Consider the following 112914-nt stretch of genomic DNA (forward strand, 5'->3'; position numbering starts at 1 on the left):
GCGTGGCATAGGCGAACGTGGCTCCCAGCCCTCGCCCCACCAGCACTGGTTTCATATACATGGGTACGCCGAGCCGGTGCTGAATTTCACGCGCCAGCGGAACGATGGCATAGTTCGGATTGATGCAGGTCTTCTGCGAACCGAGCGCGTGCAGGAAGACCGGGGTCGAAATGCCGGTGACCAGCGCGCCCTGGGCCGTCAGCCGATCGGCGAGCGCGCGGTCATCCTTCGTCCAACCCTTCGCATCAGATAGCAGGATGACCAGCCCTCGCGGCGAGGTCTTGCTCCGGAACACTGCCACCCTTCCCAACAGGGACGAGAAATGAGCCCAGTCCGATCGAACCGGCGTCGTCGGCGAAGGCCGATGGACCACGGCCGCCGCTGGACCGAAATCCGTCAGGAACGGCAGTAACGGGACCAGAAGTAACAAGGGTCGGCCAGCGCCCGATCGGCTAATCTTTTCTGACCGCGTTTCCATCTTATCGCCATCCAGCCGCCCGCCACCATGGGTAGCGCGTCGCCGCAGCCTGAGCAATGTGGCGACTGTCCAATCCATAGCCCTCGCTACGCCCATTGCCAAAGCCCGCTTGAGGCCCACGCTGTGATCCCAGGAATCTCAGCGCGGGGAATAGACCGGAAAGAAGCACGCCGATCTGCTGTTCAATCCTGCCTCAGACCTCGCGGCGGGATCATTGATCCGCAAACGGCGCACGGCATCACGCTGGATGCCCCCAAGGGGGTGAATTCTGCTTGCTGTGAAGATTGAATGGTGCGGTCGAGAAGACTCGAACTTCCACGGCCTTTCGGCCACAACGACCTCAACGTTGCGCGTCTACCAATTCCGCCACGACCGCACATCTGAAGGGAAACCGGCGGCGCCGGTGCCTTGGTAGGAGGCGGCCCTTAGCAAAGGCCTTGGACCCATGCAACAACCGATCTTCATGTGCGTTTCTTTTGCCGGGTGCTGGCGGTGATGCAGGCAAGCGCGGAAGAGGAGAAGGTCGCATGTCCCCCCGTTTCTGGTTGTTCAGCCTGGCGAGCGCCGGGGCCGCGTTGGCCAGCGGGCTAGGCCTTGGCCTCTACGCGACGACGCCGCCACGGCTATCCTTCACCGACGCACAATCCTCCTCCTATTCCCCGTCGCCGGTAACGACGGCGCAGGCAGAAAGCAGCCCCAATCTGACCGGGCCTGAGGAGATCAACTGCAAGGGGTGCGGCCCGACCCTCGCGGATCGGCAAATGGCAAGCATGACGGCGGGCTGGAGCGGCTATGACGATCCGGACGTACAGCGTTACGAGGCGCAGGATCAGCAAGCCGGCGATTGGCAACCGCTTGAAGATGCCCCGCCATCGCCGATGCACAGGCTGCCTGCCAACGTAGAACGGTTCGCGAACGGCGATGACGCACCGCCGCAGCCGACGCAACTGGCGCAGGGCAATGGCGCGAAATTCGAATCTGCGCCTGCCGTTTCACCCGTTTCCTATTAGGCAAGGCGGCGCAGCCACCCCACGCACGGACTTACCCAATAAAAAGGGGAGGAAAGTCCTCTGCCTTTCCTCCCCTTCATCCTATTCCGCAGCCACCACCTCGGTGCTTGCATCGCTCAACGGATGGGTCAGCCGATGCACCATCTCCTTGGGGCAAACCTGCCAGAAATGACGCCGCCAGCGATCCCAATCGTCCAGGATCGTGTTCGACCACTTGCTGTCGGTCGTCACCGCATGTTCGGCGATCAAGGCCTTTAGCTGCGCTTCCCAATGGGCGCTTTCCAGGCGCTGCCAAACGATATTTTCCGGATTGGCGCGCCGTTCGAAGCTGCCATCCTCGTCCAGGATGAAGGCCATGCCGCCCGTCATCCCCGCGCCGAAGTTCGCGCCGGTCTTGCCCAGGATCACCGCCGTGCCGCCGGTCATATATTCGCAGCCATTGGCACCGCAGCCTTCGACAACCACCTGCGCGCCCGAATTACGGACAGCAAAGCGCTCGCCCGCCTGACCCGCCGCGAACAGCTTTCCGGCCGTCGCGCCGTACAGGACGGTGTTGCCGATGATCGTGTTGTCCTTGCTCGTCAGCGGCGAGGACACGGTGGTGCGCACGACGATGGTGCCGCCCGACAGGCCCTTGCCCACATAGTCGTTGGCGTCACCAAAGACCTCCAGCGTGATGCCCTTGCACAGGAACGCGCCCAGCGACTGGCCAGCCGACCCGCGCAGGCGCACGGTCAGATGCCCGTCCGCCAGGGCAGACATGCCGAACCGCTCGGTCACGGCAGCCGACAGCCGCGTACCAACCGCGCGATGCGTGTTGCGCACCGTATAGGTCAGTTGCATCTTCTCGCCACGCTCGAACACCGCCTTGGCGTCGCGCATCATCTGCGCGTCCAGGCTGTCAGGCACCTCGTTGCGCCATTGCGTCAGGCTGAAGCGCCGCTGATCGTCAGGCGCATCCACCTTGGCGAGGATGGGGTTCAAGTCGAGGTCGTCGAGATGCTCGGCACCGCGGTTGACCTGCTTCAGCAGCTCCGTGCGCCCGATCACCTCATCCAGGCTTCGATAGCCCAGCCGCGCCAGCACTTCGCGCACTTCCTCCGCGATGAAGGTCATAAGGTTGATGACCTTCTCCGGCGTGCCGGTGAACTTCTCGCGCAGCTTCTCATCCTGCACGCACACGCCCACGGGGCAGGTGTTCGAGTGGCACTGGCGCACCATGATGCAGCCCATGGCTACGAGGCTCAGCGTACCAATGCCGAACTCCTCCGCGCCCAGGATCGCCGCGATCACGATATCGCGGCCGGTCTTCAGGCCGCCGTCCGTGCGCAGCTTCACCCGATGGCGCAAGCCATTGAGCGTTAGCACCTGATTGGCTTCGGAAAGCCCCATTTCCCAAGGCGTGCCCGCATATTTGATCGACGTCTGCGGCGAAGCGCCGGTCCCGCCGACATGGCCCGCGATCAGAATGACGTCCGCATGCGCCTTCGCAACACCAGCGGCAACCGTACCGATGCCCGCCTGACTGACCAGCTTCACGCACACCCGCGCGCGCGGGTTTATCTGCTTGCAGTCGTAGATGAGCTGCGCGAGATCCTCGATCGAGTAGATGTCATGATGCGGCGGCGGCGAGATCAGCGTCACGCCGGGCGTTGAATGGCGCAGCCTGGCGATGAATTCGGTCACCTTGAAGCCGGGCAGCTGACCGCCTTCGCCGGGCTTGGCGCCCTGTGCGACCTTGATCTCGATCTCCTCGGCGCTGCCCAGATATTCGGCATGCACGCCGAAGCGGCCCGACGCGATCTGCTTGATCACGCTGTTGGCATTGTCGCCATTCTCATAGGGCTTGAAGCGGGTTGCATCCTCGCCGCCTTCGCCCGACACGGCCTTCGCGCCGATGCGGTTCATCGCAATCGCCAGCGTTTCATGCGCCTCCGGAGAGAGCGCGCCCAGCGACATGCCCGGCGTCACGAAGCGCTTGCGGATTTCCGTGGTCGCCTCGACCTCGTCGATCGGCACAGCCTCCCGCGCGAAGTTGAACTCCAGCAGGTCGCGCAGATAGACCGGCGGCAGATCCCGCACGCCGCGTGAGAATTGCAGATAGGTCGAATAGCTGTCCGTCCCGACCGCCGTCTGCAACAGATGCATCAACTGCGCGGAATAGGCGTGGCTCTCGCCCCCATTGCGCTGGCGGTAGAAGCCGCCCACCGGCAGGCGCACCACCGCGCTGTCATAGGCCGCCTCATGCCGCAGCACCGCATTATGATGCAGCGACGCATAGCCCTCGCCCGAAATCTTCGCGGGCATGCCGGGGAACAGGTCGTTGACCAGCGCGCGGCTCAGGCCGACCGCCTCGAAATTATAGCCGCCGCGATAGCTGCTGATGACCGCAATGCCCATCTTGGACATGATCTTCAGCAGGCCTTCGTTGATGGCGACGCGGAACCGTTCGAAGCAGGCTTCCAGCGTCAGGTCGCCGAACAGGCCCCGCGCATGGCGGTCGGCAATGCTGGCCTCGGCGAGATAAGCGTTCACCGTGGTTGCGCCGACGCCGATCAGCACCGCAAAATAATGGGTGTCGAGCGCTTCGGCGCACCGCACGTTGATCGACGCGTAGCTGCGCAGCCCCTTGCGGACGAGATGCGTATGCACCGCCGCCGCCGCCAGTACGCCTGCAATGGCGACCCGATCGGCGTTGATATGCTCGTCGGTCAGGAAGATTTCCGTCCGCCCTTCACGAACCGCCTGCTCGGCTTCCTCGCGGATGCGGGCAATTGCAGAGCGCAGCTGCTCCTGCCCGCCTTCCGCCGGGAAGGTGCAGTCGATCTCCGCCACCGCCGGGCCGAAATGCGCCTTCAGCCGCGCCCATTCAGACGAGATCAGCACCGGCGATTCCAGCACCAGCACATGACTGTTCTGCGCTTCCTGCTCCAATATATTGTGCAGGTTGGAAAAGCGTGTGCGCAGGCTCATCACATGCCGTTCGCGCAGGGAGTCGATCGGCGGGTTGGTGACCTGGCTAAAATTCTGGCGGAAGAAATGGCTAACGGTGCGCGGCTTGTCGGAAATGACCGCCAGCGGCGTGTCATCGCCCATCGATCCGACCGCTTCCTTCGCATCCTCGACCATGGGGGCCAGGATCAGCTCCATGTCCTCCAGCGTCAGGTTGGCGGCAACCTGACGGCGCGTCAGCTCGGCCTTGTCCCATGAGGGCAGGGCGCTGGCGGTCTGTGGCAGATCACTGACCTTCATGAAGTCCTTGATCAGCTCGGCGTAGGGCCGTTCACTCGCGATCTGGTCCTTGATCGCGCGGTCGTCGTAGATTGCGCCTTCCTGCAAATCGACGGCGATCATCTGGCCGGGACCCATGCGGCCCTTCTTGACGATGGTGGTTTCGGGCACGACGACCATGCCGGTTTCCGAACCCACGATCAGCAGATTATCGCCGGTCAGCGTGTAGCGCAGCGGACGCAGCGCGTTGCGATCGACGCCCGCCACGACCCAGCGGCCATCGGTCATCGCCAGCGCGGCCGGGCCGTCCCACGGCTCCATCACGGAGGCGAGATATTCATACATGTCGATGTGCGACTGCGGCGTTTCGCCAGCGGCAGCCTGCCACGCCTCGGGCACCAGCATCAGCTTGGCAGTCGGCGCGTCACGGCCCGAACGGCAGATCGCCTCGAACACGGCGTCCAGCGCGGCGGTATCCGAAGCACCGGCCGGGATCACGGGCTTGATGTCCTCGCTATGATCCCCAAAGGCCAGCGAAGCCATCTTGATCTCGTGGCTCTTCATCCAGTTCTTGTTGCCGCGAATGGTGTTGATTTCACCATTATGCGCGAGCGTGCGGAACGGCTGGGCCAGCCACCATTGCGGGAAGGTGTTGGTCGAATAGCGCTGGTGGAATATCGCGACCCGGCTCTCGAACCGCTCATCCCGAAGGTCTGGGTAGAAGACCGACAGCGATTCCGCGAGGAACAGCCCCTTGTAGATGATCGACCGGCACGACAGGCTACAGATGTAGAAATCCTGGATCTGCGCCGCGATCACCTTCTTCTCGATCCGGCGGCGGATGAGGTAGAGGTCCTTTTCAAACTCGACCTGATCGCGTTCTTCCGGCATCGGCCCGGCGATCATGATCTGCTCGATCTCGGGCCGCGTGCGCTGCGCCTTCTCGCCGATGACGGACACATCGACGGGCACCTGCCGCCAGCCATAAATGGTATAGCCCGCGTCGATGATCTCGCTTTCGACGATCGTGCGGCAAGTCTCCTGCGCGCTCAAATCCGTGCGCGGCAGGAAGATCATGCCCACGGCCAAACGATTGGGCAGCGGCTTATGCCCCGAATCCGCAATCGCATCGTCAAAGAAGCGCACTGGCAGATCGACATGGAGGCCCGCACCATCACCCGTCTTGCCATCCGCATCGACCGCGCCACGGTGCCACACGGCTTTCAGGGCATCGATCGCCGAAGCGACCACGCGGCGGCTCGCACGGCCATCCGTCGCGGCGACCAGGCCAACGCCACAGGCATCGCCTTCCATCTCCGGATGATACATGCCCTCGGCAGCCAGGCGCGCGCGCTCTTCGGGGCTCGCCATATAGGGGGTCTGGTCGCTCATCACTTCGTTCCTTCGTCACTCGTGGCGGCGCCGTCCTTCAGGTCGCTCGCCTTGACACCCAACAGCTTCGCCAGCTTGCCGCGCTCCTCCTGCGACAGGTCGGCGATCTTGCGTGGCGGCGGCAGGCTCTTGGTCGCCGCCTCCGCCTTCGCCGCCATTTCGGGCATCTTCTTCATCATTTCAGGCATCAAAGCCTGCATCTCGCCCATGATCTCCGAGTCCATGAACATCATCATGGATTCGCGGGCATAGAGGTCGCCGGTTGGCGTCTTGAAGAAGGCCGCCAGCTCACCCAGCTGTTTACCGTCGAACTTGCGCGCATAGGCGCGGGTCAGCGCATCCCGAACCTTGGGCTCGAAGCCGTCCATCAGATCGACCATCGACGCCATCATCGCGTCCATGCCGCGCTTCGTGCGCTCCCGGAGATGCGGATCGATGATGGCGCTGATCTGCTCCATCGAGGATTGATCCAGCCCAGCCAGCTTATCTTCCGGCACACCGCCAATTCGAGCGAACTGCGCGATCGGCATTTTCATGACGCCGTCCATCATGCTGTCCATCGTCTTGGACAGGGTGCCGTCCATCATCCGGCGATAAGTGCCGACAGGAAAAATCTTGTCCACGACCGGACGCGCCGCCGCCACCCGCATGGCGTCGGGCGCACCCTGCGCATGGACCACTGGCGCGCCCAGCAATGCCAACCCAATCACGGATGAACGGAAAACCTGCCTCATGCCGCCTGCCTTTCCCCCGCCGCCACCTTGGCCTTCGTCTTCAGATAGCGGTGCATATGCTCGGTCACATCGCGGCCGTCGCGAATCGCCCAGACCACCAGCGAAGCGCCACGCACGATGTCGCCAGCGGCGAATACGCCGTCCATCGACGTCATCATCGTCTTGTGATCGACGCGCAGCGTGCCCCAGCGGGTGACGGACAGGTCCTCCGCGCCAAACAGCTTGGGCAGTTCTTCGGGATCATAGCCCAGCGCCTTGATGACAAGATCGGCGTCCAGCGTGTGTTCGGTGCCCGGATCGGCCTCCGGCGCGCGGCGTCCCGAAGCGTCGGGCTGGCCAAGGCGCATCTTCGTCACCTTGACGCCCGTCACATGTTCCGTACCCTCGAAAGCGATCGGGGCGGAAAGCCAAACGAACTCGACGCCTTCCTCCTCCGCATTCTGCACTTCGCGCTGCGATCCCGGCATATTCTCCCGGTCGCGACGATAGAGGCACTTCACCGAAGTCGCGCCCTGACGCACGGCCGTGCGGACGCAGTCCATCGCCGTGTCGCCGCCGCCGATGACGACGACCTTCTTGCCATTGGCGTGCAGCGAGCCGTCTTCATGCTCCGGCACTGCGTCACCGAACCCGGCCTTGTTGGAAGCGATGAGGAAATCGAGCGCCTTGACCACGCCCGGCGCGCCGACGCCCGGCGCCTTGATGTCGCGCGGCTTGTAGACGCCGGTCGCGATCAGGATGGCGTCATGGCGGCTGCGCAGTTCCTCCATCGACGCATCGCGGCCGACCTCGAAGCCTTCATGGAATGTGATGCCGCCGTCCTTCAGCCGCTGGACCCGGCGCATGACGACGTCCTTCTCCAGCTTGAAGCCGGGAATGCCATAGGTCAGCAGTCCGCCCGCGCGATCGTGCCGGTCGTAAACATGCACCTCATAACCCGCGACACGCAGATATTCGGCGGTGGTAAGGCCCGCCGGACCCGCGCCGATGACGCCCACCGACTGGCCGATCGGCTTGCCGGGCACCAGCGGCTCGACCCAGCCTTCCTTCCACGCGGTGTCGGTGATGAACTTTTCCACCGACCCGATCGTCACCGCGCCATGGCCTGAAAACTCAATGACGCAATTGCCCTCGCACAGGCGGTCCTGCGGGCAGATGCGGCCGCAAATCTCCGGCATCGTGCTGGTAAGGTTCGACAGCTCATAGGCCTCGCGCAGCCGTCCCTCGGCTGTCAGGCGTAGCCAGTCGGGGATATGGTTGTGCAGCGGGCAATGCGTAGCGCAATAAGGCACGCCACATTGCGAGCAACGCGCCGCCTGTTCTTCGGCTCTTTCCAGCAGGAAACTGCTACTGATCTCCAGGAAATCGTCGGCCCGATCATCGGCCGAGCGCTTCTCGGGATAGGCTTGGCCCGTTCCCACGAATTTCAGCATCGGATTGTCAGCCATGGTGAGTCCCTAAATCTGTTCAGGGCTCACATAGCAGAAAAACCGCCAAAGTCACGCGGATTCGAGCATAAAGGTCATATGAACTGACCTAAACTGAGACTATTTCCAACACGCTTGATCGAACACGTGATCAGCAAGGCTAATCTAGGACCGATATGGACCTACCTTAGCCACAGCCATATGAGCGCGCCCGTCCCGGCGATGATCCGATACCAGGCAAAGGGGACAAAACCCTGCCGCGAAACCAGGCCCACAAACCAACGAATTACCAGCAGCGCGACGATGAACGACACGACAAAGCCCAGGGCGATGCTGCCCCAACCGACCGTGGCTGACGTAATGCCGCTACCCTTTTTCAGCAGTTCCAGCGTCGAGGCACCCAGCATCGTCGGGATAGCCAGAAAGAAGCTGAACTCCGCCGCCGTCCGCCGCTCGACCCCCAGCGCCAGCGCGCCCATGATCGTCGCGCCCGACCGGCTGACCCCCGGGATCATGGAGATGCACTGGATGAACCCGATGCCGATCACCCGCGCCAACGGGATGTCGGCAATGCCATGAAAGCGGTTCTCCTTCGCCATCCGTTCGATCGCGAGGATGGCGATGCCCCCGATAATCAGCGCCCAGGCGACCACCTGCGGCGCGCCCAGCAGCACCTCGATATAATCATGCATCGCCAGCCCGATGACGACGGACGGGAGGAAAGCGACCAGCAGGTTGCGCAGAAAGCGCCAGCTCATCGGTTCCTTGCGCAGCAGCCCCATCGCCACCGCCCAGAATGTCCGCCAGTACAGCACGACCACCGCCAGGATCGCGCCCAGCTGGATGATGACGTTGAACATCGCCCAGGTCGCCGCGTCATAACCCAGCAACTCGCTCGCCAATATCAGATGCCCGGTGGAGGACACGGGCAGGAACTCGGTCAGCCCCTCGACGATGCCAAGCAGGATGACCGTCAGATAATGGAGGTCCATGGGCGACTCTGGTCCTTGAACTGGAAGGGGAAATCCGCGCGGAATACGGCGGAGGAAAGATCGCGCTTATTGTGCAGATGCGGGACGCGCGCGCAATGCACGGCGACGCTCATCGCCGCGCCATCCCGTCATTCCATCGACAGTTGGACAGGCGGCGATGGCTCGCGCCCTCGGGTCAGGCCTTGACGCGTCCGGCGAAGCGGCCATGGCGGCGGTAGCGGATCAGCCAGCTGTCGGCGATCGCTTCCATCGGCGTGGGCGATACGCCCAGTTCAGCAAGCCCCGGCATGCCCGCCGACACGACATTGTCCTTCTGCAACATCGCATATTGATCCCGCGTGATCGGCGCGCCCGGCAGCCAGCCAAAGCTCGCGATGGTCGATGCGATCGGCGCAGGCACCGCGATCAGGCTGCGATTGCGGCCAATGGCCTTGGCGATCCAGCTGTTCAGCTCCATCATGCTGAGCTGCCTCGGCCCGCCCAGTTCGAATGTCTTGCCGCCATGAAGGCCGGGGTCCGCCGCCGCATTGACGATCGCCTGCGCGACGTCGGCGACATAGACGGGCTGGAATTTCGTATCGGCGCCGATGACCGGAACCACCGGCAGGCGGCTGATCAGGTCGGCGAAACGGTTGAGGAATTGATCTTCCGGCCCGAAGATGATTGACGGACGGATGATGGTCGCGGCAGGGAAAGCTGCCCGAACCGCCGCCTCGCCCGCTGCCTTGGACCGACCGTAGGCGGAAGGGCTCTCCGCATCGGCGCCGATGGCCGACACATGGACCAGCGCCTTGACCCCGGCTTCCGCCGCAGCCTGCGCCACATTGGCCGCGCCGTCATGATGCGATCCTTCCAGGTCGCCGCTCAGCACGCCCACCAGATTGATGACGATATCGCTGCCCGCAATCGCCCGCGCGACGCTCTGTGCATTCCGGATATCGGCCGCGACAAGTTGCTTCTGCCCCAGCGCACCCAAAGGCTGGATGCGAAAGGCGCTCGCCAGATCGCGCTGGGCTATGCGCACCCGCGCGCCGCGTTCCATCAGGGCCTGGGCGACCTGTCGGCCAAGGAAGCCGCCGCCGCCGAACACCGTAACCAGATTGTCCTTCATCACGCGTTCCATGCCTGTCCTGCTTGGGGAAAATGACTTAGCTCCCCTTGCAACAGCCGCCGCCCGCTGACAACAGCCGGGCGGCAGCCCCTGTTCCTTTTTTAACCGATCCAGCCCTGCAAGTCCGCTATCATCCACAGCCCAAGGCCCAGGAACAGCAGCGCCGCGCCGATCTGCAACGCGCGCATCGGCACTTTCTTAGCCAGCGCCTCGCCAAACAGCACCGCGGGCACATTGGCGATCATCATGCCCAGCGTCGTGCCCGCCGTCACCGCCAGCACATTGTCGAACTGCGCGCCCAGCGCCACCGTCGCGACCTGCGTCTTGTCGCCCATCTCCACTAGGAAGAAGGCAATCAGCGTCGTCACGAACACCCCTGCCTTCGACGGCGCCTTCAGTGGCTCATTCTCATCGAACGTGTCGGGGATCAGCGTCCATCCCGCCATCGCGATGAAGCTGGCCGCCACGGCATAGCGGAACCAGGGCTGCGTCAGCACGCCCGCGATCGAATGACCGACCAGCGCCGCCAGGAAATGATTGGCCATGGTGGCGAAAAGGATGCCGAAAATAATCGGCACCGGCTTTCGAAAGCGGGTAGCGAGCAGCATGGCCAGCAACTGCGTCTTGTCGCCCATCTCGGCGAGCGCGACCAATGCGGTAGAGGTGAAGAGAGCGTCCATCGATACCATATCCGGGGCCGGGCGAAGGGTTGAAGACGCAATGCCACCGCCTCTTCTCGCCCGGCCGGACAGAGAAGAGCCGATGCCATTGGTCTCGCCCGATACGGCCGCTCAAGGCACTCGCCTTGGCTTCCCATATCCCGCATGCCACGGCCTCTCGGCCAAATATGTTGACATACGGCCCGTTCGACCAAGCGAACGGCTGGCTACTCCCCAGATGACCGCTCGTCTTTAGGAGGGATTGGTGGTGTATGCAATGGAGCGAAGGGCAGGGGAGGGCTTCACATCATCGCCGCTCTCAAAAGGCCCCCCAGCCCAGCGAGCGCGGCGACGGTCAGAGCGGCCGCCCACGCCGTGACAGTCCGGGGTTTGTCCTGATCTTCCTGCGTTTCCGCGAGGCTGGAGCCCGCCAGCAGCTGGCGATGCGCATAATCCAGAAATTCATCGAGATTGCTCCACCCGTCGCGATCCGCATCTTCCCAGGCGTCGTTTCTGGTCGCGTCGGTGCCGTTCGCCTTCTCCCATTGGTCGGACATGCCGTCTCCGTCGGAATCCGCATAAGGCGTTCCGTCGGCTATCTCGGGAAGGATGCCGGGCTCACGGCGGATCTTGCCGGTTCCCTGCTTCACTTCCTTCACGATCCGTGCGTCCACCGTATCGCGGGGAAAGGCGCCGGCCGTTGTCAGCGCACGATCATAGGCCTGCCTGGCATCGATGACCGGGGCGCCGATGGAACAGGAAGGTGTCTGCACCATCGCCTCGCGGACATAGGGCGGCGGCTCCCGGTCGATCATCCCCTCAATGTGGTTACCGGCCTCATATATACGCGCGCGGCCGGTCGAATTCACCGACTGGCGAGCGATGATATATCGCCCGGGCACCATATTGGGTCCGGCCTTGAAATAGTTTCCCACGATATTGACCGGGCTTCCGCCATGCTGTTCCCAAACTTCGACGAAATCGGAACGCGCATTGTAGATCAGGTTGTTGACGACATCGACGCAGGAGCCGGGGAAGAAGTTGACGTCGGGATTCCTGTCGCCGTTATGGGCGCAGATATTGCCGAGGAACGTCAATTTCTGACTGCCTGTGGCATCGCTGCTCAAAAGCGCGCATTTGTCATGCCTGCGCAGACCTTCGGCAAGGATGGAATTGGATATCGTTATATTGTTATTCTGCCCCTGACCGCCGACGGTTTCATCCTCCGACCATGACACGCTGACATGGTCGATGATGACGTTGCTGCTTTTTTCGAAGATAATCCCGCTGTCGGAAGCGCGCGTGTCTCCCCGGTTGTCCAGCCGCACCCTTATGTGGCGAATTATGACATCATGCGTGTTTTTGGCGACAAGGGGCGTCAGGCCGTAACGCCCGCCCGCATGCGTGATCAATATCCCGCCGCCGGGCGCCGTCTGTCCCGCGATGGTGATATAGGGATTGCGGATCACCGGACGCTCGGTCGTCCAGCGGATGACGCCGCCGACCCGGAAAACGCATGTGCGCGGCCCCCGCGCGTCGATACAGGCGCGCAGGGTTCCCGGCCCGCTGTCGGCCAGGCTCGTCACCGCTATGATCGCGCCGCCGCGTCCGCCCTGGGTGAACCGACCATAGCCAACCGCTCCGGGAAAGGCCTCCAGGGTCCTGGCCTCGGCGGCAACGGGCATGATCGCCAGCAATAAGGCGACCGCTTTCGGCAGGCCCCAGACGCGCATCGACGGCTCCCCGCCCGCGGGCAAGGAATGCCGCCCTATGTGCCCGGCGGGGACTATTTCCCCGGCCATGCCTGTTTCTCGCGCCGATTTCATGCCCCGATGATCACCAAAGCGCCGCAAATCGAAACAACTATTCCGGACCTATCCGGGGAGTAAAAGCGATCCCCCCAAGGAGTGGCCCTTGTCCGAAATCGCAAGTGTGGACCCTGTGGGGCTCCTGTAGAAAATCGGGATGGATCAAAGCCATGGGAAAGTTTCGTGACCGTCCGCCATGCTCTGCGCGCCATCACGATCAACCTGTCCCGGCCGATGATGTCCACGGCGGCGCTGAACTGAGGGAAGGTGGGGGATGGCCTTGGAAATGCACTCGAAGGAACTGCGCGGCGGAACCTACCTCGCGCCGATCTTCATGGCCACCATGCTCGTGGCGCTCGTCCTGCCGATGTTCTTCGAAGTCTACCGAACCGTCTATTATGGCACCATGTCCTATGATGACTATTCGCGCTATCTGCTGTGGGTGCTGGGCGAACCGGGCGGAAAGATTCCACCCAGTCCGCACGTATATCGTATCGGTTCGGTAATCCTCGCCGCACCCTTCTATCAGCTGCCGGTCATCCTGTTTTCGGGGCAGGGCATTCATCACGCGCCCGTCGTGATGCAGCCGGAATATGTAAGGGCCTTGCAGGCGATGTGCGCGGCCAACGCCGCCTATGCGGCGATATCCGCCTGCCTTGTCGGCCTTTATCTCGCCTTCTGGCGCAATGTTTCGCTCGGCTGGGCCTTTTCCGCCACCCTCATCTTCCTCTTGCTGACGCGCTATCTCGGCATGGGCTCCGCCGACGGCGTGGCGACGCTGCCGCTCGTAATCGCGGCCATTGCGATGATAGAGCGCAGGATCGCCATCTTCGCCGCCGCCGTCATTCTCGGGACCATAGTCAATGAGAAAGTGGCGCTGATCGCCTTCTTTGGCGCGAGCCTCCGCATGCTGTTCGTGGTGGACCATCGCCGGACCTATTTCGTCATGGCATGCGTCGCCGCCGTCGCGCTGGCAGCCTATGCGGCGACGGTCCTCACCCTCGCCATGCCCGGCCTCGATAATCAACGGGACCCCGGCACCTATGTTTCGGGGATGATCGGTTCGATCCGCCATCTTTTCGGCCTGAAGGGTGCCTATCAAAATCTGTGGCCAGTGATCGTCGTGATCATCCTGTGGTGGACCGCGATTAGGCAGAGCCGCGACCCCATGGTCTATCTTTGCGACATCGGCGGCGTCATCGCCTTGTTCCTGTTCGCGCTGGCGCTGGACGTCCAATATAATGTCGGCCGGATAGTGATGTTCTCCATGCCGTTGTTTCTGCTGGGCGCTGTGGAGAGCATGGCGCGGTCGCGACTGGGCGCGGCATCGGATACCTCGAACCGTCCGGTGCGTGGTGCGGCAAAATCCTCAGCCCCGATCGCGGCATTTCCCGAACATTCGTAAGGCATCAGCAGCGGCGAAAAGGAAAGGCGATTTATGGCAAAGGCAATGCTCCTCGGACTGGTTCTGGCTAGCGTCTTCCTGTCTGCGGCAGCGCAGTTGATCTTGAAGCTCGGCATGTCGAGCGCGGCGGTGCAAAGCGCTCTGGCCCAGCCGGACCAATCGCTGTTCCGCACGGCGATGGTGATCGCGACCTCGCGTCTGGTCATCCTCGGGCTCAGCTGCTTTGTACTAAGCGCGCTCATATGGTTGCTGGTTCTGGCGCGCGTCGATCTCTCCACCGCCTACCCCTTCATCGGGCTGGGCCTCGTCATCACGGTGGCGTCGAGCTATTTCATCCTGGGCGAGCCGATATCGACCACCAAGCTTGTCGGCGTTGCGTCCATTGTCTTCGGCGTGGTGCTGATGGGCCTTTCCGTCTCCCCGACGGACAAGCCGGAACAGCTTTCCGGAACACTCGAACAGGCGCCCCGTCTCTGATTCCCGGTGCCCGTGAGGGGCCGATCATCACGCCATTTTCATGAGCAGCGGCTGGAACAGCGCGTCGCCGAACGAACGGAAGCGTTCGACCTCGCCTGATGCGCCCCGCGACAGGATCAGCGCGCGCATGTTCAACCGCGCCGCCACGGCCCAATCCCGCTCCACCCGATCGCCGATCAGCACCGCACGATCGGGCGTGACACCCGACAAGCGCAACAGCTTCTCAAGACCTGCCGGGTCGGGCTTGGGACGGCCGACGTCGGGGTCAGTGGCCGCGACGATATAGTCGGCGGTCAGGTCCAGCGCCGCGAGTTTCGCAACCGCCGGATAATCCGAAAAGATCGCGATCCGCTTGCCTTCGCGCGCTATCGCCTTGAACAGTTGCTGGATCCCCGGACGGCGGCAGGCGGCAAGCATGGACAGCGGCCGCTCTTCCATCCATTCGGCGACCAGCCTGCGCACCTCATCGGGGGTGCATCCGCGCTCGAGCGCCGGAATGCTGTACTGATCGGCCAGGAAATCCTGCGCCGGACCTTCGGCCAGCGCCTCCCGGCAACGGCGAAAGGAACGCAGCGTCAGCAGCGTGTCCAGACTTCGCCGCGCGACGGCGTCCCGCAGCAGTGCCGCCAGCATCCGCGCCCGAAGCCACTTTTGATCGTAGAGCGTCCCATCCATGTCGAAGATGACGAGGTCGATCGCGCTCCAATCGATCGGGATGGACTGCGCCGCCATGCCGCGCCCGATCAGCCAACCTTGATGAGATAGGGCTGCGAAAGCGAGCTCAGCCACGGCAGGTCGACAAAGGTGGCGACCACCACCGCAAGCACGGCAAGGCCGGTCGCAGCCAGCAGGCGGCGCGAACGGAACAGCCGTTCCGGCCGCTGCGCCACCGATCCCTGCCGCAATGCCAGCCACATATAGATGGCGAACAACCCCCCGATGAAGGGAAAGGCGATGATATATTCAAGGCGATATTTGATCAGGAACACCGCGATGAAAAAGGCCGACAGCATCGCGTAGAGGAAGCAGGATACGGTGAGGTTCTCACTCGAATAGCTGCGGAACGACTTGCGATAGCGGTGCAGCATCTCGACGCCCTGATCCGCGACGACGTCGCGATATTCGCTCAGCCGCTTGGCGCCCATCAGGAACGCGCCGCCTGCCCAATAGGCGATGAAAAGGCTGGCCGGGGGCAGGGCGGTCGGGTCCACCATGGCCCAGCCGAGCAACAGGCGGATCGGATTGTTCACCGACTCGCTGATGACATCCAGATAGACCTTGTCCTTCGTCCGGATCGGCTCGACATTATAGGTGATGCCCGACAGCCCGAACGCCACCGAAGCAACGAAGAACAGCTGCCCCAACTGGTAGCCGAGCAACAGCCCGAGCAGCAGCAAGGCGAGATATTCAGCATAGACCAGCGTCGGCGAAAGTGCCTGATGAACCGCCGTGCGCTGCGACTTGACCGGATGAAAGGCGTCAAAGTCCCGATCCAGCCATTCGTTGATCACATAATTGGCCGACGCGATCAGGATGGCGCTTGCAAACCCCAATAGCAGCCGATCGACCGATAGATGCGCCGCGCCATGGTGGACAGCATAGGCCAGCACGATGCCGGGGATGATAAAGACATGCTTCGTCATGTGGTCGAAGCGCGCGATCGAAAGATAATCGCGCAGCGACGCCTGGGATGTAATGGCGCCACGGGCGGCGGCGTCAGACTGGTTGATCATCACTTACTGCTCCTTCGGGGCATGCAGATAAGCTCATCCCGTTCGCGGCATTGGGCGGCGAAACGGGCGTTACTTGCTGTCCATTATCGTCCACGATGTTGCCGATATTATTGCCATAGGGACCTGGGTCAGGCCAGTGGCGCCCCCGGTTCAAAGGGGGCAGAAGCGCGACGCATTTGGATACGGATCAGAGGCATTCTGCCCCGAAAGAGCTTTGACCGACATGGCAATTCCGGGTGGCAGGATGGCCGACCCCTAGCTCCGCAAGTGGGCGATCACGGCGCAATCCGGATCTGCGGCGAGCCGTCAAGCGGGCGTTGACCGCAGGGCACATTCCTGTGGGCTTATCAATCCATCAGGAACGATAGCAAAGGCGCCTAATCGAGCTGGATAGCTTGCCACGCCGTCGTCAGCCGGTGGCGGCCATTTGTTCACGATAACCGGAACCGATAGCCCCGGCCGACAAGCCTCATTCCGCCGCGTCGGCTACGGCCTCGGGCAATGCCCGTACCGCCTCGGGCGAAGAAGGCTCACGCACCAGCGCCTCGACCGGCTCCAGAGCCTCCAGTTCGCGCCCGCCTGTCTCAATATTGAGGTCACGCAGCTTTCGCCCGGTCACCAGCACCCGCCCCTCGAAGCTGCCAACGAAGCTGTTATAATCGCTCACCGCTCCGGTCAGCCGATTGCCGAGCTTCTTGAGCGACCCCGCCGCAGCTGCCAGTCGCTCATATAATTCCTTGCCCAGCGCGCCGATCCGCTTGGCTTCGTCGGCCATCTTCTCCTGCCGCCACACCGCCGCCACGGTGCGCGCGATGGCGATGAGGTTGGTCGGCGTCGCCAGCAGCACCCGCTTGCCAAAGGCGTGATCCCAAAGCTGCGGATCATGCTCCAGCGCCGCCGACAGGAAATGCTCGCCGGGCACGAACATGATGACATAGTCCGGCGCTTCGTCGAACTGGTCGGCATAGCTTTTCCGCCCCAGCGTCTCGACATGTGCGCGCATCGCGGCGGCATGGGCGGACAGCAGCCGCTTGCGCTCCTCCTCGCCATCCGCGCCATAGGCATCCTGATAGGCGTTCAAAGACACCTTCGCGTCGATCACCAGAGCGCGGCCGCCCGGAATCCGCACGATCGCGTCTGGCCGCAACCGCCCATCCTCACCCTCGACGCTCACCTCGGTGCGGAAATCGACATGTTCGGACAGCCCGCACGTCTCCAGCACATTGCGCAACTGCTGTTCGCCCCAACGGCCGCGCGCCTTGGGCGCATGGCGCAGCGAATCGACCAGCCGCTGCGCTTCCGCGCGCACGGCTTCCTGCCCCGACTTCATCGATTCGATCTCGCCGCGCAATATGCCGTAAGCTTCGGTGCGCTGCTGCTCGATCTGGCTGATCTTCTGGTCGTAACGCTGGATCGTCTCATTGACCGGATGCAGCAATTGCTTGAGCTGCGCCTCGCTCTTCTCATGCGCCTGCGCGAGCCGCTGGTCTGCGCGCTCCAGGAAATGGCTCTGCGCCTGATGCAGCAGCTTGCCGCCAATCTCACTGAACTGCGCCGACAACTGCTCCTTCGCATCCTTCAGCGCGACGATCTGCGCCTCGAAAGCCTCGGCCCGTGCCTGCGTGTCGGATTGCAACGCCGCCAGTTCCCGCTCGGCAAGGCCCCGCGCCGCCCGCTCATCCTCCAGTCGCTGCGCCAGCACGCCCGCCTGCGCCGCCCGCTCCTGCGCCACGACAAGTTCCTGCAAGGCGCCATTGCGCTGCGCTTCCGCCTGGGCCAGCTTCGCAACAAGCTCGGCCTTTTCCGCCACCAGCGGTGCCACCGCCTTGCCACGCAACAGCCAGCCCAACGCCAACCCTGCGATCAGGGCGGCCAGACTGAGGATGATGGCAAGACTGTCCATTAATGATCCCCCGGTGGAACGAAAGGTGAACTTAGCGATCGCCGCGTGGCGCCGCAAGCGCTAGTTGCGCCTCACCCGAGCATAAGGCGAAAACGGCCAAGCCGCGCGACCGCCTCATCGATCACCGCATCGCTCTTGGAAAAGCAAAGCCGCACCAGATGCGTGACCGCCGCATCGGGATAAAATGCCGATATCGGAATGGCCGCCACGCCCGCTTCCTCGATGATCCGCTCGCAAAAGCCGACATCGTCCAGCCCAATTCCGGAAGCAGCCAGATCGACCGTCACGAACCAGGTGCCCGCACTCGCCTGCACATCATAGCCGACCAGCCGCAATCCCTCGACCAGCCGATCGCGCGACGCCTGATAACCCGCCCGCATGTTCGTAAACCACGCTTCCGGCTTGGCCAGCGCCTCTGCCACCGCCCGTTGCAGATTGGGCGGGCTGGTAAAGGTCAGAAACTGATGCGCTCGCCCCAACAGCCTCGCCACCGGCGCCGCCGCGCACATCCAGCCGATCTTCCAGCCGGTGACCGAAAAGATCTTGCCCGCCGATCCGATCTTCACCGTGCGTTCGGCCATGCCGGGAAACCGCATCAACGGCTGATGGAGGCGGCCGTCGAACGTCACATGCTCCCACACCTCGTCGCAAATGGCGATCAGGTCATGCTCCACGCAAAAGGCCGCCAGCATGGCCAACGCCGCCTCGTCCATCACACTGCCGCTGGGATTGAGCGGGTTGTTGAGGATGAGCAGGCGCGTGCGTGGACCCACCGCCGCCTCCAGCGCCTCCCGCGTCACCCGCCAGTCAGGCGGCGTCAGCCTGATCACCCGCGCCACCCCGCCCGCGCGCTCCACCAAAGGCAGGTAGGCGTCGTAAAGCGGCGCCAGCAACAGCACCTCGTCCCCCGGCTGCACCAGCGCGAACAGGCTGGCGGCAATCGCCTCGGTCGCGCCGGATGTCACGATCACCTCGTCGGCTTCCAGCGCCAGCCCCTGATGCCGCCCATAATGTGCGGCCACCGCCGCCCGCAATTCGGGCAGGCCGCCACTCGGCGGATATTGGTTGGATCGGGTCATCAGCGCGTCGGCGGCGGCGCGCAAAATATCCTCCGGCCCCTGCGCGTCGGGAAAGCCCTGGCCGAGGTTGATCGCACCCGTTTCCCGCGCGCGCGCTGACATTTTCTCGAAGATCGTGGCGGGCATGTCCCGATAGACGGGATGGCCAAGAGGCACGCTGGTCATGGCGCGAGACTATCGCGCGCAACTGTCGGAGTATAGCGCCAGCAAAGGCCTTAGCGGACGCTGGCGTTCGCAGGCGTGCCACCACTCCCTCTCCCCTTCAGGGGTCGATGAGAGGCGCGTGACTCTCATCGAGGCCGGGGAGAGGGGAGCAACGCTGCCCGTATACTCTCCCTCTCCCGCCATCGCTTCGCTCGGCACCTCGGCCAGAGTCACGTGCCTCTGGCAGACCCCTGAAGGGGAGAGGGGAAGTCCATCAATCACTCACGGCACCTTGCGGTGCCGAGTAAACCGGATGACCGTCCCCCCGGACGGTCATCTGATCCGGTTTATTCCCATTCGATCGTGCCCGGCGGCTTCGACGTGAAGTCATAGCATACCCGGTTGATGCCCTTGACCTCATTGATGATCCGCGTCGAAACGCGGCTGAGGAAGGCAGCATCGAACGGATAGATGTCCGCCGTCATGCCGTCGGTCGATGTCACCGCGCGCAGGGCGCAGACGCTGTCATAGGTGCGGTGGTCACCCATCACGCCCACAGTGCGCACCGGCAGCAGCACGGCAAAGGCCTGCCAGATCGCGTCATAAAGGCCCGCATTGCGGATTTCCTCCAGATAGACGGCATCGGCCTTGCGCAAAATGTCGCAACGTTCCTTGGTCACTTCGCCGGGAATACGGATGGCGAGGCCGGGGCCGGGGAAGGGGTGGCGGCCAACGAAGATCTCCGGCAGCCCCAGTTCGCGGCCCAGCGCCCGCACCTCATCCTTGAACAGTTCGCGCAAGGGTTCGACCAGCTTCATGTTCATGCGATCGGGCAGGCCGCCGACATTGTGATGGCTCTTGATCGTGACCGAAGGCCCGCCGGTGAAACTCACGGACTCAATCACGTCGGGATAGAGCGTCCCTTGCGCCAGGAAAGCCGCGCCGCCGATCTTCTTCGCCTCATCCTCGAACACGTCGATGAAGGTCTTGCCGATGAACTTGCGCTTGGCCTCGGGGTCGGTGACGCCCTCCAGCCCCTTCATGAACAGCGTTTCCGCGTTCACATGAACCAGCGGAATATTATAGCTGCCCCGGAACAGGCTCACCACCTGCTCCGCTTCGCCGCTGCGCATCAGGCCATGATCGACGAAGACGCAGGTCAGCTGGTCGCCGATCGCCTCATGGATCAGCACGGCGGCCACCGCGCTATCAACGCCGCCCGACAGGCCGCAGATCACCTTGCCATCGCCCACCTGCTCGCGAATCTCGGCGATCTTGGTCGCGCGGAATTCCGCCATGGTCCAATCGCCCTTCAGGCCGCAGACATGGCGCGCGAAATTGGCGATCAGCTTGCCGCCATCGGGCGTATGCACGACTTCCGGGTGGAATTGGGTGGCGTAGAAGCGCTTTTCCTCATTCGCCGTCATGGCAAAGGGCGCGCCCTCGCTCACCGCCACGACTTCAAAGCCGGGCGCGAGCTGCGTCACCTTGTCGCCATGGCTCATCCACACCTGATGCCGCTCGCCTTCGGCCCACAGGCCGTCGAACAGGGCGCAGCGCTTCTTGATCTCGATGAAGGCGCGGCCAAACTCGCCACTTTCGCCGCCTTCGACATTGCCGCCCATCTGCTGCATCATCGTCTGCTGACCATAGCAGATGCCCAGGATCGGGATGCCCGCGTCGAAGAAGGATTGCGGTGCGCGCGGGCTGTCTTCCCACATCACCGACGAAGGGCCGCCCGAGAGGATGATGCCCTTGGGCTTCATCCGCTGAAACGCGGCATCGGCGCTGTTGAAGGGGGCGATTTCCGAATAGACGCCCGCCTCGCGCACGCGGCGCGCGATCAACTGCGTCACCTGGCTGCCGAAGTCCACGATAAGGATGGAATCCTGAAGGGGCAGCGTCATCGAATCGCCTTTATGAGCCGAGAGAAATGGGATGGGGCGCGGTTAGTGCGCTTGGCCTCGCTTGTCCAGCGAAGGGACGTCCTGCGCCCGCCCCGCCGCCCATCCCAGCAGCGCCGCGCCAGCCAGAACCGCTCCGGCGATCAGGAACGGGCTGCCGATGAAGGGCAACACCGGCCGCTCGCCGACCGACAAGCTATAGACAGTGCCAAAGAAAATGGGCGAGAGAACCCCGGCGATCGACCCAACGCTGTTGTTCGCGCCCTGCAACTGCCCTTGCTCAGACTCCGAAACGCGTTGCGTCATCAGCGACTGAATCGTGGGCATGGCAAGCCCCCACAGCGCATTGGGGAACACGGCCGCGATAAACAATGCTTCCGTGGACGCCAGGCCCATCGCCGCCAACCCCAGCGCGCCAAAGGAAAGTCCGATAATCATCGTCCGCCGGTCGCCCAGCCGCTTGGCCATTGGCCCGACGATCAGACCCTGCACGCTCATGTCCAGCACCCCGACCAGCGCGAACAATGTGCCGACCTGCCAAGGACCCCAGCCATAGCGGTCGCCCGCATAGAGCACGAACACCGCCGAAAACAGATGATGTGCGAAATGGAGCAGGAAGTTGACCGTGGCGAGGCTCGACAGCTCCGGATGCGACCGTAACAGCCTCAGCGCGCCGAATGGATTGGCCCGCTTCCATGAAAAGGCCATGCGCTTCTCAGGCGCCAGCGACTCAGGCAATATGACGAGGCCATAGAGGAAGGCGAGAGCGGAAAAACCCGCCGCCGCCCAGAAAGGAGCCCGCACCGAAATCTCGCCCAGCATGCCGCCCAGCAGCGGCCCGGCGACGAACCCGCCACTGAACGCTGCGCCGATCAGCCCATAGCCCCGCGCGCGTTTCTCCGGCGGCATGATGTCCGCCATATAGGCAAAGGTCGACGTGAAGCTGGAAGACGTAACCCCCGCCAATATCCGCCCCAGCGCCAGCCACCACAGATTGGGCGCGAGCGCCATCAGCAGGAAATCAAGCGCCAGCCCAGCGACGGAAATCAGGATCACCGGCCGCCGCCCGAAGCGGTCCGACAGCGATCCAATGATCGGCGAACACAGGAACTGCATCACCGCCCACAGCGCGACGAGCAGGCCGTTCCACAAGCCCGTGCCCGTGGTTGATCCGGTCAGCTCCTCGATCAGCTGCGGCACGACCGGGATGACGATCCCCATCGACATGACATCGAGCATCGCCGTCAGGAGGATGAACGCGATGGCGGCGCTACGGGGCGGGACGGGCGGCGGGGACATGATGGCTCCTCGCGCTACGACGGCGTTAAGCCTTCAAAAGCAGATGACATCATCTGCTCAGCGCATGCATTAGATCGGGGACGTTCCTGACGCGGCTCGGTTCAATCACGCCATGACGAAGCCCGACCCCTAGCGGCTTTACGGCCTGAAAAAAAGAGGTTCGCTCCCGCCCCGGTTATCGCGCCGCCGGGTTGCGGGGAAACTGGAGATTGGCGATCCGGCCATTCTGCACCGAGCAGGTGAAATGGAGTGTCCGGCTGTCCTCCGACCGCCAGCTGGAACGGGCATCGATGTCACCCTCGACCTGATAGTTTCCGCGCGTCTCCACCGGCTCCTGCACCTGCCGTACCTCGGCAAAACCGCCGTCCCGTTCTGCCTCGTCACGGGCCGCGACCGCGCATTCGGTGATCGCCTCCTCGCGTTCCCGGTCGATCCGCGCGTCTTCAGCCCGCTCGCCCGGACGGGCATAAGCCTGATTGCGCGGAGGGGAACCGGCCTGCTCGTCCACTCCGCCCGTCACATCGGAAAAATCATCGTCGGCCCGCTGCTGCGCCTGCGCCTGACTGCCCCGCTCCTCGCCGCCGGTCACATCGTCATCCGCATAAGGATCATCCTGCGCTTGCCGGTCGCTCGCGCTAGGATAGCCGTAATCCGGTTGCGTCTGTGCATGGACCATGCTGCCGGGCACCAGCGCCGCCACGCCCAGCATCGCTCCTGTCATCCAACCCGCCTTGCCGGTCATCCCATCACTCCTTGTCAGCTGCGGAACGTGTCTAGGCTTGACCGGCTGTCGCACGGCTGAACGTGGCTGGGGCATCGTCGAGGCGGAGGTGGGCAGCGCAAAAACAAAACAGGCCGCAGCTCTATCGAGCCGCAGCCTGTTTCGATTTATCCGGCTGCCCCTAAGGAGCGCGCCTTGCCCTTGATCAGGCCGCTTCCAGCTCGTCCGCGTCAGCGTTCTGGACCGGACCTGAATCCTTGCCCTTCGCATCAACGTCGCGGTCGACCAGCTCGATGATCGAGATCGGCGCAGCGTCCGAAGCGCGGATACCGGCCTTGATCACGCGAGTGTAACCACCGTTGCGGTCCTTGTAACGCTCGGCCAGAACTTCGAACAGCTTGGTCAGCTGCGTGTCGTCCTGCAGGCGCGAATGCGCCAGACGGCGGTTCGACAGGCCACCCTTCTTGGCGAGGGTGATCAGCTTTTCGACGTAGGGACGCAGTTCCTTCGCCTTGGGCGTGGTCGTCAGGATCTGCTCATGCTTGATGAGCGAAGCGGCGAGGTTGCGGAGCAGCGAGTTACGATGCCCGGTGCTGCGCTGCAGCTTACGATGACCAACCTTGTGACGCATGATATCTTCCTTCGTTCGTTAAGAGCCCGTGTGAGGTAGCTCAGACCAGGCACAGTCGAGGTCGTGCCCATTCACCTTGTAATCGTCATCCCACCGAATGCTGGGATCTCATGCCTCCAGGTCGCCCGTAGGGGCCTGAGGCCCCAGCCTGCGCTGGGGCGACGGGTCGGATTTAGCCCAGCAGCTCCTGTTCGAGCTTCTTGGCCATTTCCTCGATATTTTCCGGCGGCCAGCCGGGGATGTCCATGCCCAGACGCAGGCCCATGGACGACAGCACTTCCTTGATTTCGTTCAGCGACTTGCGGCCGAAATTGGGGGTGCGCAGCATCTCGGCTTCGGTCTTCTGGACCAGATCGCCGATATAGATGATGTTGTCGTTCTTGAGGCAGTTCGCGCTGCGAACCGACAGTTCCAGTTCGTCCACCTTCTTGAGCAGGTAGCGGTTGATCTGGTTCGTGTCGCTCTCGCCCTCGGCGGCAGCAGCCGCAGCGGTGCCAGCAGCCGGAGCGGCCACGGGCAGCGCGTCTTCGAAGTGAACGAACAGCTGCAACTGGTCCTGCAGGATGCGGGCGGCATAGGCCACCGCGTCTTCCGGCGTGACGGTGCCATCGGTTTCGATGGTCAGCGACAGCTTGTCATAGTCCAGTTCCTGGCCGACGCGGGTATTGTCGACCTTATAGGCGACCTGCCGCACGGGCGAGTAGAGCGCGTCGATCGGGATCAGGCCGATCGGCGCGTCGGCCGGACGGTTGGCGACGGCGGGGACATAGCCCTTGCCGATGTCAGCCGTCAGTTCCATGTTCAGCGTCGCACCCTGGTCCAGATGGCAGATCACCAGGTCGGGGTTCATCACTTCGATGTCGCCCACGGTGGTGATGTCACCGGCGCGCACTTCGCCCGGGCCAGTCGCGGACAGCTGCAGGCGGCGGGGACCGTCGCCTTCCATACGGAGCGCAACCTGCTTGATGTTGAGGACGATGTCCGTCACATCTTCACGCACGCCGGCCAGCGACGAGAATTCGTGGAGCACGTTCTCGATCTTGATCGAGGTGACCGCCGCGCCCTGGAGCGAGGACAGAAGAACCCGGCGCAGCGCGTTGCCAAGCGTCAGGCCGAAACCGCGCTCCAGCGGTTCGGCAACGAAAGTCGCCTTCCGCTTGCCGTCGCCCGCTGCCTTGATCTCAAGGCTGTTGGGCTTCTTCAATTCCTGCCAGTTCTTCATGTTGACAGTCATGTATTTCCCCTGGGGATAGGCCGGAACGTTTGAAATCCTGAACCCGACAGGACCGCTCGGCGATGTAGATGGGTTAGCGGGCGGCGCGTCCGCCGCCCGGAAAACTCAAGCGCAGCGGTTAGACGCGGCGGCGCTTGGAAGGACGTACGCCATTGTGCGGAATCGGCGTCACGTCGCGGATCGAGGTGATGTGGAAACCGACGGCCTGCAAAGCGCGCAGAGCCGATTCACGGCCCGAACCCGGACCCTTCACTTCGACTTCCAGGGTGCGCACGCCATGTTCGGCGGCCTTGCGGCCCGCGTCTTCGGCGCAAACCTGCGCGGCGTACGGGGTCGACTTGCGGCTGCCCTTGAAGCCCATCATGCCGGCCGAGGACCAGCTGATCGCATTGCCCTGGGCATCGGTGATGGTGACCATCGTGTTGTTGAAGCTGGCGTTGACGTGCGCGACGCCGGCCGAGATGTTCTTGCGCTCGCGCCGCTTAATGCGCTGGGGTTCGCGTGCCATGTTGCTCTATCCTACTGAAATCGTTGAAAGCGGAAGTCACCGGAGGGCCATGCCGAAAGGCTGGCCCTCAACGATTACTTCTTCTTGCCGGCAATCGGCTTAGCCTTGCCCTTGCGAGTGCGCGCATTGGTGTGCGTGCGCTGGCCACGAACCGGCAGGCCCTTGCGATGACGCAGGCCGCGATAGCAGGCCAGATCCATCAGGCGCTTGATGTTCATCGCGGTTTCACGACGCAGGTCACCTTCAACGGTGAGGTCGGCGTCAATGGCTTCGCGGATCTGCAGGACTTCGGCGTCCGACAGGTCCTGAACGCGGCGGCTGTGGTCGATGCCCAGCTTGTCGGCGAGGTCGACGGCGGTCTTGCGGCCGATGCCGTGGATGTAGGTGAGCGCGATGATCACGCGCTTGTTGGTCGGGATGTTAACACCCGCAATACGTGCCATGGTAATCTGTACTCCTGCTCCACGGGGCGGTTGGCGCCACCCCATCTCAAAGCGTCCGGGCCGAGCCCTAGAAGGACTTCGGCCGATTCGATAGCCCCCGAGACGCAAAAAAGACGGCCAGTGCCATGCACTGCCGCTCACCAGCGTGTCCGGGATGCGTCCGCCCCTAGCGATTCGGCGGGAAACTGTCAATCGGCGAGGGGTGTTTGGGACTGCGTTTTAGAGATGGCACATTCCTGCTCCCTCTCCCACAGGCGGGAGGGGCAGGGGGTGTGCCAGCGCAACGTCGATACGATATCGCAACCCGCCAGCCCAAAAAATCCTTTTCCAGTTGAACCCGGTCTGCCCCCTCGGGCATTGAGTGGCGCATGCGCATATTTCCCGCCTCCACCGTCCTCGCGTCCCTGCTCCTCCTTCCCGCCTGCGTCGGCGCGCCAGAAGTGCCCCCGTCGCCAGCTCCGCGCCCGGCGCCCGCGTCCTCGGCAAAGCCATCTCTGCCCGCTCCCGGGCCGGTCGAATGGCAATATCGTCCCGCGGCGCCCGGCAACTGGAGCTACCGCGCGGAAGGATCGGGATCCGTCGCGACCTTCGCCAGCCCCGCGTCCGCCACGCTGCTTTCCTTGCGATGCGATTCCGCCGCAGGACGGATCAGTCTTCTGCGCACCGGGGCAGGGCACGGAAACGTCACGCTCCGCACCAGCTATGGCGCGGTCAGTTGGCCCGGCACGCCGAACGGTTCGGGAACCCTCGCAGTCCGCGCCGCCAGCGACACAGTGCTGGATCAGATTGCCTACAGCCGTGGCCATTTCGCCGTGGAGGTGCAGGGGCTAGAAACCCTGATCCTGCCCGCCTGGGCAGAGGTTGGCCGGGTCATCGAGGACTGCCGCCGCTAAAGGGGCGGTTTCCGGCCACTTGCCGCATATCTTGTGGGGGGATCGCTTGAAAAGCACCAGATCGGCTTTTCAAGCGGACGCGCCATTATGATTCGAAAAAAGAATTTTACAAGTCTTGATCATGCTTCCCGTCTGATTCACAGTCCATGTCGTGGCCAGGTCAAAAACGGTTTTCCAGGGCGGGCTGCGCGGGCTTTAACAAGCGAAAGGAGGTGATCCGATGTCTCATGGTTCAGCAGTGAGGTCGGTCAAGTCCATTCGGGAAACGCGCCGCTGAGCGACGTCATAACGTCGGTTTTTGCAGACATTGAAGCAGCCTCTGCCGCGACAAGTCGCGAACGGGCTTCCTTTGTCTGGAAAGATAGCGCGATCAACGTTTCCGTTTGGCGGCACTTCCGGCCGCTGTGACCATGTCAATGATGGGCCGCTGGGACTTATCTACCCAGCGGCCCCTCTCATTTTTGTGGGTTTGAGCGCAAACCGATATGGGGCTGAAGTGCAACCCAGTTCCCTCTCTCCTTTAGGGGAGAGGGTTAGGGAGAGGGTATCGCGCAACGCCTGATCCGAAGCGCAATCCCCTCCTACCGCTCCGCCCCCTTCACCTTCCCCCAGGTCCGCGCCGCCGTATATCCAAGATATCCCGTGCCAAACAGCGCATAGAGCGGCTCCGGCAGCGCCGCGAAATAGTCCCGCATCGCCCGGACGATGGCCGCCGCGCCCTCCGGCCACATACCCCCGATCAGCCCCACCGGCACCGACCACAGCAGCAGGGCGTACATGACGTACAGAAAGGCTGGCCGCGCCCGCAGCGTCCAGCGATCGGCGCGCCTCAGATTGCCCGCAGCCGTCCTGTCTCTAACCAACACGGTTCGCCAACCAGCCGTAGAGGAACGCCTCATTGGCGGGCCTGCTTTCCGCCAGCGCCAGATAACGTTCCCCTTGCAGGGCCTCGATCGCCTTCAACAGCACCTTCTCCCCCGCTTTCCCGCGCAGCGCCATGAATGCGCTCAGCGCCGACAGGGTCTTGGCGCCGATCGTGCGATCGACCTTCAGGTCGGGATAGTCCTTCTGATTGCGATTAAGCGCGTTGAGCGCCCGTTGCAGGAATCCGGTGGCCGTGCCCGGCCCCATATTCACCGCGCTGTCGAACAATTCGGCGGCGATATCCGGCGTGGCCTCCGCGACAAAGGCATAGCCCGGCCGTTCCCAGTAAAGCCTGCGGTAGATCGTCACGGCCAGCGCTCGCGGCAATTTCCGCATGTCGCCCGCATAGCCATTGGCCCGTGCGACGGCCTGGGTGATTCCGAAATTCGTAGGCCCGCCCCGATCCGCCGGATGATGGCCATAGCCGCCTTCGCGCGCGATCACCTCGTCAATCAGTGCCGAAATATCCATGAACCCGCCTCCCTCGTCGAATGAGGCGGGGCATTTATCCCATTTGGTTAGCTGTAGGACAGCAATATTTCGCCTCTGGCGCAAAAATAGGAAAAATAGGATTTTAGGGGAGGGGAAGGGCAGTTCCGCAAAAACGCGTTCTTCTCGCCACTTCCTTCATGAATTTGGTCGGGACGAGAGGATTCGAACCTCCGACCCCCACACCCCCAGTGTGATGCGCTACCAGGCTGCGCTACGTCCCGACCGGAGCGGCGGCACATAGAAGCATGTTTGAGAACATGCAAGCGTTTCGGCGCGCGCTTTTTGCCGCTTTCTTCCTTCCCTAATCATGTTGCCTCCCTATCCCGATCTGTGTTAGCCGCGCGCCTTTGATCCGCAGGCATTTGCCTGTCTGCGGCTGGACAAGAGATAAGGCGAAAGTCCCACCATGTTCATTACCCCAGCCTTTGCCCAGACCGCGGGCGAACAGTCGTCCGGTGCCTCCATGCTGGTGCAGATGGCGCCGCTCGTCCTCATCTTCGTTGTTTTCTATTTCCTTTTGATCCGTCCCCAGCAGAAGCGGATGAAGGACCACAAGGCGAAGATTGGCGCGGTTAAAAAGGGCGATCAGGTCGTGACCGGCGGGGGTCTTGTCGGCAAGGTAGCCCGCGTCGATGAATTCTACGTCGATGTCGAACTCGCGCCGGGCATGAAGGTGAAGGCGGTCAAATCGACGCTCACTGATGTCATCGATCCGGCGACCGCCAAGCCTGCGAACGACTGATCGGCCGATGCTGAACTTCTCGCGTTGGACTATCGCAGCGATCCTGCTGCCCCTGCTGATCGGCATCACCTGCGCCATTCCCAGCTTCCTGCCGGACTCTGCGGTTCAGCGGCTGCCTGGGTTCATGCAGACCCGGGTGAACCTTGGCCTTGACCTTTCCGGCGGTAGCCATCTTCTGCTCGAAGCGTCGACGCAGGACGTGGCTAAGCAGCGCCTCACCAACATGGAGGAGCAGGTCCGCACCGAGCTTCGGCGCGGCAGCCCGCGCATCTCGGTTGGTGATATTTCCAGCCGCGATGGGAAGCTCAGCTTCATGGTCCGCGATCCCTCGCAGGTCGATGCTGCGGTCGAGCGAATCCGTCCGCTGACACAGGGCGCCGGCCTCACAGGGCAGCGCGACTTCAATGTCGAGGTGGTCAACAGTTCGACGATCGTGATCACGCCGACCGAGGCGGGGATCGACAATGCGGTCAAGAGCGCGATGGAGGTGGCAACCGAAGTCATCCGCAAGCGCATCGACGAAATGGGCACGCGCGAGCCGACCATCCAGCAGCAGGGCGGCAATCGCATTGTCGTGCAGGTGCCCGGCCTTCAGAATCCGAAGGCCTTGAAGGACCTGCTCGGCCAGACCGCCAAGCTGGAATTCAAGCTGGTCGATACCAGTGCCAATCCGTCGGAAGTTGCTCAGGGCCGAGCGCCGGTCGGCAGCGAAGTACTGCCTTATCCGGGCAACCCATCCGGCATTCCGGCGATCGCGGTCAAGCGCCAGGTCATGGTGTCCGGCGAAGACCTGACCGACGCGACGCAGGGCTACGACCAGAACAACCAGGCGATCGTCAACATCCGTTTCAACGGGTCAGGTGGGCGCAAGTTCGGCCAGGTGACGTCTCAGAATGTCAACCGGCCCTTCGCTATCATCCTGGACGGCCAGGTCCTGTCGGCGCCGAACATCAATGAACCGATCCTCGGTGGCTCCGCCCAGATCAGCGGCAATTTCACCGTTGAAAGCGCCAACCAGCTCGCCATTGCCCTGCGATCGGGCAAGCTGCCCGTCGCCCTGACCGTGGTGGAAGAGCGCACCGTTGGCCCGCAGCTCGGCGCTGATTCAATCCGCGCCGGATTGTTGGCTTCGGTGATCGCGGTAGCGGCGGTCGCCATCTTCATGTTCGCCAGCTACGGCCGCTTCGGCATGTATGCGAACCTGGCGGTCGCCATCAACGTGTTTGTTATCCTTGGCGTCATGGGGATGTTGGGGGCGACCTTGACACTTCCGGGGATCGCGGGCTTCGTCCTGACCATCGGCACGGCCGTCGATGCCAACGTTCTCATATATGAGCGCATCCGCGAAGAACGGCGGCGCGGGCGCGGCGTGGTCCAGGCGATCGAGTTCGGTTACAAGGAAGCAAGCCGGACGATCTTCGAGGCGAATGTGACCCATGCGATCGCTGGCGGCATCATGCTTGCGCTGGGCTCCGGCCCGGTCAAGGGCTTCGCGATCGTGCTATTGATCGGCATCGCGACGAGCGTGTTCACCGCCGTCACCTTCACCCGCCTGCTTGCGTCTCGCTGGCTTCGTGCCAAGCGTCCGACCGAGATTCACATTTAAGGGGCCGGGAGAAAACCCATGAAACTTCTTAAGCTCGTCCCCGACAATACCAACATCGGCTTCGTGAAGCTGCGCCATTGGGCGTTCGCCCTTACCGCGCTGCTGACCGTGCTCGCCGTGGGCGCGACGATCCATCGCGGCCTCAACCTTGGCGTCGATTTCGTCGGCGGCCTTATGATAGAGGCCCGGTTCCAGCAACCTGCGCAGCTCGATCGGGTGCGCACGACGATTGACCGGCTCGGCGTGGGCGATGGATCGCTGCAACAGTTCGGCGATCCCAAGACCGTACAGATCCGTCTGCCGCTACCAGAGCAGGGCGGGGCAGGCGCGGCCAATGCGATCGTGGAAAAGGCGCGCAAGGCGCTGACCGCTGAATTTCCCGGCGTTACCTTTTCCCGCTACGACACTGTGTCGGGCAAGGTCTCTGGCGAATTGATCCAGAATGGCGTGCTGGCAGTGATGCTGGCGGTGATCGGCATCGCCATCTTTTCCTGGTTCCGCTATGAATGGCAGTTCGGCGTATCGACCTTCGTGGCGATCATGCACGACGTCCTGATGACGCTCGGCTTCTTCGCGATCACCCAGCTGGAATTCGACCTGAACATCGTCGCCGCCGTTCTCACGATCGTCGGCTACTCGATCAATGACAAGATGGTGATCGACGATCGTATCCGCGAAAATATGCGGAAATATCGTAAGATGGATATGAAGGCGCTCATCGACCTTTCCGTCAACGAAACGCTGCCGCGAACCGTGATGACTTCGGTTACGATCATGCTCGCCCTGGGCGCGCTGTTGCTATTCGGTGGCCATGTGTTGCGTGGCTTCACCGCCGCCATGATGCTGGGCATCGTCGTCGGCACTTATTCGTCGGTATATGTTTCGTCGTCGTTGCTGATCACGCTAGGGCTCTCGCCGCAGCTGACGGAACGGAAGGCGGGCAAGCCGAACATCGCCGCCCAGGCAGAACGCATGGGTCCGCGTGATGACGGGGCGCGGCCCTGACCGACAGGCGCACTGGTATCGAGTTCCGCCGTGATGAGACGGGGCAGGGGCCGATCGTAACCGGTTTTTCGGGGAGAGGCTTTCGCGTCAGGGATGACGTCTTCCCCGAAGGGTTGCTGCTCACCCCGATCCGCGCGTCGAAGTGGAGCGACGCGCCTTCTTCTGAGAAGCTAACGCTTGCCTCCCTGGGTGATCTGCTGACGATCGACCCCTTGCCCGAATTTCTCTTGCTTGGCACCGGGGGAGGTTTGCGGCAGCCGCCTCGTGTTTTCGTTCGTGAACTCGAAAATATGGGAATCGGCGTGGAAGTGATGGATAGCCGTGCCGCAGCCCGCGCCTGGGGCGTGTTGCGGGCAGAAGAACGCTGGATCGTGGCGGCCTTGCTCCCGCTTTGACAGGTGCGGCGCTTGCCAGCGCACTATGTCATTGGCTTTTCTGGCGCCGTCTTGCGCTTTGCGCGGCATCCGCATAGTTTGGCATCAAGTTCCGCCACCTGTCGGTGTCGGCGAAGAAGAAAAGTGATCCGGCCATGGTGCAGCAAAGCCGCCCATCGCCGCAGAGTTCCGGTCCCGCCGGGGGTGTTTCGGGCAAATCTGCCCGCTCCGGCCAGGGTAATGGGAGCACGGCTGCGGCCATACCTCCCCCGTCGAAGCAGCGGGGCTCATTGCCTCATCCGCCGCGTGGCAGGCGGTCTTATGCTGCGATAGATTTGGGCACCAACAATTGCCGATTGCTGATTGCCAAGCCATCGGCTGACGGCTTCATCGTCGTCGATGCCTTTTCTCGTATCGTACGATTGGGTGAAGGCCTGGCTGCGACAGGACGGATCAGCGATGCCGCGATCGACCGAGCGATTGCCGCGCTTTCCGTATGCGCTGACAAGCTGCGGCGGAGGCATGTGACCCTGGCACGGTCCGTCGCGACCGAAGCATGCCGCCGTGCTGTTAATGGCGCGGAATTTATCCAGCGCGTCTATCGGGAAACCGGCATCGCCCTCGACATCATCAGTGCGCAAGAAGAAGCGCGGCTTGCCGTAATGGGCTGTCACGCGCTGCTGGAGCCTGGCGACGGTCCTGCATTGATCTTCGACATAGGCGGCGGATCGACCGAACTCGTGTTGGTCGATGCAAACCGGGCGGGTGCGCCGCACATCGTGGATTGGGTCAGCGCGCCATGGGGCGTGGTGTCGCTTACCGAAAGTGAGTTGTTCGATCATGCCGATCAGAATGAGCGTCTGGCTGCCTACGGCCGAATGCGGTCGCGGGTGGCGGATGCTTTTGCGCCACTCGCCCGCCGCTTGCCGCGACAAACATCCTCGATACGTTTGCTGGGTACATCGGGCACGGTGACGACACTCGCCAGCGTGCATCTCAATCTGCCGCGCTACGACCGGCAGGCGATCGACGGCCTGATTGTGCCCTCGACATCGATGCGATCGATTTCCGGCAGGCTGTCCACCATGTCGTTGGCCGAACGGCAGAAATTACCATGTATTGGTTCTGAGCGAGCCGATCTGGTAGTGGCCGGATGCGCCATCCTGGAATCGATCCTGGACATCTGGCCCGCCGAGCGGTTGGGCGTGGCTGATCGCGGCATTCGCGAGGGTATATTGCGCGGCCTTATGGATCGCGATGGAGCAATGATGTGAGAGGCGCGGGCGCCGGCAAGGTTCGGGTCAAATCGGCAAAAGGGCGGACGGCGCAATCCACCCGCTGGCTGGAGCGTCAGCTGAACGACCCCTATGTTCGCAAGGCAAAGGCGGAGGGTTGGAGAAGCCGGGCCGCGTTCAAGCTGATCGAACTGGATGAGAAGTTCCATTTCGTGAAGGGCTCACGCGCCGTCGTCGATCTGGGCGTCGCGCCCGGTGGCTGGGCTCAGGTGGTGCGCAAGCTCTCGCCCAGGGCGAAGGTCGTGGGCATAGATTTGCTGCCGACGGACTCCATCCCCGGCGTCGTGCTGTTCCAGATGGATTTCATGGATGATAAGGCGCCTGCTGTTCTCGCCGAAGCCCTGGGCGATGCGCCTGATCTTGTGATTTCCGACATGGCCGCGAACACAGTTGGCCATCCGCAGACCGATCACCTGCGCACCATGGCGTTGGTCGAGGCAGCGGCCTGGTTTGCAGTGGAAAATCTGCGCAAAGGTGGAACGTTCGTGGCCAAGGTGTTCGCGGGCGGTACTGACGCCGATCTGCTTGCGGTGTTGAAAAAGCATTTTACGACGATCAAGCACGCGAAGCCTCCCGCCAGTCGCAAAGGCAGCGTGGAATGGTATGTCGTGGCGCAGGGTTTCAAGGGACGGCCCGACGAACAGGGCTGACGCAGCCACGCGCAGCGTTTTTCAGAAAATGGGGGCACATTGGTTTCGACGGTATCGACGGTCGCCTATTTCGGGCTGGACGCGCGCAGCGTGGAGGTGCAGTGCCAGCTCGTTCCGGGCCTCCCCAACTTCATCCTTGTCGGCTTGCCGGACAAGGCCGTGGCGGAAAGCCGTGAGCGAGTGCGCAATGCCATCGCCGCGATCGGCCTGTCGCTTCCGCCCAAGCGGATCACGGTAAATCTTTCACCTGCGGACCTCCCCAAGGAAGGGTCGCATTTCGATCTCCCCATTGCGCTTGCGCTGCTCGGCGCGATGGGCGTGATCGATGCCGAGACGCTGTCGGGCTATGTCGTCGTGGGAGAATTGGGGCTTGATGGCCGCATCGCTTCGACCCCCGGCGTGCTGCTCGCCGCATTGCATGCTGGCGAAAAGGAGTTGGGCCTTATCTGTCCTGTCGCTCAGGGGCCGGAAGCAGCCTGGGCGGGGCAGGTGGAGGTCATCGCCGCCCCCGATCTGCTGAGTTTGCTCAACCACTTCAAAGGTAATGCCGCGCTTTCCCCGCCACAGCCGGGCACCGTTGAGGTTCCGCATCGCACGGCAGATCTGCGCCAGGTGAAGGGGCAGGAAACGGCAAAGCGCGCGCTGGAGATAGCCGCAGCCGGAGGCCATAATCTGTTGATGGTTGGGCCACCGGGTGCAGGCAAGTCGCTGATGGCAAGTTGCCTGCCCGGTATCCTGCCGCAACTCACTCCCGCCGAAGCGCTGGAAACGTCCATGGTGGCAAGCGTTGCGGGATCACTGGAAGGCGGTCGCATCAGCCGGGCACGGCCATTTCGTAGCCCACATCATAGTGCGTCGATGGCGGCGCTGGTCGGCGGTGGACACAAGGCGCGGCCGGGCGAGGTCAGCATGGCGCACCTTGGCGTCCTCTTCCTCGATGAGCTGCCCGAGTTCCAGCGCACCGTGCTCGACTCTCTGCGTCAGCCGCTGGAAACAGGCGAGGTTACGGTCGCTCGCGCCAATGCCCATGTCACCTTCCCGGCCCGGGTCCAGCTCGTCGCCGCAATGAACCCTTGCCGCTGCGGCCATCTTGCCGATCCAGCCCTTGCCTGCTCACGCGCGCCGCGCTGTGCCGCGGATTATCAGGCCAAGGTTTCGGGGCCACTGCTTGACCGTATCGATCTGCATGTCGATGTTCAGGCCGTGACGGCGGCAGATCTCGTCCTCCCTCCTCCAACTGAAGGTTCGGTGGAAGTGGCGGGCAGAGTGGCGGCCGCGCGCGATCGCCAGACGCAGCGCTATGCCGGAACCCGCGTGCGAACCAATGCGGAAGTCGATGGTGAGCGGCTCGAGGAAGTTGCCGGTCCTGATGCCGCTGGGCGTGAACTGCTGGCGCAGGCGGCGGCGGCGATGAAGCTTTCTGCCCGGGGCTATACCCGGGTATTGCGCGTAGCCCGGACGATCGCCGACCTCGCTGGAGCGGAACAGGTCGGCCGCGTACATGTGGCCGAAGCGCTCAGCTACAGGCGGCGGGCGCCAGTCAACTGACCCGAAAGTCTCGGCTGGCTTGACGCTTATGGGTGAAACCGCCGGAATATCAACCGTTGAAGTCGCGGAGATTCAGCCGCGGTTTCGGATGTCAGCGTTCCGGGCAGCGGCGACTTGCTGGACGTTTCGGGCGGCTTCCAGGAAAGGTCGCGGATTGACGGGCTCCCCCCTCAAGCGCACTTCGAAATGAAGGTGGTCACCCGTCGAACGGCCGGTTGAACCCATGCGCGCGATCTGATGTCCACGGATGACCTGTTGCCCAACACGGGCATTGAAGCCGGATAGATGGGCATATCGCGTCATCAACCCGTTACCATGGGTGATCTCCACCACATTGCCATAGCCGCTCCGCTGACCAACGAAGCTGACCCTGCCTGTCGCGGCGGCCAATATGGGTTCGCCGTGGCGGCCGGGAAAGTCGATGCCCGCATGGAATGCGGCATGGCCATTGAACGGATCGCGGCGATAGCCATAGGAACTGGATTGCATCGGGGCCATCGTCGGGAGGCCAGACGGAATGGTCCTCAGATTGATCTCCAAGGATTCCATCCGGGAAAGAGCGTCGGCAAGACGCTCGAATTCCCGGGGCATCGGCCTCTGCCCATCACGCCAAGGCACGAAGGGACCACCTTGCGCACGGGGAGCGGCACGCGCCAACAGGTCGGGATTAAGGCCCAGGCGGCGAATTGCATGCGCCGTTTCGTCCGCCCGGCGCTTGACCGCATGAGTAAGGAGCGCGGCGAACCGGCGCTGTCTCGCGTCGATCGCTCCCAGAGGATGAATGTCTTGCGCGGCACTGATGCGCACCTTTGATGAACCGGCCCCGCCTTGCGTGGAAGCTTGTTCAGACAGGTCTTTCGGTGCCCCGTCAGTTTGGGAAGCATCCTCGCCAAAATGAGCGCGATAAAGATCGTCTATGAAGTCTTGCCGGGCTTCGAGGTCGCGCGCCCGTTGTTCAAAGGATTTCCTGTAGCTTTCCATTTTGCCCGCGGCCTTAGCTATCGCCCTGGTTTTCGCATTGATCGCGGCGCTTCCCCTCTCCATTTCAGATCGGTTCCAGGAAAACGACAGAGCCAGCGAAGCCGCGCCGATCAGCAGCGCTGCGGATAGCAGAAGCGTTGATACCTGGGCTCGGCTCGAGATGCGGACACGCTGCAGCTTTCCGCCAGACTGGAAGATGAATTGCCGCTCCGGGCACAAAGCGGCAATCCTCGCCCATAGGCTGAAAATGCCTAATCTACACCGCTGCAACAATGACGACCCCGTGCTCAATTCTTAGAGAATCGGCCCGTTAGCAAGGGGAAGAGCAGCACGCGAATCCACCAACGCGGACTCGTGACGAGTCGAAATCAGATCGGGGCGAAACGTGCTTCGGCCGTTCCGGTTCCTGACGAAAAGCAAAAATTATGCCTCGGTGGGACGGGCTGCGACATGCAACCCCAGTAGAGCGGGAATTTCGCTGGCCGGGACGGCTGCTCCGAAATGAAAGCCCTGTGCATAATGGCACCCACCAGCACGCAGATAATCAACCTGATGGACGTTCTCGACGCCCTCGGCGACCGTTCGAATGCCAAGGCTGTAGGCAAGGTTCAGCAATGTTCGCACAATGGCGGCGTCATCCGGATCGGTTTCCAGGTCCCGGACGAAACGCTGATCTATCTTGATGATATCTATTGGAAACTGCTTCAGATGCGAGAGTGACGCATAGCCGGTACCGAAATCATCCAGCGCGATGGACAGACCCGCTGTACTCAATTGATGAAGACTGCGTTCCACGACCTCCGCATTCCGGCCAAGAAAAACCGACTCCGTCACCTCCAATTCGATCCTTGCAGTGGATACACCCGTGGCGGCGAGTCGGGAGAGCAAACGATCAGGGAAACTGCCATCGTGAAGCTCAATCCCTGGCACATTGATGGCGACATGGCCGAAATCCAGTCCCTGATCCTGCCAGCGTCGACAGTCGGCCAAAATCCGATCCAGCATCCGCTCGTTAATTGTCCGTCCTAGCTCGGAATGTTCGAACGCAGCAGCAACCTCGGACGGCATGATGACTGAGCCGTCAGTACGGACGCATCTAAGTAGCGCCTCGAAGCCGATAATGGCGCCCGTCGATAGATCGATCTTGGGCTGATACCATGGGACGGGCGGGGCATGGACCAAGGCGTGGCGTGCGCGATCCAGCATTCGGGCTTCCTGCTGCCAGCGTTCGAGCAGCGAGGGCTCGAACAGGCACGCGCGACCTCGTCCGCCATTTTTTGCTTCATACAGGGCAATGTCTGCAAATTTTATAAGGTCCGCAATGTCCCCGGCATGTTCCGGAAAAAGTGCGACGCCCATGCTGACGCGGCAATCGACGTCACGATGGCCGTAGGCGAGTGGCTGATGAAGTTGAGCCATCATGCGCGCCAGGAGCGCTTCCAGATCCGGTCCATTGCGCAGACGTGTCAAAAGAACGGCAAATTCATCGCCCCCCATGCGCGCAACCAGATCTCCCGGCCGCACCGCGCGCCGCAGGCGCTCGGCTACAGCGCAAAGCAGCGCGTCGCCCACCGCATGCCCGGCGCTGTCGTTGATCCGTTTGAACTCATCGACGTCGATCAGCACAACTGCCATCTGCCCGCCCGCATGGCCTGTCGCGCTTGCCGCCTGCGCTAACGTCGCCATGAAATGCGAGCGATTTGCCAAACCCGTGAGCGCGTCGGTCATGGCAAGATGGGCCAGGTGCCGCTCAGCATCCTTGCGGTCTGTGATGTCGACGATACTCGAAAGAATGCAGTCTTCGTCGTCTATCTGAATCGAGCGCGTGGCGAGCAGCACGTCGTGGACCACCGCATCTTTTCCGACGATTCGGCATTCCTGATTGTTAAGCGCATCGCCGCTTGCAATCTGGTCCCGCAGGCTCGCCTGCGAGGCGGACCCCTCTCCAAGCAGGTGAACGCGCGAAATGTCGCCGTCTGATCCGAAGGTCTGAGCAGCAGCATTGTTGAAGCGGATTACCGTGCCGTCCTGACGCGTGACCAGCAGCGGGATGGGTACGCTCATGAACATGCGCTCCAGTGTTTCGCTGTTGCGCGCCAACGCGGCTCGCGCCGCACCGGCCGCCTGGCTCGCCATCCACTCCAGACGTTGGAGGCGGTTGGTTCGCATGATCGTGATCCACATGCCGCAATGAAGGATCAGCACGGCCATGATCATGCCGGGGGCGGTGCGGGATAAGGGCGCAGGCGCCAGATAGCCGATGAGTAGCGCAACTCCACATCCAAGCCCGCCGCCGAAATTGCCCCGGAAGCTGGTAGGCACGCCCAGGTAAAAGATCAGCGGCAGCATCACGAGCACGAAAATCGCGATATCACTGCGGGAACTGACCAGGAACGCCACGCCGATTGCGGTTACGATTTGCCAGGCGAAGCAGAGTCGCTCGACCTTTTGGAAAGAGTCCAGCGTCCGGCTGAAATACAGGCATCCAAGTGACCATAGCACCACAATGAGGCGCGCCGGTACTGCGATCCAGAAATGGGGCGTGCCGAAAAAGCGCCAATCACTCAGCAGGAAAAGCGCGTTCAGGGCGGCCGAGCAGATGAAGAGCATGCGGGCGTGCCGACGCGACTCGGTGAGGCGCTCCGCTTGAAAAGCGGCTTCCTGTGTCCGGCTGAGAAACTCACCCGTGAAGAGAGAAAGATGGGTCACGGCCAATCCACGTAGGCGCTCCCGGTGGCGCCACTGGCAATCAATAGAATATTGTCGGTTATCAATCTGCTAATGAAGGCTTCACCATCTTGGAACGAAGCCGAAACAGGGTGGCGCGCCGCCGTTCTTGACCGGATTACCGTGCCTCGCTATAGGCGCGCCTGCCTAGCGGCGATCCACCTCGAAAGATTCGGTCTTTCTGGTCGATGACATGCCAGGCGACATAGAGCTGAACATTGCCGGTGCTCTTGCGGCTCCAGGCGGGTTGTTGCCCGCCGGGGCCTTTGCTGTTTGAAAGGTCATCCTTTTCAGGCCGTGAAGAACGCGGGAATGCTTGCGGTAAAGTAACTGAAAAGGTGAAGGGCTTCATGCCAACAATCAACCAGCTGGTCCGCAAGGGCCGCGAACTGCAGAAGACCAAGTCGAAGGTCCCTGCAATGGAAGCGAACCCGCAGAAGCGCGGCGTTTGCACCCGTGTTTACACGACGACCCCGAAGAAGCCGAACTCGGCTCTCCGTAAGGTGGCGAAGGTGCGTCTGGTCAACCAGCGCGAAGTCATCACCTACATTCCGGGTGAAGGCCACAACCTTCAGGAGCACAGCGTCGTTCTGATCCGTGGCGGCCGCGTACGCGATCTTCCCGGTGTGCGTTACCATGTGCTGCGCGGCGTTCTGGATACCCAGGGCGTCAAGGACCGTAAGCAGAGCCGTTCGAAGTACGGCGCGAAGCGTCCGAAGTAAGGGAGACTAGAATATGTCACGTCGTCGTCGCCCCGAAAAGCGCGTTATCCTGCCCGATCCCAAGTTCGGTGATATCGTGCTGTCGAAGTTCATGAACAGCATCATGCAGGACGGCAAGAAAGCCGTCGCCGAGTCCATCGTTTACGGTGCGCTCGAAACTGTCGAAACGAAGTCCAAGAAGGACCCGATCGGCATGTTCCATGACGCGCTGAACAATGTGAAGCCCGGCATCGAAGTCCGCAGCCGCCGCGTCGGCGGTGCGACCTATCAGGTCCCCGTCGAAGTGCGCCCCGAGCGCGCCCAGGCGCTGGCGATCCGCTGGCTGATCACGGCTTCGCGCAACCGCAGCGAAACCACCATGGCCGCCCGCCTGTCGGGTGAGCTGCTGGACGCTGCCAACAACCGTGGTAACGCGGTCAAGAAGCGCGAAGACACGCACCGCATGGCGGAAGCGAACCGCGCCTTCTCGCACTACCGCTGGTAAGACCTTGCGGGCGTTCCGGCGCCCGCTTCGTCATCTGGTTTTGAAGATCGTCCGTTCGCCGTGGGCTACCCATGGCGAACGGATTGGTTTAGGGGCCAGCCGCAAGACTCATTCACTTGACCGCCGGCGCACCGGCAACGGAGAAGCATCATGGCCCGCAGCCATCCGCTCGAACGCTATCGCAATTTCGGTATCATGGCGCATATCGACGCCGGCAAGACCACCACGACCGAGCGTATCCTTTATTACACCGGCAAGTCCTACAAGATCGGCGAAGTCCATGACGGCGCCGCCACCATGGACTGGATGGAGCAGGAGCAGGAGCGTGGTATCACCATCACCTCGGCCGCGACCACCTGCGTGTGGAAGGCCGAAGAGGGCAAGGGGCCCGAGCATCGCCTGAACATCATCGACACCCCCGGTCACGTCGACTTCACCATCGAAGTTGAACGTTCGTTGCGCGTGCTCGACGGTGCGGTCGCTGCATTCGACGGCGTTGCTGGCGTTGAGCCGCAGTCGGAAACCGTGTGGCGCCAGGCCGACAAGTATCGCGTACCGCGCATGTGCTTCATCAACAAGCTCGACCGTACCGGCGCCAACTTCTATTATTGCGTGCAGACGATCATTGATCGCCTGGGCGCCACCCCGGCCGTCCTCTATCTGCCCATCGGTGCGGAATCGGACTTCAGGGGTCTGGTCGATCTGGTCGAGAACCGCGCGATCATCTGGAAGGATGAAAATCTGGGCGCAGAATTCTCCTATGAAGAGATTCCCGCCGACCTCGCCGACAAGGCAGCGGAATATCGCGAAAAGCTGATCGAACTTGCCGTCGAGCAGGACGATGCCGCGATGGAAGCCTATCTGGAAGGCAACCTGCCAGACGTTGCGACCCTGAAGGCGCTGATCCGCAAGGGTACGCTGGGCCAGGCGTTTACCCCGGTGCTGTGCGGCTCGGCGTTCAAGAACAAAGGCGTTCAGCCGTTGCTCGACGCGGTCGTCGACTATCTGCCTTCGCCGCTCGACATTGAGGACGTGCAGGGCATCAACCCCGCGAACGATCAGCCCGACAGCCGTGCCACCGCTGACGACGCGCCTTTCTCGGGCCTGGCGTTCAAGATCATGAACGACCCGTTCGTCGGCTCGCTCACCTTCCTGCGCGTCTATTCGGGCACCCTGACCAAGGGCACCTATCTGAACTCGGTCAAGGACAAGAAGGAAAAGATCGGCCGCATGCTGCTGATGCATGCCAACAGCCGTGAAGATATCGACACCGCCTATGCGGGCGACATCGTCGCGCTGGCTGGCATGAAGGAAACCACCACCGGTGATACGCTGTGCGCTGAGCGCCAGCCGATCATTCTGGAGCGGATGGAATTCCCCGAGCCGGTCATTGAACTGTCGGTGGAACCCAAGACCAAGGCTGACCAGGAAAAGATGGGCGTCGCGCTCAACCGCCTCGCTGCTGAGGATCCTTCTTTCCGCGTCACGACCGATCACGAATCGGGCCAGACGATCATCAAGGGCATGGGGGAACTTCACCTCGAAATCTTGGTCGATCGCATGAAGCGCGAATTCAAGGTCGAGGCAAACGTCGGTGCGCCGCAGGTGGCTTATCGCGAGTATCTCAAGAAGCCGGTCGATATCGACTACACCCACAAGAAGCAGTCGGGCGGCACCGGCCAGTTCGGCCGCGTCAAGGTGAAGCTGACGCCGGGCGAGCGTGGTGCGGGCATCCTGTTCAAGGACGAGATCAAGGGCGGCAATATTCCCAAGGAATATATCCCGGCGATCGAAAAGGGCTTCCGGGAGACTGCGGCCACCGGTTCGCTGATCGGCTTCCCGATCATCGACTTCGAAATCGTGCTCTATGACGGCGCTTACCACGATGTCGACTCGTCGGCTCTGGCGTTCGAAATCTGTGCCCGTGGCGCGATGCGCGAAGCGGCTCAGAAGTCGGGCATCACGCTGCTCGAACCGGTCATGAAAGTCGAAGTCGTGACCCCGGAAGAATATCTGGGCGACGTCATCGGCGACATGAACAGCCGTCGTGGTCAGATCCAGGGCACCGACACGCGCGGCAATGCCCAGGTGGTCGAAGCCATGGTGCCGCTGGCCAACATGTTCGGCTATGTGAACTCGCTGCGTTCCTTCACCCAGGGCCGCGCGAACTACTCGATGATCTTCTCCCATTATGACGAAGTGCCGCAGAATGTGGCGGACGAAGTCAAGGCGAAGATGGCCTGATGATTTTCCTTAACCGAGCCGTGCAAACGGCTCGGTTAGGGGCTGGTAATCTGTGAATTTGCTGCTATGGACGCGCCTTCGCGAGGCGCGGCCGAGCGGTCAGACCAAAGCTGATTTTGATTAGAAGGTAGGAAAAAATGGCTAAGGCTAAGTTTGAGCGGAACAAGCCGCACTGCAACATCGGCACCATCGGTCACGTTGACCATGGCAAGACCTCGCTGACCGCGGCGATCACCAAGGTGCTGGCCGAAACCGGCGGCGCAACCTTCGTTGACTACGCGAACATCGACAAGGCTCCCGAAGAGCGCGAGCGCGGCATCACCATTTCGACGGCGCACGTTGAATATGAGACCGAAGCCCGTCACTACGCGCACGTCGACTGCCCGGGTCACGCTGACTACGTCAAGAACATGATCACCGGTGCGGCCCAGATGGACGGCGCGATTCTCGTCGTTTCGGCTACCGACGGCCCGATGCCGCAGACCCGTGAGCACATCCTGCTCGCCAAGCAGGTCGGCGTTCCCCAGCTTGTCGTGTTCATGAACAAGGTCGATCTGGTCGATGATCCGGAAATCCTCGAGCTGGTCGAGCTGGAAATCCGCGAGCTGCTGAGTTCGTACGATTTCGACGGCGACAACATCCCCGTCATCCCCGGCTCGGCCGTGAAGGCGCTGGACGGTTCCAACGACGAAATCGGTCGCAGTGCCGTTCTTAAGCTGATGGAAGCTGTCGATAGCTTCATCCCGCAGCCGGAGCGCCCGGTTGACAAGCCGTTCCTGATGCCGATCGAAGACGTGTTCTCGATCTCTGGTCGCGGCACCGTCGTGACCGGCCGCGTCGAGACCGGCATCGTCAAGGTTGGCGAAGAAGTCGAAATCGTCGGCATCCGCGACACCCGCAAGACCACCGTGACCGGCGTCGAAATGTTCCGCAAGCTGCTCGATCAGGGTGAAGCTGGCGACAACATCGGCGCGCTGGTTCGTGGCGTCGGTCGTGAAGACGTTGAGCGTGGTCAGGTTCTGGCCAAGCCCGGTTCGGTTACGCCGCACACCGAGTTCGACGCCGAAGTGTACGTTCTGTCGAAGGAAGAAGGCGGCCGTCACACCCCGTTCTTCGCGAACTATCGCCCGCAGTTCTACTTCCGCACCACGGACGTCACCGGCGAAGTGATTCTTCCCGAGGGCACCGAGATGGTCATGCCCGGCGACAATGTGAAGCTGAACATCAAGCTCATCGCGCCCATCGCGATGGACTCGGGCCTGCGCTTCGCTATCCGTGAAGGCGGCCGCACGGTCGGCGCCGGGGTTGTCGGCACGATCTCGAAGTAATATAGGACCGCAGCGGCGCGAATCGCCTGATTCGCGCCGCTGAGGATTTTAACCGCCCCGGATTGCCTTTCTCCGGCTCGATTGAGCTAGAAGGGCCGGAAACGGGGCGGATATTTTTTGGTGGTGCGTTCTCACAAGTCATCGGCTGCTCCAGCTGATTTCTGAAAATGCTCCAGGTTTTTGGCTCTTTCGCATCGGTACAGGAACAATGGACAGCAACATCCGCATTCGCCTCAAGGCGTTCGATCATCGCGTGCTTGATCAGGCGACCGGCGACATCGCCGAAACCGCTCGCCGCACCGGCGCCCTTATTCGCGGTCCGATTCCCCTTCCGACGCGCATCGAAAAGTTCACGGTCAACCGTGGTCCGCACATCGACAAGAAGTCGCGCGAGCAGTTCGAGGTCCGCACCTACAAGCGTATGCTTGACATTGTGCAGCCGACGCCGCAGACGGTCGATGCGCTGATGAAGCTGGACCTGGCTGCCGGCGTGAACGTGGAAATCAAGCTAGCTTAATAAGCTGGCAAGCCCCTGCTTTCCGCAAGGATGGCAGGGTATCGGGCATTCCGGGAGGCCGGAAGCTCAAACGGCACAAGGGATACCGCACGGCCTCTCCGGTGAACCGGAAATGGCTCGTGGTCCTGGTCCCCCGTCGCTGTTCCCGAGTAGGGAGTGGCAACCAACCCGGACGGGGTGATTGTTATTTGGGTTGGCCGCGAAGGAGGGATTCTGAGCGGTTTTTTTCGTTGGATACGCCCGCTGCTAAGGCGGGCCTCTATGGGAGTAATCAGTGATGCGCACAGGCGTGATCGCTAAGAAAGTCGGGATGACCCGTCTGTTCCAGGAGGACGGACGGCATGTACCGGTTACGGTTCTGGCCCTTGAGGGCAACCAGGTCGTAGCTCGCAAGGAAGTTGATCGTGACGGTTATGTCGCGGTTCAGCTTGGCGCGGGCGTCGCGAAGGTCAAGAATGTCGCCAAGCCGCAGCGCGGCCATTTCGCCAAGGCGGAAGTGGAGCCGAAGGCGCGTTTGGTCGAATTCCGTGTCGCCGAGGACGCGCTCCTTGATGTCGGCGCCGAAATCGCGGCCGATCACTTCATCGCCGGTCAGCTAGTCGATGTCGCCGGTCACACCCAAGGTAAGGGTTTTGCCGGCGCCATGAAGCGCTGGGGCTTCGGCGGCATGCGCGCCACCCATGGCGTTTCCATCAGTCACCGTGCCCATGGTTCGACGGGTAACCGTCAGGATCCGGGCCGCGTCTTCAAGAACAAGAAGATGGCGGGCCATATGGGTGACCGTGAGCGGACCCAGCAGAACCTCGAGATCGTACGCACCGACGTCGAGCGCGGCCTGCTGTTCGTTAAGGGCAGCGTTCCGGGTGCCAAGGGCACCTGGCTGACCGTCAGCGACGCCGTCAAGGTGAAGCGTCCGGCGGATGCGCCTTATCCGGCAAGCCTGAAGCAGGCTGCCAACAGCAACAACGCTCCGGCCGAGACGCCCGCTGAAGAAGCGGCTGCTCCCGAAGCGACCGAAGGCCAGGAGGGCTAATCATGAAGGTCAATGTACAGACCCTCGACGCGCAGGCTGCTGGTGACGTGGAGCTGAACGATGCCGTGTTCGGTATCGAGCCCCGCACCGACATCCTGCACCGCGTCGTCCTCTGGCAGCTCGAGAAGCGTCGTGCTCCGACCCGTGCTACCCGTGAGCGTTCGGACGTTGCCCGCACCGGCAAGAAGTTCGGCCGCCAGAAGGGTGGCGGCACGGCTCGTCACGGCGACCGTAAGGCACCCGTCTTCATCGGCGGTGGTAAGGCGCACGGTGCCCGTGCCCGCACCTTCGGTCACGACCTCAACAAGAAGGTTCGCGCACTGGGCCTGAAAATGGCTCTGTCGACGAAGGCCAAGAACGGTTCGCTGATCGTTCTCGACAATCTCGATGTGGCGGAAGGCAAGACCAAGGCTTTGGTCGCGCACCTCGCCAAGCTGAACCTCAACAAGGCGCTGTTCATTGACGGCGACGCGGTGAACGTCAGCTTTGCAAAGGCTTCGGCGAACATCGTCGGCGTGGACTTGCTGCCGGCCGTCGGCGCCAATGTCTACGACATCCTTAGGGCGGATTCGCTGGTGCTGACGCGTGCCGCGGTCGAAAAGCTGGAGGCGCGTTTCAATGGCTAAGAAAGAAGCCGCGAAGGTCGATAACCGTCATTATGACGTCGTTGTCGCTCCGGTCATCACCGAGAAGTCGACCCTTCTCTCCGAAAACAACGCCGTAGTCTTCAAGGTTGCCAATGATGCGACCAAGCCGGAGATCAAGGCGGCCGTCGAAGCGCTCTGGGGCGTGACCGTCAAGAGCGTGAACACGCTGGTCGCCAAGGGCAAGACGAAGAAGTGGAAGGGCAAGCCCTACACTCGTTCGGACGTGAAGAAGGCGATCGTTCGCCTGGCTGACGGCCAGTCGATCGACATCACCGAAGGAGTGCGCTGATCATGGCGCTTAAGAGCTACAACCCGACCAGCCCCGCGCAGCGTGGCCTGATCCTGGTCGACAAGTCCAGCCTGCACAAGGGCAAGCCCGTCAAGGCGCTGACCGAAGGCAAGCGCAAGACTGGTGGTCGTAACAACAAGGGTCATGTGACTTCGCGCGGTATCGGCGGCGGTCACAAGCAGCGCTATCGCATCATCGACTTCAAGCGCCGCTTGTGGGATGTCGAAGGTACGGTCGAGCGTCTGGAATATGACCCCAATCGTACAGCTTTCATCGCTCTGGTGAACTATCCCGACGGGACCCAGGCCTATATTCTGGCACCGCAGCGGCTTGCGCCGGGTGACAAGGTCATCGCGGGCAAGAAGACCGACGTGAAGCCGGGCAATGCGATGGAACTGGGTCAGATGCCGGTCGGCACGATCATCCACAACATCGAGATGAAGCCGGGCAAGGGCGGTCAGCTTTGCCGGTCGGCGGGCACCTACGCCCAGCTGGTCGGCCGCGATCGCGGCATGGTGATGGTGCGCTTGTCCTCGGGCGAGCAGCGCTACATCCGTTCCGATTGCATGGGCACCATCGGTGCCGTGTCCAACCCGGACAATGGCAACACCAACCTCGCCAAGGCAGGCCGCAACCGTTGGAACGGCATCCGTCCGCTGACGCGCGGTGTGGCGAAGAACCCGGTCGATCACCCGCATGGCGGTGGTGAAGGCCGGACCTCGGGTGGCCGTCATCCGGTTACGCCCTGGGGCAAGCCGACCAAGGGTGCGCGCACCCGCCACAACAAGGCGACGGACAAGTTCATCATCCGTAGCCGCCACGCGAAGAAGAAGAGGTAAGCGAGATGGCTCGTTCCGTCTGGAAAGGTCCTTTCGTGGACCTCAGCCTTCTGAAGAAGGCGGAAGTGGCGCAGGACGCCGGTGGCCGTTCGGGTCCGATCAAGACCTGGTCGCGCCGTTCCACCATCCTGCCGCAGTTCGTTGGCCTGACGTTCAACGTCTATAATGGCCGCAAGCATGTGCCGGTCTCGGTGAACGAGGACATGGTGGGTCACAAGCTGGGCGAATTCGCCCCGACCCGCTACTTCCCCGGCCACGCTGCCGACAAGAAGGGCAAGCGCTAATGAGCAAGGAAAAGGCTCCCCGTCGCGTCGCCGACAATGAGGCGCTGGCCGTTGGCACTCAGATCCGTGGTTCGGCCCAGAAGCTGAACCTGGTCGCCACGCTCATCCGCGGCCGTAAGGTCGAAGAGGCGCTGAACATCCTGGCCTTCTCGAAGAAGGCGATGGCTGTCGACGTGCGCAAGGTGTTGGCTTCGGCCATCGCCAATGCGGAGAACAATCACAATCTGGACGTCGACTCGCTGGTCGTCGCGGAAGCGTCGGTGGGCAAGAGCTTCACCCTGAAGCGCTTCCACGCCCGCGGCCGCGGCAAGTCGACCCGGATCCTGAAGCCCTTCAGCCGCGTGCGCATCGTCGTTCGCGAAGCAGCTGAAGAAGCGGAGGCGTAAGACTATGGGTCACAAGAGCAATCCGATCGGTCTGCGCCTGCAGATCAACCGCACCTGGGATAGCCGCTGGTACGCGGAAGGCGCCGATTATGGTCGCCTGCTGCTGGAGGATCTGAAGATCCGCCAGTATATCATGAAGAACCTGCCGCAGGCCGCGATCTCCAAGGTCGTGATCGAGCGTCCGGCCAAGCTGTGCCGCGTGTCGGTATATGCCGCTCGTCCCGGTGTGATCATCGGTAAGAAGGGCGCAGACATTGAGAAGCTGCGCAAGAAGCTGGGCAGCCTGACCTCTTCGGATGTCAGCCTGAACATCGTCGAGATTCGCAAGCCGGAAGTCGACTCCAAGCTCGTTGCACAGGGCATCGCCGACCAGCTGGAACGCCGCGTCGCGTTCCGCCGGGCGATGAAGCGCGCGGTTCAGTCGGCCCTGCGTCTGGGCGCCGAGGGCATCAAGATCACCTGCGGCGGCCGTCTGGGCGGCGCGGAGATCGCACGTGTGGAATGGTATCGCGAAGGCCGCGTTCCGCTGCACACGCTCCGTGCGAACGTCGACTATGCTGAAGCCACGGCACACACCGCCTATGGCGTTTGCGGCATCAAGGTCTGGATCTTCAAGGGCGAAATCCTTGGTCATGATCCGATGGCTACCGACCGGCTGATGCTGGAGGCTCAGACCTCCGGCGTCCGCCCGGCGCGCTGAGAATAAGGTAGGTATAGCGTCATGCTGCAACCGAAAAAAATGAAGTTCCGCAAGACCTTCAAGGGCCGGATCAAGGGCGACGCCAAGGGCGGTTCGGACCTGAACTTCGGCTCCTATGGCCTGAAGGCTCTGGAACCCGAGCGTGTTACCGCGCGTCAGATCGAAGCGGCCCGCCGCGCGATCACCCGGCACATCCGCCGTCAGGGTCGTTTGTGGATTCGCGTGTTCCCCGACGTTCCGGTATCGAAGAAGCCGGCCGAAGTCCGTCAGGGTAAGGGTAAGGGTTCGGTCGAATATTGGGCGGCTCGCGTCAAGCCGGGTCGTATCCTGTTCGAACTCGACGGCGTTCCCGGCCCGCTCGCAGCAGAGGCATTCTCGCGCGCCGCGATGAAGCTGCCCATCAAGACCAAGGTTGTTGCCCGCCTCGGCGACACCTCGCACCTGGAGGGTTAAGCTGTGGCGAACGTTGCCGACCTCAAGACCAAGACGGACGACGAACTGTCGACCGAACTCAACAACCTGAAGCGCGAGCAGTTCAACCTGCGTTTCCAGGCGGCCACCAACCAGCTGGAAAAGCCCAGCCGCGTGAAGGAAGTCCGCCGTTCGATCGCGCAGATCAAGACCCTGCAGACGGAGCGTAGCAGCTCCGCCGCGAAGTAAAGGAAACACACGATGCCCAAGCGCGTGCTGACGGGAACGGTGGTTTCCGACAAGACCGACAAGACGGTGGTGGTTCGCGTAGAGCGCAAGGTTAAGCATGCGCTCTACGGCAAGATCATCCGCCGATCGAAGAAGTACCATGCCCATGACGAGGGCAATGTTTACAAGGAAGGCGAAACGGTTCGTATCGAAGAGACCGCTCCGATTTCCAAGCTCAAGACCTGGAAGGTCATTGAGCGCGTGGACACCCACAAGTCGCCTGAAACGGCGGCCTGAGGTTAGTCACCGGCCTTAAGGGTCGAAATTTCGGACGCGGGGCTGGCCTTTTCTTTTCGGAGGGGTTACAGGCCCGCGCTTCGTGTTTCGAATCTTCCGGTCGAAACCCGAATTCGGAACCGCCGGGACAGTCTCGGTAGGCCAGACAAGAAGGAACCGGATCAATGATCCAGATGCAATCCAATCTTGACGTCGCTGACAATAGCGGCGCCAAGCGCGTCCAGTGCATCAAGGTGCTGGGCGGCTCGAAGCGTCGCTTTGCGAGCGTAGGCGACATCATCGTCGTCTCGATCAAGGAAGCCGCGCCTCGTGGCAAGGTGAAGAAGGGTGACGTGCATCGCGCCGTCATTGTGCGCACCGCCAAGGACGTGCGTCGCGCTGATGGCAGCGTGATTCGCTTTGACGGCAACGCTGCTGTGCTCATCAACAAGAACGAGGAGCCGATCGGCACCCGTATCTTTGGCCCCGTCGTTCGCGAACTGCGCGCCAAGAAGCACATGAAGATCATCAGCCTTGCTCCTGAGGTGCTGTAATGAGCGCTGCTAGAATCAAGAAGGGCGACAAGGTCGTCGTGCTGGCTGGCAAGGACAAGGGCCGCACCGGCGCCGTCTTGGCTGTGCTGCCCAAGGACGACAAGGTCCTGGTGGAGGGCATCAACGTGCATGCGCGTCACCGCAAGGCCGACCAGGCGAACCCGCAGGGTGGCATTGAGCGCAAGCCCGCGCCGCTCCACATTTCGAACGTCGCTGTCGCCGACAAGGATGGCAAGCCGACCCGCGTCCGTTTCGAGGACCGTGACGGCAAGAAGGTCCGCGTTGCCGTCAAGTCCGGTGAGGTGCTGTAATGAGCGACAAATATACTCCGCGCTCGAAGGCGCAGTATGACGCCGAAATCGTCAAGGCGATGACGGAAAAGTTCGGCTACACGAACGTCATGCAGATCCCCCGGATCGACAAGATCACGCTCAACATGGGCGTGGGCGAAGCGACCCAGGACAAGAAGAAGGTCACTTCGGCCGCCGAGGAAATGGAACTGATCGCTGGCCAGAAGCCCGTGATCACCAAGGCCCGCAAGTCGATCGCGCAGTTCAAGCTGCGTGAAGGCATGCCCATCGGGGCCAAGGTCACGCTGCGTCGTGAGCGCATGTATGAGTTTCTTGATCGCCTGATCAACGTTGCTCTGCCCCGCGTGCGCGACTTCCGTGGTCTCAATCCGAAGAGCTTCGACGGCCGTGGCAACTATGCCTTCGGCATCAAGGAGCAGATCATCTTCCCGGAGATCAACTATGACCGCATCGACAAAGTGCGCGGCATGGACATCATCGTGACCACCACGGCGAAGACGGACGAGGAAGCGCGCGAACTGCTGCGTCTCTTCGGCTTCCCCTTCCCGATCGAAGAGAAGCAGGCGGCCTGAACCAGGTCCCGCTTCTCTTTCCAAAGATACCCAAGGAAAGAGAACTTAAGTCATGGCGAAACTGAGTTCGATCAACAAGAATGAGCGCCGCAAGAAGCTGGTTAAGAAATATGCCGGCCGCTATGCGAAGCTCAAGGCGATCGCGAATGATACCGCGGCCGACGACAGCGATCGTCTGATCGCGCGTCTGAAGATGGCGGAGATTCCCCGCAACGGCAACCCGACGCGCGTTCGGAACCGCTGCGAACTGACGGGGCGTCCCCGCGCTTACTACCGCAAATTCCGCCTCTGCCGCGTGCAGCTGCGTGATCTGGCCAACAAGGGCCTGATCCCCGGCGTCACCAAGTCGAGCTGGTAAGGATCATTTGAGATGGCATTGACCGATCCCCTGGGTGATATGCTCACCCGCATCCGCAACGGGCAGCAGGCGAAGAAGGACAGTGTTGTGTCCCCCGCTTCGAAGCTGCGCGCCCGCGTGCTCGACGTGCTGCAGCGCGAAGGCTATATCCGTGGTTATTCCGAGGAAGCTCTCGGCAAGCACCCGGGCCTGCGCATCGAGCTGAAATATTTCGAGGGCCAGCCCGCGATCAAGCATGTCGCCCGCGTGTCCAAGCCTGGCCGCCGCGTCTATTCGGGTTCCAAGGAACTACCGGTGGTCCGCAATGGTCTGGGCATCACCATTGTCTCGACGCCTCGCGGCGTTCTGTCCGATGCTGAAGCGCGTGAGCAGAATGTCGGCGGCGAAGTGCTGGCGGAGGTGTTCTGATGAGCCGCACTGGTAAGAAACCGGTTGCCGTCCCTGCGGGCGTCACCGCCGCCATCGAAGGCGGCCAGCTGTCGGTGAAGGGTCCCAAGGGTACCCTCGCCATTCCGCTGGCCGACGAAGTCACCTACAGCATCGAGGACGGATCGATCGCCGTGAAGCCTGCCAATGACAGCAAGCGCGCCCGCGCTTTCTGGGGCATGCAGCGCACGCTGATCGCTAACCTGATCACCGGTGTGACCGAGGGCTTCTCGAAGAAGCTGCTCATCACCGGTGTCGGCTATCGCGCCAACTCGCAGGGCAAGACCCTGAAGCTGCAGCTCGGCTATTCGCACGACGTCGATTTCGCGATCCCGGAAGGCATCGAAATCAAGACCCCGGATAACACCACGGTCGAGATCAGCGGCATTGACAAGCAGAAGGTGGGTCAGGTTGCGGCCGAGATCCGCCGCTGGCGCAAGCCCGAACCCTATAAGGGCAAGGGTATCAAGTACGCCGGCGAGTTCATCTTCCGCAAGGAAGGGAAGAAGAAGTAAGATGGCAAAGCTTTCCCTCTTCGCGCGGCGTCGTCGCCGCGTCCGCACCGCGCTCAAGGCAGTTTCGGGCCACAAGCCCCGCCTCAGCGTCCACCGTTCGGGCCGTCACATCTATGCCCAGGTCATTGACGATGCGCAGGGCAAGACCCTGGCCGCCGCGTCGACCCTGGACAAGGACGTCGGGTCGAAGGCTCTGGGTAAAACTGGCGCCTCTTCCGAAGCCGCTGCCGAAGTCGGCAAGCGCGTTGCCGCTGCGGCGACTGCTGCCGGCGTCACCAAGGTCGTATTCGATCGCGGTGGCTTCCTGTTCCATGGCCGCGTCAAGGCGCTGGCCGATGCCGCCCGCGAAGGCGGGCTGGAGTTCTGATCATGGCTGACGAAAACGAAATCCAGGCCCAGGCGGGCGCACCTGCTGCTGTCGAAGGCGGCGAGAATGCACCGACCGAGGGCCGTGGTCCCGGTCGCGGCCGTGGTCGCGGCGGTGACCGCAACCGTGGTGAGCGGGGCGGCCGTGGCCGTCGTGACGATCGCCGCGGTGGTAACCGTGACGAGGAACAGGGCGAAGAGCTGATTGAGAAGCTGGTTCACATCAACCGCGTCTCGAAGACCGTCAAGGGCGGTAAGCGCTTCGGCTTTGCTGCTTTGGTGGTTGTCGGCGACGGCAAGGGTCGTGCGGGCTTCGGCCATGGCAAGGCGCGTGAAGTGCCCGAAGCCATCAGCAAGGCGACCGCTTCGGCCAAGAAGGCGATGGTTCGCGTTCCGCTGAAGGAAGGCCGCACGCTGCACCATGATGGCCTCGGCCATTTCGGTGCTGGCAAGGTGACGGTTCGTTCGGCTCCGGCCGGTACGGGTATCATCGCCGGTGGTCCGATGCGCGCCGTGTTCGAAAGCCTCGGCGTTGCAGACGTCGTGACGAAGTCGAACGGCACGTCGAACCCGTACAACATGATTCGTGCGACCTTCTCGGCGCTGGGCGAGCAGACCAGTCCGAAGTCGGTGGCGCAGCGTCGCGGCAAGAAGGTCGCTGACCTGCTTCGTCGCGGTGGTGCCTCGGCAGAAGTCGCCCAGGCCGACGCCGAAGCGATCGTGGAGTAACGGATATGGCGAAGATCAAGATCAAGCAGATCGGCTCACCGATCCGCCGTCCTGCCGACCAGAAGAAGATTCTGATCGGCCTCGGCCTTGGCAAGATGCACCGCGTGGTTGAACTGGAAGACACAGCGGAAGTCCGCGGTGCCATTGCCAAGCTTCCCCACATGGTTGCAGTGGTGGAGGGCTGAGCCTTCCGATCACAAGGGAATGAAGCGGGAGAGGGGGAAACCCCTCTTTCGTTTTTTTGGAAGACGCGCTAAAGGCGCGACTTCCGAATCCCTGCCTAGGCAGGGATCTCATGCCGGATGGCGAGTCCTCTTGTGAGGAGACCCCCGGTTTCATTTGGCTAGGCGCGACCCGAGAAGTCGCGTTCAGCCGCCAGCGGTCCCAGCCTTCGCTGGGACTTCGGCATGACTGCTCAAAGAGCAACCATGCCTCGCGCGAACATAGCGAAAGCGAGTGCACAATGACGAAGCTTAACGAACTTAATGACAATGCTGGTGCCCGCAAGGGCCGGATGCGCGTCGGCCGTGGTATCGGCTCGGGTAAGGGCAAGACCGCTGGTCGCGGCCAGAAGGGTGCGAAGGCACGCTCGGGCGTTGCGATCAACGGCTTCGAAGGCGGCCAGATGCCGCTCCATATGCGTCTGCCGAAGCGCGGCTTCAACAACATCTTCGCCAAGGATTACGCGATCGTGAACCTGGGCGCGCTGCAGAAGGCGGTCGACGCTGGTAAGCTCGACGCGAACGCCACCATCGACCATGCGGCGCTGAAGGCTGCCGCACTGGCTCGTGGTGGCAAGGACGGCGTGCGCCTGCTCGGTAAAGGCGAACTGACCGCCAAGCTCAGCCTGCTTGTTGCCGGTGCGTCGAAGGGCGCGGTGGAAGCGGTCGAGAAGGCTGGCGGCAAGGTTGAAGTGATTGCTGTCGTTCCGGCTGCCGAAAAGGCCGCTGCCAAGAAGGGCAGCGCCAAGGCCGCCAAGAAGGCATAACAAGCCGCCAAGGCTTGCAAGCATGGCCCCGCTGCCCGATATGGGTGAGCGGGGCCTTGTGTGTTTTTAGGCTCAGGTGCCTTTATCGCTGGCTCTGGCCTGGTTCAGAATGAACGGTGTGAATTTCCGAGTTCGACAGGGCGCGATCACGCCGCTAAGGGGTTAGCGATTCCGCGCCGGGTATCTGACCGGCAAGATGTTTTGAAGGGCAGCCAAGATGGCATCGAGAGCCGACCAGCTCGCATCCAATCTCAGCCTGGCGAAGTTCAGCCAGGCGACCGACCTCAAGAAGCGCCTATGGTTCACATTGGGCGCCTTGATCGTGTTTCGCTTCCTGAGCTTCGTGCCGCTACCGGGCGTCGACCCGACCGCGCTGTCTCAGCTTTATAAGCAGACGAACGGTGGTGTCCTGGACATCTTCAACACCTTTTCGGGTGGTTCTCTGTCACGCATGAGCCTGATCGCGCTCGGGGTGATGCCATATATCACTGCCTCGATCGTCGTACAGCTCGCCGCCAGCCTTTCGCCGCAGCTCGCCGCGATCAAGAAGGAAGGCGAGAGCGGTCGCAAAAAGCTCAACCAATATACGCGTTACGGCACGGTTGGCCTGACTGCGGTGCAGGGGTATTTCATCGCGGTCGGCCTCGAAAGCTTCGGCGCGCAATCGGGCGTGCAAGCAGTGGTCGATCCCGGTTTTCTGTTCCGGATCGCAGCGGTCGTTTCGCTGATCGGGGGCACGATGTTCCTGATGTGGCTGGGCGAACAGATCACGTCGCGCGGTATCGGCAACGGCGTCAGCCTCATAATCATGGCTGGTATCGTTGCTCAGCTTCCGGTCACCCTAAGCAATCTTTTCAAATCGGGCAGCGAGGGATCGATTTCGGGCCTGCTGATCGTGATGGTCATCGCGTTGGCGGTGGGCTTGATCCTGCTGATCTGTTTCATGGAGCGCGCGCAGCGCCGTGTTCTGATCCAGTATCCCAAGCGTCAGACTCGTCAGGGATTGATGCAGGCGGATCGCAGCCATCTGCCGCTCAAGGTAAATACCGCCGGCGTTATCCCGCCGATCTTCGCCAGTTCGCTTCTGCTGATGCCACTCACGATTTCCCAGTTCGCGGGTAGAACCATTGCCGGTGAGAGCAGGCTTGGGGATTTCGTACTGACGCTGAATCAATATCTGTCGCACGGCAGCCCGGTTTATATGGGCCTTTACGGCCTGGGTATCGTGTTCTTCTGCTTCTTCTACACCGCGGTCGTGTTCAATCCTGAGGAGACGGCGGATAATCTCAAGCGGAATGGCGGGTTTATCCCCGGCATCCGTCCCGGCAAGAATACCGAAAATTATCTGGACTATGTGCTGACCCGGATCACGGTGATTGGTGCTGCCTATCTGGCCATCATATGCCTGGTGCCGGAATTTGCCATCGCCCGGGCGGGTATTCCCTTCTATCTGGGCGGGACAAGTCTGCTGATCGTCGTCAATGTTACGGTAGATACCGTGACGCAGATCCAGAGCCATTTGCTGGCTCACCAATATGGGGATCTGATAAAGAAGGCCAAGCTCAAGGGACGCCTTCGCTAATAAGCATCAGGCGCAGCGCAAGAACAGGGGAGTATGCGCAAAATGAATATCATTCTGCTGGGTCCTCCAGGAGCAGGGAAGGGCACGCAGGCGAGCCGCCTGGTCGAAACCCGTGGCATGGTTCAGCTGTCGACGGGTGACATGCTTCGGGCGGCGGTAAAGGCGCAGACGCCGATTGGCCTCAAGGCCAAGGCGGTGATGGAAGCGGGTGAACTGGTTTCGGATGAAATCGTTTCCGGTATCATCGGCGAAGCATTGGATGGGTTGGCCGACAGCACTGGTGTGATCTTCGACGGCTATCCGCGCACCGAAGCTCAGGCCCATTCGCTCGACGCCATTCTTGCTGATCGTGGCCGTACATTGGACCATGTCATCGAACTCGACGTCGATGAGGACGCTCTGGTTGAGCGCATCACGGGCCGCTTCACCTGCGCGACCTGTGGTGAGGGCTATCACGACAGCTTCAAGCAGCCCAAGGTCGCTGATGAGTGCGACAAATGCCATGGGCATGAGTTCAAGCGTCGTCCCGACGACAATGAAGATACGGTTCGCACCCGGATGGCGGAATATCGTGCTAAGACCGCCCCCATCCTTCCAATCTATGAGGCGCGAGGGATCGTGTCTCGTGTGGACGGCATGGCTGACATGGACGATGTGACTGCGGCAATCGCGGGTATATTGGATCATGCTAAAGGCTAAGGCAATTTCTCCCGTCTTTCAGAGGCGGGAGGAAAGCATGGGCAGCTTCCCGGCCCACGCGGTTCGGCAGGCAGTGTCGAACATGCTCGCATGATTTTTGCCGCACCATATAGGCATTTAAGGCTTTCCGGGGTCTTGGGGCCTCTGCAAGTCGAGGCGGTCACTGGTATGCTCGACATCGCCCTCTCTCCGGCGGGCAAGGATGTTCGTGTAGGCATGTCGCGAGAGGCTATATGCGAATGGGTCTGGTGCAGATTGCGCCCATTGTAGCCAAGGTGCTGGCCGAGCTTGCACGGCTGAAGCCCCAGCGGAGTAGGGCGACTGACCTTCCAAGCTGGACTCCGCATGGAGGCGCCAGCAACAATGTGTATCCGACCCCAATATCTTAACCGATTGATTGCTGTTTCATTGCTAATGCATTCGAGTGACTGCATTGCCAACTCGGAACCGCTTGGCGGAATTGGATGCCTTAAGAGGCATCGGTGCACTGTGTGTGCTGGTTTTTCATTATTCCACGCGTTTCCACGAGCTTTTTCCCCAAGCGGCGCATGTGCCGTTCAGTTTCCCCGGGGGCAATTATCGCGTCCTGCTGTTTTTCACGATCTCAGGCTTCGCTATATTCTTCACGCTGGATCGGATCGTTAGCGTCGCCGACTTTGCGGTAAACCGGATCGCCCGGCTTTATCCGGCTTATATCGTCGCGATGTTGCTGACCGTGTCGATCGAATATGCGGCAAAGGCGTCCCAATTGCTGGTGGGTCCCAGTGCGATCCTGGCTAACTTCACGATGCTGCAGGGGTTCGCGTTTCTTCCTGAAGTAGACGGCGCTTATTGGACATTGACCGTCGAAATCGCCTTTTACTTCTGCATGATATCGATTTGGAAATGGGCTGGATTGAAACGGCTCGAACCGATGCTGGCATTGTGGCTCGCGGTTCGCGCGATTTATGGGTTATGGCCCGACATGCCAGAACGCATCGTCATGCTCTTCGTACTGCGCTATCTCCCCTTCTTCATCATCGGGATGTTGTCGTACCGTGTCTGGTCTGGTCAGCGGAGCTGGCGCCAGCAATCTCCCTACGCCGCGCTTGCGCTGTTGTCGGTCGCCTTCATGGAAAGCTGGGACGTCACGCTGATGGCGTGCATTCTGCTTGCAGGCTTTGCAGCGCTGATCCGAGGGCATTTGCGGTGGATCGCGTCACGTCCACTGCTCTGGATGGGTGGGATCAGCTATTCCTTCTACCTCATCCATCAGCATGTGGGTTTCGTCGTGATGCTGAAAATGGCGGAGCAGGGCTACAGCCCGTGGCTCGCCTTCTTCTCCGCGTTTCTTGTCGCGTTAACTTTGGGCACGGGCATCAACAGGTTGGTGGAGCGCCCCGCAGGCGAGGCCATAATATCATGGTGGCGACGGCGGCGTGGAAATAGGTTGATGCACGCGGAAGCCTCGTCCCGGCCTATTTAATGAAGATGTCTACTCCGTCGCACCGACGGCGGTGGTGAGCGGAAGGAGAAGAACAGGGGCTCGGCATTGCTGCCAAGCCCCTGCATTAAGACTTTACTGCGCGCGAGGGGCGGCTGCTGCCGCGTTGGCAGGCAACCCGCCCATCTGCGTGACCAGCTTGGTATAGGCGTCCAGATAGGCCAGAACGATCACCTGACCGATCTCGGTATTCTGGTAGCCGCTGGCACCGGCAGCAGCGAAGCCGCCCCACCAACCGGCACCGCCGCCGCCACCAAAGCCGATGTCGGTCTTGCGCGCATAGCCTTCGGTCAGCGCCTCTTCTTCCGTCGTGCGGGCGTTGACGATGGAAAGCGTGACGTTCGCTTCCTTCTTCTTGATGTTGAGGCCGCCGGCAAGTGCCCCGAATGTGCCGCCCATCAGGCCGCCGAGCGCAGCGCCGAAGCCGCCGCCGCCAGAGTTGCGGTTGGACGAGACGATATCAGGCTCCAGATAATAGTCGGCTGCCTTGACCTGGCCCCGGCCCAGGTTCGATCCAGCCTGCAATTCGCCCGAGTCCGCCATGGCGCGTTCCATCGCCCGGCTCTGCATGGCGCGGCCGCGGTTGACGATGCCGAAGCAGCCGGACTGCTGGATGAACACCTTGAGGATCGCTTCCGGGCTCCCCAGGTTCAACTCGCGCCACCACTGGTTGTCGGGTTCGACGATCGCGACAGTGCCGAGGCGGCGGGTACAGCGAGGAATCTCCTGCTGAGCGCGCTCCTGCGACCTGCGACCCGAGGATGCGCCTTTGGTGGTGCCATCCTTATAGGTCTTGCCAGAAGAACTCATATTCGTCTGCGCCATCGCAGACATCGGCGTAGCAAGCATCGATGCTGTCGCGACGAGCGCGGAAACCGTCTTGAACATTGCCCCAAATCCCTTTCGAGCGGTTAATTATGGAATTTTTATTATGGTACGACCCGTTTAAGGCTCGCGTCAATTACCATAGCTCGGGGGCTTTTCCTACTGATGGTCAGGCTGTTTGTAAGCTCTGCTGACAGGCCCGCAAATGGCTGCTATCGGCGCGGTCCATGACCAACCTTTCGCACATCCGTAATTTCTCGATCATCGCGCATATCGACCATGGCAAGTCGACGCTGGCCGACCGGCTGATCCAGCGCACCGGGGGGCTGACCGACCGGGAGATGTCGGCCCAGGTCCTCGACAATATGGATATTGAGAAGGAACGCGGCATCACGATCAAGGCGCAAACCGTGCGCCTCGACTATGTCGCGAAAAATGGTGAGACATATGAGCTCAACCTCATGGACACGCCAGGCCATGTCGACTTCGCCTATGAAGTGAGCCGGAGCCTCGCTGCGTGCGAAGGCGCGCTGCTGGTCGTGGACGCGGCGCAGGGCGTGGAAGCGCAGACGCTGGCCAATGTCTATCAGTCGATCGAGCATGACCATGAGATCGTGCCGGTGCTGAACAAGATCGACCTGCCCGCCGCCGAACCGGAGAAAGTGCGGGCGGAAATCGAGGAAGTGATCGGCCTGGACGCGTCCGAAGCGGTGCTGGCGAGTGCCAAGTCGGGCATCGGCATCGACGACATCCTTGAAGCGATCGTTGCGAAAATCCCGCCGCCCAAGGGCGATCGCAACGTGCCGCTGGAAGCGATGCTGGTCGATAGCTGGTACGACCCTTATCTGGGCGTCGTCATTCTGGTGCGCGTCGTAAATGGCGTGATCAAGAAGGGGCAGCAGATCAAGTTCATGATCGGCGAGACCGAGCATCTTATCGACCGCGTGGGCTGCATGCGGCCCAAGATCGAGCAATTGCCGGAACTCGGCCCGGGCGAGATCGGCTTCATCACCGCGCAGATCAAGGACATCAGCCAGACCCGCGTGGGCGACACCATCACCACGGTCAAGAACCCTGCCGCCAATCCGCTGCCGGGTTTCAAGGAAGTGCAGCCGGTGGTCTTCTGCGGGCTGTTCCCGGTCGATGCCAATGATTTTGAGAAGCTGCGCGATTCGATTTCGAAGCTGCGGCTGAACGACGCGTCCTTCTCCTTCGAAATGGAGACGTCGGCGGCGCTCGGCTTTGGCTTCCGTTGCGGCTTCCTGGGGCTGCTCCATCTGGAGATCATTCAGGAGCGGCTGACGCGCGAATATGATCTCGACCTCATCACCACCGCGCCGTCGGTGGTCTATGAGATGCACATGAAGGATGGGGAGGTGCGCCATCTGCACAACCCGGCCGACATGCCCGATCCCAACCATGTCGAGATGATCGAGGAACCTTGGATCGAGGCGGTGATTTACTGCCCCGACGAATATCTGGGGTCGATCCTGAAGCTCTGCCAGGACCGGCGCGGCATCCAGAAGAACCTGACCTATGTCGGCGGACGCGCTCAGGTTACCTATGAGCTGCCGCTCAACGAAGTGGTGTTCGACTTTTACGATCGCTTGAAGTCGATTTCGCGTGGTTATGCGAGCTTCGACTATCATCAGATCGGCACGCGCGAGGGCGACCTCGTCAAGATGAGCATCCTCGTCAACAACGAGCCGGTCGATGCGCTTTCGATGATCGTGCACCGCAGCGCGGCCGAGGCGCGCGGGCGGCACATGTGCGAGCGGCTGAAGGACCTGATCCCTCGCCACCTGTTCAAGATTCCGATCCAGGCGGCGATCGGCGGCAAGGTGATTGCGCGTGAGACGATTGCGGCGATGCGCAAGGACGTCACGGCGAAATGCTATGGCGGCGACATAACGCGTAAGAAGAAGCTGCTGGAGAAGCAGAAAGAGGGCAAGAAGCGGATGCGGGAATATGGGTCTGTACAGATCCCGCAGGAGGCCTTCATTGCGGCGCTGCGGATGGGGGATGAGAGCTAAACACTCTTTCGTTCGGGGTGACCTTCTCGAGGCGTCCTCCTTTCGTTGGAAAAGGGTAAGAGGGTCGCGCTGAGCAAGGATTGACGCGGGCGGGGCATCCATGATCATGTCCGTGCGCACTTCTTGATGGGACGAATGATGAGCGAAGCCTGGTTGTATGACGAGCATCCTGCGATGTTTCGCGCGCATCCGTTCCTGTTCGTCCTGCTGCTGATTTCTGTCGTCGGGCTGCTGGCGATTGGGGTTTGGTGGCTGCGGACGAAGGGGGAACGGTTGGCATTGTCCGACCGGGAGGTGCTGATGGAGCGCGGGCTGCTGGCCAAGCAGCGTACGGAGATTGCCCTATCCAGCATTCGCAGCGTGCGCATCACGCAGACATTCGGGCAGCGCATCTTCGATGTCGGCAATGTCGAACTGTTCAGCGCGGGCGACATCGCGGAAATCGCGGTCAAGTCCATGCCTCGGCCGGGCCGCATCCGGAACATCGCGGCGTCGCGCAATCTGGATTTGCTGCCACAGCGTTGACGGGCGTTCGCGCCCTCTTGACCTGACGCCAATTTATTTCGACCATATGTCCTGACTGAAGGGACAGTGAAAAGCCTGTATCCGGGGAAGGATGCCGCTGGGTAACGCTGCTTCGCAATGGCGCGGGGCGCGGTTGCAAAGGGTGTCCTTCATGGCCTTGCCGGTGATGCTTTCGCTGCCTGAATTAACTGAGCCGCAGCGTGAGGCCGTTCGCGAGGCCTGCGGCTTTGCCTGCGTCCGATGCGGCGTCACCATCTATCGCTATCTTCGCCTGCCCGATTCGCCCCAGGCGACATTGCTCTGCCCGACTTGCCACGCGCTGGTGGAGGAAGGGCGGCTGACCACGGCGCAGGTGCAGGGATTTCATACCAATCCGGTTGTCCGTCAGCGGCACTTCGCCCGGGACCGCATGCCATTTTCTTCGGAGTTGCCGACTTTGATCCTCGCGGGCTCACGGCCGCTGCGCGATACGCCGATTCCGCTGGTGCTGGATGGCGAGCCGATCCTGATGTTCGCGCCGCCGCGCCGCAGCCGGGGCGCGACGCGGATCAGCCTGCGGCTCGGTGATCCGGACGGCAACCCGGTGCAGGTGATCCAGGGCAATGAATGGCTGGCCGCCAATGGTAGCTGGCGGTTTCTGCTGCGTGGCGATCGCTACAGCGTCATGGCGGCGCGCGGCGAGGGGCTAGCCATTTTGCGGATCGTGGCGCGTAACCGGATCGCCGTGGAGCATCTGCGCACGACGATCCGGGGGCGGCGATTGGAGGTGACGCCGGATTGGCTGGAGATCGACGGCAAGCGCCATGTGAACCGTATCGGTAGCGGCGCGCTTGTAGGACTGGAATGTTGAGGCGATGCGCTAAAAATGGCGGATTTCCGTCGAAGTTCACAGTGTATGCGCGCGCGAGGGCAGGCGCGCGTGGGCGCGAGGGGGTGATGTGGGCCGTTTCAAAGAGAGGGACGGGATAGGGTTGTTTTGGGGGAATAGGACAGGCGGAATTTTGGACTGCTGCTGGGAATAGGATGGTTTTTGAGGGGGGTGTGGCGTTTGGGAGACGGATAGCTTGGGTAGTATTCCCCCTCCCGCTTGCGGGGGGCTAGAGTCTTTCCGATGTTGAATGAATCGTTGGGGATTTCCAGACGGTTGGAAGTGTGATTCAAGGTGGCCACTGGTGAGGAGGCCAGCATGGATGAGGCCATTATCACAGGATTTGCGGGTTCGGTTTTGTCGGGCTCTGGATCGAGGCATGTCGGCGCGGGGGGCTGCGCGGTTGCTGGAGGTGAGCCCGGCCACGGGGGTTCGCTGGGCGCAGTCATGGCGAACGCGCGGGTCTGTTGAGCCGGGCAAGGTCGGCGGTCACATGCTCCCGTTGCTGGCGCGTGAGCGCGAGTGGTTGCTTGCGCGGATCGAGCAGAAGAAGGACCTGACGCTGCACGAGTTGCTGGCCCAGCTGCGTGAAGAGCGTGGTGTGGTGGTCTGCTGCGACACGCTGTGGCGGTTCATGGGCCGCTTGGGCAAGACGTTTAAAAAAAGACGCTCTTCGCCAAGGAACAGGACCGGCCCGACGTCATCCGACGCCGCAACCGCTGGCGCTGGGTCCAGCGCTGGGTAGATCCCAAGCGCATGGTCTTCATCGACGAGACCTGGGCGAAGACCAACATGACCCGCACCCATGGCTGGCATCACCGGGGCGAGCCGCTGATCGACAAGGTGCCGCATGGCCACTGGAAGACGCTGACCTTCATCGCTGGCCTCAGGCATGATGGCATCGTGGCCCCTTGCGTCCTCGATGGCCCGATAAACGGCGAGAGCTTCACCGCGTGGGTCGAGCAGTTCCTGATCCCCGCGCTGGAACCCGGCAGCATCATCGTGGTCGACAATCTCGGCAGCCACAAAGGCAGCCGCGTGCGCAAATTGCTCAAGGCGGCGGGCATCAGGCTGTTCTTCCTGCCGCCCTACTCGCCCGACCTGAACCCCATCGAGGAGATGTTCTCCAAGCTCAAGCGTCTGCTCCGCAAGGCCAACGAACGCACCGTCGAGGCAACATGGCGACGCATCGGAAAACTGCTCGACCACTTCCCGCCCGCAGAATGCGCCAATTACATCCGTGGAGCCGGATATGCCTCAATCTAAGTCAGAAAGACTCTAGGGGTGGGTGCGAGCGAAGCGAGCTTCTTCTATGAGGCCGGCGTTGCGCTGGCCCACCCCCCGGCCCCCTCCCGCCTGCGGGAGGGGTAGCAGTGTGCCTAACCGCACCTTGCGGAAGTGATCACCATCTTCTCGTCGTAGCTGACGGTTAGGCGATCGGGGCGGAAGTCCATGGTCATGGCCATGCCTGGGGCGCCCCAGCGTAGGGTTCGGGCGCCAGATACTTGTAACAGTTGTGCGCCGATGTCGGCGCTTGCGGTCTGGCCGACGAAGCGATCAAGGCCGTCGTTGCGGCAAGGCCCCTCGGCTGTCGCTGGCGTGGTGCCGGGGGCTTGTCCGTCAGCTGTGGTACAGGCCGCCAATAGAAGGGGAATCATCAGCGCCGCCGCCCGCATCATATTTGCTCCTATTCGGTGCGCGTCATCTTGAGGCGACCGCCCTTCACCGCGAAGGCCAGGCGTCCTTCGACAAGGTCAACGGCATCGCGGCCGAATTGTTCATAGCGCCAGCCTTCCAGGATCGACAGGTCTTCGCGGACACCTGCGGCCAGCGCGTCCAGATCGTCGCTGCGGGCCAAGAGGCGGGCGGCGACGTTGATGTCGCGCGAACGGATCTTGAGGAGGAGCTTGAGCAAGTCCGCGACCAGTGCGCCGTCCTTGCCAAGGCCAGGCCGCTTGGGATCGCGTTCGGGCATCTCATCCTTGTCGAGCGGCTTCTGGCTGCCGAGCGCCGCTATCAGACGCGCACCGATGTCGTTGGTCTTCCAGGTGGCGGACAGGCCGCGCACCTTGCCAAGGTCTTCCTGAGACCGGGGCGGATGGCTGGCGATATCGGCCAGCGTCTCATCCTTGACGATGCGGCCACGGGGGAGGTTCTTGTCCTGCGCTTCGATTTCGCGCCAGGCGGCCAGCGCCTTCAGGCGGCCGAGCACATCGGCCTTGCGGCTGGCGATGCGAACACGCTTCCAGGCATCCTGCGGTTCGTTCACATAGTTGGAGGGATCGCAGACGCGTTCCATTTCCTGATCCAGCCAGTCGCCCCGGCCGGTCTTGCGCAGTTCCTCCAGCATCATCGGGAAAATCTGGATGAGGTAGGTGACGTCGCCGATCGCATAGTCGATCTGCCGCTTGTCGAGCGGGCGGCGCGCCCAATCGGTGAAGCGCGCGCCCTTGTCGAGCTGAACGCCGAGCCATGCGTCCACCAGGTTGCCGTAGCCGATCTGCTCGCCGAGGCCGAGCGCCATGGCGGCAATCTGCGTGTCGAATAGCGGATGGGGCGTCTTGCCGGTGAGATTATAGATGATCTCAAGATCCTGCCCGCCCGCGTGGAAGACCTTCAGCACATCCTCATTGTCGACCAGCAGGTCGAGCAGGGGGCTAAGGTCGAGCCCCGGGGCCTTGGGATCGATCGCGGCGGCTTCGTTGCTGTCGGCCACCTGGACCAGGCAGAGGTCGGGCCAATAGCTGTTTTCGCGCATGAACTCGGTATCGACCGCGATGTAGGGCGATTTGGCGATACGGGCGCAGAATTGGGCGAGTGTCTTGCTGTCGGTGATCAGCGGATGGATTTGCATATGGTCTTCGATCTTATTATGGGCTGGCCCGTCGCTCACGGGCTCGTCAATGCTTGACAAGACCGCCCATAGCGGGGCTGCGACACTTTGTCATTTCCGTAAAACGAAGCTGAAAGACCAAAACGCCATGCACGCCTATCGCACTCATACTTGCGGCGCCCTCACTTCGGCCGAAGTTGGCAATGAAGTGCGCGTGTCCGGATGGGTGCATCGCAAGCGCGATCATGGCGACCTCGTCTTCATCGACCTGCGCGATCATTATGGCATGGTGCAGATCGTCACCGAGGTGGACGGCCCCGTCTTCAAGGTGATCGAATCGCTGCGCGCCGAAAGCGTCGTGACGGTGACCGGCAAGGTGGTGGCGCGCGCGCCCGAAGCCGTGAACCCGAACCTGCCGACGGGCGAGATCGAAATTCGGGCGCTCGATGCGGTGCTGCTGTCGGCTGCCGCCGACCTGCCGCTGCCGGTTGCGGGCGAGCAGGAATATCCCGAGGATATTCGCCTGCGCTACCGCTTCCTCGACCTGCGGCGCGAGACGCTGCACGGCAATATCGTCAAGCGGACGAAGATCATTTCCGACATGCGCCGCCGCATGGAAGGGGCGGGCTTTACCGAATATTCGACGCCGATCCTGACCGCGAGCAGCCCGGAAGGCGCGCGCGACTTTCTGGTGCCGAGCCGTATCCATCCGGGGAAGTTCTACGCCCTGCCGCAGGCGCCGCAGCAATATAAGCAGCTGCTGATGGTCGCGGGCTTCGACCGTTATTTCCAAATCGCGCCCTGCTTCCGCGACGAAGACCCGCGCGCCGATCGCCTGCCCGGCGAGTTCTACCAGCTTGACCTGGAAATGAGCTTCGTCACGCAGGAAGACGTGTGGAACACGATGGAGCCGGTGATCGCGCACGTATTCGAGCAGTTCGCTGAGGGCAAGCCGGTGACGCCGTCGGGGAGCTTCCCACGTATTCCTTATGATGAGGCGATCCTGAAATATGGGTCGGACAAGCCGGACCTGCGCAACCCGATCCTGATCCAGGACGTGACCGAGCATTTTCATGGGTCCGGCTTCGGCATCTTTGCGTCACTCGTGGAAAGCGGCAGCGTCATTCGCGCGATCCCGGCGCCGGGTGCGGGCGCGGGCAGCCGTAAATTCTTCGACGACATGAATAATTGGGCGCGGGGCGAGGGCTATTCGGGTCTTGGCTATATCAACATCAAGGATGGCGTGCCCGGTGGCCCGATCGCCAAGAACCATGGCGAGGAGCGGACGGCCAAGCTGATCGACGCGCTGGGCCTTGGTCCCAATGACGGCGTGTTCTTCGCGGCGGGTAGGGAATCGCAGGCTGCGAAGCTGGCGGGTCTGGCGCGTATTCGTGTCGGCGAGCAGTTGGACCTCATTGACAAGGACCGGTTCGAACTGTGCTGGATCGTCGATTTCCCCTTCTACGAATATGATGAGGAATCTAAGTCGGTTGATTTTGCCCACAACCCGTTCTCCATGCCACAGGGCGGGATGGATGCGCTGGAGCATCAGGACCCGCTGACGATCAAGGCGTATCAGTATGACATGGTCTGCAACGGCTTTGAGATTGCGTCGGGTTCGATCCGTAACCAGTCGCCTGAGCTGATGGTGAAGGCGTTTGAGAAGGTCGGCCTTAGCCAGCAGGATGTGGAGGAGCGCTTTGGTGGCCTCTACCGCGCGTTCCAATATGGCGCGCCGCCGCATGGTGGCATGGCGGCTGGTGTCGATCGCATTGTGATGCTGCTCTGTGGGGCGCAGAATCTGCGTGAAGTGACGCTGTTCCCGATGAACCAGCGTGCCGAAGATCTGCTGATGGGAGCGCCGAGCGCGGCCGAGTTCAAGCAGTTGCGTGAACTGCATGTCCGGGTCGTGGAGCCGCAAGCCAAGGCCTAATCACCTTACCGTCATGAGCCGGATTTGACTTTTCGCCGCATCGGGCGTTGCTTCCTGATCTGAACAGGAAGGATGACGCGCATGGCGATAGACCTTGCCGATTATGAGAAGGGCAAGCCTCTCAAAGGCGACTATGAGGCGGAGCTCGACAAGCTGCAGGAGCGGCTGGCGAAGATTCAGGTTGCCCATGTGATCCATGACCGGCGGTCGGTCATCCTGTTCGAAGGTTGGGATGCGGCGGGGAAGGGCGGCATCATCAAGCGCATGACGGCGCAATGGGACCCGCGCTATTATCGCGTCTGGCCCATCGCTGCGCCGTCCGCCGAAGAGTGCGATCATCATTTCCTCTGGCGCTTTTGGACGCGGCTGCCCGCGGGCCGCAACATCGCGGTGTTCGACCGCAGCTGGTACGGGCGCGTGCTGGTCGAGCGGGTGGAAGGGCTCTGCTCCAAGGGCGAGTGGAAGCGCGCCTATGACGAGATCAACGCCTTCGAAAAGCAGCAGGCGGATGCGGGGACGAACATCATCAAGCTGTTCGTCCACATTACCCAGGAAACGCAGGACAAGCAGCTGGCTCAGCGGCTCGATACGCCGTGGAAGCGGTGGAAGACGGGCAAGGAGGATTATCGCAACCGGGCGCGGCGCGACGATTATCTCGACGCGATGCACGACATGTTCAAGAAGACGGACAGCAAATATGCGCCATGGCAGGTGATCGACAATAACCACCGTGCGGCCGGGCGGATCGCCGCGCTGAAATATGTGGCCAAGTCATTGGAAAAGCTGGTGCCGATGGATTTTCCTGAAGCCGACCCGGAGGTGGTCAAGCTCGCCAAAGAAGCATTCGACTATCAACTTCTATAAAAACCAAGACAAAACAGTGCGTTGTCATAAATCTGTCATCAAAACCTAACTGCTCATTTACCATTCGGGCGCTACCAGCGGCTCATGTACGCGCCCATGATGCTCGATCCTTCGCCGTCACTGCCTCGCTGGCAGGGCTTGCCCTTCGTCTCTACCAGCCCGGCGATCCGGGCCGGACGGCCGTTGAGCGAAGCGGTGGAGCAATTTCAGCAAAATCCTTCGCTGCGGCTGCTGCCCGTGCTGGACGAAGCGGATCGGCCCAAGGGCGCGATCTACGAGCGGGACATGCGGCGGATTTTGTTCAATCCGTTCGGTCATGCGCTGCTGCGCAACCCCAGCTTTGGCGGGCGGCTGGATGATCATATCCGGCCCTGTGCCTCGGTCGAGCGGAGCGCGACGATCGAGATGTTGATCGACCTCTACGCGGCGCAGGGCCAGAAATGCGAAGGGCTGATCGTCATAGAAGGCGGCCGTTATGCCGGGATGGTCGGCGGGCAGTTGTTGCTGAAGCTGGCGGCGGAGCGGGATGCGCGCGTGGCGATCGCGCGGGCCGAGCGGCTGGAGCGCGTGACGCGGGAGAGCGGCAGCTTTCGCGACGATATCGCGACGCTGATCGCTGATCTGGTGGGGATGGCCGACATGCTGTCCCGGCTGGCGAGCGACGCGGCGGAAAGGGCGGCCCATAATGGGCAGGCGGCAGCAGGCATGGCGGTGGCCGCCGCGCAAACCGCTGACAATCTGTCCGGTATCGCTCGGTCGGCCAACGACCTTGGCCTGCTGTTCCAATCGATCGAGGATGAGGTGCGTCAGGCTGGCGCCGCGATCAGGGCCGCGGTCGAACAGACGCGACTGGGATCAGCCCAGACCCAACAGTTGCGCGTTCAGGCTGATGGCATCGGAGAGGTGACGGCGTTGATCGACGCGGTGGCGCGGGCGACGGCGACGCTGGCCCTGAACGCGGGCATAGAGGCCGCGCGAGCCGGGGAGTCGGGGCAAGGCTTTGCCGTTGTGGCGCGCGAGGTGAAGCTGCTCGCGGGGCAAACCCGCGAAGCCGCGACGGAAATTGCCGACCGGATAGACCATATCCGCGCGACTGTCGGTCATGTGGCGCAGGGCCATGCGTTGATGGGGTCGGCAATTGAGACGGCGGATCAGCTGTCGGCTTCCGTGTTCGACGCGGTGGCGCGCCATGGCGCCTTCAGCCGGGGCATCGCCGCCAGCATGGCCGAAGCGGGCGAGTCCAGCGATCATGTCCGGTCGAGCGCCAGCCAGATCAGCGGCAATGCCGACGCGGCGGTCGATGGCGCGCGCAACATCCGTCATGCGGCAAGCCAACTGGCGGGCGAAGCGCAACGGCTGGACGCGCGGGCCAGCCTCTTTATCGAGGCTATTCGATTGGATTGACGCCGACTTCAGGGAAAAATGGCTGGCGCCATGCGCAAATGCGGCTAACCTCTCCATCCAACAAGAAGGAGAGGAAAGCCATGCTCGTGATGTTCGTGGGCGCCGACCGGACCGAAACCGCCATCAATGCCGCGCAGGTCACCTTCGTATCTTCCGTCACGGACGGCACCCGCATCCGCTTTGGCGAAGGCCGCAGCGTAACCGTGGTGGAACCGATCGCCCAGGTGATGGAGGATCTCAATCAGGCATTGCGACCGCACGAATAGCGCCGCGTCTGGCGCTACGCCGTCACCGATGCTTTGCGTATGCCTGAGAAGCATCCTATACTGATGGCTTGATGCCAGGACTCAGGACAGCAATGAAATCCAATTTCTTCCGGGGCGCCGTTGCCCTTGGCGCACTCGCGCTCATCCCCGCCACCACGGCCGCGCTCGCGGACGGGGAAGCGAGCAGCTACAAGGCGCTCGACGAGTTCATGGACGTCTTTCAGAAAGTCCGCAGCGACTATGTCGAGAAAGTGGATGACGAAAAGCTGATCAAGGGCGCGATCGACGGCATGCTCGCCAGCCTCGATCCGCATTCCAGCTTCCTCGACGCACGCGACTTCGCGAATCTGCGCACTCAGACGGAGGGCAGCTATGGCGGCCTTGGCCTGTCGGTCACGCAGGAGGATGGTGCGGTCAAGGTGATCGCGCCGACGCAGGACACCCCGGCCTGGCGCGCGGGGATCAAGGCGGGCGATTATATCACCCATCTCGACGGGCAGCTTATCTATGGCGGCACGCTGGATGAAGCGGTCGACAAGATGCGCGGCGCGCCGGGCACGTCGATCAAGCTGACCATCGTGCGCGCGGGCCGTGACAAGCCGATCGAAGTGACGCTGACGCGCGAGATCATCCAGCTAAAGCCGGTGAAGTGGGAAGTGAAGAACGGCGTTGGCGTGATCAATATCGTCAGCTTCTCCGCCAATACCGGCGCTGACCTGCGACAGGCGATCCGCAGCATCGACAAGAGCCTTGGCCATAAGCCGACCGGCTATATCCTCGACCTGCGCTCCAATCCGGGCGGGTTGCTGGATGAAGCGGTGTCCGTGAGCGACGCGTTCCTGGAGCGCGGTGAGATTGTGTCGCAGCGCGGCCGCAACAAGGGCGATGTCGAGCGTTATTATGCCAAGCCCGGCGACGATGCGAAGGGGCTGCCGGTCGTTGTTCTGGTCGATGCGGGGTCTGCTTCGGCGTCCGAGATCGTCGCGGGCGCGCTTCAGGACCAGCATCGGGCATTGGTGATGGGTGAGCGCAGCTTCGGCAAGGGGAGCGTGCAGACGATGCTGCCGCTGACTAATACGACGGCGCTCAAGCTGACGACCGCGCGTTACTATACCCCGTCCGGGCGTTCGGTGCAGGAAGGCGGGATCGAGCCTGACGTGCGCGTGCCGCAGTTGTCGGACCCCGACTATAAGAACCGGCCGAAATTCCGCGAAAGCGACCTGCGTCGTCACCTGATCAATGAGATCAAGACGGACAATGCTGCGCTGGAAGAAGACACCAAGGAAGATCCCCGTTTCGCCATGTCGGCCGAGGAACTGAAGAAGAAGGGGATTGAGGATTTCCAGCTGGATTATGCGCTGAAAACGATCACGCGGCTGGCTGCTAAGCCGGGAGCGGTGGTGGCGCAGGCGCAGCCAATGGGGAAGAAGGTCGCGCGGTGAGCGAGCGGGGCTGAGGACGGTTTTTGGTGACCCCAGGCCTTCATCCCTTCGTCATGCCAGCACGAGCTGGCATCTCTCTCGATTGGGCAGAAGCCCTCCTGAGATCCCAGCTTTCGCTGGGATGACGGGAATGGGTGGATTGCGGACTGACGGCTTACGGGCGACGAATTTTGAACAGCGGCCCCCTGCTCACACTGCCGCGAAGTCATCGAGCGCGGCGTTCAGGCGTTGCATATCGGCCCTCGACAGCACTTCTCCACTCGCGAGTTTATCGCGAGCAGTATGAAGCAAGCCCTCAAGTCTCTGCAGCCTGACAAATCCGCTTATCGATACGGGCGATGCCGCAGCGGCCAAACTCAACCCACTTCGTGTAACGTTCATCATTTGGTCCATTCTGATTTGAAGTGCTGAGGGCTTGGGCCTCAATCGTTCAGCAAAACGGCCAATCCTGTTCCCGCAATCAGAAGGAGCACGCCATTCAGAATGATCGCACGGAAAAAGGTGTCGTCCCGAAACAGGTCGGCAGATAGTTGCAACGTGCTCAGCTTTCGTAGAGCGTTGACCCTTGATGCCGGGTGGACTCCGGCGGCTGCGCCACCTTCGTTTTCCCAATCACCGATCGCTGCCTCCAGCCTTCGCTCCCGCTCCCGCAAAACGGAAGCCGCGCAACGTGTACGCTCCCGTGCCGCGCCCAAGGCAAGCCCCTGTCGCTCGACGTTGATATGCAAATCACGCTCTCGCAATGATGAAGATGGAGAATTTATTGAGATGGACATGTCGCTCTCCTCGCCAAACGGGAGCACAAGTCTCTCTCAGTCACGGCATGTCTGGAATATCAGAGCCGGGATGCGTCAATATACCACATAGTGCTTCGGGGACCTAACGAACACTAAATCGCTCGACGGCATGACCGCTTCGGAGAAGGGCATTCCTCGCTTTAAACGGCAAGAACTGGTCGCTTTCAGACGCTCTTGAGATCATAAGTGAAGGAACGGCCGCAGCGACGCTGGGGTTTCCGGGTTGACGTTCTGCCATTGCATGCGATCCCAGCTTTTGCTGGGATGACGGTGGATGATGGCGGGGCCTTATTTCGGGTAGCTGATCTCCATCACCTCATATTCCTTCTCCCCGGCGGGCAGCGTGACCCGGCGGAGGTCGCCTACAGCCGCGTTGCGCAGGGCGCGCGCGATGGGGGAGCTCCAGCCGATCCGGCCCGCGCTGGCGTCGGTCTCGTCATTGCCGACGATGGTGACGGTGCGGTGATTGTCGTCTTCGTCGGCGATCGTCACGGTCGCGCCGAAGAAGACGCGGGTCTTGTCGGGTTGCTGACGGGGATCGACGACTTTGGCGTCTTTCATCTTCTTTGACAGGCGGCGGAGTTGGCCGTCGATTTCGCGCATGCGCTTGCGGCCATAGAGATAGTCGCCATTCTCGCTGCGGTCGCCATTGCCCGCCGCCCAGCTGACGATCTCCACGATGCGTGGCCGCTCCTGCCCAAGCAACTGGTCATATTCGGCGCGTAGCTTCGCGAAGCCTTCCGGGCTGATGTAGTTGGGGTGAGGGGTCATGACCGGACTCCCTATCCCTTCGAATGCAGCTTGTCGAAGTCCTCATCTCAACGAAGAGAAGTGAAGGGCTTCGACAGGCTCAGCCCGAACGAAGAATAAGGGCGGTCAGCCTGGAGTTTGCTTGCCCAGATATTTGGAGAGTGGGGTATTGGAACCCCGGAAGCGTGCGCGTTCGGGGTTCATGGCTTCATAGACGACCGCATTTTCCAGCACGCGCTGTACATAGTTGCGCGTTTCGAAAAGCGGGATCTGCTCGATCCAGCGCAACATGTCGGCGCCCGGCATGCGCGGATCGCCAATGGTCGTGATCCAGCGGTTCACATTGCCCGGCCCCGCATTATAGGCCGCGACCGCCAGTGGATAGCTGCCGCCATAATAGTCGAGCATGCGCTGGAAATAGGATGAACCGAGCATGATGTTGTAGCTCGGGTCGTTGAGCGAGCCGGGGTCGTAGCCAAGGCCAAGCTTGCCCGCCTGTTCCCGCGCGGTGCCGGGCATAAGCTGCATCAGGCCGCGCGCGCCAGCGTGGCTGACGATCTGGCGGTCGAACTGGCTTTCCTGCCGCGCAATGGCATGCACCATCGTCCAGTTGGATTGGGCCGTCGGCGGCACGGGCACGCGGGGGAAGGCGCTTTCGCCATAGCCGGTGAGGCCGCTGGACACGGCGCGGCGGCCGACCATGACGCCCATGTCGGGCCTGCCGATGCTCTTGGCGAGTTCGGCGGCGAGATAATGGTCGCTGTCGCTGTCGGCATTATTGGCGATGGCGCGGGCGAATTTGCTCTGATCCTCCCAATAGCCCATCTGCCCCAGCGCCTTCACCGCGCGGACGACGGAGCGACTGGCGAAGGCGGTGCGATCGGCGGCGGAAATCTCCACGGCCCGTTCCACGCGGGCAGGCGCGGGCACCGGCTTTCCGACGCGTTCCAGGGCAAGTTGGCCATAGAACTGATCCGGGAACACCGAAGCCTGGGCGAAATAGCTGGTCGCGGTAGCCGTATCACCGGCTGCCAGCGCTGCGCGGCCTGCCCAATAATAGCCCTTCGACTGGGTCTGGGGGGATTTGGCAGCCATTGCGTAGCGCCGGAACATTGCCGCCGCGTCCGATGGGCGGTTCAGATTGTAGAAGGCGGTCGACCCTGCCAGCCAGGCGAGGCTGGTATAGTCATCACGCTCGCCAATTGGGCGGCTGGAAACGTCGGTGCCGGGCGCATAGGCGTCGTCGAGCTTGCTGGCGATGCCATAGGCGAAGCTCCACTGGCTGTCGTTGGCGGCGGCGCGCGCCTGGCCGAGCAATGTCTCATACCATTTTTCCGCATTGCCCGGGCGGAAGGTCAGCTGGGGACGGTTGGCAAGATATTGCCGCGCGGCGATCCAATTGCCCGTGTTCAACAGCCAGGTCGCCTTGTCCGCGACAAAGCCGGCGTCGGATATGCCGACCGGTTCCGCGGCTTGCATCCGGGCGGCGGCGTCCGGAGCCTTCTGGCGGAAGGCGATGCGCGCTTCGTAGGCCGGCCGCCGCGTGGGCGTCACATAAGCGAGCATCCGTTGCGCTCCGGCGATGTCGCCGCCCCACAGCAGCACGTCGGCGCGCTGGTCATGCTCAGCGCTGGTCCAGCTGCTGCCGAAGAGCGAGAGCAGCCGAGCCTCGTCGTCCGGCGAAAGCGTGCCGCCGACCCATGCGCTGCGTGCGGCGATGCGCGCTTCGGACATGCGGCCCATTTGCATCAGCGCCAGCGCGTTGCGCGCATGGCCGGTCGCGGTGCGCGCGGGGAAGCGGGCGAAGAAGGCCGTAACCTGACGCGGATCATAGCTGTTGGGATTGATCCCGGTTTCCGCCAGCCGCCGCATCCGGTCCTCCCCCGGCCAACCGGGATTGGCGAGGATGAAGCTGGCATAGGAGGAAAAGCCCAAGCCATCGCTCTGCTGCAATGCGCGCCACTGGCTGATCGTCGCGGAGATGGACGGATCGGACGCGACGCCGATTCGGCTGCTCACCTGATTCCAGGGCGATGGCTGAGGCGATGACTGAGTCGTGGCGGGCGGTTGCTGGACCACCGCGCCAGCCGGATAGGGCGTGGCAACGGGGGCTTCGGTCTGGGCGCTGGCGCCAGCGGTAAAAAGAAGAAGAGCGATCAAGGGCATGCGGACCAATGCTGTTTCGGGGCGGCGAGCTGACAGCCTACTGGACATCATCGCAATTCCATCCTTATCAGGCCCTGAATGACGCGCTATAGCGCGCCGAGGCCTACACTCGACAGTGTGCCCCGGAATGCCGGTGAATTGAAGGAGTTTGTTGATGTTTTCCGGGTCGATTCCGGCACTGGTCACCCCATTTCGCGACGGAAGCGTGGACGAGGCCGCGTTTCGCGCCCTTGTGGACTGGCAGATCGAGGAGGGAAGCAGCGCTTTGGTGCCATGCGGCACCACCGGCGAAAGCGCGACTATGACGGTCGAGGAGCATAATCGCGTCGTCGCCATCTGCGTCGATCAGGCCGCGGGCCGCGTGCCGGTGATCGCGGGTTGCGGGTCCAACGACACGCGAATCGCTCTGGAGCATATGTTCGCGGCGCAGGCTTCTGGCGCGGACGCGGCGCTGGTGGTCGCGCCTTATTATAACAAGCCCAACCAGGAAGGCGTCTATCAGCATTTCGCCTATCTGGCCGAGCGCTGCCAGCTGCCGATCGTCCTGTATAATGTGCCGAGCCGCACGATCACTGACATTGGCGTGCCGGTGATCCATCGCCTGACCGAAGAATATCAGACGATCGTTGGCATCAAGGACGCCACCGGGAATCTGGGGCGGGTCACCGCGCAGCGCCTCGCCTGCCGCGATGATTTCTGCCAGCTGTCCGGCAATGACGAAACCGCGCTGGGATTTAATGCCATGGGGGGCAAGGGTTGCATCTCCGTCACGGCCAATGTCGCGCCGCGTCTCTGTGCGGAGTTCCAGGCGGCCTGCGCATGGGGTGACTGGGCTGGTGCACTGGCGTTGCAGGATCGGCTCTACCCATTGCACGACGCGCTGTTCAGCGATTCTTCACCTGGGCCGGTTAAATATGCGCTCAGCCGGGTGCGATCCGACATGCCCGGTGAGTTGCGCCTGCCGATCACCTGGCCCTCGGAATCGAGCCGCGCCGCTGTCGATCGGGCTTTGGAAATTGCGGGTCTCGTCTAAATGGGCTGCGGCCTTATATGGTGAAGTGAGTTAGTTAAGAGTCCCATGGCCCGCCCCCGTCCCGAACTGTTCGATAAGAAGAAGATCGTCGCCGAGAACCGGCGTGCGCGTTTTGAATATTTCCTTGAGGATGTGTTCGAAGCGGGCATCGCGTTGCAGGGCACGGAGGTGAAATCGCTCCGTTTCGGCGAGGGCAACATCGCCGAAAGCTATGCCGAGGTGAAGGGCGATCAGGTGTGGCTGGTCAACAGCAACATCCCCGAATTCAGCCACGGCAATCGCTATAATCATGAGCCCAAGCGGCCCCGCAAGCTGCTGCTGCACGAGCGGGAGATCGCGCGCATGCACGGCGCGGTGGAGCGCAAGGGCATGACGCTTGTCCCCTTGAGCGTCTATTTCAACAGCCGGGGCAAGGCGAAGGTTGAGCTGGCGCTGGCCAAGGGCAAGAAGACGCACGACAAGCGCGAAACGATCAAGGAACGCGATTGGAAGCGCGATCAGCAGCGTATCATGAAGGACCATCGCTGATGGGGCCGAGAGCGAGCATGGGCCGCCTGTCGCGGTGGTGGCACGCCAATGCCCCGACCCGTGAATCGCTGGAAGACAATCGCTTCATCGCCCCCGTGGCGCATCGTGTTCTGGAACCCTCGCTGTGGCGCTTCACCCGCCGTTCTGTGCCGCGAGGCGTGGCGTTGGGGCTGCTAGTGGGGATATTCCTGCTGATCCCCGGCGTGCAGATTGCAGGGGCTGCGCTGCTGGCGCTGCCTTTCCGGGCCAATATTCCGTTGGCGGCGGCGATGACTTTTCTTTCCAACCCCGCGACGACACCGCTGTTCCTGATGGCGTCCGTCTATGTCGGCAACTGGTTTCTGGGCCGCAGCGCGGACGCTTCCGGTTTCATGGCGTTGGTCGATAAACATGCGTCGATCCGCGAATGGTGCGGCTGGCTCTTTTCCGAAGCGGCGCCCGCCATGCTGTTCGGGCTGGCGCTGATTTCGATCGCGTTCGCGGTGGTCGGTTACTTCCTTGCCGACTGGATCTGGCGCCATCGGATGGGCCGGAAATGGCATGCGCGTAAATTGAGGATTGGCAAGGCACCCGAAAGCAGCGCATTGGAAGAAGTCGCCCGCGTCTGACGCGGGGCGGATAGTCCAGGCGTTTTCAGGGGGAAGGCCGGCCGATGGCCTCGCGCGTCAAAAGGGATGAGGAAGCGTGGACGGGCGATCGCCCTTCCCGGCTATCCCTGCCGCTGCTGATCCTGGCGGCGCTGCTTTCGGCGGTTCTCGTCATCTATGCGACCGGCAACCCCGCTATGGCCACGGGGTTCGGCGCCATGATCCTTGCCATTGCCGCGCTGCTCAGCTGGTATCGGCGTATTTTCCCGGAAGAGGCGGCAGACGGCGAGGCGGTGCCGGATTGGACGGTAGCGCGCGCCGCAGCGGATGCGTCCAACATGGCGATTGCCGTGACCGACCGGGCAGGGCGGCTTGTCTGCGCCAGTGACCTGTTCGGCGAATGGTTTCCCGGATTTCCGACGCCCCCCAATGTGACTGCTGAGCCAGGCCTGACGGAAAGCCTGAGCGCGGCCGCCCGCGCGGCCTGGCGCGATGGAGAGGCGCGGGTCGAAGGTGTTGCGCAGGGCGCTCTCCGGCTGGATGTCGATCTGTGCCGCACGGGCCGGTCGGAAGATTATCTGCTGTGGCGCTTTACCCCGGTTCGCCAGCCAAACGCGCTGGATGATGTGCACCGCCTGCTGACTGGAGACGCCGGGCGCCAGATGGGCGAGGCCGGGATCATGGCGGTGATGATAGGCGGTGAAGGGCGTATCCGCGCGGCGAATGGAGCTTTCCTGCTGCGTGCCGCTGGCCGGATCGACGCCAATATCACCGGCCGGGACTTTGCCGCCCATATGCGCGTCGATGACAAGGGGCGGCTGTTTCTGGCACGTGAGGAGTCGGGCGGGCTGCCGCTTCGGTTGTTGCAGGTCCCTTTGCGCCGGGCGGCTCAGCCTGCTGGTAGCCAAGTGGGGCAGGATGGTCCGATGCTGCTGCTGCTGATCGATGAGCCAGCGGGCAGCGCGGGCGGCACATCGGCGCTTTCTTATATCGAAACGCTGCTGTCCCTGCTGCCCTTCGGCCTTGCCATGGCGGATCGCGATGGGCGGGTCCTGTTCCTCAACAATGCCTTTTCCCGTGCGGCGGGACTCAAGCGTGCCGAGCGGCCGAGTTATCCCGGTGACTTGGTGGTGCGGGAGGATCAGGCGGCGGTCGCCGACGCGGTGCGCCGCTTTGCGGTGGGGCCTCAGATGTCAGGCGATATCGCGATCAGGTTGCGCAACGAGCCGGAGGAACCGACGGCACTGAGTCTGGCGGGCGTTCGCGGATTGGGCGAGGCGGCGGTGCTGCTCAGCCTCAAGGACAATAGCGAGGAAAGCAAGCTCAAGCGGCAGGTGGCGCAGGCGACCAAGATGCAGGCGATCGGCCAGCTCGCGGGCGGTGTGGCGCATGACTTCAACAATATCCTGACCGCGATCATCGGCCATTGCGACCTGATGTTGATGCGCCACACGCCCGGTGACAGCGACTATGACGATATTCAGCAGATCAAGTCGAACAGCAATCGCGCGGCGGGGCTGACGCGTCAGCTGCTCGCCTTCTCGCGTCAGCAGACGCTGCGTCCGCAGGTGCTGCAATTGCCGGACATTGTTGCTGACGTTTCCAACCTGCTGAAGCGCCTGCTGGGTGAGAGCGTGAAGCTGGAGGTCAGCCATGGCCGCAATCTGGGGGCGGTGCGGGCCGACCCGGGGCAGCTGGAGCAGGTGATCGTCAACCTGGCGGTCAATGCGCGCGATGCCATGCCGGAGGGCGGCATCCTCAATATCCAGACCTATGCGGTTCCGGCCGGCAAGGTGCGCGAAATGCGGCAGGAGATATTGCCCGCCGCCGATTATACCGCGCTGCGCGTGTCAGATACCGGCCTTGGCATTCCGCCCGACATTCTTTCGAAGATATTCGAGCCCTTCTTCACGACCAAGGAATTGGGCAAGGGCACGGGGCTCGGCCTCTCCACCGTCTATGGCATCGTCAAGCAATCGGGCGGCTATATCTTCGCCGAATCTGAAATTGGCCGGGGGGCGAGCTTCGTCATCTACCTGCCCGTCTATCAGGGCGCGGACATGGAGCAGGCAATTCCCGTCAAGCTGCCGATCAAACGCAGCGAGACCTGGGGCACGGGCACGGTGCTGGTGGTCGAGGACGAGGATATGGTCCGCGCCGTCGCCGAAAGGGCGCTTTCGCGGCAGGGTTACAAGGTGCTGACCGCCAATGATGGCGAGCAGGGGCTTGAGGTACTGGCGAGCGGCGAGAAGATCGACCTGCTGATCTCCGACGTGGTCATGCCCAATATGGATGGCCCATCCATGGTCGCGCGGGCACGGGATACGCATCCCGACCTTCCCGTGCTGTTCATGTCGGGCTATGCCGAGGAGCAGCTGCGCAAGTCGATCGACCTTGCCAATGTCGCCTTCCTGCCCAAGCCATTTTCCGTCAGCCAGCTGGCTGAGGCCGCCCGGGACGCACTGGCAATGGGTGCAGGGGTGGAATGAACTTCTTGAACGATCAGGCGTTTATGCTGGTCCGCGCGCCGATGATAAGATAGCGAGCGTAACGAAATAGGGGATCGCACATGTCGGACGGCAAGACCATCCTGGTGGTCGAGGATGAAGCGATGATCGGCATGATGCTGGAAGATTATCTCGAAACATTGGGATATCGCCTGCATGCCATTGCCGTGTCGGTGGACGAGGCGTGCGACCATGCGCGCAAGGGCGGCTTCGACGCCGCGTTGGTGGACTGCAATCTGCAGGGTGAGAAAAGCTGGCCGGTCGCGGACCTGCTGGCACAAAGCGGCATCCCCTTTATTTTCGCGACAGGGGGCATGGCTGATGACGTGCCGTCAGGGCATTCGGATCGGCCGACTTTGGCAAAACCTTATACGATTGGCGCCGTTGAGCGGGCGCTGACGAAGGTTCTTTCAGCCTAAATAGGAAATTTCCGTTCCCCTCTTGTTCTTTGAGAACAAAGGGGATACATGGTGGCCAAGGCGCCACTTAATCGGCGCTTCCGCTTGACAGGGGATAGGCCGATGACAGCAATGCTCTCACTCATCGATTCCAAGAAGACAGGGACAATGGACAGACAGAAAGCATTGGAAGCGGCCCTTTCCCAGATTGACCGCGCCTTCGGTAAAGGTTCGGCCATGAAGCTGGGCAGCCGCGAGAAGATTGAGATCGAGGCGGTTTCGACGGGATCGCTGGGGCTCGACATCGCGCTGGGTATCGGCGGCCTGCCGCGCGGCCGTATCATCGAAATCTATGGCCCTGAAAGCTCGGGCAAGACCACGCTGGCGCTGCACGCCATTGCAGAGGCGCAGAAGACCGGCGGCATTGCGGCCTTTGTGGACGCGGAACATGCGCTCGATCCGGCCTATGCCAAGAAGCTGGGTGTCGACATCGACGAACTTATCGTGTCGCAGCCGGATACCGGCGAACAGGCGTTGGAGATCGTCGATACGCTGGTGCGCTCTAATGCCATCGACGTGTTGGTGGTGGACTCGGTCGCCGCGCTGGTGCCGCGCGCTGAAATCGAAGGCGAAATGGGCGATAGCCATGTCGGCCTTCAGGCGCGTCTGATGAGCCAGGCGCTCCGCAAGCTCACCGGTTCGATCTCGCGTTCAAAGTGCCTGGTGATTTTCATCAATCAGGTGCGCATGAAGATCGGCGTCATGTACGGCAATCCGGAAACGACGACAGGCGGCAACGCGCTCAAATTCTATGCGTCGGTTCGCCTCGACATCCGCCGCACCGGCCAGATCAAGGATCGCGACGATATTGTCGGCAACGCAACCCGCGTGAAGGTGGTGAAGAACAAGGTCGCCCCACCCTTCAAGCAGGTCGAATTCGACATCATGTATGGCGAGGGGATTTCGAAGATCGGCGAGATACTTGACCTTGGCGTTAAGGCGGGCGTGGTCGAAAAGTCGGGCGCCTGGTTCTCCTACGACTCCGTCCGCATCGGCCAGGGTCGTGAAAATGCCAAGACCTTCCTCAAGGAAAATCCCGAAATGGCGGAGCGCCTGGAAAAGGTGATCCGGGGCAAGACCGAAGAGGTCGCCGAAGGGATGATGACCGGACCCGAAGCGGAGGATGATGGCGAATAAGCACGGCTAACGCCTGCGGCCGGATCAGCCGCAGGATAGCCGCGCGGCTCTGCCCGCCTTTCGTTTCACGCACTGAAAAGGCCCGCTCGCGCATTTTCGCGGGGCGGGCCTTTTACCGTTATAAAGCGCGACTGGGCGTGGCTTGCTCAACAGGGCCAGATGAACATTGATCAGCGGCTGGGACTCACCATTCCTGTCGGTTTGAGGTCAGAGGGCGGATTTTTGGCGTGGCTCCGCTGGCGCCTTTTGCTCTGCTCGACGGCGAGCTTTTTCTTGAGCCGCACACCCTGAAGGCCCCAGTCTCCAAAATGTACGGCAGCCAGGAATATGAGGAGGCCGTTCATGAACAAAGCGATTGTGAGAGGCAGCGCGAGAAAGACGTCGAGTATTTGTTCGGTCGGCGTTTCCACAGGCCCGACCCGGTCGATCCCGAACAAGGCGAGGCCATCTTCCAGGGAATGACCATCCCATTCCCGCCGGGAAAACCATTCGCCTACTTCTATCGCCAGAATGGTCGGGGCGATGAGCATGGCGGCGAGGCCGATTATGACCATCGCTTCGCTCAAGAGTTGCACGCCAAGAGAGGGAAGGCGGCGCTTGGTTACAGGATCATGCACTTGTCTTTCGGGCACCGCGGATTGCGATATCCCTATCGGTTTCAAGGTGGATGACGAAGGCGGGTCCGAAAAGCCGTATCGATCCAGCTTGGCCAGCATCCGGGGGTGCAACTGAGATTTGCAGCCATCCTCGATCAATTTTTGTTGCTCGATCGTCAGTTCCTGGCGGAAGCTGTCGGACTGTCCCTTTCTGATCCGCAGGGCATCTGAATCCGATCTGTCATATTCATGGCCGGGAATGCCCTGGGCGAGTTCCAATGCCTTGAGCTTTTCAAAGGATGAGTTGTCCACCGCAAATCCAAGAGCACGGCTATTGACTGGCTCATCCAGGAAATTGAGCATATTTTCGACTTCTGCCTCCGTTTGAAGCAGTAGATCCTCATAATATATGATGTGATGATCATGCCGTTCGAGGCCATTGGCCCAGCTGTTCATATATTTGATATAGTGGGGCAGGCCTCTATTCTCATCCCTGAGAAAATCATCAACGCTGCCTTGAAACGACATCTTGTGCCGGGTCACATGGTGATAGTCGGAAATGAGCACGGCCCGCGGATCCCGGATCAGGAATATGATCGGAAGCCGACCGGGCAGGGTCGGCTTGAAGCGCAGATGAGTGGAAGGGATCAGGGGGAAAGAGGCCTCCTCCGATCTGCGGACAAAGGCCGGTATGCCGCGCACCGGATCCAAGTCGAAGTTGGGAGCAAAGGTGAACATGCTCTGGGTCGTAATGGGCGGATATGCACGCGACGCGAGGAAATATTGCGCCAGGATAAACCTGAGCCAGGTCCTGCCCGACTTCGGGTAGGAGGCAAGGAGCGCAGTCGCAGCGCTGGAAACAAGACGCAGGCTGCGAGCCGAAGCGATGCGGCGCGCCAGAATGAAAGGCGCATGAGCCAGCGAGGCAATGTGGGGCGTGTCCATCAACACAGATTAGCTTGGCAGAAAGCCGGGTGTGAAACTTTTCCGGATGATGGCCAATGTGTGTAAGAAGCTGAAACCATCCTCCCTTTTTTCTGATGGCAGCCAAGTTGATTGACAGGGGATGTACTATCGCCGAAAAGAACATATAGAGAACATTCTATGGTGGATTCGGTGGACAGGCTTGCAGCCCTCAGGCGGCACATTGCATCACTGGAAGGGATTCCGGCCGTCAAAGCAGATGCGCGTATCGCGACCGGACATGCGGCTTTTGATCAGGCATTGCAGGGCGGCCTTGCCAGGGGCCGGGTGCATGAATTGTTCGGAAATGCTGAAGACGAGGGCGCCACTGCCGGTCTTTCCCTGATCCTTGCCCATCTTGCGGCGCGTGAAGCTCCTCTGTTCTGGTTGCGCCTTTCAAATGGAACGGCGGGTCAACCTTATGGCCCGGGGCTCTCCGCGCTTGGAATAGATCCAGCCCATTTGCTGATCGGCGTCATGAAGGATGAGGCGCTGCTGCTGCGCGCGGCGGTTGATGCGCTGCGCTGCCCGGCGCTGGGCGCGCTGGTCATCGAACTGCGCGGGCGCGCGCCGCTGCTGGACCTGACTGCCAGCCGCCGTCTGGCGCTGGCGGCGGAGACGTCGGGGGTTACCGCCTTCGTGCTGCGGATCGGCGGCGATCCGGTGCCGAGCGCGGCGGAGACACGGTGGCGGGTGGAGGCTGCGCCATCCGTGCCGTTGCCGGGCAATGCGCCGGGCATGAGCGCTTTCTCGCTCCACCTGTTGCGCTGCCGTTCGGGGGCAGACGGCATGACGTGGCGGATGGTGTGGAATGCCGAGCGGGGAGATTTTGGAGAAGAGTGCGATGAACGCCATGAGCATGGATGGGCAAGCGGAGGACACGCTGACGAGGCGGCGCTACCTGGCGCTGTGGTTCCCCTTCCTGCCGGTCGATCGGCTGCGCATCGCGCGGCCTGACCTGTGGCAAGCGCAGGCCGGTGCCGGGCCGGTCGTCATTGTGGAGGCTGTGCGCGGGGCCATGCGCCTTGTGACGCCGGATGCCGATGCGCTGGCGTTGGGCTTAAGCGCAGGCATGACGCTGGCCGATGCGCGGGCGCAGGAGCCGGATCTGGTCAGCTTCGAAGCGGATCATCATGCCGATCAGGATTGGCTGGAGCGGCTGTGCGACGGGTGCGCCCGCTATACGCCTGCGGCCGCGATCGATCCGCCGCATGGGCTGATGCTGGACATCACCGGCTGCGCGCATCTGTGGGGCGGTGAGGAAGCGTTGGCGCGCGAGGCGGTGGACCGGTTTGAACGGCACGGCATGGAGGTGCGTCATGCAGTAGCGGGGACGCCGGAGGGCGCGCATGCGCTGTGCCGCTTCTCGGCAGGGCCAGCGCCCGATGAGGACGCCGCCTTGCGTCGCTTGCCGGTCGAGGCGCTGGAGTTGGAGCAGGAGAGCGGCGTAGCGCTGCGGCGCGCGGGGTTGCGCACCATCGGCGATCTTGCCGCCCGGCCCGCAGCGACGTTGGCCGCGCGCTTTGGCGAGGAAGCGGTCGATGCGCTGCACCGCCTGCTGGGTCTGGGGCATCGCCCCCTTACCCCCCGCCGCCCGCGTCCTGTCCTCCGTATCGAGCGCCGTTTCGCAGAGCCGGTGGGCAGCACCGCCTATGCCTTGCAGCGGGTTGAGGAGATGGCGGCCGAAGCGGGCGAACGGCTGACTGAGCGGGGCGAGGGCGGGCGGCGGTTCGAGTTGTTGTTCTTCCGCACCGATGGCCTTGCCTTTCCGCTGCGGGTGGAAACTGGCTTGCCGGTGCGGGATGCGCCCGCGATCATGCGGCTGGTGCGGGAGCGGATCGACAGCCTGTCCGATCCGCTGGACCCCGGTTTCGGCTTCGACATGCTGCGCCTTACCGTGCCGCAGACCGAGCCGATGGCGGCGACCCAATTGGCGCTGGAGGGGGGCGAGGCAAAGCGCGAGGAGGCGGTCGCGGCGCTGGTCGATCGGCTGTCCGTCCGCGCTGGCCGCAACCGCATCCAGCGGTTGGAACCGCGCGACAGCCATATTCCCGAGCAGGCGCAGCTTGCGCTGCCTGCGATCGAAAGCCGGACGCCGTCCAGCTGGCCACGTCAGGGAGAACCCGGCGACCCGCCGATGCGCCCCATCCACCTGTTCGACCCGCCCCAACCGATCGAGGTGGTGGCGGAGGTTCCCGACGGTCCGCCGCATCATTTCCGCTGGCGGCGGACAGCCCATGAAGTGACCCGCTATGAAGGGCCGGAACGGATCGCGCCCGAATGGTGGAAGGCGAAGGACGGTGCGCTGGCGGGCGAAGGTGCGGGCATGACGCGCGACTATTACCGGATCGAGGATGCGCGCGGTCGCCGCTACTGGATCTTCCGCCATGGCCTCTATGGCGCGGAGGCGCGGCACCCCGGCTGGTACATCCACGGCCTGTTCGCATGAAACGCGGCAAGGGGCCTGATCCGTCGAAGCCCAAGTCCCCCGACCGGCGGGAGTTGGACATGATTGAGGGAAGGGAGAAGAAGCGGCAAGAGCAGCCTGTAAGACCGCTGGCGTCAAGAGAAGGCCCAGCCTTCGCCGAACTGGGCGTCATGTCCAATTACAGCTTCCTGCACGGCGCCTCACACCCCTCAGATATTGTCGCGCAAGCCAATCATCTGGGGCTTCGCGCCATTGGTATTGCCGACAGGAACAGCGTGGCTGGCGTGGTGCGCGCCTATGTCGCTCTGCGTGACGCGCCGGACAAGGCGCGCGCCGCTAGGATCAAAGAAAAGAAGGAGAGGGGTGAAGCGGCCGAGCTGACTGCCGAGGAAGAGGCGGCCTGTCACACCGATCTGCGTCTGGTGGTGGGCGCTCGTCTGGTCTTTGTCGATGGCACGCCTGACATTCTGGCCTATCCCAAAAGCCGCCTTGGCTGGGGACGGCTCACCCGTCTGTTGACCAAAGGCAATATGGAGGCGGTGAAGGGAGATTGCATTCTTACCTTTGGTGATCTGATCGATCATCTTGACGATCTTCTGCTGATCATCCTGCCGTTTTCCACCGCCCGGCCACAAGAGGCGCACAAGGCTCCCCCTGATTATCCTTTCGAGAAAGAAGAGGAGCCCTCTTCGCACCTGAGGCTTGTCCCCCCCTCTTCCCCTTCCACATGGGCCGATGCGCTGCGCCGGTTGCAGGACAAAGCGCCGGGACGCGTGTGGCTTGGCCTCACCATGCGCTATCAGGGGCGCGACCGCCGCCATGCCGCCGCCATGCAGCGTGCCGCCGAGAAAATGGGTGTTCCCCTCATCGCGACCAATGATGTGCTGTATGCCGAAGCGACATCGCGGCCATTGCAGGACGTGCTTAGCTGCATTCGCGATGGCGTGACGCTCAAGCAAGCGGGGCGGCGGCTGGAAGCGCATGCTGAGCGGCATCTCAAATCTCCGCGGGAAATGGCCCGCCTTTATGCTGCCTATCCGCAAGCGCTGGCTGAAACGATCCGCTTCGTTGATGAGATCGACTTCGTCCTCACCGACCTAAAATATGAATATCCTCATGAGCCGGTGCCGTCCGGCTGGTCACCCGATAGCTGGCTGGAGGATTTGGTGCGTCGCCGGGCAAAGCGCCGTTACGGACGCCGATTGCCTCCCAAGGTAAGAGCGCTGATCGGACAGGAGCTGCGCCTTATCCGCATGCAGCGCTATGCTTATTACTTCCTGACCGTTCACGATCTTGTCCGCTTCGCCCGCGGACAAAAGCCGCCTATCCTCTGCCAAGGGCGGGGGTCCGCCGCCAATTCCATCGTCTGCTTCCTGCTGGGCGTTACTTCCGTCGATCCTATGAAGCACGACCTGCTCTTTTCCCGTTTCGTGTCGGAAGAGCGCAACGAACCGCCCGACATCGACGTCGATTTCGAACATGAGCGGCGTGAGGAGGTGATGCAATATATCTACCGCCGCTACGGGCGCGAGCGGGCGGGGATCGCTGCGACCGTCATCCATTACCGGTCGCGCAGCGCTTTGCGCGAAGTGACGAAGGTGCTGGGCCTTAGCGAAGATATCGCGGCGCGCCTGTCGAGTACCGTCTGGGGCAGCTACTCAAGCGATCTGGGGGATGGGCGTTTCATCGATGCGGGCTTTTCCCTCGACAATGCGGAGATCGTGCGGTTGCGTTCGCTGGTTCAGCAGTTGATCCGTGCGCCTTTTGCCCGGCATCTGTCCCAGCATGTCGGTGGCTTTGTTCTGACCCAGAACCGGCTGGATGAAACGGTGCCCATTCACAATGCCGCGATGCCTGATCGTAGCTTCATTGAATGGGACAAGGACGATATCGATGCGCTTGGGCTGATGAAGGTCGATGTGCTCGCGCTCGGCATGTTGAGCTGCATTCGCAGGGCCTATGAATTGATGCGGCGTCATGGTCTGGGGGATCATGACCTGACCGTCGATCTCGATTCCGAAGACCCTGCTGTTTACGCCATGCTGCAGAAGGGGGACAGCATCGGTGTGTTTCAGGTGGAAAGCCGGGCGCAGATCAACATGCTGCCGCGCTTGAAACCAAAGAACCTGTACGACCTGACGGTGCAGGTTGCGATCGTTCGGCCTGGGCCGATCGAAGGCGACATGGTGCATCCCTATTTGCGGCGGCGGGCAGGCCTTGAAGAGCCGGAATTTCCGAAGCCCGATCCTCCTCACAATCCTAACGAGTTGCGAGAGTTGTTGAAGTACACCTATGGCGTCCCCCTGTTCCAGGAGCAGGCGATGAAGCTCGCCATTGTCGCGGCGGAATTTACGCCTTCGGAAGCCAATCAACTGCGGCGATCGATGGCGACTTTCCGGCAGGTGGGGGGCATGGACAAGTTCAAGGAGAAAATGATCCGCGGCATGGTGCGGCGCGGCTACGAGCAGGATTTTGCCGAGCGTTGCTATAGCCAGATCGAGGGGTTCGGCAGCTATGGCTTTCCTGAAAGCCACGCTTTGTCCTTTGCCCGGCTGGTCTATGTGTCGGCGTGGATCAAATGCCATCAGCCTGCCGTCTTTGCCTGCGCGCTGCTCAATTCTCAGCCGATGGGCTTTTATGCTCCGGCGCAGATCGTGCGGGATGCGCGCGAGCATGGCGTTGCCGTGCATGATGTGGATGTGAATATGAGCGGGTGGGACAATGCGCTCGAACCGCTGCTACGGTCGCGGAACGCGGGGCGGGGTGAAGGAGAAGGGCGGGCGTTGGCGCTGCGGCTGGGTCTTCGTCAAATCGATGGTTTTCGCGAGGCTTGGGCTGCGCAGATGGTCGAGGCGCGGGAGCCGGGTCTGTTTACAAGCCTGGAGGATTTGGCGCGGCGGGCTGGGTTGCCTGCGCGGGCGTTGCGGCTATTGGCGGATGCGGACGCTTGCCGGTCTCTGGGACAGGACCGGCGGGCGGCGTTGTGGGAAGCGCGGCGGACGCCATCCAATGAATTGCCGCTGTTCGCCGCTGCGCGAAGGCGGGACCAGAAGGCGGCGGGAGAATTGGGGCAGGAGCCGGACGCGATGTTGCCCGCCATGCCGATCGCCGAACAGGTCGCCGCCGATTACCAGACGACGCGCCTGTCTCTCAAAGGGCATCCGATGCAGTTCCTGCGGCCGGTTTTTGCCGCCGAGGGGGTGCTGAGCTCCGCCCAGACATCGGCCGCGAAAAACGGGACGAAGGTGCGGACGGCGGGCGTGGTGCTGGTGCGACAGCGGCCGGGTAAGGGCAATGCCGTCTTCATCACGATCGAGGATGAGACCGGGATCACCAACATTTTGCTTTGGGCGCGGCTGTTTGAAATGCAGCGGCGGCCGGTGATGGCGTCGCGGCTGATGCTGGTTGAAGGCGAGGTGCAGCGGAGCAAGGAGGGCGTCGTGCACCTGATGGCGAGCCGGGTGCATGATCGCACCGCGGAGCTGTCGCGTCTGTCGGATACGCATAGGCCACAGATCGCCTTGTCGCGGGCGGATGAGTTTGTTCACCCTCAGCATCCGCGCACGTCCAGCCATCCGCGCAATGTGCGGATATTGCCGAGGTCTCGGGACTTTCATTGAGGGACTGGAAAATCCTCCCTGCGCAGAGCGTGAGGAGGGGGACCGCCGCGCGGCGGTGGTGGAGGGGAGCTGGCACGACCTACGGGCGCTCCCCTCCACCAGCCTGCGGCTGGTCCCCCTCCCCATCTTCCGATGGGGAGGATAAACTCTCATCCCGAAGCCAAGGAGAATCCCATGTCCATTCCCGATCTCCCCATCGACGGCGGTTGCCGGTGCGGACGTGTGCGTTTCCGGTTGAGCGAAGCGCCTTGGGGTGAGGCGGCTTGTCATTGCATCGGGTGCCAGAAGATGACGGGCAGCGCTTTTTCCACCACGATCATCATGCCGTCGGGCGGCTTTGAACTGATCGCGGGCGACCCGGTGATCGGCGGGCTGCATGGCGAGGATGTGCACCATCATCATTGCGACTGGTGCAAGAGCTGGGTCTTCACCAGGCCTGCCGCCGACATGGGCTTCGTCAATGTCCGCGCGACGATGCTGGACGATGCCAGCTGGTTCGCGCCCTGGATGGAAACGCAGACGGCGGAGAAGCTGCCTTGGGCGCAGACCGGGGCGGTCGTCAGCTTTGAACGCTTCCCCGCTATGGATGAATATGAGGGGCTGATCGCCCGCTACCGCGCCGAGCGGCTTCAATAATCCTTCGAATAACGCAGATTTGCTGATGATCCGGCGTTGGTGCCGGTCTTTGACAGCAGGCTGAGCGTCTTTGACAGCGAGATTTCCAGCTGCGTGGCGGTGAAGCCCTTGGGGTCGGTAATCACCTCCACATAGATATTGTTGGAGATGTGTTGACCCACAGCCAGCGATGCGCCGCGCCCCGTTTCCTTGTCGCCGCTGACGATGCCGATGCGATCGACCCCTGACGCATTCTGCAACTTGCCCATTGGATTGAGCCCGCCGCCACCACCGCGCAACCCGTTGAGCGCGGCGGCCAGTTGGATCGCCTGCGTGGCGGACAGGTTCGCGACATTGTCGCCGAACAGGATGCGCGCCAATATCTCGTCCTGCGGCAGGGTAGGTGTCGAGATGAAGCTGATGTCCGGCTTCTGCGCCGTGCCGCCGACGGCGATGCCTGCCGCCACCGTGTTTATCCGGGTTTCGGCGCGGATCGCCAGCACGGGGTTCATCATCGGCCCGTTGAAGGTGATGATCCCCTGTTCAAGGTCGAACTGGTGGCCTGAGAAGCTGTAGCGGCCGCGTATCACCTCGATCTTGCCGACCACGCGCGGAGCCTTTGTAGTGCCGGTGACCCGCATGTTGGTCTTCCATTCGGAATCGAGGCCCATGCCGGTCAGGTAGATTTCATTGTCGGCGCGCACCCGGATGTCGAGCTTCCAGTCGGTCGGCTTGGCAGCGGCCTGCCGGGACGCGACGCGCTGGTCGAGCAGGTCGGTGCCTTCGCCCTTGCGCCGGACACCCTGAAGCTGGCGGATGTCGGCGCCGCCCTGCCATGCGATTCGGTAGCGGGTTTCGGGAAGCGACAGGTCGCCCTTGATCAGTCCGCCGTCTGCCGCGCTGTTGGTCACGTTGATCATGCCGGTGACGACGCTGGTGATCGCCTCGCTGCGGGCGATGCGGGCGCGGTCCAGCTTGACGGCGATGTTCATGGGGTAGCCGCTTTCGGCTGCGAGGCCGACCGTGCCGCTCGCCTGCACGGTGCCGTCGCCAGCGCGACCGGAAAAGTCGCGTATCTCCAGCCGGTCATTGGTGAAGCGGCCATCAAGGCGCATCTGGGTCAGACGCGTGCCGAAGGTCTCATTTTCGTAGGTCAGCGCGTTGGCACGGACGAGGCCGTTGAGGCGCGGCGCGGTGAGGCGGCCGCTGAAGTCCGCCGCCACGGCGATGGGGCCGGTGAGTTGCTGGTCAGCGAGACCAGAGAAGGAGAAGAGCACATCGGCAGGCCCGGCATAGCGGATGCCGCCGCCGAGGGGGGCGGATTGGAGCTCCTCTGTCCAGCTTGATCCAGAGCCGGGAGGCGCGAGCGTGGCGATAAAGCGGCCGAGCGATGCATTGCCGCGCCGGATGAGTCCACGCAGGTCGCCGCCCCGGTTCGAGAGGCGGCCTTCGATCGCCATGGAGACGGGATCGGAGACGGCGGACAGGCTGGAGCGGCGGAAATCATTGATCGCGATGCGTGTGGTGGCGGTGGGGAAGGCGTTGCCGCTCTGGTTGAAGTCGATCGCGCCCGTTGCCTTGCCACTGATGCCGAGGCCGGGGTTGGCGATGTTCATGATGGCGAGGTCGAAATCCTTGAACCGCGCCTGGAGGGCGGTCTGGTTGCCAAAGCGTCCGGCGAGATCGACCCGACCTTGAGGCAGGGTGAGCGTCGCTGGCTCCAGCCGATAGCCCTGCGGTTCGATGCGGATGATCGCGGGTTGGGCGAAGCGGAAGGGGACGTTGCTCGCCTTGCCTTCCAGCGCGACGGCGTAGAGGTTGGGGCGAAGTGCTGCATTCACCGCGATCGAGAAGGGGACGCCGGTCGATCCGTCGGCGACCAGTTGCGCGCGGCCCCGGCCGCCTTGATAATTGATCCGGGCGCGGCTTTTTCGCACGACATAGTCGCCATAGGCGGCGTTCGCCATCTGGACATCGGCGGTAATGCGGGGCTGGTCGGTGAGTATGATGTCCGCTGTCGCGATCGCTCGGCCGATCACCACATCGGCTTCGCCCGGCAGCCGGGCGTTGCTGGCCGTGGCGTTCACCGCGATGCCCTGCGCCTTGCCTACAGCTGAAAGTCGTGCGGCGCCGGTGATGCCTGAGCCGTTCATGACAAGCTGTCCGGCAAAAGGTCCAGCGGCGGTCTGCTGGAGGCGGCCGTTCATATCGACGCCAGCGAAGCGCGCGCGCGTGATGTCGATGGTGAGCGGACCCTTGGCCGTGCGGATCAGCACATTGGCGAAGAAGGGGCCATAGGCAGAGCCGCCTGTCGCCTCCAGCCGATAGCCGCCCACCTCGCCATTCAGCTTCGCGACGACATTGGAGAGCTGCACGCCGACATTGGGCCGGGCCGCGCGCAGGACTCCCTGGGGCCGTTCCATCGTACCGCGAACATTGAGCGCCAGCGGGCCATATTGATTTGACGTGGCGGAGGCGTCGAAGGTGATCGCGCCATTCGTGTCGTAGCTGCCCGATCCGGAATGGATGCGGAAATTGGGTGCCGCGCCCTTCAGGTCGGCAAGGGTGAATTTCCCTTCCGGCGTCATGCCGATGCGGCCCGAGGCGACGGCATTTCCGCCCAGAAAATCGCGGACGGAGGCGTTTTCCCAGCGGGCCGTGCGGACGCCGAACTTGCCTGAAAGGCCCCAGCCTCCCTTGGGTCCGGGCACCAGCTTCACATCGGTGTTGAGGTTGACGATGCCGACGCCATCAATCTTGTAATCGTTCACACGCCCCTTGAGTGCGCCCCGGTAAATGGCGTTGTCGAGGTCGGCGAGGACGATGGCGGTGGCGTCGACCCGGTCGCTGTCGATCTTGAGGTTGTCGCTGATCAGCTTGCCAGAAGCATAAGCGAAATCGCCTTTGACCCGCAGATTCTGAAGCAGCCCGCCCGCTGCGGCATTGAGGCCGGTCACGCGTCGTGCAGTCGCGTTGACGGGAATGCGGATGCGATCGGCGTCAATCACCGCCCGGCCGCTGGCCTTCAGCCCCTCGATGCCGGTCTGGTCGAAGGCAAGCATTGCGGCGCTCAGACCATAATCGATGAAGGGCGTCGCCATCGGGCCGTCGAGGACGATCGAGGTGCGCACATCCTTGCCCCGCACCTTTTCCATGATCGCGCCGGGCGTCAGCAGCGCGGCGTCGATCTTGAGGCCGCTGAACTGGCTTTTGCCAAGATCGATGAGGCCCTGCGCTGTGGCGGCGAGTGCGGTTGAACGCAGTGACCCCTTGATGTTCACGCGCCGCTCGTTGAGCCCGGCGAAGAGATCGAGATTAAGGGCGGGTGCGGTCAGCCGGTCCACGGTTCCGGCAAAGACGAGGCCCGGCCGCACCGGCCCCTTGGCCGTGAAATTACCGTCTCGCGCGGCGAGGGCGATGTTTGCAAGCTCGCCCTTGGGGGAAATGGCGACGATCCGCCCATGCCACGCCTGCCATGTGCCGCGCCCGTCCAGTGTCGCGGTCAGGCCATCTGTAAGGCCGCTCATCTTTGCGATGACGCCGCCCTTGGGTGCGGTCAGCGTGCCCTTCATGGCGAGGCGGTTCTGTTCGGGCACAGCGTCCAGCCAAGCCTGAAGGCGGTCGCCGCTATCGACGACGGCATTGGCGCTAAGCTGCGCGCGGCCATCGGCTATGTGGGTGACGCCATCGATGGCAATCTCGCGCTTCTGGCCGATCACGGGTTTCGCCAGCACGAACCTGGCGATCTTCAGCCGATCGACATCGATGTCGAGGTCGGGAAGGATCGGTGCGTTGGGGTCGCTTTTCGTGACGTTGAACTGCGGGCTGCGCGCCAGCACGACCAGCGGGCTTTCCAGCAGGCGGACGGAGATATGATTGTTGAGGTAGCGGAAGGGGCTCCACACGACATGGACGCGTGGGGACGCCGCGAACGGGCCTTTGGGGTCGCGCAGGACGAGGTCATGGATGACCATGTCGCTATAGACTGACCCCTCGATACGGCCGACTTCGATCGCCATTCCGGATTCCAGCTTCAGCGCCGCGATCTGGCGGATCAGGAATTTCTTGCCCGGCTGGGTGTTCAGGGAAAGCAGCAATCCAGCGCCTAGCACGACGATGCCGAGGATCAGGGCGGTGATACCCAGCACGATCTTTTGCCAGAGCGGCCGCCTTTCCCGGATGACCATGGTCTGGCTTTCGGGATCGGGAGTAGGCATGTCTTCGGCCATCAGAAAGCCTGACCAATGCCGATATAGAGAGTGAATTTGGACTCGCCGGGCTGCCGGTTGATCGGCATGGCTATGTCCGCCCGGAAGGGGCCGAAGTCGGTATAGAAGCGGCCGCCCAAGCCTACGCCATAGCGAATGTCAGAGAATTTCGGGATGGCGCTTTCATAGACCTGACCCGCATCGACAAAGCCGACGATGCCATAGTTTCCAAAGCGGTAGCGGCCCTCGACGGCGAACTCGTTGACGGATCGGCCGCCGATCGGGTCGTCATTGACGTCCTTTGGCCCCAATTCCTGATAGCCAAAGCCGCGCACCGACCCGCCGCCGCCTGCGTAGACGCGGCGGGAGGGTGCGATCTGGTCGCGCGCAGCGCCGCTGATCGTGCCAAGCCGGGTTCGCGCCGCGATCACCAGCGCATCGGAGACGGGATAATAGCCGCTAAGGTCGAATGTCCCGCGCATATATGGTGACAGATTGCCTTGTAGCGATGCTTCGGGCGACAGGCGCAAATTGGCGCGGAAGCCTTTGGTTGGGTTGAGCAGATCGTCCGACCGGTCATAGCCGATCTGCACTGGCAGCGCGCCGATGAAATAGGTCAGGCGCCGCTTTTCCGCCGTTGCCGGATCGATCGTCGTCTGCTCGTTTGAGAGCAGGATTTCCGCGCCATAGGTGTAGGTCCAGCGCTTCTGGAAAATCGGCGTCGATTGGCGCGACCAGCTGATATTGAGGCCTGCGGTGAAGGCTTCATAGGCATCATAATTTTGATGGTTGAGCAGGGCGCCAGCCTGGAAGGTCTTGTCCCGCTTGCCCGCATTGGAGCGGCGGAAGGTGCCGGAGACGCCCTGTTCCTGCGTGCCCGCGATAACCTTCGCGATCAGCGCGCCTTCTGGCGGGAAGAGGTTGCGGTGCGTCCATGTGCCCTCGGCGCGGAAGCCCTGTCCCGTGCCGTAGCCAAGCTCGCCCGCCAGGGTGCGGGGCGGACCCGCTTCCTGATCGACATGCAGGTCGACATATTCGGTGCCATTGGGGCCGGGCTCGTTCGTGCGCACCGGATCGACCGCGACGCTGGAGAAGAGGCCCGTCGCGACAAGGGCGCGGCGCAGGTCATCCACCTTGCGGCTGTCATATAGTTCGCTGGGTTTGAAGCGGCTGATGACCTTCATATGGTCAGCGCCGAAGGCTTGCTTGCGGCCAGAGGTGGTGATGCCTCGGAAAGACCCGCGTGGGCCGACCTCAACCGGCAGGGTGTAGTCGCCGGTGATCGTCGCGGGGTCGAGCAATATGTCCCGTTCCCCGACCTTGGCGAACGGATAGCCATTTTCGGGCAGCTTCACACCGACATTGGCCTCCGCGCTTTCCACATCGGCGGCCACAATATAGTCGCCGGTCTTGAGCGGCAGGCTATCGCGGACGAGGTCCGGCGGCTCGGTTGGCCCGGCGTTGATGACGATGTCGCCGATCTTGTACCGCTTGCCGGGGGTGACGGACAACACTGCCTTCAGCGTGCCGTTGCCCGTCTGGTCGAGCGAGGCGAGGGCGGTCGCGTCATAATAGCCTTCCGAATGGAGCAGCCGCACGGCGAGCGCTTCATCCTCATGCGCGCGCGCCTGCACCATCGCGGCAGTGTCGGCGCGCCCTTTGCCATCGATCAATGCTGACTCGCCCCGGAACTCATCTTCAAGGCCGGTCTTGCCAAAGCCGTCGATCTCGACAGCGTAACGGATTTGGGGCGTCTTTTCGTGCGGGCTGTCGCTTGCCACCTGTGTAGGCACGGTCACGCTGTCGAGCAGGGGCAGGGGTTGCGCCAGCTCTGCTTCCGCTGGAGGTTCGGTGGCGGGCGGGAGTTCGGCGGGCGCGCTGGCCTGCGGCATTTGCTGGTCGATCCAGCTGTCTATCGACGGCAGCGGAGCGGAAGGGTTGGCTGCGTCGCTTTCGCCAGCCTTGGGCAACCGCGCTTCAAATTCCTCGTCGGGCAGGATTGGCGGCTCCTGCCCTGCAGCAACCGTACCAGCGGATGTCTGCGCTTGCAGCGACAGGGGTGACGCAGCGATCATCAGAACGCCCAAGGCACGCCGGGCGCGTTTCGCCTGCCTGGAACCCATGTAAATTCAACTGCCCCTTTCCATCCGCCGTGCACGCGGGGAAGACGAATACGCGCAAGGACTTGTTTCGGTTCCGCCGTCGGCCGTGAACCGCTTCCCTCGGGCGTCGGCCCGGTTTAGGGATCAGAAATGACCATAGCGCTGAATGTATCCCGCTCTATCCTTGGACAACCGTGGCGCTGGCGGGGCGCAGGCGCGGATGCGCGGGAACCCGGCTATCTGCCCGACGACCTGGTCACGCAGTTGCTGCTGGCCCGTGGCTGTCCGCGCGAAGCCGTGGAGGCGCATCGTAATCCGACCATCCGCCACTTCATGCCCGATCCCAGCTTGTTCCGCGACATGGACAGCGCTGCCGAACGGCTGGCGGATGCGGTGCAGAGCGGTGAGCATGTCCGTATCTTCGGCGACTATGATGTTGACGGCGCAACCAGCGCGGCCTTGCTGATCCGTCTGCTGCGTGATCTTGGCCTGTCCGCTCGGCCCTACATCCCCGATCGACTGATGGAAGGCTATGGGCCGTCTGGCGAGGCACTGGTGCGGCTGGCAGGGGAAGGGGCAACGCTGATCGTTACTGTCGATTGCGGCGCGCAGGCGTTCGAGGCGTTGGCCATGGCGAAGGCTGTGGGCGTCGATGTCGTAGTGGTCGATCATCATAAATGCGCCGCCGCGCTTCCCGAAGCCTTTGCGCTCGTGAACCCCAATCGGCTTGACGAGGTGGAGGAAGCAGCCGCTCATCGCCATCTGGCGGCGGTGGGGGTCGCATTTCTCTTGGGCGCCGCGCTTATCCGCGTGTTGCGCAAGCGGGGATGGTTCGCGCAACGGGCCGAGCCTGCCCTTATGGAATTGCTCGACATCGTGGCGCTCGGCACCGTGGCGGACGTGGCGCAACTCAAGGGGCTTAACCGCGCCTTCGTTGCACAGGGCCTCAAGGTCATGGCCAAGCGCCGTAACATCGGCATCTCCGCGCTGATCGATGCCAGCCGCCTCAGCCGTGCGCCATTATGCCATGATCTGGGATTTGCGCTCGGTCCCCGCATCAATGCTGGCGGGCGGGTAGGCAAGGCTGATCTGGGCGTGCGTCTGCTGACGACGGAAGACCCGATCGAGGCCGCGAGCATCGCTGCCGAGTTGGACCAGTTCAACGAGGAACGTCGCGTGATCGAGGCGGCGGTACAGGTCGAGGCGGAGGAACTGCTGGCGGCGCAGGGCAACCGGGCCGTGGCGCTGATCGCTGGAGCTGGCTGGCATCCCGGCGTGATCGGCATCGTCGCCGGACGCATCAAGGAAAAGGCGGGGCGTCCCGCGATCGTCGTGGCGATTGATGATGCGGGTACGGGCAAGGGCTCCGGCCGTTCGATCTCCGGCGTTGATCTTGGCGCCGCCGTGCTGGCGGCCAAGGACAGCGGCTTGCTGGTTGCCGGTGGCGGCCACGCCATGGCGGCAGGGCTGACCGTCGCGGCTGACAAGCTGGACGCGCTGGCTGATTTTCTGGACGAAAGGCTTGCCCCTGCCGTCGCCCGCGCCCGCGATGACCGCGCGCTGTTGATCGACGCCGTGCTTGCCCCGGCGGGCGTCAATCCGGACTTCGTGGCCGCGATCGAGGCAGGCGGCCCCTATGGCGCTGGCTGGCCCTCTCCGCTCATCGCGGCTGGACCGATGCGCGTCATTAAGGCGGATGTTGTCGGCAATGGCCATCTGCGCGCGGTCATGGCGGGGGACGATGGCCGCTCCATCAAGACCATCGCCTTCCGCCAGGCGGAGAGTGAGTTGGGGCAAGCTATCCTCGGCGCACCGCGTGACCGTCGCCTTTGGGTCGCGGGCCGTGCAAAGATCGACGATTGGGGCAGTCGCCCCGCCGCTGAACTGCATCTGGAAGATGCCGCCTGGGCCGATTGAAAGAAGTGGTCGTTTTCCTGCCCCAAAGGGGTTGACCGCCGCAAGCTCCCCCCCTAAAGCCGCCCTCGCTTCGCAGCGCTGCCCAAGCGGTTCTGCATGTGGCCCCTTCGTCTAGCGGTTAGGACGCGGCCCTTTCACGGCTGAAACACGGGTTCGATTCCCGTAGGGGTCACCACCCTGTTTTTGCAGGGTTTTTTATTGCTCCGGTTCGGAGTTCCCCCAGTTGGCGGGGGAAAAGTTCCCCCACCTAGCTTCGCGTGGAGCTGGGCACTTGACCCAGTTAGCGGCTTTGTTACGGCTGTGCCCTTCGAACAGGGGCATGCAATGGACGACAAAAAGCCGGAGATCGTGATTGGACTGGCGGGGCCTGCAGGGACTGATCTGCATGCGCTCGCTCAGACATTTGCTGAAAAGATGAGCCCGTTCGGCTACCGCTGCCAACAGATCAGGGTCAGTCAGCTGATCCAAGAATTCTGTGACGATGCCCTAACTTCGAAGATCGCCAGCGCCAAGCACGGCGAAAGGGTCCGCCTGCTAATGGGTGCAGGGGACGCTCTGCGCAAACAAATCGGTAGGGGAAGCGCTCTAATCCCCTTGGTCGTCGCGTCGATTAGAAAAGCAAGGGGCGGTTTTTTGACGATTGAACCGTCGGCCCCCGCAGCTGATGATCAGGCCGACGGCAAGCCGACCGAAGAGCCGCCGATCGATGTGCCTGCGGACCAGGCTTGCTACATCGTCAACTCGCTCAAACACCCGGAAGAAGTGCGCGAGTTACGGCGCATATACGGTGAGAATTTCATCTTAGTTTCCGGGTTTGCGTCTCATGACGAACGAAAGAACAAGCTTTGTGAGCTGATAGCTAAAACCTACACTTCAACTCAGAACGACAAATATAAAGATGAAGCTCAAACCCTCATTGATTTGGACGCTCAGAGGCCAGGTGAAAAGCTAGGGCAAAATCTCAGAGATACATTCCATCTCGCGGACTTTTTTGTGAGAGTGTCCGGGGATTACGAACGCGAAGTTGAGCGATTCTTAGACCTTCTCTTCGGGAGCCCTTACATCACGCCCCGATTCGATGAGTTTCATATGTTCGAAGCCAAGGCGAAATCCTATCGTTCGGCTGATCTTTCGCGCCAAGTGGGAGCGGTGATCGTCGACCAGGCTGACACTATGGTGGCATCCGGTTGCAACGAGGTGCCAATCGCCGGAGGCGGGTCATATTGGCCGGATGAGGACAAGGTTTTTGACAACCGCGATCACACGAAGCGTCGCGATTACAATGCGGTGAAAAAGTACGAGATTATCGAAGAGCTGATAACCTTCATGTCCTCTCAGGGGGTCATGCAGCTGAATGAAGAATCCTCGCCCAGCGAAGTCGTCGAGCAGCTCTTGTTCGGTGCCAGCAGCACGAAATTCAAAGATCTTCGCGTATCGAACCTGATTGAGTTTGGTCGGGTGGTCCACGCCGAGATGAATGCTATCACCGAGGCCGCTCGCCGTGGGGTGACGATCGGAGGCGGCACGCTCTACTGCACGACCTTTCCGTGTCATATGTGTGCCCGCCACGTCATCGCTGCCGGTATCAAAAAGGTCGTGTATATTGAGCCCTATCCCAAGAGCATTACGGCTGATCTATACGACGAAAGCGTCATCATCGATGGTGATGGGGGGCATGGTCCGGAGGGTGAACGACAATCGCATCCAAAGGTAGTCTTTGACCCCTTTGAAGGCGTGGCACCGTCGATTTATACTGAGCTTTACTAGGCCGGAACGCGGAAGGGCGCTAGGGGTTATACGGTCGACTGGAACCGTGCATCAGCTCGGCCCAAGTCGATCCGCACCGGCGCAGCTCATCTCAGTTTGGAGGCACCGCTGTTCAATGAGCTTGAACAGCTGGACGTTGTCAGATTAGAAGAGGTGCAAGGCAAGTAGGGGTTAGGCCAATGTTGATAACGCGATCAGAGATTCTGCAGCAGTGTCAACGTGATAAGGCCGCTTTCGACCGAATTCCCAAGGCCATGCGCGATTTGCTGCTGCATGAAATGACGGTCGCTCGTCGTGCCGTCGAGCCTGCTGCCGACCCGGTCGACGTCGTAGCTCCGAAAATCCTAGCGGCCTGATCGCAGCTAACGACCCATTTTCAACGGGGTCACGCTGCTCATCTTTTCGGACGCACCGACAGCGATCATGTACGCCCGCACGCGCTTGCCGTAGTGGCGAACCGTCTCTGGGGTCATGCCCAGAATTGCGCCCACATCGGTGTCGCTGAGGCCTGTTTCCAAAAGATAGCAGCAGGCGTTCTTGCGTAGCCCGTGAAAGGTGTAGAGCAGCTGGTTTTCGTCATCGACATGGCCGATGTCGTGCATCAGGCGACGGATGCGCTCCTGGATGCGGTCCTCGGACGCGAAAGGCTTCCCGGAGCGGTCGTACAGCAGGGTGACCGCCTTCTTCTCGATTTTGCCGATTTCCTCCCGCCACCAAGGGTGCACTGGAACGGCAACGTCCACATCTGTCTTGACCTGTGACAGTTCCATAATGCCACCATTGAGCCAGTTATGGCGAATGCGGATCACGTCGCTGACTCGCTGCCCGGTGCACAGGCCGGTGATGATCGCCAGGCGCAGCATGGGGGAGGCGCGTTCCAGCGCTTCTGCCAGCACTTCGCGCGGCCATGGCTCATGCTCGCCGATCGGGAGCGGCGCTATGGTGTCGGCGGGATTGTCGGCTCTCCAGTCGCGCTCGCAAGCATAAACGAGCATCAGCTTCAGCACGTTGAGCCAATTGTTCGCCTTGCCGGGCTTGTCGGCCATGACATCGCGCAATTGATAGATGTGCGTAGGGCGAATGCCAGCAACTGACATGTCGCGCACCGGGCGTTCCTCGCCTGTCTTGACGCGGAATGTGAAATCATCGGCCTCGAACATCGCGACATAGCGCAAATAATTCGACATCGTGTTGGCGGAGAGTGCCTTTGAGCCCTTCTTTCGCTTTTTCCGGGTCCATCCGGAAGAGAGGGCGGCGCGAAACTCGCGAGCGAGCGCGCCGAATGATCCTGGTATTGGCACCCATCGACCGGCCTGTCGATTCGCGGCCTGCTCGGCCTCCGCATTGACGCGGGCAAGCTCGGCGGCGAAGCGCGGATCGGATGGGTCAGGAAGCCGGATATAGTGGTCTTTCCGCTTACCATCGGCATCATAGTAGCGGAATCGACGGTATCCGCACTCGCCTGCTCATCGCTGCGAGCGCCTTGCTGATCATTCTCACTATAGCCGGGTCGCACAAATATATCCCGTTTGCGCGGGTTTATCTCGATCCCGAGCGAACTAAGAAGCCATATGCGAAGGAAATGCCGAGCGCGATCATGGCCACTATCGCGACAGCTGTAGCGGCTGCCTTTGGCGCTCTCCCCGACATTCTAGACAAAGGGCGTAAAGCGGCTGAGTTGATTTTTTCATGGCTGAATTAGCGACTTCCGGACGCGCGGTTTTGCGCTGATTGTTCGTCTGGAGAGTTCATTGCCTTAGCAGGGTGGAGATAATAGGTTTGTTGAGAACTTTAGAAGCCGTCCAATATATCCGGGAAGTTGGTAGCGGACGGACGCAACCTATCGTTGTTGCTGCAGAAGCAGACGACGGCGACGTGATCGATGTCGTCCTTAAATTTGCTTCTGCGTGCGACATGGGCACTAACTCCCTTGCTGTAGAAGTTATTGCAGCATGCCTCGCGGCAGCGTTGGACTTGCCTATCCCAGAACCATTCTTGGTTTCCATCCCTTCCGATTGGCGTGACTGCCTCCCGCCTGGAATCCGAGCCCGCGTGTCTGATTTCGACAATCTGGTATTCGGCTCGAAATGGGTTGGGCCCCAGTGGCCGGCTTGGGCGGTAACCAACCGGCTGACTGCTCCTATGGTACAGGCGGCCGCCGAGATACTCGCATTTGACGGTTTTATCGAAAACTTCGACCGCAGGGATGGCAACCCCAATTGCCTCGTCAGCGGCGACAAACTCCGTATCTTCGATCACGAGTTGGCATTCCCCCGCGGCTTATTTGGCCCAAAACCTTGGACTCTCGGTGGGATGGGCTCATTCACCGAGCCAGGTAAGCATATTTTTCGCCGTGAGTTACTGGGGCAGCAAATCAATCAGGCTGCTATCCGAGCAAAATGGGCGGGGTTGCTTGACGAGGAAATTGATGGTTATGGCGCAGCCGTCCCGAACGGTTGGCGGGATGACGCGTTTATAACCGATATTTTAGGAAGAATCCGTCTAGTTCGTGATAACATCGACGGGTGCATGATTGAGTTGGATCGGATCTTGAAATGAGCCGCCGGCCTTATAGCTACAGCGTTCTGCGCTATGTGCATGACATAGTGACAGGTGAGTTCGTGAATGTCGGACTCGTCTTTTTCGCGCCCAGCCACCAAGGAGACGCTCCGGTTCTTCTGACCGAGTTCAAAGATCGAATTCAACGGCTGCGCCACCTCTTCCCCGACATTGACCGTCCAGCGTTCACAGCAGCAATCGCTTCGCTTCGGCGGGCCTCGAAGCCGATCACTAAAGAAGTAGAGGCGGAGCGTCTTTTCTCGAGCGGCGACGCTCGCGCCATCGCTGTGCGCTTGTTGCCTCACGACGGCAGTTCACTGCAATGGTCTGAGATCGGCACTGGGATCGCAAAGGACGTAAATAGGGAATTCCATCGAATCGCGGATCGCATGTTGTCCCGTTATGACCGGCATAGCCATGCTCGCCGCACCGATGACGACGTGTGGCGGCCGGTTCACCAAGCCCTTGTCGAGCGGCGGATTGCAATCGAATTCGAACCAAAGGTTATCCGCGGCACGGTGGATGCCATTGAGTTTACGCATTCATGGAAAAATGGCCAAATCCACGCATATGAGCCACTCTCGTTCGATCTCGCGGAGGCAGAGAACATCAAAAACAAGGCCCGGAAGTGGATGGGCCACCTTTCGTCAGTGAACATCGGCGCGAGCGACCAGTTCAAGGCCTATTTCATCGCTGGTAAGCCCTCGGATCCAGGCCTCATGCCCGCATATGAAACGGCGCTAGAAATCTTGAGAGCAGCTCCAAGCTCACCCGCCGTCTATGAAGAGGGTGATATAGACGAACTGATCAACGTGATTGAGGACGATTTCCGGCACCATCAAGCGACGCAGTGAATGGCCCACCCCCGCTCGAACGTTGTAGCAGTGGTCAGCTACAGCGGGCAGATGAGGTGCATAGACAATCGTATCAGGCAAGGATGCCGACGGTTTACCGCTGAGGATGCCCGACAACAATCGCTTCTCTTCTCGGACGAACTGGAGGCCACCTTGTCCAGCGCACGCCCCAGCGCCATGGCAAACGCTAGTAGGATCAGTTGATTGCGATAGGAATAATTAGCCCTTGGCGGTCAGGCAAGAGCATGCCAGAAGATCTGTGTTATCTGACACAAAAGTGGTACAGAACATCATAATAGCATGCAGTTAACGCACTGAAATTGCATAGATTGCCTTACAATTTACCCCTCCCGTAGGGGTCACCATTTTCCAAGCGCAGCCTTCATCATGAGCAGCGTTCTGCCGGGATCAAAGCAGCAGCGCGGCCGTTCTTCATGTCTTAGCAACCGGCATGAAAGGCAGCAGGACTCGTGGCGTCACTTCATTGGCCGAGCCAGCTCATCATCGTACGTCATGGCCAGAGCGCCGGAAATGTGGCGCGCGACGCCGCAACTGAAGCACAGTCCGATCGTATAGCCTTGTCCGTGCGTGATGCGGACGTTCCGTTAAGTGGATTGGGCCGTGAGCAGGCGCAGGCGTTAGGCCATTGGTTCGCCAGCGAGGAGGAAGATCACAGGCCGGAGGTTCTGTTGTCGTCCCCCTATCTGCGGGCATTTCAGACCGCGCAGATTTTCCGCGAGGTTGGCGGAGCCGCCGCCGAGGAACCGATCTGCTTCGATGAACGGCTGCGCGAAAAAGAATTCGGCATTTTGGACGGGCTGACGACGACGGGCATCCGCAATCTGGAGGCCGACCAGTATGAATTCCGCCAGATGCTCGGAAAATTCTATCATCGGCCGCCGGGCGGAGAAAGCTGGTGCGACGTCATCCTGCGGCTGCGGTCGGTGATGGATACCATATCGCTGCATTATGCCGGACGACGCGTGATGATCTTCACGCATCAGGTCGTGGTGTTGTGCCTTCGCTACATCATCGAAGGGTTGAATGAAGCGGAAATACTGGCGATCGATCGGGCTGGCGATGTCGCGAACTGCGCGATCAGTGACTATGTTTATGACCCTTCCCACGGGCGCAATGGCGGGCTGGTGCTGCGCCGTTACAATGTGACCGCGCCGATGGAGGAAGAGGCGACCCCTGTTACACGCGAACCCGATGCCATCGCCGGAGCGCGCGGATGAAGCCAGAGACTCTCGATAGCGCATGGTTGCGGACGCACCCCCTGCCGGTCCCCGACCATGACTCTGACAAGGATGGGCGGGGCCGTGTGTTGGTCGTCGGTGGCGCGGAATTCGTGCCCGGTGCGCTCCGCCTGACGGGCGAGGCAGCACTACGCGCGGGCGCTGGAAAGTTGCAGATGGCGACGGTTCGTTCCGCGGCCATGTCGTTGGGCGTGCTGGTTCCCGAAGCCGCGATGACGGCGCTGCCTGCGGAGGAAAATGGCGAGATCGCCGCTGGAGCAGCTGAGCGTCTGGCGCCGCAACTCGCCCGATGTGACGCGCTGGTTCTGGGACCGGGCATGAGCGTGAGTGCCCAGACGGACGAACTGGTCGCGGCCATATTAGCCGCCACCGATCCGCCGGTCACCATCGTCCTCGATGCGGCGGCGCTGACTACTGCGCGCGAGTTGCGATCCACCGTCGCCGGGCATGAGGGGCATATCATCCTAACGCCCCATCATGGCGAGATGGCGATCCTGACCGGGCAAAGCGTCGAGGCCGTTTCGGCCGATCCCGCGAAGATCGCGCTGCAAGTGGCCCGGGAATTTCAGGCGGTGGTCATCCTGAAGGGCGACCGCAGCGTGGTCGCGGCTCCGGATGGCGCCTGCCTGTTGTATGAGGGTGGTTGCGTCGGCCTGGCCACCGGCGGTTCGGGCGATGTGCTGGCCGGGATCGTCGGCGGTTTGGCGGCGCGCGGTGCTGACCCGTTGCGGGCGGCCGCCTGGGGCAGCTGGCTGCACGGCCGGGCAGGGCGCGAACTTGCCCGCACCATGGGGCCTGTCGGATTTCTGGCGCGCGAATTGCTGCCGCTGATTCCCGGCCTGCTGGAAGAGCCCGGCAACAGCTAACTGCATCGTTGCGCATCCGAATTCACCTTTATGCGTTTCGGGTGGATGAGCGACAATTTTTCGGTGCTGCCGCATCTGGTCCCTATCGTCATCGCCTATTGCCTGGCTTTGCCTATCGGCTGGAACCGGGAGCGAGCGGAACGCAGCGCTGGCCTGCGTACCTTTCCGCTGGTCGCTGTCGCCAGCTGTGGCTTTGTTCAGACGGTGGAAGGAATGATGGCGCAGGATCCGTCGGCGCTTGCCCGTGTGCTGGAAGGCGTGATCGCGGGCATAGGATTTCTGGGCGGCGGTGCGATCCTGCAGCAGAGACATGCTGTGAAGGGCACCGCGACCGCCGCAAGCCTCTGGATCACGGGGGCGATTGGCGTCGCAGCGGGGCTTGGCACCTATGATGTGGCGGTGGTTCTCACCGGCTTCACGCTGCTGACTTTCTGGGTCATGGCGCCGCTCAAGCCCGAGGAGAATGAACGGGACGCGGAAGAAAAGATCAGCGAGCCCGGGGCGCCGCGTTGAGGCGTGGGGTTACCCCAGCGCCGCCTGCTTTTCCGCCGCCAGCCGGTCCAGCTCCGCCCGGCTCTTCTTCTCGCTCGCCGACTTGAGCTGCCCGCAGGCGGCCATGATGTCCCGTCCGCGCGGCGTGCGCACCGGGGCGGAGATGCCGCCTTCGAACACGATTTCCGAAAAGCGCTTGATCCGCTCGGGCGTCGAACATTCATAGTCGGTGCCCGGCCACGGGTTGAAGGGGATCAGGTTGACCTTGGCAGGCAGCTTGTAGTGACGCAGCAGGCGAACCAGTTCGCGCGCGTCCTCGTCGCTGTCATTCTTGTCCTTGATCATCACATATTCGAATGTGATGCGGCGCGCATTATTCGCGTTCGGATAGTCGGCGCAGGCTTGCAGCAGCTGTTCGATCCCGAACTTCTTGTTGAGCGGCACGAGTTCGTCGCGCACGTCCTTCGTCACGGCATGGAGTGACACGGCAAGGTTTACGCCAATCTCTTCCCCCGCGCGCGCCATCATCGGCACTACGCCGGAGGTGGAGAGGGTGATCCGCCGCTTCGACAGAGCGAGGCCATCGCCGTCCATGACGACCTTCAGCGCGTCGCGCACATGATCGAAATTATAAAGCGGCTCGCCCATCCCCATCATCACGATGTTGGTGAGCATTCGCCCGTCGGGGCTATATTGCGAGCTGTCGTCCGCTTCGTCATCATTGGCGGACGCCATGCTGCCCTTCGGCCATTCGCCCAGCGCATCGCGGGCCAGCATGACCTGCCCGACAATTTCGCCCGGCGTCAGGTTGCGCACGAGGCGCATGGTGCCCGTATGACAGAAACGGCAATTGAGCGTGCAGCCCACCTGGCTCGAAACGCAGAGCGTTCCGCGATCGGCGTCCGGGATGAACACCATCTCATAATCCTGCCCGTCGTCCGACCGGAGCAGCCATTTGCGGGTGCCGTCGCTCGACACCTGCGCTTCGACGACCTCGGGACGCCCCACGATGAAGCGCTCCGCCATCCAGCCGCGCATCGGCTTGGCAAGGTCGGTCATCGCATCGAAATCGGTTTCGCCGCGATGGTAGAGCCAATGGAACAGCTGTTTCGACCGCAGCTTTGCCTGCTTGGCATCCAGCCCTGCTTCCTCCAGCGCGCTTTTGATCTGCGGGCGCGACAGGCCCATCAGGTCGGTGCGCCCATCTTCGCGAGGCGTCACCGCGCGCGGGACGGGCACAGGGTCGATAGCGCCGGGAATCGGCATCAAGGGGCTGGCGGATGAATGCATGGCAGCGCCCATAGCGGATTTTTCGAAAATTATAAAGGGAGCGTCGAGCGCCCGCCGGTCACCGCAGCCGTGCGCAGCCCAATGCCGCCGCGTCGATCGCTGTCGCGGCGCCGCGCAAGGTGTAGGTGTCCGCGAAACCGCGCCCATTTGCGCCCCGTGTCTGTACGCTCATGCTGCCTGCCGATCGCATGGCCGCAATGATGGCCGCGTCTGCGCGAGGGTCGGGCGCCCATGCATCAGCCTGTCCCGCGACCAGCGGAAAGCGCCTCTCCCCAACATTCAGGATCACGGGAGAATCGTCCGCCCGCACCCGGCTCAACCGGAAATGCACCTGTCCGCGTACGCGCTGGCGCGGCCAGTTCCCAACGGCGGCGAAACCATTGCCAGCCCGGCTCACGGGTTTGGAGATGGCATAGCAACGCGGTGCCGCCGGGTCACGGAACGCCCCCCAAGCCTCGAACATGCCGAGCGAGTCCCTTGCGAATGTCGGCGTCGCGATCAGCAGGGGCAGGAACCAGAGGTGCTTCATGACGCTGGCAAAGCTCATCATGTCCTTTTTTGCAACCCTTGCCGTCACGAAACGATCAGCAGGTGCTTGCCGCCGCCGCAACAGTGGTTATGAAGGATCATCCATCATTGTCGCCCGGATTCGACCGCATCCGGGCTTTGCGCAGAAAAGAAACGGACAAACAGGGACATGAAGGCCACCATCGAACGCGCCACGCTCCTCAAGAGCCTCAGCCACGTCCAGTCGGTGGTCGAGCGGCGCAATACGATTCCGATCCTGTCCAACGTGCTGATCGAAGCGTCTGCCGATGGCGCGATCAAGCTGATGGCTACCGATCTCGACCTCCAGATTGTCGAAAGCGTGTCCGCGCAGGTGGAACAGCCCGGCGCGACGACCATTTCGGCGCACACCCTGTTCGACATCGCCCGCAAGCTGCCCGAAGGCAGCCAGGTTTCGCTTCAGGCGGCGGAAGGCAAGATGCTGATCCAGGCGGGCCGCGCCCGCTTCAACCTGTCGACCCTGCCGCGCGATGACTTCCCGGTTATCGCGGAAGGCGACCTGCCGACCAGCTTCGAACTGCCCGCAGAGACGCTGAAGCAGATCATCGACAAGACGCGCTTTGCCATCTCGACCGAAGAGACGCGCTATTATCTGAACGGTATTTATTTCCATGTGTCGGATGATGGCCAGCCGGTCCTGAAGGCAGCGGCTACCGACGGGCACCGCCTCGCTCGCGTCACCGTGCCGCGCCCCGATGGCGCCGACGGCATGCCGGGCATCATCATCCCCCGCAAGTGCATTGGCGAACTGCGCAAGCTGCTCGACGAAGTCGACGGCTCGGTCCAGATCACCCTGTCGGCGAGCAAGATCCGGTTCGGGCTTGGCAGCGCGATCCTGACCAGCAAGCTGATTGACGGCACTTTCCCCGATTACAGCCGCGTCATTCCCACCGCGAACGACAAGCTGCTCAAGATCGACCCGCGCAGCTTCGAGGAGGGCGTGGACCGCGTCGCTACGATCGCGACGGAAAAGACCCGGGCGGTCAAGATGACGCTCGATCGCGACAAGATCACCCTGTCGGTCACCAGTCCCGAAAACGGCACGGCGGCTGAAGAAGTGCCGGGTGCGTTTCAGGGCGAGGGCTTCGATATCGGCTTCAACGCCCGCTATCTGCTCGACATTCTGGGCCAGATCGACAGCGAGACGGTCGAACTACACCTCGCCGACGCGGCAGCGCCGACGCTCATTCGGGAAAATGATCGCAGCCCTGCGCTCTATGTCCTGATGCCGATGCGCGTTTAGTCGGAAACAGGGTGAGCGGTCCTGCGGGACCGCATGCCTCATTCTGCTCAGTCTGTTTTGGCCTCTGTTGAACGAACATTGAGGCAAGTTTGGCGTCGCGAGAGGGGCGTTCCCTCTCCCGTAACGTTTTGCCAGCCGGTCGAGTAAGTTTCTTTCAACATCTGTGCGTTACGCACGTCATATGGCCCCGTCGCGTACCAAGCTGAACGATACATTGTATCGACCTGCCGATCTTGCGGTCGCGCTGGGCCTGGCTGAGGGCGGGACGCAGGCGTCGGCCTTCTGGATATCCGGAGCCTTCGCCCATATCGCCCGCCTCTGGCCGCTGGTGCTGCTGGGCAAGCTGTGCACCATCACGCTACTCCATGTGCCACTGTTCACCTTTGGCAACATTCTCCACTTCCTCACATTCCTGGCGATGTTGCTGATAGATGGCGTGCTGATCGCCGCTCCACGTGCGGAACGATTCCAGAATCTACGGCCGCATGTGCAGAAATGGCTGATGCTGCCGATGGTGCTGCTGTCGAGCATGAGCTTCAGCATGTTGCTGGGTCCGGCGCAATTTGCAGGACCATTGTCGATTTCTCTCGCGGCAGAAGTCGCGATGGCGTTGATCGCCGTGTCGATATTCGGCGACCGGCGGTTGCTGGGCGTCAGTTATTTTCTGGGCACATTGATCGTTTCGGCGTTTCAGGAAGCGGGCTTTGCGCAACTGGGTTTGTTGGTGAGTTGCATCGCGGTCATGATGATTGCCGCGGTGCGCCAGGCAACGTCTGATTTCGAACGGGCAATCGCCCAACATCAACAGGACCTTCGCGCGCAACGATCCGACCGCCTGTTGCAGGAATATGAGCAGTCGGGGCAGGGCTGGTTCTGGGAAACCGATCGCCAGGGCTGCCTTACTTATCTTTCGGAAACGCTTGCGCGGACACTGGATATTGCGGAGGACGAACTTGTCGGCCAGTTGATCACCGACATTGTCTCTGCGGGTGATCATCAAAATGGCGGGGGCGAGCGCACGCTCGGTTTCCATTTATCGACGCGCACCGGCTTTTCAGACATCCATGTTCGAGCCGCGGCGACCCGCGACGAGCGCTGGTGGTCGATATCCGGACAGCCGGTGTTCAACGAATTTGGCCAGTTCCACGGCTTTCGCGGGAGCGGCACCGACCTTACCGAAATGCGTCGAAGCCAGGCGGAGGTGAAGCGTCTTGCCCAGTTCGATTCGCTCACCGGGCTTGCTAATCGCGTGCAGATGCTGCGGTCGCTGGAAGATGCCGTGGCCGGTGCGCCCGGAAAGCCGGGCGATTGCGCGCTGCTGATGCTGGATCTGGATCGCTTCAAGACCGTCAACGATACTCTCGGCCACCCCGCCGGGGACGCGCTGCTACGGCAGGTGAGCCAGCGTCTCCAACGTGTCGCGGGCGATCGCGGGCTTGTAGGGCGGCAGGGCGGTGACGAATTCAAGGTGCTGCTGCCCGGCAGACATGATCGTGCACTGCTGTCCCAACTATCTACGATGATCATCAACACGCTGTCGCAACCTTATATGATTGAGGGGAAGGCGGTCGTCATCGGCGTGTCCATCGGGATTTCCTGTTGCCCGCATGACGGCGACACGGCCGATGCGCTGATCCGCAACGCCGATCTCGCGCTCTACGCCGCAAAAGGCGACGGGCGTGGCGTCCATCGCTTCTATTCGTCCGAAATGCACGCCGATGCCGAGGGGCGTCGGCAGCTGGAGGAGGATCTGCGCCACGCGCTGGCTTCGGACGGGCTGCACCTTGTCTATCAGCCGGTCGTGTCTTCGAGGACGGAGAGGGTCACCGGTTATGAAGCGCTGCTGCGCTGGACCCATCCCGTACGTGGCGAGATTTCGCCATCCATTTTCGTGCCCATCGCCGAGGAGACAGGGCTTATCGGCCCGATGGGTGACTGGGTTCTTCGCACCGCCTGCCGCGACGCTTCGGAGTGGGACGAAGATATTCGCGTCGCCGTCAATGTTTCGCCGATCCAGTTCGCCAACCCCGGATTGCCCGCCACGGTCATGAATGCGCTTGCCGCTTCCCAACTCGCACCCCAGCGGCTGGAGCTTGAGATCACCGAAAGCGTGTTCCTGAATGACAATGACGGAACGGATTCGATGTTCGCCCGGCTTAAAGGGATTGGCGTCCGTCTGGCGCTGGACGATTTCGGCACAGGCTACTCCTCGCTTGGCTATTTGAAGAAAGCGCCCTTCGACAAGATCAAGATCGACCAGAGCTTTGTGCGCGGTGCGGTGATGACCGGCAGCCGCAACAGCGCGATCATCAAGGCAATCGTCAGCCTGGCCGAGGCGCTTGGCATGGACACCACGGCGGAGGGCGCGGAGACACAGGACGAACTGGCGCTGATCCGCGATCTGGGGTGCAGCCATATACAGGGCTATGTCTATGGCCGCCCGCTTGTTGCCAGCGACGTGCTGGCCCGGCACCGCGCGCACGGTACGGTGGCGCTGGTGGAGGGTTTCCAGTCCAGCCGCCCGGAGCGCAAGACGATGCTGCGGACGATCGCGGTGCATGCCGATGGTCACGCCTATACCGGCCGCATCCGCAACATCTCCTCCACCGGTGCCATGATCGAGGGGCTGTGGCATGTGCCCCAGGGCACCCAATTGTCGATCGAGTTCAGTGACAGCCAGAATGTGAGCGCTGTGGTTCGCTGGTCGCGCGAGGATCGGATGGGCGTTGAATTTACCAGCGCCATCGACATCGCCGCTGCCTGCGCCCTGCCTCGATCCTTGGCATCCTGACCTGACCCGGTTCGGGTGGCGACGCTCGCAGGCGCATAAAAAAGGAGCTGTCGGGTGACAGCTCCTTTTGTTGTACGTGGCGGATGTTTCAGGCGGCGATCGCTACCTGTTCGGCCTGAACAAGGCCGCGCGCGACATCCTTGACCAATGCGATGAAGCGTCCGGCTTCCCGCGCGATCATCGCCTTGTTGAAACAGGCCGCAGCACCCCGGTCCAGCGCTTCGGCCATGATCGGCGCTCCGTCGCGCATCAGGCTGGACAGCATGATGACGGGGCAGGGATCGATGTCCATGATCTCGTCAAGGATGCTGAGCCCATCCCGGCCCGGCATGGCGACGTCCATCGTCACCACATCGGGCTTTTCCATGCGGATGAGGTCGATCGCTTCTTCGCCATTGCGGGCGATGCCCACGACATCGAACCGGCAATCGCGTTCCAGCAGCGTCTCGATCATGGCGCGAATGGTCAGCGAGTCATCGACCACCACGATCCGTATCGGCTTTGCCATGCATTCCTCCGACCCTTGTTTTCAAAGATCATAACGGACGGAAATTGGAGAGTTTTAGGCAAGAGTCAGAAGAACAGCTTGCGGAATGAAATGCTGATCGTGCGGCCCAGCGGATCGAGATAGCCCTGCTGGTAGCGCAGCGGGGTGCCTCCGGTCGCGTCCGTCACGTCGCGGCGCGTATTGAAGATATTGTCGATGCCGATCGACACCCGCGATCCGCGCAGAAACGGGTGGTTCTTAACCAGCGAAGGCATCTGTCCCAGATTGGCGAACAGCCGAAGGTTAGCGGTCGCCAGACTTCCGAAATTGAGCCGGGAAGTGCCGCCCAGCGCGCCATCGACATGCGTGCCGCTTTCCCAATCGACGCTCAGCCGCGCGCCAAGCCCGTTGTTCGTGTAGCCGACGCGCGCCTCCACCTCATGCCGTGGCTGCCCGCCCGATGATCCTGTCGCATCGCCATTCAACAGATCGAGTTCCGGCACGCCCGGCGCGATCAGGATGCTCTCGGTAAAATGCCATGTGTGGTAGAGGCTGAAGCTGAGGCGCCCGCCGCCGCCTCCACGTCCGCCGCCCATGCCGCCCGGCCCGCCAAAACCGCCGCCCGGCCGTCCGCCACCTCCGGGGGCGCCAAAGCCGCCTTCTCCACGCGGCCGGTCTCCGCCGTCCTGTCCGGATGGGGGTGGCGCGCCGTCCTGGCCGCCCTGTGCTCCACGCTCTCCGCCGCGTCCGCCTCGATTGCCGAACAGGGCGCGCATATCCTGCAACTCCTTGGGGCGATCTTC

At 62.1% G+C, this 112914-nt stretch carries 106 protein-coding genes, 3 tRNA genes and 1 riboswitch (2 of these 110 running past the window's edge); of the genes, 70 read left to right on the forward strand and 39 right to left on the reverse strand.

The features are described from left to right. Both ACZ5YV_RS12495 and ACZ5YV_RS12500 read right to left on the reverse strand, forming a co-directional pair. A protein-coding gene (locus ACZ5YV_RS12495) for an AcvB/VirJ family lysyl-phosphatidylglycerol hydrolase (RefSeq protein ID WP_464787893.1) crosses the window boundary here: on the reverse strand, positions 1 to 478 show its 5' portion. It extends 971 nt beyond the left edge of the window; only the first 478 of its 1449 coding nucleotides appear in the window; its start codon is at positions 476 to 478; its stop codon lies beyond the left edge, outside the window. Between the two features lie 289 nt (positions 479 to 767). Beyond that, positions 768 to 854 (reverse strand) — tRNA-Leu (locus ACZ5YV_RS12500). Between the two features lie 151 nt (positions 855 to 1005). Here ACZ5YV_RS12500 and ACZ5YV_RS12505 point away from each other — a divergent pair. Next, positions 1006 to 1488 (forward strand): hypothetical protein, encoded by a 483-nt coding sequence (locus tag ACZ5YV_RS12505; RefSeq protein WP_464787894.1) that lies wholly within the window; start codon positions 1006 to 1008, stop codon positions 1486 to 1488. An 81-nt stretch (positions 1489 to 1569) separates the two neighbouring features. On the opposite strand, the gene gltB is transcribed toward ACZ5YV_RS12505, so the two are convergent. The 7 genes from gltB to ACZ5YV_RS12540 form a co-directional block, all read right to left on the reverse strand. Next, on the reverse strand, positions 1570 to 6111 hold the full coding sequence (gene gltB, locus ACZ5YV_RS12510) for a glutamate synthase large subunit (protein ID WP_464787895.1): 4542 nt from the start codon (positions 6109 to 6111) through the stop codon (positions 1570 to 1572). Next, positions 6111 to 6845, reverse strand: coding sequence for a DUF2059 domain-containing protein (locus ACZ5YV_RS12515; protein ID WP_464787896.1), 735 nt, complete (start codon positions 6843 to 6845; stop codon positions 6111 to 6113). Before ACZ5YV_RS12515 ends, gltB begins: the two co-directional genes overlap by 1 nt. Next, on the reverse strand, positions 6842 to 8293 hold the full coding sequence (locus ACZ5YV_RS12520) for an NAD(P)-dependent oxidoreductase (protein ID WP_464787897.1): 1452 nt from the start codon (positions 8291 to 8293) through the stop codon (positions 6842 to 6844). The genes ACZ5YV_RS12515 and ACZ5YV_RS12520 overlap by 4 nt, the downstream gene beginning before the upstream one ends. Positions 8294 to 8454: 161 nt before the next feature. Further along, the gene (locus ACZ5YV_RS12525) at positions 8455 to 9264 is read right to left on the reverse strand and encodes an undecaprenyl-diphosphate phosphatase (protein ID WP_464787898.1); all 810 of its coding nucleotides are present in this window, start codon (positions 9262 to 9264) and stop codon (positions 8455 to 8457) included. 175 nt (positions 9265 to 9439) lie between these two features. Continuing rightward, on the reverse strand, positions 9440 to 10387 hold the full coding sequence (locus ACZ5YV_RS12530) for a complex I NDUFA9 subunit family protein (RefSeq protein ID WP_464787899.1): 948 nt from the start codon (positions 10385 to 10387) through the stop codon (positions 9440 to 9442). Between the two features lie 89 nt (positions 10388 to 10476). Beyond that, complete coding sequence (locus ACZ5YV_RS12535; RefSeq protein ID WP_464787900.1) at positions 10477 to 11055, reverse strand: TMEM165/GDT1 family protein; 579 nt, start codon at positions 11053 to 11055, stop codon at positions 10477 to 10479. 100 nt (positions 11056 to 11155) lie between these two features. Continuing rightward, a riboswitch (yybP-ykoY riboswitch) is annotated at positions 11156 to 11283 on the reverse strand. 53 nt (positions 11284 to 11336) lie between these two features. Further along, a complete protein-coding gene (locus tag ACZ5YV_RS12540) occupies positions 11337 to 12767 on the reverse strand; it encodes a pectate lyase (RefSeq protein ID WP_464787901.1) in 1431 nt (476 codons plus the stop codon). Between the two features lie 349 nt (positions 12768 to 13116). On the opposite strand from ACZ5YV_RS12540, the gene ACZ5YV_RS12545 reads away from it, so the two are divergent. Continuing rightward, positions 13117 to 14247 (forward strand): hypothetical protein, encoded by a 1131-nt coding sequence (locus ACZ5YV_RS12545; RefSeq protein WP_464787902.1) that lies wholly within the window; start codon positions 13117 to 13119, stop codon positions 14245 to 14247. 33 nt (positions 14248 to 14280) lie between these two features. Further along, the gene (locus ACZ5YV_RS12550) at positions 14281 to 14724 is read left to right on the forward strand and encodes a DMT family transporter (RefSeq protein WP_464787903.1); all 444 of its coding nucleotides are present in this window, start codon (positions 14281 to 14283) and stop codon (positions 14722 to 14724) included. Positions 14725 to 14751: 27 nt separating this feature from the next. On the opposite strand, the gene ACZ5YV_RS12555 is transcribed toward ACZ5YV_RS12550, so the two are convergent. The 11 genes from ACZ5YV_RS12555 to rpsM all read right to left on the reverse strand — a co-directional run bounded on the left by ACZ5YV_RS12555 (position 14752) and on the right by rpsM (position 26323). Then, the gene (locus tag ACZ5YV_RS12555; protein WP_464787904.1) at positions 14752 to 15456 is read right to left on the reverse strand and encodes an HAD family hydrolase; all 705 of its coding nucleotides are present in this window, start codon (positions 15454 to 15456) and stop codon (positions 14752 to 14754) included. An 11-nt stretch (positions 15457 to 15467) separates the two neighbouring features. Further along, entirely contained in the window at positions 15468 to 16457 is a 990-nt protein-coding gene (locus tag ACZ5YV_RS12560) for a UbiA family prenyltransferase (RefSeq protein WP_464787905.1), read from the reverse strand. Positions 16458 to 16926: 469 nt separating this feature from the next. Continuing rightward, positions 16927 to 18360, reverse strand: a complete 1434-nt coding sequence (locus ACZ5YV_RS12565) for a DNA recombination protein RmuC (RefSeq protein ID WP_464787906.1) — start codon at positions 18358 to 18360, stop codon at positions 16927 to 16929. A gap of 71 nt (positions 18361 to 18431) precedes the next feature. Next, positions 18432 to 19604 (reverse strand): aminotransferase, encoded by a 1173-nt coding sequence (locus ACZ5YV_RS12570; RefSeq protein ID WP_464787907.1) that lies wholly within the window; start codon positions 19602 to 19604, stop codon positions 18432 to 18434. 326 nt (positions 19605 to 19930) lie between these two features. Further along, positions 19931 to 21490: a glutamine-hydrolyzing GMP synthase gene (gene guaA / locus ACZ5YV_RS12575; RefSeq protein ID WP_464787908.1), complete on the reverse strand. Its 1560-nt coding sequence runs from the start codon at positions 21488 to 21490 to the stop codon at positions 19931 to 19933. A gap of 42 nt (positions 21491 to 21532) precedes the next feature. After that, positions 21533 to 22786 (reverse strand): TCR/Tet family MFS transporter, encoded by a 1254-nt coding sequence (locus ACZ5YV_RS12580; protein WP_464787909.1) that lies wholly within the window; start codon positions 22784 to 22786, stop codon positions 21533 to 21535. A gap of 175 nt (positions 22787 to 22961) precedes the next feature. After that, complete coding sequence (locus ACZ5YV_RS12585; protein ID WP_464787910.1) at positions 22962 to 23528, reverse strand: hypothetical protein; 567 nt, start codon at positions 23526 to 23528, stop codon at positions 22962 to 22964. Between the two features lie 184 nt (positions 23529 to 23712). Further along, positions 23713 to 24138 (reverse strand): 50S ribosomal protein L17, encoded by a 426-nt coding sequence (gene rplQ, locus ACZ5YV_RS12590; protein ID WP_464787911.1) that lies wholly within the window; start codon positions 24136 to 24138, stop codon positions 23713 to 23715. A 172-nt stretch (positions 24139 to 24310) separates the two neighbouring features. Continuing rightward, complete coding sequence (locus ACZ5YV_RS12595; protein WP_464787912.1) at positions 24311 to 25372, reverse strand: DNA-directed RNA polymerase subunit alpha; 1062 nt, start codon at positions 25370 to 25372, stop codon at positions 24311 to 24313. Positions 25373 to 25490: 118 nt separating this feature from the next. Beyond that, positions 25491 to 25880, reverse strand: coding sequence for a 30S ribosomal protein S11 (gene rpsK / locus ACZ5YV_RS12600; protein WP_004208752.1), 390 nt, complete (start codon positions 25878 to 25880; stop codon positions 25491 to 25493). Between the two features lie 74 nt (positions 25881 to 25954). Then, the gene (gene rpsM, locus ACZ5YV_RS12605) at positions 25955 to 26323 is read right to left on the reverse strand and encodes a 30S ribosomal protein S13 (RefSeq protein ID WP_007707977.1); all 369 of its coding nucleotides are present in this window, start codon (positions 26321 to 26323) and stop codon (positions 25955 to 25957) included. Positions 26324 to 26691: 368 nt separating this feature from the next. Here rpsM and ACZ5YV_RS12610 point away from each other — a divergent pair, with 368 nt between their 5' ends. Beyond that, the gene (locus ACZ5YV_RS12610) at positions 26692 to 27216 is read left to right on the forward strand and encodes a hypothetical protein (protein ID WP_464787913.1); all 525 of its coding nucleotides are present in this window, start codon (positions 26692 to 26694) and stop codon (positions 27214 to 27216) included. Between the two features lie 581 nt (positions 27217 to 27797). Here ACZ5YV_RS12610 and ACZ5YV_RS12615 read toward each other — a convergent pair. The 3 genes from ACZ5YV_RS12615 to ACZ5YV_RS12625 all read right to left on the reverse strand — a co-directional run bounded on the left by ACZ5YV_RS12615 (position 27798) and on the right by ACZ5YV_RS12625 (position 28853). Continuing rightward, complete coding sequence (locus tag ACZ5YV_RS12615; protein WP_464787914.1) at positions 27798 to 28079, reverse strand: 3TM-type holin; 282 nt, start codon at positions 28077 to 28079, stop codon at positions 27798 to 27800. Further along, on the reverse strand, positions 28072 to 28611 hold the full coding sequence (locus ACZ5YV_RS12620; RefSeq protein WP_464787915.1) for a glycoside hydrolase family 108 protein: 540 nt from the start codon (positions 28609 to 28611) through the stop codon (positions 28072 to 28074). Before ACZ5YV_RS12620 ends, ACZ5YV_RS12615 begins: the two co-directional genes overlap by 8 nt. 165 nt (positions 28612 to 28776) lie before the next feature. Then, positions 28777 to 28853 (reverse strand) — tRNA-Pro (locus ACZ5YV_RS12625). Positions 28854 to 29038: 185 nt separating this feature from the next. Here ACZ5YV_RS12625 and yajC point away from each other — a divergent pair. The 7 genes from yajC (at position 29039) to ACZ5YV_RS12660 (ending at position 35852) form a co-directional block, all read left to right on the forward strand. Continuing rightward, positions 29039 to 29374, forward strand: a complete 336-nt coding sequence (gene yajC, locus ACZ5YV_RS12630) for a preprotein translocase subunit YajC (protein WP_196225079.1) — start codon at positions 29039 to 29041, stop codon at positions 29372 to 29374. A gap of 7 nt (positions 29375 to 29381) precedes the next feature. Beyond that, positions 29382 to 30980 carry a protein translocase subunit SecD gene (gene secD, locus ACZ5YV_RS12635; protein WP_464789225.1) on the forward strand — a complete coding sequence of 533 codons (1599 nt, stop codon included), beginning with the start codon at positions 29382 to 29384 and terminating at the stop codon, positions 30978 to 30980. A gap of 18 nt (positions 30981 to 30998) precedes the next feature. After that, positions 30999 to 31985 (forward strand): protein translocase subunit SecF, encoded by a 987-nt coding sequence (secF, locus tag ACZ5YV_RS12640; RefSeq protein WP_464787916.1) that lies wholly within the window; start codon positions 30999 to 31001, stop codon positions 31983 to 31985. Positions 31986 to 32038: 53 nt separating this feature from the next. Further along, entirely contained in the window at positions 32039 to 32380 is a 342-nt protein-coding gene (locus ACZ5YV_RS12645; RefSeq protein ID WP_464789226.1) for an MTH938/NDUFAF3 family protein, read from the forward strand. Positions 32381 to 32514: 134 nt separating this feature from the next. Then, a complete protein-coding gene (locus ACZ5YV_RS12650; RefSeq protein ID WP_464789227.1) occupies positions 32515 to 33633 on the forward strand; it encodes a Ppx/GppA phosphatase family protein in 1119 nt (372 codons plus the stop codon). Continuing rightward, a complete protein-coding gene (locus tag ACZ5YV_RS12655; protein WP_464787917.1) occupies positions 33630 to 34304 on the forward strand; it encodes an RlmE family RNA methyltransferase in 675 nt (224 codons plus the stop codon). The genes ACZ5YV_RS12650 and ACZ5YV_RS12655 overlap by 4 nt, the downstream gene beginning before the upstream one ends. A 39-nt stretch (positions 34305 to 34343) precedes the next feature. Next, positions 34344 to 35852: a YifB family Mg chelatase-like AAA ATPase gene (locus tag ACZ5YV_RS12660; protein ID WP_464787918.1), complete on the forward strand. Its 1509-nt coding sequence runs from the start codon at positions 34344 to 34346 to the stop codon at positions 35850 to 35852. Positions 35853 to 35924: 72 nt separating this feature from the next. Here the strand turns inward: ACZ5YV_RS12660 and ACZ5YV_RS12665 are convergent, their stop codons facing one another. Beyond that, the gene (locus ACZ5YV_RS12665; protein WP_464787919.1) at positions 35925 to 36659 is read right to left on the reverse strand and encodes a M23 family metallopeptidase; all 735 of its coding nucleotides are present in this window, start codon (positions 36657 to 36659) and stop codon (positions 35925 to 35927) included. A 597-nt stretch (positions 36660 to 37256) separates the two neighbouring features. Continuing rightward, complete coding sequence (locus ACZ5YV_RS12670) at positions 37257 to 39542, reverse strand: putative bifunctional diguanylate cyclase/phosphodiesterase (RefSeq protein WP_464787920.1); 2286 nt, start codon at positions 39540 to 39542, stop codon at positions 37257 to 37259. 368 nt (positions 39543 to 39910) lie between these two features. Here ACZ5YV_RS12670 and rpsL point away from each other — a divergent pair, with 368 nt between their 5' ends. From rpsL to ACZ5YV_RS12810, 28 genes are all read left to right on the forward strand, one after another. Beyond that, positions 39911 to 40282, forward strand: coding sequence for a 30S ribosomal protein S12 (rpsL, locus tag ACZ5YV_RS12675; protein ID WP_007686591.1), 372 nt, complete (start codon positions 39911 to 39913; stop codon positions 40280 to 40282). Positions 40283 to 40295: 13 nt separating this feature from the next. Continuing rightward, positions 40296 to 40766 carry a 30S ribosomal protein S7 gene (gene rpsG, locus ACZ5YV_RS12680; RefSeq protein WP_066560556.1) on the forward strand — a complete coding sequence of 157 codons (471 nt, stop codon included), beginning with the start codon at positions 40296 to 40298 and terminating at the stop codon, positions 40764 to 40766. Positions 40767 to 40916: 150 nt separating this feature from the next. Then, entirely contained in the window at positions 40917 to 43010 is a 2094-nt protein-coding gene (gene fusA, locus ACZ5YV_RS12685; RefSeq protein ID WP_464787921.1) for an elongation factor G, read from the forward strand. 137 nt (positions 43011 to 43147) lie between these two features. Then, positions 43148 to 44338, forward strand: a complete 1191-nt coding sequence (gene tuf, locus ACZ5YV_RS12690) for an elongation factor Tu (protein WP_464787922.1) — start codon at positions 43148 to 43150, stop codon at positions 44336 to 44338. 208 nt (positions 44339 to 44546) lie between these two features. Then, complete coding sequence (rpsJ, locus tag ACZ5YV_RS12695) at positions 44547 to 44855, forward strand: 30S ribosomal protein S10 (RefSeq protein WP_004208724.1); 309 nt, start codon at positions 44547 to 44549, stop codon at positions 44853 to 44855. Between the two features lie 277 nt (positions 44856 to 45132). Then, positions 45133 to 45888, forward strand: coding sequence for a 50S ribosomal protein L3 (gene rplC / locus ACZ5YV_RS12700; RefSeq protein ID WP_196226665.1), 756 nt, complete (start codon positions 45133 to 45135; stop codon positions 45886 to 45888). A 2-nt stretch (positions 45889 to 45890) separates the two neighbouring features. After that, positions 45891 to 46514 (forward strand): 50S ribosomal protein L4, encoded by a 624-nt coding sequence (gene rplD, locus ACZ5YV_RS12705; RefSeq protein ID WP_464787923.1) that lies wholly within the window; start codon positions 45891 to 45893, stop codon positions 46512 to 46514. Next, complete coding sequence (locus ACZ5YV_RS12710; protein ID WP_021239762.1) at positions 46507 to 46824, forward strand: 50S ribosomal protein L23; 318 nt, start codon at positions 46507 to 46509, stop codon at positions 46822 to 46824. The genes rplD and ACZ5YV_RS12710 overlap by 8 nt, the downstream gene beginning before the upstream one ends. A 2-nt stretch (positions 46825 to 46826) precedes the next feature. Continuing rightward, the gene (gene rplB / locus ACZ5YV_RS12715; RefSeq protein ID WP_196225088.1) at positions 46827 to 47663 is read left to right on the forward strand and encodes a 50S ribosomal protein L2; all 837 of its coding nucleotides are present in this window, start codon (positions 46827 to 46829) and stop codon (positions 47661 to 47663) included. Positions 47664 to 47668: 5 nt separating this feature from the next. Beyond that, on the forward strand, positions 47669 to 47947 hold the full coding sequence (rpsS, locus tag ACZ5YV_RS12720; protein ID WP_007686576.1) for a 30S ribosomal protein S19: 279 nt from the start codon (positions 47669 to 47671) through the stop codon (positions 47945 to 47947). After that, complete coding sequence (gene rplV, locus ACZ5YV_RS12725) at positions 47947 to 48333, forward strand: 50S ribosomal protein L22 (RefSeq protein ID WP_449470811.1); 387 nt, start codon at positions 47947 to 47949, stop codon at positions 48331 to 48333. The genes rpsS and rplV overlap by 1 nt, the downstream gene beginning before the upstream one ends. Positions 48334 to 48337: 4 nt before the next feature. Then, positions 48338 to 49033: a 30S ribosomal protein S3 gene (rpsC, locus tag ACZ5YV_RS12730; RefSeq protein ID WP_196225090.1), complete on the forward strand. Its 696-nt coding sequence runs from the start codon at positions 48338 to 48340 to the stop codon at positions 49031 to 49033. 21 nt (positions 49034 to 49054) lie between these two features. Further along, a complete protein-coding gene (gene rplP / locus ACZ5YV_RS12735; protein WP_267249803.1) occupies positions 49055 to 49486 on the forward strand; it encodes a 50S ribosomal protein L16 in 432 nt (143 codons plus the stop codon). A 3-nt stretch (positions 49487 to 49489) separates the two neighbouring features. Beyond that, positions 49490 to 49693, forward strand: a complete 204-nt coding sequence (gene rpmC, locus ACZ5YV_RS12740) for a 50S ribosomal protein L29 (RefSeq protein ID WP_464787924.1) — start codon at positions 49490 to 49492, stop codon at positions 49691 to 49693. Between the two features lie 12 nt (positions 49694 to 49705). Beyond that, entirely contained in the window at positions 49706 to 49969 is a 264-nt protein-coding gene (rpsQ, locus tag ACZ5YV_RS12745) for a 30S ribosomal protein S17 (protein ID WP_006960320.1), read from the forward strand. Positions 49970 to 50133: 164 nt separating this feature from the next. Continuing rightward, on the forward strand, positions 50134 to 50502 hold the full coding sequence (rplN, locus tag ACZ5YV_RS12750; protein ID WP_007686569.1) for a 50S ribosomal protein L14: 369 nt from the start codon (positions 50134 to 50136) through the stop codon (positions 50500 to 50502). After that, the gene (gene rplX, locus ACZ5YV_RS12755) at positions 50502 to 50813 is read left to right on the forward strand and encodes a 50S ribosomal protein L24 (RefSeq protein WP_464787925.1); all 312 of its coding nucleotides are present in this window, start codon (positions 50502 to 50504) and stop codon (positions 50811 to 50813) included. Before rplN ends, rplX begins: the two co-directional genes overlap by 1 nt. Then, positions 50813 to 51385 carry a 50S ribosomal protein L5 gene (rplE, locus tag ACZ5YV_RS12760; RefSeq protein WP_464787926.1) on the forward strand — a complete coding sequence of 191 codons (573 nt, stop codon included), beginning with the start codon at positions 50813 to 50815 and terminating at the stop codon, positions 51383 to 51385. The genes rplX and rplE overlap by 1 nt, the downstream gene beginning before the upstream one ends. Before the next feature lie 52 nt (positions 51386 to 51437). Continuing rightward, the gene (gene rpsN / locus ACZ5YV_RS12765; protein ID WP_007707881.1) at positions 51438 to 51743 is read left to right on the forward strand and encodes a 30S ribosomal protein S14; all 306 of its coding nucleotides are present in this window, start codon (positions 51438 to 51440) and stop codon (positions 51741 to 51743) included. Between the two features lie 12 nt (positions 51744 to 51755). Then, on the forward strand, positions 51756 to 52151 hold the full coding sequence (gene rpsH / locus ACZ5YV_RS12770; protein WP_021239751.1) for a 30S ribosomal protein S8: 396 nt from the start codon (positions 51756 to 51758) through the stop codon (positions 52149 to 52151). After that, positions 52151 to 52684 (forward strand): 50S ribosomal protein L6, encoded by a 534-nt coding sequence (rplF, locus tag ACZ5YV_RS12775; RefSeq protein ID WP_460987202.1) that lies wholly within the window; start codon positions 52151 to 52153, stop codon positions 52682 to 52684. The genes rpsH and rplF overlap by 1 nt, the downstream gene beginning before the upstream one ends. Before the next feature lies 1 nt (position 52685). Further along, complete coding sequence (gene rplR / locus ACZ5YV_RS12780; protein ID WP_449470817.1) at positions 52686 to 53051, forward strand: 50S ribosomal protein L18; 366 nt, start codon at positions 52686 to 52688, stop codon at positions 53049 to 53051. A gap of 2 nt (positions 53052 to 53053) precedes the next feature. Further along, on the forward strand, positions 53054 to 53779 hold the full coding sequence (gene rpsE / locus ACZ5YV_RS12785) for a 30S ribosomal protein S5 (protein ID WP_449470819.1): 726 nt from the start codon (positions 53054 to 53056) through the stop codon (positions 53777 to 53779). A gap of 5 nt (positions 53780 to 53784) precedes the next feature. Beyond that, positions 53785 to 53964: a 50S ribosomal protein L30 gene (gene rpmD / locus ACZ5YV_RS12790; RefSeq protein WP_196225097.1), complete on the forward strand. Its 180-nt coding sequence runs from the start codon at positions 53785 to 53787 to the stop codon at positions 53962 to 53964. Positions 53965 to 54242: 278 nt separating this feature from the next. Then, a complete protein-coding gene (gene rplO / locus ACZ5YV_RS12795) occupies positions 54243 to 54767 on the forward strand; it encodes a 50S ribosomal protein L15 (RefSeq protein WP_464787927.1) in 525 nt (174 codons plus the stop codon). Between the two features lie 217 nt (positions 54768 to 54984). Further along, complete coding sequence (gene secY, locus ACZ5YV_RS12800) at positions 54985 to 56349, forward strand: preprotein translocase subunit SecY (protein WP_196225099.1); 1365 nt, start codon at positions 54985 to 54987, stop codon at positions 56347 to 56349. 42 nt (positions 56350 to 56391) lie between these two features. Then, entirely contained in the window at positions 56392 to 57048 is a 657-nt protein-coding gene (locus ACZ5YV_RS12805) for an adenylate kinase (protein ID WP_464787928.1), read from the forward strand. Positions 57049 to 57508: 460 nt separating this feature from the next. After that, complete coding sequence (locus ACZ5YV_RS12810; RefSeq protein ID WP_464789228.1) at positions 57509 to 58513, forward strand: acyltransferase family protein; 1005 nt, start codon at positions 57509 to 57511, stop codon at positions 58511 to 58513. 93 nt (positions 58514 to 58606) lie between these two features. Here ACZ5YV_RS12810 and ACZ5YV_RS12815 read toward each other — a convergent pair whose 3' ends face one another. Then, positions 58607 to 59419 (reverse strand): CsgG/HfaB family protein, encoded by an 813-nt coding sequence (locus ACZ5YV_RS12815; protein WP_464771682.1) that lies wholly within the window; start codon positions 59417 to 59419, stop codon positions 58607 to 58609. A gap of 164 nt (positions 59420 to 59583) precedes the next feature. On the opposite strand from ACZ5YV_RS12815, the gene lepA reads away from it, so the two are divergent. From lepA to ACZ5YV_RS12835, 4 genes are all read left to right on the forward strand, one after another. Then, a complete protein-coding gene (lepA, locus tag ACZ5YV_RS12820) occupies positions 59584 to 61389 on the forward strand; it encodes a translation elongation factor 4 (protein WP_464787929.1) in 1806 nt (601 codons plus the stop codon). 138 nt (positions 61390 to 61527) lie between these two features. Beyond that, positions 61528 to 61914 (forward strand): PH domain-containing protein, encoded by a 387-nt coding sequence (locus tag ACZ5YV_RS12825; RefSeq protein WP_464787930.1) that lies wholly within the window; start codon positions 61528 to 61530, stop codon positions 61912 to 61914. 166 nt (positions 61915 to 62080) lie between these two features. Next, a complete protein-coding gene (locus ACZ5YV_RS12830; RefSeq protein WP_464789229.1) occupies positions 62081 to 62764 on the forward strand; it encodes a hypothetical protein in 684 nt (227 codons plus the stop codon). Between the two features lie 340 nt (positions 62765 to 63104). Beyond that, positions 63105 to 64048 (forward strand): IS630 family transposase gene (locus ACZ5YV_RS12835; protein WP_464786945.1). Its coding sequence is split into 2 segments (ribosomal slippage): positions 63105 to 63440 and positions 63443 to 64048, totalling 942 coding nucleotides; the frame shifts between segments, so codons are not numbered across the junction. A 113-nt stretch (positions 64049 to 64161) separates the two neighbouring features. On the opposite strand, the gene ACZ5YV_RS12840 is transcribed toward ACZ5YV_RS12835, so the two are convergent. Then, a complete protein-coding gene (locus ACZ5YV_RS12840; RefSeq protein WP_464787931.1) occupies positions 64162 to 64440 on the reverse strand; it encodes an I78 family peptidase inhibitor in 279 nt (92 codons plus the stop codon). A 29-nt stretch (positions 64441 to 64469) separates the two neighbouring features. Next, the gene (gene rnd, locus ACZ5YV_RS12845) at positions 64470 to 65636 is read right to left on the reverse strand and encodes a ribonuclease D (protein ID WP_464789230.1); all 1167 of its coding nucleotides are present in this window, start codon (positions 65634 to 65636) and stop codon (positions 64470 to 64472) included. Between the two features lie 127 nt (positions 65637 to 65763). Here rnd and aspS point away from each other — a divergent pair, with 127 nt between their 5' ends. The 5 genes from aspS (at position 65764) to ACZ5YV_RS12870 (ending at position 71524) form a co-directional block, all read left to right on the forward strand. Further along, a complete protein-coding gene (aspS, locus tag ACZ5YV_RS12850) occupies positions 65764 to 67548 on the forward strand; it encodes an aspartate--tRNA ligase (protein ID WP_464787932.1) in 1785 nt (594 codons plus the stop codon). Positions 67549 to 67629: 81 nt separating this feature from the next. Beyond that, on the forward strand, positions 67630 to 68412 hold the full coding sequence (locus ACZ5YV_RS12855) for a polyphosphate kinase 2 family protein (protein ID WP_464787933.1): 783 nt from the start codon (positions 67630 to 67632) through the stop codon (positions 68410 to 68412). An 84-nt stretch (positions 68413 to 68496) separates the two neighbouring features. Continuing rightward, positions 68497 to 69816 carry a methyl-accepting chemotaxis protein gene (locus tag ACZ5YV_RS12860; RefSeq protein ID WP_464787934.1) on the forward strand — a complete coding sequence of 440 codons (1320 nt, stop codon included), beginning with the start codon at positions 68497 to 68499 and terminating at the stop codon, positions 69814 to 69816. An 80-nt stretch (positions 69817 to 69896) separates the two neighbouring features. Next, the gene (locus ACZ5YV_RS12865; RefSeq protein WP_196225106.1) at positions 69897 to 70082 is read left to right on the forward strand and encodes a hypothetical protein; all 186 of its coding nucleotides are present in this window, start codon (positions 69897 to 69899) and stop codon (positions 70080 to 70082) included. A gap of 92 nt (positions 70083 to 70174) precedes the next feature. Next, positions 70175 to 71524: a S41 family peptidase gene (locus ACZ5YV_RS12870; protein WP_464787935.1), complete on the forward strand. Its 1350-nt coding sequence runs from the start codon at positions 70175 to 70177 to the stop codon at positions 71522 to 71524. 422 nt (positions 71525 to 71946) lie between these two features. On the opposite strand, the gene ACZ5YV_RS12875 is transcribed toward ACZ5YV_RS12870, so the two are convergent. From ACZ5YV_RS12875 to ACZ5YV_RS12885, 3 genes are all read right to left on the reverse strand, one after another. Then, positions 71947 to 72300, reverse strand: a complete 354-nt coding sequence (locus ACZ5YV_RS12875) for a hypothetical protein (RefSeq protein WP_464787936.1) — start codon at positions 72298 to 72300, stop codon at positions 71947 to 71949. A gap of 309 nt (positions 72301 to 72609) precedes the next feature. Beyond that, entirely contained in the window at positions 72610 to 73092 is a 483-nt protein-coding gene (greB, locus tag ACZ5YV_RS12880) for a transcription elongation factor GreB (protein WP_464787937.1), read from the reverse strand. Positions 73093 to 73197: 105 nt separating this feature from the next. Further along, complete coding sequence (locus tag ACZ5YV_RS12885; RefSeq protein ID WP_464787938.1) at positions 73198 to 75237, reverse strand: lytic transglycosylase domain-containing protein; 2040 nt, start codon at positions 75235 to 75237, stop codon at positions 73198 to 73200. A gap of 154 nt (positions 75238 to 75391) precedes the next feature. Here ACZ5YV_RS12885 and dapA point away from each other — a divergent pair, with 154 nt between their 5' ends. From dapA to recA, 6 genes are all read left to right on the forward strand, one after another. Beyond that, positions 75392 to 76270 carry a 4-hydroxy-tetrahydrodipicolinate synthase gene (gene dapA / locus ACZ5YV_RS12890; RefSeq protein ID WP_464787939.1) on the forward strand — a complete coding sequence of 293 codons (879 nt, stop codon included), beginning with the start codon at positions 75392 to 75394 and terminating at the stop codon, positions 76268 to 76270. A 45-nt stretch (positions 76271 to 76315) separates the two neighbouring features. Then, positions 76316 to 76798, forward strand: coding sequence for an SsrA-binding protein SmpB (smpB, locus tag ACZ5YV_RS12895; RefSeq protein ID WP_196225111.1), 483 nt, complete (start codon positions 76316 to 76318; stop codon positions 76796 to 76798). Beyond that, complete coding sequence (locus tag ACZ5YV_RS12900; protein WP_464787940.1) at positions 76798 to 77406, forward strand: DUF2062 domain-containing protein; 609 nt, start codon at positions 76798 to 76800, stop codon at positions 77404 to 77406. Before smpB ends, ACZ5YV_RS12900 begins: the two co-directional genes overlap by 1 nt. A 44-nt stretch (positions 77407 to 77450) precedes the next feature. Then, positions 77451 to 79874, forward strand: a complete 2424-nt coding sequence (locus ACZ5YV_RS12905; RefSeq protein WP_464787941.1) for a hybrid sensor histidine kinase/response regulator — start codon at positions 77451 to 77453, stop codon at positions 79872 to 79874. An 80-nt stretch (positions 79875 to 79954) separates the two neighbouring features. Then, positions 79955 to 80311: a response regulator gene (locus ACZ5YV_RS12910; RefSeq protein ID WP_196225113.1), complete on the forward strand. Its 357-nt coding sequence runs from the start codon at positions 79955 to 79957 to the stop codon at positions 80309 to 80311. A gap of 102 nt (positions 80312 to 80413) precedes the next feature. Then, the gene (gene recA / locus ACZ5YV_RS12915; RefSeq protein ID WP_464787942.1) at positions 80414 to 81487 is read left to right on the forward strand and encodes a recombinase RecA; all 1074 of its coding nucleotides are present in this window, start codon (positions 80414 to 80416) and stop codon (positions 81485 to 81487) included. Positions 81488 to 81657: 170 nt separating this feature from the next. Here recA and ACZ5YV_RS12920 read toward each other — a convergent pair whose 3' ends face one another. Next, a complete protein-coding gene (locus ACZ5YV_RS12920) occupies positions 81658 to 83028 on the reverse strand; it encodes a sulfotransferase domain-containing protein (protein WP_464787943.1) in 1371 nt (456 codons plus the stop codon). 159 nt (positions 83029 to 83187) lie between these two features. Here ACZ5YV_RS12920 and ACZ5YV_RS12925 point away from each other — a divergent pair, with 159 nt between their 5' ends. The 4 genes from ACZ5YV_RS12925 to ACZ5YV_RS12940 all read left to right on the forward strand — a co-directional run bounded on the left by ACZ5YV_RS12925 (position 83188) and on the right by ACZ5YV_RS12940 (position 89730). Further along, positions 83188 to 84003: an ImuA family protein gene (locus ACZ5YV_RS12925; protein WP_464787944.1), complete on the forward strand. Its 816-nt coding sequence runs from the start codon at positions 83188 to 83190 to the stop codon at positions 84001 to 84003. Then, positions 83900 to 85495: a Y-family DNA polymerase gene (locus tag ACZ5YV_RS12930; protein ID WP_464789231.1), complete on the forward strand. Its 1596-nt coding sequence runs from the start codon at positions 83900 to 83902 to the stop codon at positions 85493 to 85495. Before ACZ5YV_RS12925 ends, ACZ5YV_RS12930 begins: the two co-directional genes overlap by 104 nt. After that, positions 85492 to 89094, forward strand: a complete 3603-nt coding sequence (locus ACZ5YV_RS12935) for an error-prone DNA polymerase (RefSeq protein ID WP_464787945.1) — start codon at positions 85492 to 85494, stop codon at positions 89092 to 89094. The genes ACZ5YV_RS12930 and ACZ5YV_RS12935 overlap by 4 nt, the downstream gene beginning before the upstream one ends. 174 nt (positions 89095 to 89268) lie before the next feature. After that, positions 89269 to 89730, forward strand: coding sequence for a GFA family protein (locus ACZ5YV_RS12940; protein WP_464787946.1), 462 nt, complete (start codon positions 89269 to 89271; stop codon positions 89728 to 89730). Here the strand turns inward: ACZ5YV_RS12940 and ACZ5YV_RS12945 are convergent. Both ACZ5YV_RS12945 and ACZ5YV_RS12950 read right to left on the reverse strand, forming a co-directional pair. Next, positions 89724 to 93938 (reverse strand): translocation/assembly module TamB domain-containing protein, encoded by a 4215-nt coding sequence (locus ACZ5YV_RS12945; RefSeq protein ID WP_464787947.1) that lies wholly within the window; start codon positions 93936 to 93938, stop codon positions 89724 to 89726. The two genes, ACZ5YV_RS12940 and ACZ5YV_RS12945, sit on opposite strands and share 7 nt — an antisense overlap. Continuing rightward, positions 93938 to 96040: an autotransporter assembly complex protein TamA gene (locus ACZ5YV_RS12950; RefSeq protein ID WP_464787948.1), complete on the reverse strand. Its 2103-nt coding sequence runs from the start codon at positions 96038 to 96040 to the stop codon at positions 93938 to 93940. The genes ACZ5YV_RS12945 and ACZ5YV_RS12950 overlap by 1 nt, the downstream gene beginning before the upstream one ends. Before the next feature lie 129 nt (positions 96041 to 96169). On the opposite strand from ACZ5YV_RS12950, the gene recJ reads away from it, so the two are divergent. The 3 genes from recJ to ACZ5YV_RS12965 all read left to right on the forward strand — a co-directional run bounded on the left by recJ (position 96170) and on the right by ACZ5YV_RS12965 (position 99703). Continuing rightward, positions 96170 to 97936, forward strand: a complete 1767-nt coding sequence (gene recJ / locus ACZ5YV_RS12955; protein WP_464787949.1) for a single-stranded-DNA-specific exonuclease RecJ — start codon at positions 96170 to 96172, stop codon at positions 97934 to 97936. 100 nt (positions 97937 to 98036) lie between these two features. Next, a tRNA-Glu gene (locus ACZ5YV_RS12960) sits at positions 98037 to 98111 on the forward strand. A gap of 149 nt (positions 98112 to 98260) precedes the next feature. Further along, positions 98261 to 99703: an anti-phage dCTP deaminase gene (locus ACZ5YV_RS12965; protein WP_464787950.1), complete on the forward strand. Its 1443-nt coding sequence runs from the start codon at positions 98261 to 98263 to the stop codon at positions 99701 to 99703. A 362-nt stretch (positions 99704 to 100065) separates the two neighbouring features. On the opposite strand, the gene ACZ5YV_RS12970 is transcribed toward ACZ5YV_RS12965, so the two are convergent. Then, positions 100066 to 100890: a tyrosine-type recombinase/integrase gene (locus ACZ5YV_RS12970; RefSeq protein WP_464787951.1), complete on the reverse strand. Its 825-nt coding sequence runs from the start codon at positions 100888 to 100890 to the stop codon at positions 100066 to 100068. A gap of 194 nt (positions 100891 to 101084) precedes the next feature. On the opposite strand from ACZ5YV_RS12970, the gene ACZ5YV_RS12975 reads away from it, so the two are divergent. The 6 genes from ACZ5YV_RS12975 to ACZ5YV_RS13000 all read left to right on the forward strand — a co-directional run bounded on the left by ACZ5YV_RS12975 (position 101085) and on the right by ACZ5YV_RS13000 (position 105754). Continuing rightward, positions 101085 to 101405, forward strand: coding sequence for a hypothetical protein (locus ACZ5YV_RS12975; protein ID WP_464787952.1), 321 nt, complete (start codon positions 101085 to 101087; stop codon positions 101403 to 101405). 62 nt (positions 101406 to 101467) lie between these two features. Further along, positions 101468 to 102262 (forward strand): HipA family kinase, encoded by a 795-nt coding sequence (locus ACZ5YV_RS12980; RefSeq protein ID WP_464787953.1) that lies wholly within the window; start codon positions 101468 to 101470, stop codon positions 102260 to 102262. Continuing rightward, a complete protein-coding gene (locus tag ACZ5YV_RS12985) occupies positions 102259 to 103116 on the forward strand; it encodes a DUF3037 domain-containing protein (RefSeq protein ID WP_464787954.1) in 858 nt (285 codons plus the stop codon). The genes ACZ5YV_RS12980 and ACZ5YV_RS12985 overlap by 4 nt, the downstream gene beginning before the upstream one ends. A gap of 470 nt (positions 103117 to 103586) precedes the next feature. After that, complete coding sequence (locus tag ACZ5YV_RS12990; RefSeq protein WP_464787955.1) at positions 103587 to 104354, forward strand: histidine phosphatase family protein; 768 nt, start codon at positions 103587 to 103589, stop codon at positions 104352 to 104354. Next, positions 104351 to 105241, forward strand: coding sequence for an NAD(P)H-hydrate dehydratase (locus ACZ5YV_RS12995; protein ID WP_464787956.1), 891 nt, complete (start codon positions 104351 to 104353; stop codon positions 105239 to 105241). The genes ACZ5YV_RS12990 and ACZ5YV_RS12995 overlap by 4 nt, the downstream gene beginning before the upstream one ends. A gap of 45 nt (positions 105242 to 105286) precedes the next feature. After that, complete coding sequence (locus tag ACZ5YV_RS13000; protein WP_464787957.1) at positions 105287 to 105754, forward strand: MgtC/SapB family protein; 468 nt, start codon at positions 105287 to 105289, stop codon at positions 105752 to 105754. A gap of 9 nt (positions 105755 to 105763) precedes the next feature. Here ACZ5YV_RS13000 and rlmN read toward each other — a convergent pair whose 3' ends face one another. Then, positions 105764 to 107023: a dual-specificity RNA methyltransferase RlmN gene (rlmN, locus tag ACZ5YV_RS13005; RefSeq protein WP_464787958.1), complete on the reverse strand. Its 1260-nt coding sequence runs from the start codon at positions 107021 to 107023 to the stop codon at positions 105764 to 105766. A 58-nt stretch (positions 107024 to 107081) separates the two neighbouring features. Further along, positions 107082 to 107552, reverse strand: coding sequence for a hypothetical protein (locus tag ACZ5YV_RS13010; protein WP_464787959.1), 471 nt, complete (start codon positions 107550 to 107552; stop codon positions 107082 to 107084). Between ACZ5YV_RS13010 and ACZ5YV_RS13015 the strand changes: the two genes are divergently transcribed. From ACZ5YV_RS13015 to ACZ5YV_RS13025, 3 genes are all read left to right on the forward strand, one after another. Continuing rightward, complete coding sequence (locus ACZ5YV_RS13015) at positions 107551 to 107724, forward strand: hypothetical protein (protein WP_464787960.1); 174 nt, start codon at positions 107551 to 107553, stop codon at positions 107722 to 107724. The genes ACZ5YV_RS13010 and ACZ5YV_RS13015 overlap by 2 nt on opposite strands. After that, positions 107721 to 108833: a DNA polymerase III subunit beta gene (dnaN, locus tag ACZ5YV_RS13020; RefSeq protein ID WP_464787961.1), complete on the forward strand. Its 1113-nt coding sequence runs from the start codon at positions 107721 to 107723 to the stop codon at positions 108831 to 108833. The genes ACZ5YV_RS13015 and dnaN overlap by 4 nt, the downstream gene beginning before the upstream one ends. 181 nt (positions 108834 to 109014) lie before the next feature. Continuing rightward, positions 109015 to 111624, forward strand: a complete 2610-nt coding sequence (locus tag ACZ5YV_RS13025) for an EAL domain-containing protein (protein WP_464789232.1) — start codon at positions 109015 to 109017, stop codon at positions 111622 to 111624. Between the two features lie 88 nt (positions 111625 to 111712). Here ACZ5YV_RS13025 and ACZ5YV_RS13030 read toward each other — a convergent pair whose 3' ends face one another. Together ACZ5YV_RS13030 and ACZ5YV_RS13035 are read right to left on the reverse strand one after the other, a co-directional pair. Beyond that, positions 111713 to 112132, reverse strand: a complete 420-nt coding sequence (locus tag ACZ5YV_RS13030; RefSeq protein ID WP_449470863.1) for a response regulator — start codon at positions 112130 to 112132, stop codon at positions 111713 to 111715. A gap of 65 nt (positions 112133 to 112197) precedes the next feature. After that, positions 112198 to 112914, reverse strand: the end of a protein-coding gene (locus ACZ5YV_RS13035) for a TonB-dependent receptor (protein WP_464787962.1). The gene runs 1803 nt beyond the window's last position; 717 of the gene's 2520 nt are visible here — the last part of the coding sequence; its start codon lies off the right edge, out of view; the stop codon is at positions 112198 to 112200.

This window comes from Sphingobium sp. TomTYG46 (genome assembly GCF_055396345.1).

What these genes read in the sequence shown, in the direction of transcription:
- rplC (WP_196226665.1), top strand. Translation starts at nt 45,133, where the DNA reads ATGCGCACAGGCGTGATCGCTAAGAAAGTCGGGATGACCCGTCTGTTC.
- ACZ5YV_RS13010 (WP_464787959.1), bottom strand. Translation starts at nt 107,552, where the DNA reads ATGAAGCACCTCTGGTTCCTGCCCCTGCTGATCGCGACGCCGACATTC.
- ACZ5YV_RS12875 (WP_464787936.1), bottom strand. Translation starts at nt 72,300, where the DNA reads ATGTCCATCTCAATAAATTCTCCATCTTCATCATTGCGAGAGCGTGAT.
- ACZ5YV_RS12940 (WP_464787946.1), top strand. Translation starts at nt 89,269, where the DNA reads ATGTCCATTCCCGATCTCCCCATCGACGGCGGTTGCCGGTGCGGACGT.
- ACZ5YV_RS12865 (WP_196225106.1), top strand. Translation starts at nt 69,897, where the DNA reads ATGCTCGTGATGTTCGTGGGCGCCGACCGGACCGAAACCGCCATCAAT.
- ACZ5YV_RS12530 (WP_464787899.1), bottom strand. Translation starts at nt 10,387, where the DNA reads ATGGAACGCGTGATGAAGGACAATCTGGTTACGGTGTTCGGCGGCGGC.
- ACZ5YV_RS12920 (WP_464787943.1), bottom strand. Translation starts at nt 83,028, where the DNA reads ATGGACACGCCCCACATTGCCTCGCTGGCTCATGCGCCTTTCATTCTG.
- ACZ5YV_RS12870 (WP_464787935.1), top strand. Translation starts at nt 70,175, where the DNA reads ATGAAATCCAATTTCTTCCGGGGCGCCGTTGCCCTTGGCGCACTCGCG.
- ACZ5YV_RS12555 (WP_464787904.1), bottom strand. Translation starts at nt 15,456, where the DNA reads ATGGCGGCGCAGTCCATCCCGATCGATTGGAGCGCGATCGACCTCGTC.
- ACZ5YV_RS12570 (WP_464787907.1), bottom strand. Translation starts at nt 19,604, where the DNA reads ATGACCAGCGTGCCTCTTGGCCATCCCGTCTATCGGGACATGCCCGCC.
- dnaN (WP_464787961.1), top strand. Translation starts at nt 107,721, where the DNA reads ATGAAGGCCACCATCGAACGCGCCACGCTCCTCAAGAGCCTCAGCCAC.
- ACZ5YV_RS12525 (WP_464787898.1), bottom strand. Translation starts at nt 9,264, where the DNA reads ATGGACCTCCATTATCTGACGGTCATCCTGCTTGGCATCGTCGAGGGG.
- recA (WP_464787942.1), top strand. Translation starts at nt 80,414, where the DNA reads ATGACAGCAATGCTCTCACTCATCGATTCCAAGAAGACAGGGACAATG.
- rpsN (WP_007707881.1), top strand. Translation starts at nt 51,438, where the DNA reads ATGGCGAAACTGAGTTCGATCAACAAGAATGAGCGCCGCAAGAAGCTG.
- ACZ5YV_RS12985 (WP_464787954.1), top strand. Translation starts at nt 102,259, where the DNA reads ATGAGCCGCCGGCCTTATAGCTACAGCGTTCTGCGCTATGTGCATGAC.
- rplV (WP_449470811.1), top strand. Translation starts at nt 47,947, where the DNA reads ATGAGCAAGGAAAAGGCTCCCCGTCGCGTCGCCGACAATGAGGCGCTG.
- ACZ5YV_RS12965 (WP_464787950.1), top strand. Translation starts at nt 98,261, where the DNA reads ATGGACGACAAAAAGCCGGAGATCGTGATTGGACTGGCGGGGCCTGCA.
- ACZ5YV_RS13025 (WP_464789232.1), top strand. Translation starts at nt 109,015, where the DNA reads ATGGCCCCGTCGCGTACCAAGCTGAACGATACATTGTATCGACCTGCC.
- rpsG (WP_066560556.1), top strand. Translation starts at nt 40,296, where the DNA reads ATGTCACGTCGTCGTCGCCCCGAAAAGCGCGTTATCCTGCCCGATCCC.
- rpsH (WP_021239751.1), top strand. Translation starts at nt 51,756, where the DNA reads ATGGCATTGACCGATCCCCTGGGTGATATGCTCACCCGCATCCGCAAC.
- ACZ5YV_RS12535 (WP_464787900.1), bottom strand. Translation starts at nt 11,055, where the DNA reads ATGGACGCTCTCTTCACCTCTACCGCATTGGTCGCGCTCGCCGAGATG.
- ACZ5YV_RS13030 (WP_449470863.1), bottom strand. Translation starts at nt 112,132, where the DNA reads ATGGCAAAGCCGATACGGATCGTGGTGGTCGATGACTCGCTGACCATT.
- ACZ5YV_RS12950 (WP_464787948.1), bottom strand. Translation starts at nt 96,040, where the DNA reads ATGGGTTCCAGGCAGGCGAAACGCGCCCGGCGTGCCTTGGGCGTTCTG.
- ACZ5YV_RS12540 (WP_464787901.1), bottom strand. Translation starts at nt 12,767, where the DNA reads ATGCGCGTCTGGGGCCTGCCGAAAGCGGTCGCCTTATTGCTGGCGATC.
- ACZ5YV_RS12925 (WP_464787944.1), top strand. Translation starts at nt 83,188, where the DNA reads ATGGTGGATTCGGTGGACAGGCTTGCAGCCCTCAGGCGGCACATTGCA.
- ACZ5YV_RS12650 (WP_464789227.1), top strand. Translation starts at nt 32,515, where the DNA reads ATGGTGCAGCAAAGCCGCCCATCGCCGCAGAGTTCCGGTCCCGCCGGG.
- ACZ5YV_RS12935 (WP_464787945.1), top strand. Translation starts at nt 85,492, where the DNA reads ATGAAACGCGGCAAGGGGCCTGATCCGTCGAAGCCCAAGTCCCCCGAC.
- greB (WP_464787937.1), bottom strand. Translation starts at nt 73,092, where the DNA reads ATGACCCCTCACCCCAACTACATCAGCCCGGAAGGCTTCGCGAAGCTA.
- rplR (WP_449470817.1), top strand. Translation starts at nt 52,686, where the DNA reads ATGGCAAAGCTTTCCCTCTTCGCGCGGCGTCGTCGCCGCGTCCGCACC.
- yajC (WP_196225079.1), top strand. Translation starts at nt 29,039, where the DNA reads ATGTTCATTACCCCAGCCTTTGCCCAGACCGCGGGCGAACAGTCGTCC.
- rpsS (WP_007686576.1), top strand. Translation starts at nt 47,669, where the DNA reads ATGGCTCGTTCCGTCTGGAAAGGTCCTTTCGTGGACCTCAGCCTTCTG.
- rpsJ (WP_004208724.1), top strand. Translation starts at nt 44,547, where the DNA reads ATGGACAGCAACATCCGCATTCGCCTCAAGGCGTTCGATCATCGCGTG.
- ACZ5YV_RS12945 (WP_464787947.1), bottom strand. Translation starts at nt 93,938, where the DNA reads ATGGCCGAAGACATGCCTACTCCCGATCCCGAAAGCCAGACCATGGTC.
- rplP (WP_267249803.1), top strand. Translation starts at nt 49,055, where the DNA reads ATGCTGCAACCGAAAAAAATGAAGTTCCGCAAGACCTTCAAGGGCCGG.
- ACZ5YV_RS12585 (WP_464787910.1), bottom strand. Translation starts at nt 23,528, where the DNA reads ATGACCGGCAAGGCGGGTTGGATGACAGGAGCGATGCTGGGCGTGGCG.
- ACZ5YV_RS12815 (WP_464771682.1), bottom strand. Translation starts at nt 59,419, where the DNA reads ATGTTCAAGACGGTTTCCGCGCTCGTCGCGACAGCATCGATGCTTGCT.
- ACZ5YV_RS13000 (WP_464787957.1), top strand. Translation starts at nt 105,287, where the DNA reads ATGAGCGACAATTTTTCGGTGCTGCCGCATCTGGTCCCTATCGTCATC.
- rplO (WP_464787927.1), top strand. Translation starts at nt 54,243, where the DNA reads ATGACGAAGCTTAACGAACTTAATGACAATGCTGGTGCCCGCAAGGGC.
- rpsK (WP_004208752.1), bottom strand. Translation starts at nt 25,880, where the DNA reads ATGGCACGCGAACCCCAGCGCATTAAGCGGCGCGAGCGCAAGAACATC.
- rpmD (WP_196225097.1), top strand. Translation starts at nt 53,785, where the DNA reads ATGGCGAAGATCAAGATCAAGCAGATCGGCTCACCGATCCGCCGTCCT.
- guaA (WP_464787908.1), bottom strand. Translation starts at nt 21,490, where the DNA reads ATGACGCTGCCCCTTCAGGATTCCATCCTTATCGTGGACTTCGGCAGC.
- ACZ5YV_RS12610 (WP_464787913.1), top strand. Translation starts at nt 26,692, where the DNA reads ATGCGCATATTTCCCGCCTCCACCGTCCTCGCGTCCCTGCTCCTCCTT.
- rpsM (WP_007707977.1), bottom strand. Translation starts at nt 26,323, where the DNA reads ATGGCACGTATTGCGGGTGTTAACATCCCGACCAACAAGCGCGTGATC.
- lepA (WP_464787929.1), top strand. Translation starts at nt 59,584, where the DNA reads ATGACCAACCTTTCGCACATCCGTAATTTCTCGATCATCGCGCATATC.
- rlmN (WP_464787958.1), bottom strand. Translation starts at nt 107,023, where the DNA reads ATGCATTCATCCGCCAGCCCCTTGATGCCGATTCCCGGCGCTATCGAC.
- rplX (WP_464787925.1), top strand. Translation starts at nt 50,502, where the DNA reads ATGAGCGCTGCTAGAATCAAGAAGGGCGACAAGGTCGTCGTGCTGGCT.
- ACZ5YV_RS12855 (WP_464787933.1), top strand. Translation starts at nt 67,630, where the DNA reads ATGGCGATAGACCTTGCCGATTATGAGAAGGGCAAGCCTCTCAAAGGC.
- tuf (WP_464787922.1), top strand. Translation starts at nt 43,148, where the DNA reads ATGGCTAAGGCTAAGTTTGAGCGGAACAAGCCGCACTGCAACATCGGC.
- ACZ5YV_RS12995 (WP_464787956.1), top strand. Translation starts at nt 104,351, where the DNA reads ATGAAGCCAGAGACTCTCGATAGCGCATGGTTGCGGACGCACCCCCTG.
- ACZ5YV_RS13015 (WP_464787960.1), top strand. Translation starts at nt 107,551, where the DNA reads ATGACGCTGGCAAAGCTCATCATGTCCTTTTTTGCAACCCTTGCCGTC.
- ACZ5YV_RS12545 (WP_464787902.1), top strand. Translation starts at nt 13,117, where the DNA reads ATGGCCTTGGAAATGCACTCGAAGGAACTGCGCGGCGGAACCTACCTC.
- recJ (WP_464787949.1), top strand. Translation starts at nt 96,170, where the DNA reads ATGACCATAGCGCTGAATGTATCCCGCTCTATCCTTGGACAACCGTGG.
- ACZ5YV_RS12930 (WP_464789231.1), top strand. Translation starts at nt 83,900, where the DNA reads ATGAGCATGGATGGGCAAGCGGAGGACACGCTGACGAGGCGGCGCTAC.
- ACZ5YV_RS12830 (WP_464789229.1), top strand. Translation starts at nt 62,081, where the DNA reads ATGCTTTCGCTGCCTGAATTAACTGAGCCGCAGCGTGAGGCCGTTCGC.
- ACZ5YV_RS12560 (WP_464787905.1), bottom strand. Translation starts at nt 16,457, where the DNA reads ATGATCAACCAGTCTGACGCCGCCGCCCGTGGCGCCATTACATCCCAG.
- rplN (WP_007686569.1), top strand. Translation starts at nt 50,134, where the DNA reads ATGATCCAGATGCAATCCAATCTTGACGTCGCTGACAATAGCGGCGCC.
- ACZ5YV_RS12975 (WP_464787952.1), top strand. Translation starts at nt 101,085, where the DNA reads ATGGGTCAGGAAGCCGGATATAGTGGTCTTTCCGCTTACCATCGGCAT.
- ACZ5YV_RS12550 (WP_464787903.1), top strand. Translation starts at nt 14,281, where the DNA reads ATGGCAAAGGCAATGCTCCTCGGACTGGTTCTGGCTAGCGTCTTCCTG.
- ACZ5YV_RS12595 (WP_464787912.1), bottom strand. Translation starts at nt 25,372, where the DNA reads ATGACTGTCAACATGAAGAACTGGCAGGAATTGAAGAAGCCCAACAGC.
- secY (WP_196225099.1), top strand. Translation starts at nt 54,985, where the DNA reads ATGGCATCGAGAGCCGACCAGCTCGCATCCAATCTCAGCCTGGCGAAG.
- secD (WP_464789225.1), top strand. Translation starts at nt 29,382, where the DNA reads ATGCTGAACTTCTCGCGTTGGACTATCGCAGCGATCCTGCTGCCCCTG.
- ACZ5YV_RS12565 (WP_464787906.1), bottom strand. Translation starts at nt 18,360, where the DNA reads ATGGACAGTCTTGCCATCATCCTCAGTCTGGCCGCCCTGATCGCAGGG.
- dapA (WP_464787939.1), top strand. Translation starts at nt 75,392, where the DNA reads ATGTTTTCCGGGTCGATTCCGGCACTGGTCACCCCATTTCGCGACGGA.
- ACZ5YV_RS12580 (WP_464787909.1), bottom strand. Translation starts at nt 22,786, where the DNA reads ATGTCCCCGCCGCCCGTCCCGCCCCGTAGCGCCGCCATCGCGTTCATC.
- rplE (WP_464787926.1), top strand. Translation starts at nt 50,813, where the DNA reads ATGAGCGACAAATATACTCCGCGCTCGAAGGCGCAGTATGACGCCGAA.
- rpsE (WP_449470819.1), top strand. Translation starts at nt 53,054, where the DNA reads ATGGCTGACGAAAACGAAATCCAGGCCCAGGCGGGCGCACCTGCTGCT.
- ACZ5YV_RS12900 (WP_464787940.1), top strand. Translation starts at nt 76,798, where the DNA reads ATGGGGCCGAGAGCGAGCATGGGCCGCCTGTCGCGGTGGTGGCACGCC.
- ACZ5YV_RS12520 (WP_464787897.1), bottom strand. Translation starts at nt 8,293, where the DNA reads ATGGCTGACAATCCGATGCTGAAATTCGTGGGAACGGGCCAAGCCTAT.
- rplQ (WP_464787911.1), bottom strand. Translation starts at nt 24,138, where the DNA reads ATGCGTCACAAGGTTGGTCATCGTAAGCTGCAGCGCAGCACCGGGCAT.
- ACZ5YV_RS12620 (WP_464787915.1), bottom strand. Translation starts at nt 28,611, where the DNA reads ATGGATATTTCGGCACTGATTGACGAGGTGATCGCGCGCGAAGGCGGC.
- ACZ5YV_RS12970 (WP_464787951.1), bottom strand. Translation starts at nt 100,890, where the DNA reads ATGTCGAATTATTTGCGCTATGTCGCGATGTTCGAGGCCGATGATTTC.
- rnd (WP_464789230.1), bottom strand. Translation starts at nt 65,636, where the DNA reads ATGCAAATCCATCCGCTGATCACCGACAGCAAGACACTCGCCCAATTC.
- rpsQ (WP_006960320.1), top strand. Translation starts at nt 49,706, where the DNA reads ATGCCCAAGCGCGTGCTGACGGGAACGGTGGTTTCCGACAAGACCGAC.
- ACZ5YV_RS12505 (WP_464787894.1), top strand. Translation starts at nt 1,006, where the DNA reads ATGTCCCCCCGTTTCTGGTTGTTCAGCCTGGCGAGCGCCGGGGCCGCG.
- gltB (WP_464787895.1), bottom strand. Translation starts at nt 6,111, where the DNA reads ATGAGCGACCAGACCCCCTATATGGCGAGCCCCGAAGAGCGCGCGCGC.
- ACZ5YV_RS12860 (WP_464787934.1), top strand. Translation starts at nt 68,497, where the DNA reads ATGTACGCGCCCATGATGCTCGATCCTTCGCCGTCACTGCCTCGCTGG.
- rplF (WP_460987202.1), top strand. Translation starts at nt 52,151, where the DNA reads ATGAGCCGCACTGGTAAGAAACCGGTTGCCGTCCCTGCGGGCGTCACC.
- rplB (WP_196225088.1), top strand. Translation starts at nt 46,827, where the DNA reads ATGGCGCTTAAGAGCTACAACCCGACCAGCCCCGCGCAGCGTGGCCTG.
- rplD (WP_464787923.1), top strand. Translation starts at nt 45,891, where the DNA reads ATGAAGGTCAATGTACAGACCCTCGACGCGCAGGCTGCTGGTGACGTG.
- ACZ5YV_RS12885 (WP_464787938.1), bottom strand. Translation starts at nt 75,237, where the DNA reads ATGCCCTTGATCGCTCTTCTTCTTTTTACCGCTGGCGCCAGCGCCCAG.
- ACZ5YV_RS12905 (WP_464787941.1), top strand. Translation starts at nt 77,451, where the DNA reads ATGGCCTCGCGCGTCAAAAGGGATGAGGAAGCGTGGACGGGCGATCGC.
- ACZ5YV_RS12840 (WP_464787931.1), bottom strand. Translation starts at nt 64,440, where the DNA reads ATGATTCCCCTTCTATTGGCGGCCTGTACCACAGCTGACGGACAAGCC.
- rpsL (WP_007686591.1), top strand. Translation starts at nt 39,911, where the DNA reads ATGCCAACAATCAACCAGCTGGTCCGCAAGGGCCGCGAACTGCAGAAG.
- fusA (WP_464787921.1), top strand. Translation starts at nt 40,917, where the DNA reads ATGGCCCGCAGCCATCCGCTCGAACGCTATCGCAATTTCGGTATCATG.
- ACZ5YV_RS12515 (WP_464787896.1), bottom strand. Translation starts at nt 6,845, where the DNA reads ATGAGGCAGGTTTTCCGTTCATCCGTGATTGGGTTGGCATTGCTGGGC.
- rpsC (WP_196225090.1), top strand. Translation starts at nt 48,338, where the DNA reads ATGGGTCACAAGAGCAATCCGATCGGTCTGCGCCTGCAGATCAACCGC.
- ACZ5YV_RS12710 (WP_021239762.1), top strand. Translation starts at nt 46,507, where the DNA reads ATGGCTAAGAAAGAAGCCGCGAAGGTCGATAACCGTCATTATGACGTC.
- smpB (WP_196225111.1), top strand. Translation starts at nt 76,316, where the DNA reads ATGGCCCGCCCCCGTCCCGAACTGTTCGATAAGAAGAAGATCGTCGCC.
- ACZ5YV_RS12825 (WP_464787930.1), top strand. Translation starts at nt 61,528, where the DNA reads ATGAGCGAAGCCTGGTTGTATGACGAGCATCCTGCGATGTTTCGCGCG.
- ACZ5YV_RS12910 (WP_196225113.1), top strand. Translation starts at nt 79,955, where the DNA reads ATGTCGGACGGCAAGACCATCCTGGTGGTCGAGGATGAAGCGATGATC.
- ACZ5YV_RS12805 (WP_464787928.1), top strand. Translation starts at nt 56,392, where the DNA reads ATGAATATCATTCTGCTGGGTCCTCCAGGAGCAGGGAAGGGCACGCAG.
- aspS (WP_464787932.1), top strand. Translation starts at nt 65,764, where the DNA reads ATGCACGCCTATCGCACTCATACTTGCGGCGCCCTCACTTCGGCCGAA.
- secF (WP_464787916.1), top strand. Translation starts at nt 30,999, where the DNA reads ATGAAACTTCTTAAGCTCGTCCCCGACAATACCAACATCGGCTTCGTG.